Origin of the sequence: Roseibium sp., from assembly GCF_965276855.1 — a bacterium.
Lineage (GTDB): Bacteria > Pseudomonadota > Alphaproteobacteria > Rhizobiales > Stappiaceae > Roseibium.
The window spans coordinates 170,578-285,920 of record NZ_OZ255700.1 but is presented as its reverse complement, the minus strand read 5'-3'; the positions used below and the strand labels follow the sequence as shown (position 1 = coordinate 285,920).

91 protein-coding genes and 3 tRNA genes (2 of these 94 only partly in view) are annotated in these 115,343 nt (G+C 56.8%); 68 read left to right on the top strand and 26 right to left on the bottom strand.

Annotation, left to right across the window (positions count from 1 at the left end; translation table 11 throughout):
• Positions 1-630: the 5' portion of a DMT family transporter gene (locus ACQY4Z_RS01250; RefSeq protein ID WP_428525947.1), read on the bottom strand. Its footprint begins 258 nt before the window's first position; 630 of the gene's 888 nt are visible here — the first part of the coding sequence; its start codon is at positions 628-630; the stop codon falls past the left edge of the window.
• Positions 631-865: 235 nt separating this feature from the next.
• On the opposite strand from ACQY4Z_RS01250, the gene ACQY4Z_RS01245 reads away from it, so the two are divergent.
• The 3 genes from ACQY4Z_RS01245 (at position 866) to ACQY4Z_RS01235 (ending at position 4,150) form a co-directional block, all read left to right on the top strand.
• The gene (locus tag ACQY4Z_RS01245; protein ID WP_428525945.1) at positions 866-1,609 is read left to right on the top strand and encodes a sulfite exporter TauE/SafE family protein; all 744 of its coding nucleotides are present in this window, start codon (positions 866-868) and stop codon (positions 1,607-1,609) included.
• A 181-nt stretch (positions 1,610-1,790) separates the two neighbouring features.
• Positions 1,791-2,606 (top strand): ABC transporter ATP-binding protein, encoded by an 816-nt coding sequence (locus tag ACQY4Z_RS01240; protein WP_428525943.1) that lies wholly within the window; start codon positions 1,791-1,793, stop codon positions 2,604-2,606.
• Positions 2,603-4,150 carry a permease gene (locus tag ACQY4Z_RS01235; protein ID WP_428525941.1) on the top strand — a complete coding sequence of 516 codons (1,548 nt, stop codon included), beginning with the start codon at positions 2,603-2,605 and terminating at the stop codon, positions 4,148-4,150. Before ACQY4Z_RS01240 ends, ACQY4Z_RS01235 begins: the two co-directional genes overlap by 4 nt.
• 318 nt (positions 4,151-4,468) lie before the next feature.
• Here ACQY4Z_RS01235 and ACQY4Z_RS01230 read toward each other — a convergent pair whose 3' ends face one another.
• Positions 4,469-6,898 (bottom strand): putative bifunctional diguanylate cyclase/phosphodiesterase, encoded by a 2,430-nt coding sequence (locus ACQY4Z_RS01230; RefSeq protein WP_428525939.1) that lies wholly within the window; start codon positions 6,896-6,898, stop codon positions 4,469-4,471.
• A gap of 281 nt (positions 6,899-7,179) precedes the next feature.
• On the opposite strand from ACQY4Z_RS01230, the gene ACQY4Z_RS01225 reads away from it, so the two are divergent.
• The 8 genes from ACQY4Z_RS01225 to ACQY4Z_RS01190 all read left to right on the top strand — a co-directional run bounded on the left by ACQY4Z_RS01225 (position 7,180) and on the right by ACQY4Z_RS01190 (position 17,396).
• Positions 7,180-7,965, top strand: coding sequence for an alpha/beta hydrolase (locus ACQY4Z_RS01225; RefSeq protein WP_428525937.1), 786 nt, complete (start codon positions 7,180-7,182; stop codon positions 7,963-7,965).
• Positions 7,966-8,214: 249 nt separating this feature from the next.
• The gene (tig, locus tag ACQY4Z_RS01220) at positions 8,215-9,564 is read left to right on the top strand and encodes a trigger factor (RefSeq protein ID WP_428525935.1); all 1,350 of its coding nucleotides are present in this window, start codon (positions 8,215-8,217) and stop codon (positions 9,562-9,564) included.
• Positions 9,565-9,768: 204 nt separating this feature from the next.
• Positions 9,769-10,410, top strand: a complete 642-nt coding sequence (locus ACQY4Z_RS01215) for an ATP-dependent Clp protease proteolytic subunit (protein ID WP_428525933.1) — start codon at positions 9,769-9,771, stop codon at positions 10,408-10,410.
• A 238-nt stretch (positions 10,411-10,648) separates the two neighbouring features.
• On the top strand, positions 10,649-11,914 hold the full coding sequence (gene clpX, locus ACQY4Z_RS01210; protein WP_133950095.1) for an ATP-dependent Clp protease ATP-binding subunit ClpX: 1,266 nt from the start codon (positions 10,649-10,651) through the stop codon (positions 11,912-11,914).
• Positions 11,915-12,252: 338 nt separating this feature from the next.
• The gene (gene lon / locus ACQY4Z_RS01205; protein ID WP_428525931.1) at positions 12,253-14,682 is read left to right on the top strand and encodes an endopeptidase La; all 2,430 of its coding nucleotides are present in this window, start codon (positions 12,253-12,255) and stop codon (positions 14,680-14,682) included.
• A 187-nt stretch (positions 14,683-14,869) separates the two neighbouring features.
• Complete coding sequence (locus ACQY4Z_RS01200) at positions 14,870-15,145, top strand: HU family DNA-binding protein (protein ID WP_008192569.1); 276 nt, start codon at positions 14,870-14,872, stop codon at positions 15,143-15,145.
• Between the two features lie 253 nt (positions 15,146-15,398).
• Positions 15,399-15,474, top strand: a tRNA-Val gene (locus ACQY4Z_RS01195).
• Positions 15,475-15,731: 257 nt separating this feature from the next.
• Positions 15,732-17,396 carry a Na/Pi cotransporter family protein gene (locus tag ACQY4Z_RS01190; RefSeq protein ID WP_428525929.1) on the top strand — a complete coding sequence of 555 codons (1,665 nt, stop codon included), beginning with the start codon at positions 15,732-15,734 and terminating at the stop codon, positions 17,394-17,396.
• Between the two features lie 63 nt (positions 17,397-17,459).
• On the opposite strand, the gene ACQY4Z_RS01185 is transcribed toward ACQY4Z_RS01190, so the two are convergent.
• A complete protein-coding gene (locus ACQY4Z_RS01185; RefSeq protein WP_428525927.1) occupies positions 17,460-17,879 on the bottom strand; it encodes a potassium channel family protein in 420 nt (139 codons plus the stop codon).
• Positions 17,880-18,259: 380 nt separating this feature from the next.
• Between ACQY4Z_RS01185 and ACQY4Z_RS01180 the strand changes: the two genes are divergently transcribed.
• The 23 genes from ACQY4Z_RS01180 to ACQY4Z_RS01070 all read left to right on the top strand — a co-directional run bounded on the left by ACQY4Z_RS01180 (position 18,260) and on the right by ACQY4Z_RS01070 (position 42,670).
• On the top strand, positions 18,260-21,811 hold the full coding sequence (locus ACQY4Z_RS01180; RefSeq protein WP_428525925.1) for a DUF4347 domain-containing protein: 3,552 nt from the start codon (positions 18,260-18,262) through the stop codon (positions 21,809-21,811).
• Between the two features lie 474 nt (positions 21,812-22,285).
• Positions 22,286-22,362, top strand: a tRNA-Asp gene (locus ACQY4Z_RS01175).
• Between the two features lie 42 nt (positions 22,363-22,404).
• A tRNA-Asp gene (locus ACQY4Z_RS01170) sits at positions 22,405-22,481 on the top strand.
• Positions 22,482-22,952: 471 nt separating this feature from the next.
• A complete protein-coding gene (locus ACQY4Z_RS01165) occupies positions 22,953-23,318 on the top strand; it encodes an NADH-quinone oxidoreductase subunit A (RefSeq protein ID WP_133950091.1) in 366 nt (121 codons plus the stop codon).
• A complete protein-coding gene (locus ACQY4Z_RS01160) occupies positions 23,309-23,887 on the top strand; it encodes a NuoB/complex I 20 kDa subunit family protein (RefSeq protein WP_040451925.1) in 579 nt (192 codons plus the stop codon). The genes ACQY4Z_RS01165 and ACQY4Z_RS01160 overlap by 10 nt, the downstream gene beginning before the upstream one ends.
• 88 nt (positions 23,888-23,975) lie before the next feature.
• Positions 23,976-24,581 carry an NADH-quinone oxidoreductase subunit C gene (locus ACQY4Z_RS01155; RefSeq protein ID WP_008196555.1) on the top strand — a complete coding sequence of 202 codons (606 nt, stop codon included), beginning with the start codon at positions 23,976-23,978 and terminating at the stop codon, positions 24,579-24,581.
• An 11-nt stretch (positions 24,582-24,592) separates the two neighbouring features.
• On the top strand, positions 24,593-25,777 hold the full coding sequence (locus tag ACQY4Z_RS01150) for an NADH-quinone oxidoreductase subunit D (RefSeq protein ID WP_133950087.1): 1,185 nt from the start codon (positions 24,593-24,595) through the stop codon (positions 25,775-25,777).
• Between the two features lie 3 nt (positions 25,778-25,780).
• Positions 25,781-26,776 carry an FkbM family methyltransferase gene (locus ACQY4Z_RS01145; protein ID WP_428525921.1) on the top strand — a complete coding sequence of 332 codons (996 nt, stop codon included), beginning with the start codon at positions 25,781-25,783 and terminating at the stop codon, positions 26,774-26,776.
• A 14-nt stretch (positions 26,777-26,790) separates the two neighbouring features.
• Positions 26,791-28,047, top strand: coding sequence for an NADH-quinone oxidoreductase subunit E (locus tag ACQY4Z_RS01140; RefSeq protein ID WP_428525919.1), 1,257 nt, complete (start codon positions 26,791-26,793; stop codon positions 28,045-28,047).
• A 9-nt stretch (positions 28,048-28,056) separates the two neighbouring features.
• The gene (gene nuoF, locus ACQY4Z_RS01135; protein ID WP_428525917.1) at positions 28,057-29,358 is read left to right on the top strand and encodes an NADH-quinone oxidoreductase subunit NuoF; all 1,302 of its coding nucleotides are present in this window, start codon (positions 28,057-28,059) and stop codon (positions 29,356-29,358) included.
• Positions 29,359-29,384: 26 nt separating this feature from the next.
• Positions 29,385-31,448 carry an NADH-quinone oxidoreductase subunit NuoG gene (gene nuoG, locus ACQY4Z_RS01130; RefSeq protein ID WP_428525915.1) on the top strand — a complete coding sequence of 688 codons (2,064 nt, stop codon included), beginning with the start codon at positions 29,385-29,387 and terminating at the stop codon, positions 31,446-31,448.
• A 16-nt stretch (positions 31,449-31,464) separates the two neighbouring features.
• Entirely contained in the window at positions 31,465-32,523 is a 1,059-nt protein-coding gene (gene nuoH, locus ACQY4Z_RS01125) for an NADH-quinone oxidoreductase subunit NuoH (protein ID WP_133950079.1), read from the top strand.
• Between the two features lie 11 nt (positions 32,524-32,534).
• Positions 32,535-32,771, top strand: coding sequence for a hypothetical protein (locus ACQY4Z_RS01120; protein WP_422024055.1), 237 nt, complete (start codon positions 32,535-32,537; stop codon positions 32,769-32,771).
• Positions 32,772-32,791: 20 nt separating this feature from the next.
• Positions 32,792-33,277 carry an NADH-quinone oxidoreductase subunit NuoI gene (gene nuoI / locus ACQY4Z_RS01115; RefSeq protein WP_008193406.1) on the top strand — a complete coding sequence of 162 codons (486 nt, stop codon included), beginning with the start codon at positions 32,792-32,794 and terminating at the stop codon, positions 33,275-33,277.
• 91 nt (positions 33,278-33,368) lie between these two features.
• Positions 33,369-33,983 carry an NADH-quinone oxidoreductase subunit J gene (locus ACQY4Z_RS01110; protein ID WP_428525912.1) on the top strand — a complete coding sequence of 205 codons (615 nt, stop codon included), beginning with the start codon at positions 33,369-33,371 and terminating at the stop codon, positions 33,981-33,983.
• Between the two features lie 97 nt (positions 33,984-34,080).
• Positions 34,081-34,389 carry an NADH-quinone oxidoreductase subunit NuoK gene (gene nuoK / locus ACQY4Z_RS01105; protein ID WP_008192836.1) on the top strand — a complete coding sequence of 103 codons (309 nt, stop codon included), beginning with the start codon at positions 34,081-34,083 and terminating at the stop codon, positions 34,387-34,389.
• 6 nt (positions 34,390-34,395) lie between these two features.
• Positions 34,396-36,408, top strand: a complete 2,013-nt coding sequence (nuoL, locus tag ACQY4Z_RS01100; RefSeq protein WP_422024052.1) for an NADH-quinone oxidoreductase subunit L — start codon at positions 34,396-34,398, stop codon at positions 36,406-36,408.
• Positions 36,408-37,925 carry an NADH-quinone oxidoreductase subunit M gene (locus tag ACQY4Z_RS01095; RefSeq protein ID WP_428525910.1) on the top strand — a complete coding sequence of 506 codons (1,518 nt, stop codon included), beginning with the start codon at positions 36,408-36,410 and terminating at the stop codon, positions 37,923-37,925. The genes nuoL and ACQY4Z_RS01095 overlap by 1 nt, the downstream gene beginning before the upstream one ends.
• 24 nt (positions 37,926-37,949) lie before the next feature.
• Positions 37,950-39,389 carry an NADH-quinone oxidoreductase subunit NuoN gene (gene nuoN / locus ACQY4Z_RS01090; RefSeq protein ID WP_420337782.1) on the top strand — a complete coding sequence of 480 codons (1,440 nt, stop codon included), beginning with the start codon at positions 37,950-37,952 and terminating at the stop codon, positions 39,387-39,389.
• Positions 39,390-39,404: 15 nt separating this feature from the next.
• Positions 39,405-40,190 (top strand): biotin--[acetyl-CoA-carboxylase] ligase, encoded by a 786-nt coding sequence (locus ACQY4Z_RS01085; protein ID WP_428525907.1) that lies wholly within the window; start codon positions 39,405-39,407, stop codon positions 40,188-40,190.
• A 45-nt stretch (positions 40,191-40,235) separates the two neighbouring features.
• A complete protein-coding gene (locus ACQY4Z_RS01080; RefSeq protein WP_428525905.1) occupies positions 40,236-41,915 on the top strand; it encodes a ribonuclease J in 1,680 nt (559 codons plus the stop codon).
• A gap of 55 nt (positions 41,916-41,970) precedes the next feature.
• A complete protein-coding gene (gene mce, locus ACQY4Z_RS01075) occupies positions 41,971-42,375 on the top strand; it encodes a methylmalonyl-CoA epimerase (RefSeq protein WP_428525903.1) in 405 nt (134 codons plus the stop codon).
• Between the two features lie 4 nt (positions 42,376-42,379).
• Entirely contained in the window at positions 42,380-42,670 is a 291-nt protein-coding gene (locus tag ACQY4Z_RS01070) for a DUF1467 family protein (protein WP_055672865.1), read from the top strand.
• Positions 42,671-42,748: 78 nt separating this feature from the next.
• Here ACQY4Z_RS01070 and ACQY4Z_RS01065 read toward each other — a convergent pair whose 3' ends face one another.
• The gene (locus tag ACQY4Z_RS01065) at positions 42,749-43,780 is read right to left on the bottom strand and encodes a hypothetical protein (RefSeq protein WP_428525901.1); all 1,032 of its coding nucleotides are present in this window, start codon (positions 43,778-43,780) and stop codon (positions 42,749-42,751) included.
• Between the two features lie 948 nt (positions 43,781-44,728).
• Here ACQY4Z_RS01065 and proS point away from each other — a divergent pair.
• The 4 genes from proS (at position 44,729) to dnaE (ending at position 52,194) form a co-directional block, all read left to right on the top strand.
• Positions 44,729-46,057, top strand: a complete 1,329-nt coding sequence (gene proS / locus ACQY4Z_RS01060; RefSeq protein WP_428525899.1) for a proline--tRNA ligase — start codon at positions 44,729-44,731, stop codon at positions 46,055-46,057.
• A gap of 80 nt (positions 46,058-46,137) precedes the next feature.
• Positions 46,138-47,442 carry a lipoprotein-releasing ABC transporter permease subunit gene (locus ACQY4Z_RS01055; protein ID WP_428525897.1) on the top strand — a complete coding sequence of 435 codons (1,305 nt, stop codon included), beginning with the start codon at positions 46,138-46,140 and terminating at the stop codon, positions 47,440-47,442.
• 10 nt (positions 47,443-47,452) lie between these two features.
• A complete protein-coding gene (locus ACQY4Z_RS01050; RefSeq protein WP_133950053.1) occupies positions 47,453-48,169 on the top strand; it encodes an ABC transporter ATP-binding protein in 717 nt (238 codons plus the stop codon).
• A 581-nt stretch (positions 48,170-48,750) separates the two neighbouring features.
• Complete coding sequence (gene dnaE / locus ACQY4Z_RS01045; protein WP_428529682.1) at positions 48,751-52,194, top strand: DNA polymerase III subunit alpha; 3,444 nt, start codon at positions 48,751-48,753, stop codon at positions 52,192-52,194.
• Positions 52,195-52,208: 14 nt separating this feature from the next.
• On the opposite strand, the gene ACQY4Z_RS01040 is transcribed toward dnaE, so the two are convergent.
• Complete coding sequence (locus tag ACQY4Z_RS01040; RefSeq protein WP_428525895.1) at positions 52,209-52,607, bottom strand: VOC family protein; 399 nt, start codon at positions 52,605-52,607, stop codon at positions 52,209-52,211.
• Between the two features lie 320 nt (positions 52,608-52,927).
• Here ACQY4Z_RS01040 and rpsB point away from each other — a divergent pair, with 320 nt between their 5' ends.
• The 14 genes from rpsB (at position 52,928) to lpxB (ending at position 67,490) form a co-directional block, all read left to right on the top strand.
• Positions 52,928-53,737 carry a 30S ribosomal protein S2 gene (rpsB, locus tag ACQY4Z_RS01035; RefSeq protein WP_141186436.1) on the top strand — a complete coding sequence of 270 codons (810 nt, stop codon included), beginning with the start codon at positions 52,928-52,930 and terminating at the stop codon, positions 53,735-53,737.
• A 154-nt stretch (positions 53,738-53,891) separates the two neighbouring features.
• The gene (gene tsf, locus ACQY4Z_RS01030; RefSeq protein ID WP_428525892.1) at positions 53,892-54,809 is read left to right on the top strand and encodes a translation elongation factor Ts; all 918 of its coding nucleotides are present in this window, start codon (positions 53,892-53,894) and stop codon (positions 54,807-54,809) included.
• Positions 54,810-54,879: 70 nt separating this feature from the next.
• Positions 54,880-55,602: a UMP kinase gene (gene pyrH, locus ACQY4Z_RS01025; RefSeq protein ID WP_008192166.1), complete on the top strand. Its 723-nt coding sequence runs from the start codon at positions 54,880-54,882 to the stop codon at positions 55,600-55,602.
• Between the two features lie 105 nt (positions 55,603-55,707).
• Complete coding sequence (frr, locus tag ACQY4Z_RS01020) at positions 55,708-56,271, top strand: ribosome recycling factor (RefSeq protein ID WP_428525890.1); 564 nt, start codon at positions 55,708-55,710, stop codon at positions 56,269-56,271.
• 33 nt (positions 56,272-56,304) lie between these two features.
• The gene (locus ACQY4Z_RS01015) at positions 56,305-57,072 is read left to right on the top strand and encodes an isoprenyl transferase (RefSeq protein WP_428525888.1); all 768 of its coding nucleotides are present in this window, start codon (positions 56,305-56,307) and stop codon (positions 57,070-57,072) included.
• Positions 57,073-57,087: 15 nt separating this feature from the next.
• Positions 57,088-57,930, top strand: a complete 843-nt coding sequence (locus tag ACQY4Z_RS01010) for a phosphatidate cytidylyltransferase (protein WP_428525886.1) — start codon at positions 57,088-57,090, stop codon at positions 57,928-57,930.
• 8 nt (positions 57,931-57,938) lie between these two features.
• Entirely contained in the window at positions 57,939-59,150 is a 1,212-nt protein-coding gene (locus ACQY4Z_RS01005) for a 1-deoxy-D-xylulose-5-phosphate reductoisomerase (protein ID WP_428525884.1), read from the top strand.
• 99 nt (positions 59,151-59,249) lie between these two features.
• Positions 59,250-60,386, top strand: coding sequence for an RIP metalloprotease RseP (gene rseP / locus ACQY4Z_RS01000; RefSeq protein WP_428525882.1), 1,137 nt, complete (start codon positions 59,250-59,252; stop codon positions 60,384-60,386).
• Between the two features lie 173 nt (positions 60,387-60,559).
• A complete protein-coding gene (bamA, locus tag ACQY4Z_RS00995; RefSeq protein ID WP_428525880.1) occupies positions 60,560-62,938 on the top strand; it encodes an outer membrane protein assembly factor BamA in 2,379 nt (792 codons plus the stop codon).
• A gap of 100 nt (positions 62,939-63,038) precedes the next feature.
• Entirely contained in the window at positions 63,039-64,076 is a 1,038-nt protein-coding gene (gene lpxD, locus ACQY4Z_RS00990) for a UDP-3-O-(3-hydroxymyristoyl)glucosamine N-acyltransferase (protein WP_428525878.1), read from the top strand.
• Between the two features lie 66 nt (positions 64,077-64,142).
• On the top strand, positions 64,143-64,607 hold the full coding sequence (fabZ, locus tag ACQY4Z_RS00985) for a 3-hydroxyacyl-ACP dehydratase FabZ (protein ID WP_008192525.1): 465 nt from the start codon (positions 64,143-64,145) through the stop codon (positions 64,605-64,607).
• Between the two features lie 6 nt (positions 64,608-64,613).
• Positions 64,614-65,402: an acyl-ACP--UDP-N-acetylglucosamine O-acyltransferase gene (lpxA, locus tag ACQY4Z_RS00980; protein ID WP_428525876.1), complete on the top strand. Its 789-nt coding sequence runs from the start codon at positions 64,614-64,616 to the stop codon at positions 65,400-65,402.
• A 13-nt stretch (positions 65,403-65,415) separates the two neighbouring features.
• Positions 65,416-66,300 carry an LpxI family protein gene (locus ACQY4Z_RS00975; protein ID WP_428525874.1) on the top strand — a complete coding sequence of 295 codons (885 nt, stop codon included), beginning with the start codon at positions 65,416-65,418 and terminating at the stop codon, positions 66,298-66,300.
• The gene (lpxB, locus tag ACQY4Z_RS00970) at positions 66,297-67,490 is read left to right on the top strand and encodes a lipid-A-disaccharide synthase (protein WP_428525872.1); all 1,194 of its coding nucleotides are present in this window, start codon (positions 66,297-66,299) and stop codon (positions 67,488-67,490) included. Before ACQY4Z_RS00975 ends, lpxB begins: the two co-directional genes overlap by 4 nt.
• 33 nt (positions 67,491-67,523) lie before the next feature.
• On the opposite strand, the gene ACQY4Z_RS00965 is transcribed toward lpxB, so the two are convergent.
• Positions 67,524-68,414 carry a LysR substrate-binding domain-containing protein gene (locus ACQY4Z_RS00965; protein ID WP_428525870.1) on the bottom strand — a complete coding sequence of 297 codons (891 nt, stop codon included), beginning with the start codon at positions 68,412-68,414 and terminating at the stop codon, positions 67,524-67,526.
• 140 nt (positions 68,415-68,554) lie between these two features.
• On the opposite strand from ACQY4Z_RS00965, the gene ACQY4Z_RS00960 reads away from it, so the two are divergent.
• The gene (locus tag ACQY4Z_RS00960) at positions 68,555-69,250 is read left to right on the top strand and encodes a type 1 glutamine amidotransferase domain-containing protein (RefSeq protein WP_428525868.1); all 696 of its coding nucleotides are present in this window, start codon (positions 68,555-68,557) and stop codon (positions 69,248-69,250) included.
• Between the two features lie 69 nt (positions 69,251-69,319).
• Here ACQY4Z_RS00960 and ACQY4Z_RS00955 read toward each other — a convergent pair whose 3' ends face one another.
• Positions 69,320-71,224 carry a PhoX family protein gene (locus ACQY4Z_RS00955; RefSeq protein ID WP_428525866.1) on the bottom strand — a complete coding sequence of 635 codons (1,905 nt, stop codon included), beginning with the start codon at positions 71,222-71,224 and terminating at the stop codon, positions 69,320-69,322.
• 374 nt (positions 71,225-71,598) lie between these two features.
• On the bottom strand, positions 71,599-72,141 hold the full coding sequence (locus ACQY4Z_RS00950; protein ID WP_428525864.1) for a phosphoribosyl-AMP cyclohydrolase: 543 nt from the start codon (positions 72,139-72,141) through the stop codon (positions 71,599-71,601).
• Positions 72,142-72,402: 261 nt separating this feature from the next.
• On the opposite strand from ACQY4Z_RS00950, the gene ACQY4Z_RS00945 reads away from it, so the two are divergent.
• From ACQY4Z_RS00945 to ACQY4Z_RS00930, 4 genes are all read left to right on the top strand, one after another.
• Complete coding sequence (locus ACQY4Z_RS00945; protein WP_209177743.1) at positions 72,403-72,594, top strand: helix-turn-helix domain-containing protein; 192 nt, start codon at positions 72,403-72,405, stop codon at positions 72,592-72,594.
• Positions 72,595-72,785: 191 nt separating this feature from the next.
• Positions 72,786-73,805, top strand: a complete 1,020-nt coding sequence (gene adhP / locus ACQY4Z_RS00940; RefSeq protein ID WP_428525862.1) for an alcohol dehydrogenase AdhP — start codon at positions 72,786-72,788, stop codon at positions 73,803-73,805.
• A gap of 28 nt (positions 73,806-73,833) precedes the next feature.
• Positions 73,834-75,558 (top strand): cation:proton antiporter, encoded by a 1,725-nt coding sequence (locus tag ACQY4Z_RS00935; protein WP_428525860.1) that lies wholly within the window; start codon positions 73,834-73,836, stop codon positions 75,556-75,558.
• Positions 75,555-76,547, top strand: coding sequence for a universal stress protein (locus ACQY4Z_RS00930; RefSeq protein WP_428525858.1), 993 nt, complete (start codon positions 75,555-75,557; stop codon positions 76,545-76,547). The genes ACQY4Z_RS00935 and ACQY4Z_RS00930 overlap by 4 nt, the downstream gene beginning before the upstream one ends.
• A 51-nt stretch (positions 76,548-76,598) precedes the next feature.
• Here the strand turns inward: ACQY4Z_RS00930 and ACQY4Z_RS00925 are convergent, their stop codons facing one another.
• The 3 genes from ACQY4Z_RS00925 to gltX form a co-directional block, all read right to left on the bottom strand.
• Entirely contained in the window at positions 76,599-77,330 is a 732-nt protein-coding gene (locus tag ACQY4Z_RS00925; protein ID WP_428525856.1) for a glutathione S-transferase, read from the bottom strand.
• 163 nt (positions 77,331-77,493) lie between these two features.
• Positions 77,494-78,786: a citrate synthase gene (gene gltA, locus ACQY4Z_RS00920; protein WP_133950011.1), complete on the bottom strand. Its 1,293-nt coding sequence runs from the start codon at positions 78,784-78,786 to the stop codon at positions 77,494-77,496.
• A 233-nt stretch (positions 78,787-79,019) separates the two neighbouring features.
• Positions 79,020-80,444, bottom strand: coding sequence for a glutamate--tRNA ligase (gltX, locus tag ACQY4Z_RS00915; RefSeq protein WP_428525854.1), 1,425 nt, complete (start codon positions 80,442-80,444; stop codon positions 79,020-79,022).
• Between the two features lie 134 nt (positions 80,445-80,578).
• Between gltX and ACQY4Z_RS00910 the strand changes: the two genes are divergently transcribed.
• A complete protein-coding gene (locus ACQY4Z_RS00910) occupies positions 80,579-83,071 on the top strand; it encodes a ComEC/Rec2 family competence protein (RefSeq protein WP_428525852.1) in 2,493 nt (830 codons plus the stop codon).
• 69 nt (positions 83,072-83,140) lie between these two features.
• Here the strand turns inward: ACQY4Z_RS00910 and lexA are convergent, their stop codons facing one another.
• A complete protein-coding gene (lexA, locus tag ACQY4Z_RS00905) occupies positions 83,141-83,854 on the bottom strand; it encodes a transcriptional repressor LexA (RefSeq protein ID WP_306147053.1) in 714 nt (237 codons plus the stop codon).
• 310 nt (positions 83,855-84,164) lie between these two features.
• Between lexA and ACQY4Z_RS00900 the strand changes: the two genes are divergently transcribed.
• The gene (locus tag ACQY4Z_RS00900) at positions 84,165-84,917 is read left to right on the top strand and encodes a DUF1194 domain-containing protein (RefSeq protein WP_428525849.1); all 753 of its coding nucleotides are present in this window, start codon (positions 84,165-84,167) and stop codon (positions 84,915-84,917) included.
• Between the two features lie 32 nt (positions 84,918-84,949).
• On the opposite strand, the gene bchJ is transcribed toward ACQY4Z_RS00900, so the two are convergent.
• Positions 84,950-85,543, bottom strand: coding sequence for a bacteriochlorophyll 4-vinyl reductase (bchJ, locus tag ACQY4Z_RS00895; protein WP_428525847.1), 594 nt, complete (start codon positions 85,541-85,543; stop codon positions 84,950-84,952).
• 1 nt (position 85,544) lies between these two features.
• Positions 85,545-87,200 (bottom strand): magnesium-protoporphyrin IX monomethyl ester anaerobic oxidative cyclase, encoded by a 1,656-nt coding sequence (gene bchE / locus ACQY4Z_RS00890; protein WP_428525845.1) that lies wholly within the window; start codon positions 87,198-87,200, stop codon positions 85,545-85,547.
• Positions 87,201-87,592: 392 nt separating this feature from the next.
• On the opposite strand from bchE, the gene ACQY4Z_RS00885 reads away from it, so the two are divergent.
• The 7 genes from ACQY4Z_RS00885 (at position 87,593) to ACQY4Z_RS00855 (ending at position 93,874) form a co-directional block, all read left to right on the top strand.
• Positions 87,593-89,203: a glutamate synthase-related protein gene (locus ACQY4Z_RS00885; protein ID WP_428525843.1), complete on the top strand. Its 1,611-nt coding sequence runs from the start codon at positions 87,593-87,595 to the stop codon at positions 89,201-89,203.
• Between the two features lie 31 nt (positions 89,204-89,234).
• Positions 89,235-91,211, top strand: coding sequence for a thiamine pyrophosphate-dependent enzyme (locus tag ACQY4Z_RS00880; RefSeq protein ID WP_428525841.1), 1,977 nt, complete (start codon positions 89,235-89,237; stop codon positions 91,209-91,211).
• Positions 91,212-91,415: 204 nt separating this feature from the next.
• The gene (locus tag ACQY4Z_RS00875) at positions 91,416-91,637 is read left to right on the top strand and encodes a hypothetical protein (RefSeq protein ID WP_428525839.1); all 222 of its coding nucleotides are present in this window, start codon (positions 91,416-91,418) and stop codon (positions 91,635-91,637) included.
• The gene (locus tag ACQY4Z_RS00870; protein WP_428525837.1) at positions 91,634-91,807 is read left to right on the top strand and encodes a hypothetical protein; all 174 of its coding nucleotides are present in this window, start codon (positions 91,634-91,636) and stop codon (positions 91,805-91,807) included. The genes ACQY4Z_RS00875 and ACQY4Z_RS00870 overlap by 4 nt, the downstream gene beginning before the upstream one ends.
• Positions 91,804-92,871 carry a Rieske 2Fe-2S domain-containing protein gene (locus tag ACQY4Z_RS00865; protein ID WP_428525835.1) on the top strand — a complete coding sequence of 356 codons (1,068 nt, stop codon included), beginning with the start codon at positions 91,804-91,806 and terminating at the stop codon, positions 92,869-92,871. Before ACQY4Z_RS00870 ends, ACQY4Z_RS00865 begins: the two co-directional genes overlap by 4 nt.
• Complete coding sequence (locus ACQY4Z_RS00860; protein WP_428525833.1) at positions 92,868-93,629, top strand: hypothetical protein; 762 nt, start codon at positions 92,868-92,870, stop codon at positions 93,627-93,629. Before ACQY4Z_RS00865 ends, ACQY4Z_RS00860 begins: the two co-directional genes overlap by 4 nt.
• Complete coding sequence (locus ACQY4Z_RS00855; protein ID WP_428525831.1) at positions 93,626-93,874, top strand: hypothetical protein; 249 nt, start codon at positions 93,626-93,628, stop codon at positions 93,872-93,874. The genes ACQY4Z_RS00860 and ACQY4Z_RS00855 overlap by 4 nt, the downstream gene beginning before the upstream one ends.
• A 97-nt stretch (positions 93,875-93,971) precedes the next feature.
• Here the strand turns inward: ACQY4Z_RS00855 and ACQY4Z_RS00850 are convergent, their stop codons facing one another.
• Together ACQY4Z_RS00850 and ACQY4Z_RS00845 are read right to left on the bottom strand one after the other, a co-directional pair.
• Complete coding sequence (locus tag ACQY4Z_RS00850) at positions 93,972-95,297, bottom strand: EAL domain-containing protein (protein ID WP_428525829.1); 1,326 nt, start codon at positions 95,295-95,297, stop codon at positions 93,972-93,974.
• Positions 95,298-95,591: 294 nt separating this feature from the next.
• A complete protein-coding gene (locus ACQY4Z_RS00845) occupies positions 95,592-97,001 on the bottom strand; it encodes a nucleotide sugar dehydrogenase (RefSeq protein ID WP_428525827.1) in 1,410 nt (469 codons plus the stop codon).
• Between the two features lie 503 nt (positions 97,002-97,504).
• Here ACQY4Z_RS00845 and ACQY4Z_RS00840 point away from each other — a divergent pair.
• Together ACQY4Z_RS00840 and ACQY4Z_RS00835 are read left to right on the top strand one after the other, a co-directional pair.
• The gene (locus ACQY4Z_RS00840) at positions 97,505-98,347 is read left to right on the top strand and encodes a hypothetical protein (protein ID WP_428525825.1); all 843 of its coding nucleotides are present in this window, start codon (positions 97,505-97,507) and stop codon (positions 98,345-98,347) included.
• A complete protein-coding gene (locus tag ACQY4Z_RS00835) occupies positions 98,316-98,927 on the top strand; it encodes an NUDIX hydrolase (protein ID WP_428525823.1) in 612 nt (203 codons plus the stop codon). The genes ACQY4Z_RS00840 and ACQY4Z_RS00835 overlap by 32 nt, the downstream gene beginning before the upstream one ends.
• Positions 98,928-98,960: 33 nt before the next feature.
• Here the strand turns inward: ACQY4Z_RS00835 and ACQY4Z_RS00830 are convergent, their stop codons facing one another.
• From ACQY4Z_RS00830 to ACQY4Z_RS00785, 10 genes are all read right to left on the bottom strand, one after another.
• Positions 98,961-100,448 carry a sigma-54-dependent transcriptional regulator gene (locus ACQY4Z_RS00830; protein WP_428525821.1) on the bottom strand — a complete coding sequence of 496 codons (1,488 nt, stop codon included), beginning with the start codon at positions 100,446-100,448 and terminating at the stop codon, positions 98,961-98,963.
• Between the two features lie 29 nt (positions 100,449-100,477).
• Positions 100,478-103,978 carry a PAS domain S-box protein gene (locus tag ACQY4Z_RS00825; RefSeq protein WP_428525819.1) on the bottom strand — a complete coding sequence of 1,167 codons (3,501 nt, stop codon included), beginning with the start codon at positions 103,976-103,978 and terminating at the stop codon, positions 100,478-100,480.
• A gap of 134 nt (positions 103,979-104,112) precedes the next feature.
• The gene (locus ACQY4Z_RS00820; RefSeq protein ID WP_428525817.1) at positions 104,113-106,017 is read right to left on the bottom strand and encodes a hypothetical protein; all 1,905 of its coding nucleotides are present in this window, start codon (positions 106,015-106,017) and stop codon (positions 104,113-104,115) included.
• Between the two features lie 13 nt (positions 106,018-106,030).
• Positions 106,031-107,539 carry an MBOAT family O-acyltransferase gene (locus ACQY4Z_RS00815; RefSeq protein ID WP_428525815.1) on the bottom strand — a complete coding sequence of 503 codons (1,509 nt, stop codon included), beginning with the start codon at positions 107,537-107,539 and terminating at the stop codon, positions 106,031-106,033.
• A 3-nt stretch (positions 107,540-107,542) separates the two neighbouring features.
• Positions 107,543-108,769 carry a hypothetical protein gene (locus ACQY4Z_RS00810; RefSeq protein WP_428525813.1) on the bottom strand — a complete coding sequence of 409 codons (1,227 nt, stop codon included), beginning with the start codon at positions 108,767-108,769 and terminating at the stop codon, positions 107,543-107,545.
• Positions 108,766-108,981 carry a hypothetical protein gene (locus ACQY4Z_RS00805; RefSeq protein WP_428525811.1) on the bottom strand — a complete coding sequence of 72 codons (216 nt, stop codon included), beginning with the start codon at positions 108,979-108,981 and terminating at the stop codon, positions 108,766-108,768. Before ACQY4Z_RS00805 ends, ACQY4Z_RS00810 begins: the two co-directional genes overlap by 4 nt.
• Entirely contained in the window at positions 108,974-110,266 is a 1,293-nt protein-coding gene (locus ACQY4Z_RS00800) for a hypothetical protein (protein WP_428525809.1), read from the bottom strand. The genes ACQY4Z_RS00805 and ACQY4Z_RS00800 overlap by 8 nt, the downstream gene beginning before the upstream one ends.
• A 449-nt stretch (positions 110,267-110,715) precedes the next feature.
• Positions 110,716-112,308 carry a glycosyltransferase gene (locus ACQY4Z_RS00795; protein WP_428525807.1) on the bottom strand — a complete coding sequence of 531 codons (1,593 nt, stop codon included), beginning with the start codon at positions 112,306-112,308 and terminating at the stop codon, positions 110,716-110,718.
• Complete coding sequence (locus ACQY4Z_RS00790) at positions 112,305-113,825, bottom strand: HlyD family efflux transporter periplasmic adaptor subunit (protein ID WP_428525805.1); 1,521 nt, start codon at positions 113,823-113,825, stop codon at positions 112,305-112,307. The genes ACQY4Z_RS00795 and ACQY4Z_RS00790 overlap by 4 nt, the downstream gene beginning before the upstream one ends.
• Positions 113,826-114,170: 345 nt before the next feature.
• A protein-coding gene (locus ACQY4Z_RS00785; protein ID WP_428525803.1) for a DUF4114 domain-containing protein crosses the window boundary here: on the bottom strand, positions 114,171-115,343 show its 3' portion. It continues 1,053 nt past the right edge of the window; 1,173 of the gene's 2,226 nt are visible here — the last part of the coding sequence; its start codon lies off the right edge, out of view; its stop codon occupies positions 114,171-114,173.

The window sequence follows — 115,343 nt, the reverse complement described above, 5'->3', positions numbered from 1 at the left end:
GGCCGCCGGGTCGGGAGGAACCCAGAAAAACGGGACAATGATGCTGAGAACAACAGAGCCAAAAACTGCCGTGTAGAGCAGGGATGTCCAAGCATCTTCATCCCGGCCGACAAACCGCGTGGTGAGTGCATACCCCGTGTAGGCAATCGCGGCAAAGAGCGGCAGGAGCGCCGCCTCGGAAAACACCTCTGAGCCCGGACGAATGATGATCAGAGCCCCGATCAAGGCGGCGCCGACACCGATCGCCCGGCGGGGGCCAAAGCGCTCGCCCAAAACAAAAGCCGCTCCGACCGTGATCAGGACCGGGTTCAGCGACATGATGGCCGCCGCATTTGCCAGGCCTATGATCACAAACCCAAAGAAGAAAAAGGTCGTGGCGAGCAGAAGGAAGATTGAACGCAGCAGCTGCAATCCCGGATATCCGGTTTTCAGGACGGTCTTTATTCGAGGCGCCACGAGCAAGGCAACCACGACCGTTTGTCCCGCATACCGCGCCCAGATCGCCATAACCGTATCGGTGCGGTGGGCGATCTCCTTGGCCATGGCATCCATGAGGCTGAAGAAGAACATGGTGGCAATCATCAGCAAGATGCCTTGCCCGGCAGAGCCGATTCCGGATTTGATTTTCATGAAGGCCCCAAGACCGGGTTCCGAAGCAGCATTTGTTGACTTATAGAAAACGACATGCCGGACGATACTATATGACCCCATCCAGTTCCAACGGTTCTATAGGCGCCCCGCGGAGGAAGCTGAGTTCAGAATCAATCCTTTACCTTCCTGAGGTTGCCGCACATCTCGGCGGATCTGGGGCAAACACAGCTGCTGTTGTCAGCGGCCAAATGAGCTGATTGAAATGTGGACGAACATGGTAGCTGATCCGACCGCACTTGCTCTTGCCGCTCTCGGCGTTGCCTTGGGCGGTGTTTTGAAGGGGGCGACCGGGGCAGGGGCACCGGTGATTGGCGTGCCAATGCTTGCTCTTGCCTTTGATGTGCCAACGGCCGTCGTGATCTTCTCGGTCCCAAACCTGTTTTCCAACATATGGCAAGTCTGGGCTTATCGGGCGCACCATCTTCCTCGGGCGTTTACCTGGTCCTTTGCACTTTCGGGTCTGGCCGGCACGATTGTCGGAACCTTCCTGCTGGTCGGGCTGTCGCCCCGCATCTTGTCCTATGTCATCGCCTCGGTGGTTTTTCTTTATGTCGGGTTCCGTTTGATGCACCCGCAGTGGCAGCTTGGACTGAAGGCGGCGACAAGGGCCGCGGCGCCTGTTGGTTTGGTTTCCGGGGTTTTGCAGGGTGCCATCGGTATTTCAGCGCCGGTTTCAATATCCTTTCTGAATGCAATGCGGCTTGAGCGGCCCGTTTTCATTGCGACGGTTTCTGCGTTTTTTATCGCGATGGCAGGTGTTCAGATCCCCATGGTGGTTGGATTTGGTCTGATGAACTGGGAGCTGGCGTTGGTCGGCCTCAGTGCTCTGGTATTGATTTTTGCCGCCATGCCTCTTGGATCCGCACTTGGACGCCGGCTGCCGAGGAAAGCGTTTGATTGGCTTTTGCTGGTTGTTCTGACTGTTATTGCGACCGGCCTGCTTATCAGTCCGCCGTGAGTGTATTGCGGCCTTTTGTTCTCTGACCTGCGAACCTGGATCTTTTAGCCCAGCGCCAGTGTTGCCAGTGCCAGTGTTGCCCAGCCAGAGCACTGTTTCGTCTCATAAGCTTCGATGGGCAGCATCCATTCGGGTTTTACACTCGTGAAAGATCCGGCCGGTACACTCGTGCAAACATCCGATGAACGAGAGACAGATGCCGTCTTCCAGTGCTACAGCCCTCGAAATTCACAATCTTCACAAACGCTTCAGGGAGCCGGCCGTCAACGATCTCTCCCTGACTGTGCGAAGTGGCGAGTTCTATGCCCTGTTGGGCCCGAACGGGGCGGGAAAAACCACGACGCTGCGTATGGTGGCTGGACTGCTACAGGCGGATGCCGGAGCTGTCAGGATCTGCGGGATCGACGCACATGCGGACCCGATTGCAGCCAAGCAGGTGCTGGCCTGGGTTCCGGACGAACCGATGGTTTATGACAAACTGACACCGCTCGAATACCTTGAGTTTGTGGCTGGCCTTTGGAACATGCAGCCGGATCTTGCGCGGTTCAAGGCCGATACCCTTCTCGACGCCTTCGGGCTTGCGGCCCAGTCAAATGAACGCTGCGGCGGTTTCTCGAAGGGCATGCGCCAGAAAGTGGCGCTTGCCGGTGCCTTGATCCATGAACCGCGATTGATCATTCTTGACGAACCGCTGACCGGTCTTGATGCAGGGTCTGCGCGGCAAGTGAAGAAGGTGCTTTCCGATCTTGTTGGTCAGGGCGTGTCGATCGTCATGACAACCCATATCCTTGAAGTTGCGGAACGGATGGCCGACCGGATCGGGATTATCGCACGCGGACAGCTGGTTGCCGAAGGAACGTTGGAGGACTTGCGTGAACGCGCGAGTGCCGATGGCAATACTCTGGAGGATATTTTCCTCGAAATCGTGAGTGGTCCGGACGCAGATGGCGACGCACCTGCGCTTCGGAAAGATGACCTTCATGAGAAGGTGGCATGAAAGCGATAGCGGCTCGGTCTGCCCTGGTGCGCTTTTCGCGGCATGAACTGCGGCTGGCTTGGCGTGACTGGGCGTGGGTGTTTTCAGGCTGGCGCAGCACGAGCCTGCGGCGGGCGCTGACCGGCATGAGTGTCTTTTATGCGATCATGCATCTGATCGCCTATGCGTTGCTGTCCTCCCATGTGACGCCTGCCTTTGTGCTCAATCAGACCGCGCTTGCGATGCTCTCGGTCACGGTCCTGCTCAGTTTCACCATGATGCTGTCTCAGGCGATGGAATCGGTAACGCGCGCCTTTTACGCCAGGGACGATCTCGACTTGATCCTTTCTTCCCCCGCGCCCTCCCATGATTTGTTTCTTGTGCGTATCTTCATGATGGCTCTGACAAGCTGGGTGATGTCGGCGCTGGTCATTTCTCCCTTCCTCAATGTTGCGCTGGCGCTTGACGGGATACGGTGGCTTTCCGGCTATGTGGTTCTTCTGGCCGTGTCTTTGACTGCGACCGCAGGAGGGGTGTTGCTCACGCTCGCACTGTTCCAGACCGTCGGGGCACCGCGAACACGCCTGTATGCCCAAATTCTGGCTGCGGTGGTGGGAGCGGCTTTCTTGATCGGAATGCAGGTGGTTGCGATCCTCTCCTTCGGGTCGATGTCCCGGTTTACGCTCTTCGATCCGGCCTTCCTGTCGACCCATGCGCCGGGTTCCGGCTCTGCTTGGTGGTTACCCGCCCACGCTGTGGCTGGGCAAGGCAGTGCCCTGGTACTGATTTTTTCCGGTTCTGCAGCGTTTTTTGCAGTCGGTGCCTGGCTTGGAGCGAACCAGTTCCGCCGCATTGTCGTGTTGGCTCTTGGTGTCACAGAGAAGACCGCGCACGGTGGCACATCTGACCGGGCCTTTCGTGGCTATTCGCCGCTTGGTGCGCTCGTGCAAAAGGAACTCAAGCTGATCGCTCGCGATCCCTGGTTGGTGTCCCAAACATTGATGCAGGTTCTTTATCTGATCCCGCCAGCTGTGATGCTCTGGGTCAGTTTTGGCGAGACCGCCGAGATTTCCGTGATCATTGCACCCGTTGTTGTCATGGCCTTGGGCCAGCTTGCTGGCGGGCTTGCCTGGCTGACCATTTCTGGTGAGGATGCCCCCGACCTGATTGCAACGGCCCCGATCTCAACGTTTACCCGCCTTTGGGCTAAGGTGTTATCCGTGCTGGCGTTAATCGCTGCGATTATAATACCCGTTGCCTCGGCCATGGCACTCGTCTCGGTATGGGGGGCAGTTGTCACCGCCGCTGGCGCCCTGATTGCTGCTGGCAGCGCAATCCTCGTTCAGCTCTGGTTTCGGGGTCAAGCCAAGCGCACCACCTTCCGGCGGCGTCAGGTTGCCTCAAAAGCATCAACGTTCGCAGAGGCCTCTGCCTCCATTTCTTGCGCGGGCGGTACGGCCCTCATTGCTGCAGGCAGCCCTTTGGCGCTTCTGCCCGGTGTTTTGCTCTTATGCGTGCTCTGGATCTCCTGGAGCATCAGTCCGAAACGCAGTTCAGAAATTTAAGGGCTTACTCTTCAGAACCGCTCAGTTTGGCCGGAAACATGATGTGGGATGTCCTGTGCGGCATCCGTTCCCGATGGGGATCTGCATACTTCCGTACGCCGGCCATACGCTGCTTGCTGAGCCCTGCCTGCTACGAGCATTTGTCCAAGGAAATGCCAGATGCAATTTGGGAAACCGACGGCAAGAACCTCCTAATAAGAGGCGTACGTCCATTTCAAAGCACCCGAAGGATCATCGAGACAGACAGGTGATTGAACGAAAAGCCGCTGCGATTCTACGGCATTTCGTTTTGATTGTCAGGGATGTTGTTGCAGCCGTTCAAGATGCGGCGGCAGATCTTGTGCCGTTGGTCATGGAGCCATCGTCCAGGTATGTCTTGAGCTCGGCCAAGGGCATCGGTTTTGAAAAATGATAGCCTTGCAGTGTGTCGCAGCCGAGAGCCGCAAGGCGGTGAGCGTGTTGCGCTGTTTCCACGCCTTCAGCAATCACCTGCAAACCAAGGCTTTGGCCCATTGTGATCGTTGCCGCGACCAGACCTTCTGCAGCCGGGTCCTCGCCGAGGGGGAGGATGATACTCCGGTCGATTTTCAGTGCGTGCGGGCGAACCTGCATGACGCTCTTGATGGATGCATGCCCGGACCCGAAGTCATCAATGTCCAGCTCAAACCCGAGTTCACGGAGTGTATCCAGAGCAACGGGAATGGTGTCGTCACCGTCTTCCAAGGAGACAGACTCCAGGATCTCGAAGGCAACCGGTACCTGCCACCGCTTGAACAGGTGTTGTGCGAACTCCGGAAAGTCCGGATCGATCAAGGTTGAGGATGTCACGTTGAAGGCAAGACGGGGCAGGGCACCTGTCTTGGCAAATAGGGGGCCGAGGTCTTCGGCCGCGCGTGTCATGATTGCAAGGTCAAGGTCGCCGTCGAGGCCCAGTTGATGGGCAATCGGGAAAAACAAGGCTGGTGGGAGAAGGCCAAACTCCGGGTGCTGCCAACGGGCCAGCACTTCAATTCCGGTGACTGCGTGGGTGCGGGCATCGTGCTGGGTTTGATAAAACGGCACAAGTTCCCGGCCTGCAAAGGCCTCGACCAGGTCATCAGCCAGCCGCCGGTCGCGTGAAATGCGTTGTTCAAGCGGTCCGGTAAACACTCTCAAGCTTGCCCGGCCAGCGGCCTTAGCTTCATACAGTGCGGCATCGGCATTCCGAAGGATTTCAGATGGATCATCGCGTGAAATTTCAGCAACAGCGAGCCCGAGGCTTGCGCTGAATACGCATTGTTTGTTTCGATAGAGAATGGGCTCCAGGGTGCGTTCCAACAGACGTTGGCCAATGTCTTCTGCGCGTTCCAATTCTGTGCCTGGAGCACACAGGACAACAAATTCGTCTCCGCCGACACGGGCCACCAGATCGTCTTCCCGGGTTGCGGTCAAAAGCTTGCGGGCAACCGTCTTCAGAACGTGGTCGCCGGCATCATGCCCCAAGACGTCATTGACTTGCTTGAAGCGGTCGAGATCGATCCGGATCACGGCTCGTTCGCCGCGTCCACCGGCAGCTTTCAATGCATGGTCGAGCTTGCGCCGGTTGGCCAGCCCCGTCAGCGCGTCTTCAAGGGACCGGCGCCGGTAATGGGCCTTCGCCGTCTCAAGGTTTTCGGTCAGGTTTTGCAGTTTGCGGTTGGACTGAACGAAGTCACTGACATCGGACCGGATAACAACCTTGTCGCCATGGGCGCTTTCCGTGAGTTTGACTTGGATGTACCGCTCGCCTTGAACAACAAGGCTAACCTGCGAACCGTCCAGTTCCAGCTTACTTCGGAAATCGAGAATGAACTTGTTCCGGTCTTCCTCCGAGATGTCCGGATAATGACCGTGTTCCATGGCATCTTGCAGGATTTCCGCGCCGGTCATACCAATCTTGACCCGCTCGGGGATTGGGTGGGCCAACTTGCGGTACATCTCGTTGCAAGTGACAAGCCGTCGTTTTGAATCAAACACGGCAAATCCATCCGGAATCGCATCCACAGCGGTGGCAAAACGCTCATTGACCTCATTCACGTGCCGTGCGGAAGCAGTGAGCGTGGACCACACCTCGCGCATCGTCCGGGTCAAGAACATCATGATCATGAGCAAAGCGAAGCTGACGAGTAACGTGCCCCCGATGACCAGGTTGACGATCCGATCCTCAATCGTCTGAACCTGAGCATGAAAACTGGCGCTGTCTGCCATCATTTTTTCAAGCGCCGCCTTGATTTCAAGACCTTGGGCAAAGCGGCTGCTTTGTTCTGAGTGGCGTGCAAGAGGAGCCGCGCGCATGAGTTCCAGCTGCGCGATGAGATCGTCGGTCCTGGCCACCTCAGCCCTGCACATGGCGAACGCGGCGCCTGCACCAAGCCGTTTAACCACCTCATATTCAGGGACAGTCAGATTCTGCGTACACCAAAGCGCTTCCGCGCGCGCACTTGAGAGTGAATCAACAAGTTGGCCGATGTCCGAATCCCGAAGAATCGGCGATTGGACAACAAGGTCGTGGGCTTGTTTGATGTGCAGAAAATGCTGGAAGTTGCGCGCGCGATATTCGCCAGCCAGATAGAGATAATTGTAGCCCAGAAATGAGACGATCATGGACATCATCAATAGTCCGATAGCGATCGCTGGCGCAGCCCGTTTGGTCTCGCTTGGAGCGCCCTCAGAGGCTGGTCCCCTCAGGAAATCTCCGGTCTGGTCATCGGTACTTAAACTGTCTCGCATTCGTAGTCTGGCGCGCCCCCGGTTGCGTTGTTGGACGTTTTCTCGCCCTTCCGCAAAGTCAGAGATATCGCGTAAAGATATAAAAAAGCGTTTCCTTCCAGTGATGTGCGGGAAAATGTCAAAATACTTCTCACCGAAACCGCAAGTATTTTTTGGTCAAAATCACTGACGACTGGTCCAGCACTGAGTATGATCTGGCGCAAGCCGATCGGTTGCAGGAACAGAGCCTTAGGCAAGCAATGCAATCACCGGTAGTTAACAAGAACTCTTAGTGGGGCACCATGTCTGACATCCCAGTGGTACTTTTGCATGGCACGAATGCTGGGCCCTGGACGATGGCGCCCCTCAAAAAGTTCTTTGAAGAAGCTGGCTTTGCATGTTATGCGCCGACATACCGGTTCCATGACCTTGCGGACGGCGAAGAGCGCCGGAAAGCACTGATTGGAACCAGTATTCAAGACTACGTCTCGGATACCGTTGAATTCATCCGAACGCTCGACAGGCCGCCCATCGTCATCGGGCACTCCCTTGGCGGGCTGATCGCGCAAATTCTGTCCGGACGCGGTCTGATCGAGGCAGGTGTTCTGATCAACAGCAGCATCATGGCAGGCACAACACCGACCACGGACATGGAACGTGCCCTCGGCAAGATGTTTATGTCGGCCGGTGCCTTTTGGCAGGAGGCTCCAGGTCAGGACTTTGAATTGCTTGCGGCCTATGGTTTGAACACCATGCCGGAAATTCAGCAGCACGAAATATGTGACCGTTTGAGCACTGAATCGGGAGAGGTTTTGTTTGAGCTGTTTTTCTGGATGTATGATCAGAAACAGGCAACGCAGGTGGTGTTTGATGGGCGAAATGCACCAATGCTCTTCCTGACAGGGGGAGAAGACAAGGTCGTCCCGCCATCAACGGCCCGTCAGATGGCGGCGCGGTATGGCGATTTGGCCACTGTTCAAGAGTATCCTGGTAAATGCCACTACATGCAGCTCGAAGACGGATGGCAGGAGCTCGCGTCAAACAGTCTGGTGTGGATCCGGGAAACAGTTTCCCGCAAGAATATCTAGATCCGGACCCGGTTCGCTTTTTGGTGCGAACCTTGCGCTTTAGACCCAATTTCCCGGCTCCACCCTTGACACTTTCACCCCCAACCTTTATCGCGCTCCCATCGTGCGTCTTGGGTTCCGCCCAAGGCGAGCGCTGCTATTTGCAATGCTCCTGCAAAAAGGGGAGTGGGCGGCGCGGCACACGGAAATTTTGATAATCAACACCTCCGGGGCGGATTGCCGCTCAGGACCGAGGACGAAGCAAAACCCATGCAGGTAACCGAAACCCTCGCTGAGGGCCTCAAGCGCGAGCTGAAGATTGACATTCCGGCCGGCGATCTGGCTGTGAAGCTCGATGACTATCTGAACGACATGAAGTCCAAGGCCAACATCAAGGGCTTCCGTCCGGGCAAGGTGCCGGTCGCGCACCTGAAGAAGATGTATGGCCGTCAAGCCATGGCCGAAATCCTGTCAAACACCATCCAGGAAACCACGCAAAAGGCTGTTGAAGAGCGTTCCGAGCGCCCGGCGCTGACACCGGAAATCGATCTTCCGGAAGAAGACGCTGAGAAGATCCTGGCCGGCGATGCCGATCTGTCTTTCAAGATGACCTACGACGTACTGCCGGACTTTGAAATCGTCGATTTTGGCGGTTTTGAAATCGAGCGTCCGGTTGTCGAGATCGCGGAAGAAGAAGTCGACACTCAGGTCTCTGACATCGCCAAGAACAATACCCCGTTCGAAGCCAAGGATGGCGCTGCTGAAGACGGCGACCGCGTCACCATGTCTTACCTCGGCAAAATCGACGGCGAGCCGTTCGAAGGCGGCGCGGACGAAAACGGCCAGCTGGTTCTGGGCTCCGGTCAGTTCATCCCGGGTTTTGAAGATCAGCTGATCGGCGCGAAGGCCGGCGACGAGAAAGTCGTTGAAGTGACTTTCCCGGAAGAGTATCCGGCAGCACACCTTGCCGGCAAAGCCGCGACGTTCGACGTCGTTGTGAAAGAAGTCGGCGCGCCGGGTGAGGCTGCGATCGACGATGAATTCGCAAAAGGTCTTGGCCTTGAGTCGCTCGACAAGCTGAAAGAAATCGTCCGGGGCCAGATCGAAGGTCAGTTTGGTCAGATGACCCGCCAGCGTGTCAAGCGTCAGCTTCTCGACAAGCTGGACGAGCACTATTCCTTTGAACTGCCGGAAAAACTGCTGGAATCTGAGTTCCAGATCGTTTGGCAGCAAGTTGAAGAGGACATGAAGCGCAACGAGAAGACCTTCGAAGACGAAGACACGACGGAAGAAGAGGCGAAAGCGGAGTACCGCAAGATCGCCGAACGCCGTGTTCGTCTGGGGCTTGTTCTGTCCGAAATCGGTGAGAAGAACAACATCCAGGTCACCGACGAGGAAATGCAGCGCGCGCTTTATGACCGCGTCCGCCAGTTCCCGGGCCAGGAGCAGCAGGTGTTCGAATTCTACAAGAACAACCAGCAGGCCTTGGCGTCTCTGCGCGCTCCGATCTACGAGGAAAAAGTCGTCGACTTCATGCTCGAGCTTGCCAAGGTGACCGACAAGACGGTGACCAAGGAAGAGCTGGAGAAGCTTGTTGCCGAGGACGAAGACGCCGCTTGACGGTGAGTTTTTCCCGGATAATCAACAGATGCGGCGGCAACTTTAACTTTGCTTTCATGCCGCATCTGCGATGACTTTGCGTTGAGGGCGGCATCCCTATATATGGGGGTGTCGCTTTTTTCGAGTCAGGCCTTGGAACGATGCGCTTGCAAGGCCTGTTTCCAGCCCAAATCCTGGGTAACATCTCAAGCATATGGATGAGGTATGAAGGATCCTGTCGATATCTACATGAACACTCTCGTGCCGATGGTTGTCGAGCAGACAAACCGGGGCGAGCGGGCCTTCGATATCTACTCGCGCTTGCTGAAGGAGCGCATCATCTTCCTGACCGGTCCGGTCGAAGATCACATGGCAACCTTGGTCAGTGCGCAGCTGCTTTATCTGGAAGCGGAAAACCCGTCCAAGGAAATCGCGATCTACATCAACTCGCCTGGCGGCTTGGTGACGTCAGGTTTGGCGATCTATGACACGATGCAGTTCATACGCCCGTCGGTTTCAACGCTCTGCATTGGTCAAGCGGCCTCCATGGGATCTCTGCTTCTGGCCGCGGGTGAGAAAGACATGCGCTTCATTCTGCCGAATGCGCGGGTGATGGTTCACCAGCCGTCCGGCGGTTTCCGTGGTCAGGCAGCCGATATCATGCTGCACGCTCAGGAAATCCTGGCGATGAAGCGCCGGCTGAATGAAATCTACGTGAAGCATACAGGCCGCAGTCTTGATGAAGTCGAAGAGGCGCTGGAGCGCGACAACTTCATGACAGCTGAAAAGTCAAAGGAATTCGGCATTGTCGACAATGTCATCACCGACCGGACCAGCCTGGGTGGTGAAGACGAGTCGAAAGGATAAGGATTTTTGCGGAAGGCCATGGGTTGAAAATCCGTGGCTTTCCCGGGAGAATCCCAGAGTATTCCAAGGTTTCCACCTTCGCCTTAAACCTATATTGATTTTTACCGGCGAAGCATGGTGACATCGTATAGGAAAGTGCGGCACCTTAGGCGCCTAAAACTTTCAAACCGGGAGCCTCAATTTGGCCTCACCCGGAGAGATAAGGGGTTAAGCACCCCAAAAACGCGAGGTTGACTACATGACCAAGGCCAGCGGCAGCGATTCAAAGAATACGCTCTACTGCTCCTTCTGCGGCAAAAGCCAGCACGAAGTCCGCAAGCTGATCGCCGGCCCGACTGTTTTCATTTGCGATGAATGTGTCGAGCTGTGCATGGATATCATCCGCGAGGAGAATAAATCCTCGCTGGTTAAGTCCCGGGACGGGATCCCGACTCCTCAGGAAATTCGCGATGTTCTCGATGATTACGTTATCGGGCAGGGCAGTGCGAAGAAGGTCCTGTCGGTCGCCGTTCACAACCACTACAAGCGTCTGAACCACGCCTCCAAGAACAACGATGTTGAGCTTGCAAAGTCCAACATCCTTCTGGTCGGACCGACCGGTTGCGGCAAGACACTGCTTGCGCAGACGCTCGCCCGGATTCTGGATGTGCCGTTCACAATGGCGGACGCAACGACCCTGACCGAAGCCGGTTACGTCGGTGAAGACGTCGAGAACATCATCCTCAAGCTCCTGCAGTCCGCGGACTACAACGTGGAACGCGCGCAGCGCGGCATCGTCTACATTGACGAGATCGACAAGATCAGCCGGAAGGCCGACAACCCGTCGATCACCCGTGATGTGTCCGGTGAGGGCGTGCAGCAGGCCCTTTTGAAGATCATGGAAGGCACCGTGGCTTCCGTCCCGCCGCAGGGCGGCCGCAAGCATCCGCAGCAGGAATTCCTGCAAGTGGACACGACCAACATGCTGTTCATCTGTGGCGGTGCGTTTGCTGGTTTGGACAAGATCATCTCCGATCGTGGCACCCAAACCTCCATCGGTTTCCAGGCACAGGTTCATGCGCCGGAAGACCGCCGGATCGGCGAGCTGTTCTCCGAGCTGGAACCGGAAGATCTCTTGAAGTTCGGCCTGATTCCGGAATTTGTCGGGCGTCTGCCGGTCATCGCGACTCTGGAAGACCTCGATGAAGATGCGTTGATCACCATCCTGACGGAGCCGAAAAACGCGCTGGTCAAGCAGTATCAGCGTCTGTTCGAGATGGAACAGGTTGAACTGTCGTTCCATGAAGATGCGCTGCGCGCGATTGCCAACAAGGCGATCGAGCGGAAAACCGGTGCTCGTGGGCTTCGGTCCATCCTTGAGTCCATTCTGCTTGACACAATGTACGAGCTGCCGGGTCTGAAGGGCGTCAAGGAAGTCGTTATTTCTCCGGAAGTGGTCAAGGGTGAAGCGCGTCCGCTTTACATCTACGAGGACCGTGAAGAAACCTCAGCGACAAGTGCGTAAGCTAGCGGCAAGCGCATAACGTTATCGTCATACAGATGCCGCTCTGAGAGGAGCGGCATTTTGCTTTTTGCACACCTGATTTTGTTCGAGGTGCGTTATCCACTGCGCTGGTGAGTCGTCAACAGACAAGTCACTTTGTTAATGTTTGATCGCCTTGACACCAGCCTGACAGGTAGCCACCTAATAGGACGTAAGGACGGCTTGTGCGGATCGTCAACGCGCCCAATAGGGGTGTTGCGGTCCGGCCCTCGGCAAACAACCGCCGAAAGCCGTTTTCCAGTGTCTCTGGCTGCCTTTATTTGTGAGTGGGGCCGGAACACGCCGAGAAAGGAAAAAGAATGAGCGACGCAGAAATCCGCGCCACTGATCCGGACAGTACGTCTGTGTATCCTGTATTGCCCCTGCGCGATATTGTCGTCTTCCCGCACATGATCGTTCCGCTGTTTGTGGGTCGTGAGAAGTCGATCAAGGCGCTTGAAGAGGTGATGACCACCGACAAGCACATTCTTCTGGCGACCCAGATGAATGCCGCCGACGACGATCCGAATCCGGACCAGATCTACAACGTTGGTACGCTGGCAACCGTGTTGCAGCTGCTGAAACTGCCGGACAACACTGTGAAGGTGCTTGTCGAGGGCGGTGCCCGCGCGCAAATCGGTAACTATTCCGACCGGACCGACTATTTCGAAGCAACCGCGACCGTTCTGCCTGAAAAAGACGGTGAGAACATCGAGGTCGAGGCTCTGGCCCGCTCCGTGGTTGCCGAGTTTGAAAACTATGTGAAGCTGAACAAGAAAGTGTCGCCGGAAGTGCTCGGTGCGGTCAATCAGATCGACGATTACTCCAAACTGGCTGACACGATCGCTTCTCACCTGGCGATCAAAATCCCTGAAAAGCAGGAAATTCTTGGCGTCGTCTCCGTCGCTGAGCGTCTTGAGCGCGTCCTTGGCATGATGGAAAGCGAGATTTCCGTCCTGCAGGTGGAAAAACGCATCCGCTCCCGCGTCAAGCGTCAGATGGAGAAGACCCAGCGCGAGTACTACCTGAATGAGCAAATGAAGGCCATTCAAAAAGAACTCGGTGACAGCGAGGACGGCAAGGACGAAGTTGCCGAACTCGAAGAGAAGATCAAAAAGACCAAGCTGACCAAGGAGGCGCGCGAACGCGCTGCGGCCGAGATCAAGAAGTTGAAACAGATGAGCCCGATGTCCGCGGAAGCGACCGTCGTGCGCAATTATCTGGACTGGCTGATCGGCATTCCGTGGTCGAAGAAGTCCAAGGTCAAGCACGACCTGAGCTTTGCCGAGACGGTTCTTGATACCGATCACTACGGCCTTGAAAAGGTCAAGGAGCGGATCGTCGAGTATCTTGCCGTCCAGAGCCGGGCGAACAAGCTGCGTGGCCCGATCCTCTGCCTTGTCGGCCCTCCAGGTGTCGGTAAGACCTCGCTCGGAAAGTCGATTGCCAAGGCGACAGGCCGCGAATTTGTCCGTATGTCGCTCGGCGGTGTGCGTGATGAGGCTGAAATCCGCGGGCACCGGCGGACCTACATCGGCTCCATGCCGGGCAAGGTCATTCAGTCGATGAAAAAGGCCAAGAAGTCCAATCCGCTCTTCCTGCTCGATGAAATCGACAAGATGGGCATGGATTTCCGCGGTGACCCGTCATCCGCGCTGCTTGAGGTGCTGGATCCGGAACAGAACTCCTCCTTCATGGACCACTATCTGGAGGTTGAATACGACCTTTCGGATGTGATGTTCGTGACTACGGCGAACACTTTGAACATACCGGGCCCGCTGATGGACCGTATGGAGATCATTCGGATCGCCGGGTACACGGAAGAGGAGAAGGTGGAGATCTGCCGCCGTCACCTTATTCCGAAAGCGGAGAAGGATCATGGTCTGAAAGACGGCGAGTTCTCCATCGAAGACGATGCGTTGCAGTTTGTGGTGCGCCGCTACACCCGTGAAGCCGGTGTGCGGAACCTTGAGCGCGAAATGGCGACCCTGGCCCGGAAAGCGGTCAAGGACATCCTGATGAGCGACAAGGAAAGCATCACGGTGACCCAGGAGATCGTTGAGGAATATCTCGGCGTTCCGCGCTACCGTTACGGGGAAGCCGAGCTGGAAGACCAGGTTGGTGTGGTCACCGGTCTTGCCTGGACGGAAGTCGGTGGTGAGCTTCTCACCATCGAGGGCCTCATGATGCCGGGCAAGGGTAAGATGACAGTCACCGGCAACTTGAAGGATGTGATGAAGGAGTCCATTTCGGCAGCGGCGTCTTATGTTCGCTCCCGCTCGATCGACTTCGGCATCGAGCCGCCGCTCTTTGAGAAGAGGGACATTCACGTCCACGTTCCGGAAGGAGCGACACCGAAGGACGGTCCCTCTGCTGGTATTGCCATGGCAACGGCCGTGATCTCCACCATGACCGGCATTCCGGTGCGCCGTGATGTCGCCATGACGGGTGAAATTACCCTGCGAGGACGTGTCCTGCCAATCGGCGGTCTGAAGGAAAAACTCCTTGCGGCGCTGCGTGGCGGCATCAAGCTGGTGATGATCCCGGAAGACAATGCCAAGGACCTGGCGGACATCCCGGACAGCGTGAAAAACTCGCTGGAGATTATTCCGGTTTCCGGCATGGATGAGGTGCTCAAGCATGCTCTGACACGCCAGCCGGAGGCCATCGAATGGGATGAAAGCGCTGCGGAAAATGCAACCAAGGCGAGTGCTTCTGATGATGACACAACAGGTGTCGTCGCCCACTAATCCGCCCTTGACATTTGCGAAACAGTCAAGCCCCGGGAAAACCGGGGCTTTTCTTTTGAATAAATGGTCAAAACGGCTGTTTTCTGCGAAAAAACCACTTGCGTTTCGGCTCAAATCTCGCGAGTTTCGCGCAACGGCGCTGACAGGAATCGTCGGCATACGTCCGTTTCTTAGAAAGGTATCTGCTATGAATAAGAACGATCTGATCGCAGCTGTCGCAGAAAAGACCGGCCTGACAAAGGCACAGGCAGGCGAAGCAGTTGACGCAAGCTTTGAAGCTGTCACTGAGACGCTGAAAGGCGGCGGCGAAGTCCGCATCATCGGTTTTGGTAACTTCACCGTTTCCGAACGGGCTGCGACCGAAGGCCGGAACCCGCGGACAGGCGAAACGATCCAGATCCCGGCTTCTAAGACGCCGAAATTCAAGGCCGGCAAAGGCCTGAAGGACGCTGTGAACTCCTAATTTCGAGTTTGCATCGGTCCAAGGACTGAAAAGACCCCGTTTTCGAGATGTCGAGAGCGGGGTTTTTTGTTGTGTTTCATTGAGAACGGGTCAGACCAGGGCACTCATGCCGCCAGATGTGAGCCGCATAAGGCCAAACAAAATGGGCCGGTCCAGTTGGTCATCCACAGGCAGAAACGCCCCTGGCACTTTTTTGGAAATTAGGTCTTGCCAAGGAGAGAGGGAGCCCATAAAAGGCATCTCACCTCGTTGAGGGCGATTAGCTCAGTTGGTAGAGCGCTTCGTTTACACCGAAGATGTCGGGAGTTCGAGTCTCTCATCGCCCACCATTTTCCTGCTCCATTTATTCGAATATCACCTCCACGGTGTTTTGACCTGTGCTGAGCAGCCGTTTATTTGTCGTGACAATTCATGCGTAATTTTGGCAGCTGCCTTGGCTTGCCACCGGTTTTCCCGTGTCTTAGCAATTACTCTTCTCAGGAAAGATGCACTGTGTGCATAAATTGCTGGCGTTTGGCAGGGGAATGTGTGTATCAGAAACTTAGACGGCAAAATATAAAGTCACGATAAGTCAGAAAATTACGCCATGCTCTCGATCGGAATTCTCAAACTCCTTGGAGCGGTTATGCTGCTCCTTTATGCCGTCCGGATGGTACGGACCGGGTTTGAGAGGGTGTCTGGCCCAAGCATTCGGCGCACGATCGGGCGCGCGTCCGCAAATCCGTTGATTGGCATTGCCTCCGGTGGGGTGGTTGCAATCCTGCTTCAAAGCGCGACAGCTGTTGCCATGTTGACAGCCGGATTTGCCAGCTCGGGCTTCATGTCGACATCGGCCGGTCTTGCGATCCTTGTGGGTGCGGACCTGGGCTCCGCGCTCGTGGTTCAGTTCTTGTCGTTTGATCTGAGCTGGCTGATCCCATTGCTGCTCGCAATCGGTGCCTGGTCGTTCCTGAAGCTTCCATCGCGAACCGCGAAGCAAATTGGCCGGATTCTGATTGGCATAGCCTTGGTCCTGATCGCGCTCCAGATGATTGCAGAGGCGACGGAGCCTTTGAAGCAGGCATCCTTTATGCCGGCGGTCGCAGCGCATCTTGCTGCAGATCCTGTGACGGCGTTGCTGGTCGGTGCCCTCCTGGCTTTTCTGGTTCACTCAAGCGTGGCTGCCATCTTGATGATTGCGACCGTTGCGGACCAGGCCGGTCTGCCCATGATGGCAGCTGTACCGCTGATCCTGGGCGCAAATGTCGGTGCCGGATTGGTGGCTGTCTGGCTGACCCGCGGCCTTGAGCAAAAGTCACGCCTGCTTCCGATCGGCAATTTCCTGTTCCGGACGGGCGGCGCGATTGCAGCGCTGTTGGCCTTCGTAGCGCTCGACGAGCTGCCGCTGGTTCCATTGTTTGGCAGCAGTCCGGGCGCGCAACTGGTTGCCCTGCATGTGCTCTTCAACATGGCGCTTGTGATCGTCTGTTTGCCGCTTCTCAAGCCGGTCGCATGGATCTTGGACATGTTCGCTGCCACGTCTACAGAGCGTGAAACCGAAGGGTTTGCCGAACAGAGCAGCGCCCTGGACAAAAATGTCCTGTCGTCGCCGCGCCTGGCGCTGGCCAGTGCGACACGCGAGCTGTTGCGCATGGGGGAGGTGGTGGAAGCCATGGCGGCTCCGGTCATGCTGATGCTGGAGCGCGGTGATCCGGAAGCCATCGAGCGCCTCCAGAAGCGCGATGCGGTGGTGAACAAGATCCATGGAGACATCAAGCTCTATGTTGCCGAAATGAGTCGGAACGAGCTGAAACAGGAAGATGCCGAGCGCAGCATTGAGCTTGTCAGCTTCTCGGTGAACCTGGAGCGGGCAGGGGACCTAGTGTCAAAGAACCTTTATGCTCTGGCTCTGGAAATGCGCGAACGGGATTTGCGGTTTTCTGAAGAGGGGCTCAGGGAGCTGTCGGACATGCACAGCCGCGTGATAGCGAACATGCATCTTTCCATGAATGTGCTCGTGTCCGGTGATGCGGAATCCGCACGGGAGCTGATCGCGGAAAAAGACCGGATGCGGGAAATGGAAAAGATCAGCCACGCCCGGCATCTTGAGCGACTGACATCCGGGACGCCCGACAGCCTTGGGTCCAGCAATGCGCATCTTGAAGTCATTCGCAGCCTGAAGGACATCAACGCGCTCTTTGCAGCGGTGGCTGTGCCGATCCTTGCTGAAAAAGGGCAGCTGCGGAACACGCGCCTTGTTCCTGCAGAATAAGTCTCACTCGATTGATCCAATTGTACACAAACTGTGTTTGCGGCGGATCAAGTCCCGGGCCCGTCAGGCCTTGTCCGCAGTGCCGTCAGATTTTGGGTCTTCGGCCAGGTCGACTTCCTGTTCGATCTGCAAAAGTGCGCGGGCGAATTGCGCAAACAACGCCACAAACACCCCGACGCCGACAAACAAATAAAGCACCGTGAACAGCCTGCCGGCAACGCTCTGCGGCGCAAGATCGCTAACGCCGACGGTCGCCAGCGTCATGGCGCTGAAATAGAGCGCATCGACCCAGCCCCAACCCTCGACGGTTTTATAGAACACCGTTCCGGAGAACAGGATGAGCCCGGCGAGCAGAAAGCCGGAGCGGAAATGCGGCCGGTTCCACGACCGCAAAATGGCTTTCAGCAAACGAACCAGTGTGAGCACGGTCGACAGCATTTCAATGTCCTCCAGTTTCTGAGGTATGGGAACAGAAGTGCGCATTGATATCCTGAAACGTGGATTACGCTACGTAAGTTATTGATAATAATATATAAATAATTCCTGCGCATCTTTAGGCAATTCGAATCTTGATAACCAAGGTCGAATGCCAGTTCGTTTTCTGGCGTGTATCGATGCCAGCGGGAAGTTCGCATGTTTGATCAGTGCAGCCACATCCGGAGACAGTTGCAGTCAGGTTTTCCGGCAACCTGCCGCCAAGACCAAACAGCGGGGGGAGGGCTGAGCAAGCTCGCAAACGAGGTAATCAACTTCAACAGAATTCAGATCAAACACCTGCGGAGTAAGTAAGTGTAATATATTAAAAGTAGAAATATGAAATTTCACACAAAATAATTGCATAATCTAATCAGGAATATACCTCTATGGAAAAAACGCCTTTGACCGCTGCCCGGAGTGGCAGGGTTGCCTATGTGTTTGACACATCAGTTAGCAGTTATCAGTCTCTCGTTTCCGGGGTCAGCCAGCCGGCGGATGTCATCCTGATTGACGGTTTCGGTGATGGTATTCAAAAGCTTGCAAGCCGTCTTTCCGGCCTTACAGAAATTGAAGAGCTGCATATTCTCTCCCATGGCCGCGACGGCGCGCTGGTGCTGGGCAATGCGGTTCTAACAAACGACACGCTTTGCGAGTACACCGCCGAGCTGATGACGCTCAATCGTGCCCTCAGCAACTCCGCCGACATTCTGCTCTATGGTTGTGAAATTGCAAAAACGGACAAGGGCGCCGCATTTGTTGCTGCTTTTGCCAAGGCCACCGGTGCAAACATCGCCGCCTCGCGCACACTCACCGGCGCAGCCGATCTCGGCGGTGATTGGGATCTCGACGAACAAGTTGGTCAGATAACAACGCTAAACATACAACGTCTGGATTTTGATGGTGTACTTGGCGCCGATGTGGAGCTTCCGGATAGTCTGGCGGGCAGCCCATATACATTTGACGGCATCACTTTTAACTCAAAGGTGGATGGCACTATTGCGACAACAGATGGTCGCAGCGCGCTCTATAACGGTGGCAATGCTGACCGGTATGAAATAACTGGGGTCACCGCAGGTACTACCTTATACGTGTACATGGGGAACTCCTCAACGCTTGATGATTTTGTTCAAATCGGCCGTCCCACCGGCCCCGGTACCGCTGAAGTTGTCACTCAAAATGACGATGGCGGAGATGGCGAGCGAAGTTATGATTCGTATTTCTCCTGGGTCTATCAGGATGGAGATCAAATTCTCGCCTATCCACTCAGGGCAGGAGAAGTTGGCAGTTACTCCCTTTTCATTTCGGAAGGTACACTGAACGAAATTGCCCCACCTTCCTTCAGCAGCGCCACAGGTCAAATCGGGAGCTATGCGGACACGGCCGGGTCCGACACCTTCGCGAATTCTATACATACACTGACTTCCGTTACAGCGAATTCGGTGTTTTCAGTGGACGCTGCCAATGGGAGTTCCACAACATCTCGGGCGGGCAACTACGGCACCTTGAATGTTGCGGCTGATGGCAGCGTTACCTATTCACCAGACGATACCAAGATCAATGCGCTTTCAGACGGGCAAAGCGTAACAGACACATTCACGGTAAATGTCTCCGATGGCATCATGAAAGGCTCAGAGACACTCACCATCAGCATCACAGGCGCAAATGACCGGCCAACATTGACTGCATTAGCGGCCACAGTGGATAGCGGCCAAAAAAGTGAAGAAATTGAAATCTCGTTCGCGGAGCTCGCCAGTCAAGGCAACGAACAGGATGTGGATGGGTCAGTAAACGCGTTTGTTGTTCAAACTGTGAGCTCCGGAATTCTCAAGATCGGGACAAGCTCGGCGACAGCGACCGCTTGGGAAGCGGGTGTTAACGACGTCGTTGATGCCACCAACAAAGCCTATTGGACATCTGCCGTAGATCAGTCCGGCACGCTTGACGCGTTTACCGTTGTTGCGCGGGACAACGGCAATGCCGTTTCACTCACGGCTGTAAAAGTTACTGTAGCCGTCAATGCTGCGCCAGAATTCGCCAACCTAGACGGTGATGCCCCCTCAGGCACACTCAATACCGCTATCGCCTTCGATGCCGGCGGCGATGCGACGGTGACCGATCCGGACGATGCGGACTTGAACGGCGGCACGCTGACCATCACCCGCACCGGTACGTTGGAGGGCAATTTTGCCCTGAACGATGCCAATGCCTCATCAGACGGCGACGGGACAATCGCTGCCGGTCAAACAATTGCTGTTGGTGGAACCAACATCGGGACTGTCACCACGGACGGACAGGGCAGCAACAATCTGGTCATCACGTTCAATTCAGCTGATGCGACGCCAGTGCGAATTCAAACGCTCCTTCAGGCCTTGACCTACCAGAGTAGCGAAACCGCGGACCATGGATTTGCCGTTACTCTGTCAGATGGGGATGGCGGTACCTCTGCCAATACGGCTGTTACGCTCAGAGTTTCTGTGCCTTCGACTGGTGGCGGAACGGTGAACCCGGTTACGGTGGTGACGGAAGAAGACAATTCCGGGGCAACACCGGAGACCAAGACCACGGTGACAACCAACGGCAGCGGTTCCGGTTCGGCGGCAATTGTCGAAAACTCCAACAACAACGGCAATGTGGTGACCGCGACCTTACCAGCCAGCACGACACTCACGGTCACCGGTCCGAATACGGCGCAATCGGGATCAGATGCCGTTACCTCATTGGTGACGGCGGTGGAGAGTCGCGATTCGACGGCTGAAACGGAGTTGATAACTGGGGCGCAGGCCTTCTTAAACACGCTGGCGCAAACCACGACGCTGGACGTTCGTACTGTTGTGCCGACGACAAGTCAGACCAGCCTGTCGGACCCGATTGCCATTACCGGAACGTCCGCGACTGGCGGTTCGACCCAGTCGGAAGCTTTTGTGATCGATACGCGTTCGCTGCCGGGCAGGGCACAGCTGCAGCTCAACAACATCGAGTTTGCCACGATCGTTGGTGAGGCCAAGGTTACCGGCGGCTCGGGCCAGAACTATGTTGTGGGAGACGACAACCGTCAGGTTATCATTCTGGGTGCGGAAGATGACCAGCTCTATGGCGGCGGCGGCGACGACACCGTCGGCAGCGCCGGCGGAAACGACCAGATCTTCGGTGAAGCGGGCAATGATCTTCTCTTCGGCGGTGCCGGCAACGATGCTCTCAATGGCGGTGCAAACCGGGATGCCGCGCTTTACGGCGCAACCCGGGACGGCGTTAAACTGTCTGGAACACGGGGCGCGGTGACGGCGGTCGATGCCGGCGGAACCGATACACTGACCGGCGTCGAGCTGGTTGTCTTTGCCGGTGAAAACGCGAGCGGCAAAGACCGGGTGACCGTGTTACTCCAGGATACCGTACCCGTTGACGGGCAATACGGCTTCAATGAAGCGGCCTATCTGAGTTCGTATCAGGATGTCGCAGATGCTTTTGCCGCCGGTGTATTTGAGAGCGGGGCCGCACATTATGCGATGTTTGGTCAAGGCGAGGGACGGGCGGCTGATCTTGTGTTTGATGCTCAGTTCTATTTGGCCGACAATCCAGATGTTGCCGCGGCGGTGGCGGCTGGCGTCTTTGCCTCAGCCTCCGAACATTACGAGATGTTCGGCTACAAGGAAAACCGGTCGCTCAATCCTTTGTTTGACAGCGCATACTACCTCACTCAGAATGAGGACGTTACCAGCGCGGTCAGTTCCGGCGCCTTTGAAAGCGCCTATCACCACTTCGTCTTGTTCGGCGATCAGGAGGGGCGGGCTGCGTCGGCGTTTTTCGATACCGCATCTTACCGGGTCGAGCAGGGGCTCAGCAGCGATGTGAACGCCCTCGAGCACTTCCTGTTGATTGGCTTGCCTCAGGGCATGACGGCGCCGACTGCCGCTGATTTCACATCTGAAGGGCTAGCATAAGAGCTTCTGAGCCCGGCCGGAGCCACCGGTCGGGCAACCGTTGTTCGGCCTCAAGGCCCGGTACGCCGGTACCAGTTTCCCCAATCTGAACCTGCACGTTGCCTATTCGGTTCTGAACGACGCAGATGCGGCGGGATTGTTTGATTGCCCGCTGTTGAACGGTTCTGTTTCTCCGGCCGTGATCAGGTTGCGGAATACGGCCTCCCGATTTTTCCAGAAGCGGTCTTGCGACTTTCCCTTAAGGTATTGAATCGCAGGATAAAAAATCGCCTCCTGATCAGGCCGCGATGCCCAGGAATTTGGTTGGGCAACAAGAGTTGTCCACAACCTGAATGCTGTGGGCGCGCTTTGAAGTTGGCGCAAACAGGGCGCTTTTAAAAAAACGACATAATTGTCCGCTCACAGTGCTTGACTTCATCTCTCAGCCGCCGTAAATCAGCGCCACTTCGCGACGACATCACGTCGCCGCGCGAAGCGGGTGTAGCTCAGTTGGTTAGAGTGCCGGCCTGTCACGCCGGAGGTCGCGGGTTCGAGCCCCGTCACTCGCGCCACTTTCCCTTCCAGGGTTTGTGGCGCATATATACCGTGAATGTGCGGGTGTAGCTCAGTTGGTTAGAGTGCCGGCCTGTCACGCCGGAGGTCGCGGGTTCGAGCCCCGTCACTCGCGCCACTCACGGTTCCCGATTTTTTCTCAAAAATCCAGATGTGGCTGAGGCTTGCGCCGCCGGTGAACGGTGAGGTCGTTCGGCGTTTTGCGCATTTATGATCAGGCCTATGAAGCTGGGCTGAGCGCCTGCGTTGGCCAAATCAATCAACTGCGATTCTCGAGACGTTTCGGACAACTCGGGGTGCACGGCCAATTTGCCGCGCCGGTTGTGCAGAGAAAATCCCGCCCTTCAAACCCGCCGAATTATGCGCTTTGTAGCGTTCTGTTATGGATTTGGTTTAAATATGGCAATAGCTTGACCAGGGTAAGGTCTTGCGTTGCAGCAACACGTGGGCTAAGCGTGCGCTCGCATGTTGGATTAGTGAAAAGCCGACGGGCCACGCATGACCTGATGGTGCTATCCGGTGCAGGACAGGGCAGGGCTGCGGTACGGATCGCCTCCCGGTCCGCCTCCAAATGCAAGGACGCGAAAACATGGAAGAACTTCTGCGGGAATATGTCCCGATCGTCGTTTTTATCGGCATTGCGCTGGTCATTGGCCTTGCGCTGCTGATCTCGCCCTTCCTGCTTGCCTACAAGAACCCGGATCCGGAAAAGCTGTCCGCCTATGAGTGCGGATTCAACGCTTTTGACGATGCCCGGATGAAATTCGACATCCGCTTTTATCTGGTGGCGATCCTCTTCATCATTTTTGATCTGGAAGTGGCGTTCCTGTTTCCGTGGGCGGTCTCCTTCGGGGAGCTTGGCTGGTACGGCTATGGCTCGATGATGGTGTTCCTTGGCGTCCTGACGGTCGGATTTATCTACGAATGGAAAAAAGGAGCGCTGGAATGGGATTGACCACTGCCAAGCCGCTCATCGCGGAGCAGCCAAAAGGCATCATCGACCCGAATACCGGAAAGCCGGTTGGCGCGGACGACCCGTTTTTCCTGGAAGTCAACGACGAGCTGGCCGACAAGGGCTTTCTCGTCACCTCCACGGACAACCTGATTCAGTGGGCCCGCACAGGCTCCTTGATGTGGATGACGTTCGGTCTGGCATGCTGCGCCGTTGAGATGATGCAAATGTCCATGCCGCGCTATGACGCTGAGCGGTTTGGTTTTGCACCGCGCGCATCCCCGCGTCAGTCGGATGTGATGATTGTTGCCGGGACGCTCACCAACAAGATGGCACCGGCCTTGCGCAAGGTCTACGACCAGATGCCGGAACCGCGGTACGTCATCTCCATGGGCTCCTGCGCCAATGGTGGCGGCTACTACCACTATTCTTATTCGGTGGTGCGTGGATGTGACCGGGTTGTTCCAGTCGACATTTACGTTCCGGGGTGTCCTCCGACGGCCGAAGCGCTGCTTTATGGTGTCTTGATGCTGCAAAAGAAGATCCGCCGCACAGGCACGATTGAACGTTGATTGCATTCGCCGCTTTGAAGAGCGGCGGAGTTGAGGGAAGAGGGCCGAGCCGGCCCGAAATGAGAGCTCCGAAGGAGTGAGGTCGAACATGGACGAAACGTTGAAGGAACTCGCCGAGCACATCGAGCTCGGTTTGTCAGAGTCCCTCGTGTCCTGGAAGGTCGAATACGGCGAGCTCACACTGGTCGTGAATGCGTCCGACATTCTTGATGTGGTGCGGTATCTTCGCGACAACGCCTCCTGCAAGTTCGTCAACCTGACGGACATTTGCGGCGTTGACTATCCGGCGCGCGAGAAACGTTTTGACGTTGTGTACCACTTCCTGTCCCCCTTCCAGAACCAGCGTATTCGCGTGAAGCTCGAAACAGACGATGTGACACCGGTCGCGTCTCTGACGTCTCTGTTTCCGGGAGCAGAATGGTTTGAACGGGAAGCCTACGATATGTACGGCATCTTGTTCTCCGGCCATCCGGACCTGCGCCGGATCTTGACGGATTACGGCTTCGACGGTCATCCGCTGCGCAAGGATTTCCCTGTTACCGGGTTTGTCGAAGTCCGCTATGACGACGAAAAGAAACGCGTTGTTTATGAGCCGGTTCGCCTGAACCAGGAAATGCGCACCTTCGATTTCCTCTCGCCATGGGAAGGCACGGACTATGTGCTGCCAGGCGATGAAAAAGCAACGACGAATTAAGGCGGATCCCGATGGCTGAGGCTCAGGTTCGTAACTTCAACATCAACTTCGGTCCGCAGCACCCGGCGGCGCACGGCGTGTTGCGTCTGGTGCTGGAGCTGGACGGCGAGGTTGTCACGCGCGTCGACCCGCATATCGGTCTTTTGCACCGCGGCACAGAAAAGCTGATTGAGCAGAAGACTTACCTTCAGGCCGTTCCGTACTTTGACCGCCTCGATTACGTGGCACCGATGAACCAGGAACATGCGTTTGCCCTGGCTGTTGAGCGCATGCTTGGGATCGAAGTGCCTAAGCGCGGGCAGCTGGTGCGTGTGCTTTATTCGGAAATCGGACGGATCCTGTCGCATCTCTTGAATGTAACCACACAGGCGATGGACGTTGGCGCGTTGACACCGCCGCTCTGGGGCTTTGAGCCACGTGAAGAGCTGATGGTTTTCTATGAGCGTGCCTGCGGCGCGCGGATGCACGCCGCCTATGTGCGCCCGGGCGGTGTTCATCAGGACTTGCCGCGCGATCTTCTGGATGACATCTGGGACTTCTGTGATCCGTTCCTGCAGACGCTGGACGATATCGAAGGCCTTTTGACCGACAACCGCATCTTCAAGCAGCGGAACGTCGACATCGGCGTCGTCGATCTGGACGACGCCTGGGCATGGGGTTTCTCCGGTGTCATGGTCCGGGGCTCTGGTGCGCCTTGGGATCTGCGCAAGTCGCAGCCTTATGAGTGCTATTCCGAACTCGACTTCGACATTCCGATCGGCAAAAACGGCGACTGCTATGACCGTTATCTGATCCGTATGGATGAAATGCGCCAGTCGATTCGGATCATGAAGCAGTGCCTGGAGAAGCTTACGGTGGAAACCGGTCCGGTATCGTCTGCTGACGGGAAGATCGTTCCGCCCAAGCGTGGTGAAATGAAGCGCTCGATGGAATCGTTGATCCACCACTTCAAGCTCTACACCGAAGGTTATCACGTGCCTCCGGGCGAGGTTTATGCGGCTGTGGAAGCGCCGAAGGGCGAATTCGGCGTTTATCTTGTGGCTGACGGCACCAACAAGCCGTACCGCTGCAAGATCAAGGCACCGGGCTATGCTCACCTTTCAGCAATGGATTTCGTCTGCCGCGGCCACCAGCTCGCCGACGTATCGGCTGTGCTTGGTTCCATGGACATCGTCTTCGGTGAGGTTGACCGCTAGATCATGAGCATGCTGGGCAACCCAATTTCTGTGGACTGGAAAAGCGGTGCGGCGTCGGGCGCGTCGCTGATCGAGCGGGCCGGCTTGGGAGCCATGAGCGCGGCCGCGCGGGCGCTCGCTCCGTTGGACAGTCTCGGGTTTTCCCATGCCGCTATGATTTTGCGGAAGCTTCTGCCGAGCCGGCGGCCGGTATGCCTTGTTCTCGATCAAGATGCTCTGTTTACGTTCCCGTATGGAGACGCCTACTGGAGCCGCCTGCTTAGAGCTGGAGGGCTCTATGAGGAGGAAATTGAGAATCTGCTCCTTGCCCTAAAAGATGTTGACTACGTCTTCATCGATTGCGGTGCGAATTACGGCTATTGGTCGGTCAAGGTTACCAGCGAGCGCTTTGGTGGCAAACCTGCGGTCGCCGTCGAACTTGATCCGGACAGTTTCGCGCAGCTGCAAACCAATGCCGCTGTTAATAATGGCCGGTTCGCCTGTATGAACAGGGCCGTTTATGACAGGGACGGGGAAGTCCTGGACGTATACGGAGCAAAACACGAAGCGCGGTCTGTAGCGGCGGATGAAACCAGTGCGATTTCGGTGGCACGGGTGGAATCAGTAACGCTCGGGCGTATTGTGGCCGAAGCTGGCTTCGGGGCGGAACAGTTTATCGTTTTGAAACTCGATGTTGAAGGCGTCGAGATCAAGGTCCTGCAGGGGGCAAATGACCTGTTGGAAAAAGACCTTCTGATCATTTACGAAGAGCACGGCAATGATCCGGACCACACCGTGTCCGCTTTTTTGGTGAAGGAGTGCGGGATGCGACTCTTTGGCCACGACGGTGACAGTTTCTTTGAGCTTGGGGCGGTGTCAGATCTGAACGGTTTGAAGACCAACCGCCGCAAGGGTTACGATTTTTTTGCGACGCGAAGCCGTTTCTGGCTGGATAAGCTCGTAGGCCTTGGGGCCTTGCAAGCACCAGCACAGCCGGCTGGCGTGGCCGTTGTGCAGTAGACGGGGATAACCTCATGGCAGTTCGCAGGCTTGCGGCGGAACAACCAGACAGCTTTGAGTTCACCGGGGAAAACCTCGGCTGGGCAAAGAAGCTGATCGACCGCTATCCCGCCGGCCGTCAAGCGTCCGCGGTTATTCCGCTGTTGTGGCGCGCGCAGGAACAAAACGACGGCTGGGTGAGTGAACCGGCGATCCGCTACATTGCAGATCTTCTGGACATGCCGAACATCCGCGTCCTGGAAGTGGCCACCTTCTATACAATGTTCCAGCTTCAGCCGGTCGGCAAGAAGGCGCATATTCAGGTGTGCGGCACGACACCCTGCCAGCTGCGCGGCTCGGAAGATCTAATCAAGATTTGTAAATCCCGCATTGCCAAGCACATGCACGAGATCTCCGAGGACGGCATGTTCTCCTGGGAAGAAGTCGAGTGCCTGGGGGCCTGCGTGAACGCGCCGATGGTGCAGATTTTCAAGGACACCTATGAAGATCTGACCGAAGAGAGCTTCAACAAGCTTCTGGACGATATTGAAGCCGGGAACGAAGTGACGCCAGGTCCGCAGAACGGACGCCGGTTCTCCATGGCCGAAGGCGGACAGACCAGCTTGACGGAAATCGACGACACCTCGAAGGGCACCTTGCCAGTCCCGCATGTCATCGATGGGTCTGAAAAGGCATCCCACCATTTTGCCGGGGCGGCCATAAACACCGGTGGAAACGACTATGACGGTGTGCCGACACCTGCCGAAGACGCTGTTGCCAAGGTAAAGGCAGCATTCGCGGCAAAAGCCGAAGCGCCAGTCGATGCTCCGGCTGAGAAAAAAGCGGACGCGCCGAAAAAGGCTGCACCGAAAAAGACGGCTGCCAAAACAGCTGACAAGGTTGAAAAAGCTGCTGAAAAGGCCAGCGAACCGGCACCGGTATCCAAGGTCAAGCCGGAAGCGAAGGTCGAAGCTGCTGAAACGGTTTCTGAAAAGGCACCGGAAACCTTGAAGGAAGCCCGCGACGGCAAACCCGATGACCTGAAAAAGCTCAAGGGTGTTGGGCCGAAGCTGGAAGCGACGCTGCATGAGCTCGGTTTCTTCCACTTTGATCAAGTCGCAAGCTGGGGACCGGAAGAGGTTGCCTGGGTCGACAGCCGGCTGAAGTTCAAGGGGCGCATCGAGCGTGACGGCTGGATTGAGCAGGCCAAATTGCTTGCGTCCGGCGGAGAGACCGAATTTTCCAAGCGTGTGGAAGCAGGCGAAGTCGCTTCCTCCAAGAGCGAAGACTAAGGGGAAGAGATGCTTCAGGATAAGGATCGTATCTTCACCAACATCTACGGCCTTCACGACTGGGGTCTGGAAGGCGCGAAGAAACGCGGCCAGTGGGACAACACCAAGGCGTTGCTCGACAAGGGCCGCGACTGGATCATCCAGGAAATGAAGGACAGCGGTCTCAGAGGCCGTGGCGGTGCGGGGTTCCCGACTGGCCTGAAATGGTCTTTCATGCCCAAAGAATCTGACGGCCGCCCGGCGTATCTCGTCGTCAATGCCGACGAATCTGAGCCGGGCACATGTAAAGACCGTGAAATCCTGCGCCACGATCCGCACACGCTGGTCGAGGGCTGCCTGGTCGCCGGTTTCGCCATGGGGGCGATCGCGGCTTACATTTACGTGCGTGGCGAATTCATCCGTGAGCGCGAGCGCCTGCAGGCAGCGATCGATCAGGCATATGACGCCGGTCTGATCGGAAAGAACAACAAGAACGGCTACGATTTCGACATCTATGTTCACCATGGCGCAGGTGCTTACATCTGCGGTGAGGAAACAGCTTTGCTGGAGAGCCTGGAAGGCAAGAAGGGCCAGCCGCGCCTGAAGCCGCCGTTCCCGGCAAACGTTGGTCTGTACGGTTGCCCGACGACTGTGAACAACGTGGAATCGATTGCAGTTGCACCGACCATCCTTCGCCGCGGCGGCGGTTGGTTCGCGAGCCTTGGCCGTCCGAACAACACCGGCACGAAGCTCTTCTGCGTCTCTGGTCACGTCAACCAGCCGGCGACCTTTGAAGAAGAGCTCGGCGTTCCATTCTCTGAGATGATCGACAAACATTGCGGTGGCATTCGCGGTGGTTGGGACAATCTCCTGGCGGTTATTCCCGGCGGATCTTCGGTCCCGTGCTGTACGGCTGAGGAGATTAAAGACGCTCCGATGGATTTCGACACATTGCGCGGCATGGGCTCCGGCCTCGGCACCGCTGCGGTGATCGTCATGGACAAGTCGACAGACATCATCAAGGCGATTGCCCGCCTCAGCTACTTCTACAAGCACGAGAGCTGCGGCCAGTGCACGCCCTGCCGGGAAGGCACAGGTTGGATGTGGCGTGTGATGGAACGCATGGTGAAGGGCGAGAGCTCCTATGAAGAGATCGACATGCTCTTCAAGGTCACCAAGCAGGTCGAAGGCCATACAATTTGTGCTCTTGGAGATGCGGCTGCTTGGCCGATCCAGGGCTTGATCAAGAATTTCCGGCCGGTCATCGAGCAACGCATCGACGACTATGTCGCCAAGTCGAGAACGTCTTCGACCATGGTGGCGGCTGAGTAAGCGGAACGGAATTTGGAGAGCAGCGGATGACGAAGCTCATCATCGACGGCAATGAGGTAGACGTCCCGGCGGACTACACCCTGCTTCAGGCTTGTGAAGAGGCAGGTGCCGAGGTTCCGCGGTTTTGTTACCACGACCGCCTGTCGATTGCCGGCAATTGCCGCATGTGTCTGGTGGAAGTAAAGGGCGGACCGCCCAAGCCTACAGCGTCTTGCGCGATGGGCGTGAAGGACCTGCGTCCGGGACCGAACGGCGAGCCGCCGGTCGTTGAAACCAAATCCGAAATGGTCAAGAAGGCCCGCGAAGGGGTGATGGAGTTCCTGCTCATCAACCACCCGCTGGACTGCCCGATCTGCGATCAGGGCGGGGAGTGCGACCTTCAAGATCAGGCGATGGCCTATGGTGTCGACACCACGCGGTTCGATGAGAACAAGCGTGCGGTTGAGAACAAGGAAATCGGCCCGCTCATCAAGACGATCATGACCCGCTGCATTCACTGCACGCGCTGTGTCCGCTTCACCACGGAAGTTGCAGGTGTGTCGGACATGGGCCTGATTGGCCGCGGGGAAGATGCGGAAATCACCACCTATCTGGAAGCGGCGCTGTCCTCAGAAATGCAGGGCAACGTGGCCGATCTCTGCCCGGTTGGTGCGCTGACGCACAAGCCTTACGAGTTCCACGCCCGTCCTTGGGAGCTGACCAAGACCGAAAGCATCGACGTTATGGATGCGCTTGGTTCGGCTATTCGCGTTGACACACGCGGCAAGGAAGTCATGCGCGTGATGCCGCGGCTCAATGAAGAGATCAACGAAGAGTGGATCTCCGACAAGTCCCGCTACATTTGGGACGGGTTGAAGACACAGCGTCTTGATCGCCCGTATGCGAAGATCGACGGCAAACTACAGCCGGTTTCCTGGTCTCAGGCGTTCCAGATCATTGCCGACAAAGTCAAAGCGACATCCGCTGAAAAGGTGGGTGCGCTCGCCGGACAGCTCGCCGGTGTTGAAGACATGTTTGCGCTTAAGAGCCTGATGGAAAAGATCGGCTCCGCCAACCTCGACAGCCGGTTCCCGGGTTCACCGTTGCATCCGTCGAATGGCCGGGCGAGCTATCTCTTTAACTCCACCATTCAAGGCATTGAAGAAGCAGATGCCATCTTGCTTATCGGCACCAACCCGCGCGTTGAGGCACCGGTTCTGAACGCCCGGATCCGCAAACGTTGGGCACAGGGAGATCTGACCGTTGGTGTGATCGGCGAAAATGCTGATCTGACTTACCCGGTCACTTATCTTGGGGCCGGTCCGGACAGCATCAAGGAATTCGTCAAACACGCACCGGCCAAGGCCAAAAAGCCAATGTTCATCATTGGGCAGGGCGCTTTGAACCGGGCCGATGGCGCAGCTGTTCTGGCAAACCTGGCGGCAGCCGCAAAATCCCTTGGTGTGATCAAGGACGGTTGGAACGGCTTCAATATTCTTCACACCGAAGCTTCCCAGGTCGGGGCGCTCGATATAGGGTTTGTCCCAGGCGACGGCGGCAAGGACACGGGCGGCATGCTGGAAAGCGGCGCGTTGGATGTTCTCTTCCTGCTCGGCGTTGATGAGATTGAAGTTCCGGAAGGCGCGTTTGTGGTTTACCAGGGCACGCATGGTGATCGCGGAGCACACCGTGCCGACGTGATCTTGCCGGGCGCAGCTTACACCGAAAAATCCGCCATCTACGTGAATACGGAAGGCCGTGTTCAAATGGCGGACCGCGCTGGCTTCCCTCCGGGAGATGCGCGCGAGGACTGGGCAATCCTTCGGGCCTTATCAGCGGTTCTTGGTCAGGCTTTGGAATTTGATTCCCTGCCGCAACTGCGCTCCAAGCTCTTTGAAGCCGTTCCGCATATGGCAGCGATCGATTCCATCGAAGCCGGCGATTCTACGGATGTTGAGAAGCTGTCCAATGGCAAAGCCAAAATGGACAGCGCCGGGTTTGCAAACGTGATCCGGGACTTTTATTTGACCAACCCGATCGCACGCGCCTCCAAAGTGATGGCCGAGTGTTCGGCGCTCGCGAAAACGCGTGCCGCAGAAGCTGCGGAATAAGGGGTAGGGGACTGAAATGGCTGAGTTCATGACCACCTACGGCTGGCCGTTCCTCTGGATGGTATTCCAGAGCGTTCTGTTGCTTGTCGTGCTTTTGGTGATCGTCGCCTACGTGCTTTATGCGGACCGCAAGATCTGGGCGGCTGTTCAGATCCGCCGTGGCCCGAACGTTGTCGGGCCCTGGGGACTTCTCCAGAGTTTTGCCGATCTTCTGAAGTTTGTTTTGAAAGAGCCGGTGATCCCGTCGGGGTCTAACAAGGTTCTGTTCCTGCTGGCGCCGCTGGTGTCCGTGCTACTTGCCCTGGTAGCCTGGTCAGTCATTCCGGTGGACTATGGCTGGGTGATTGCGAACATCAACGTAGGTGTGCTGTTTGTCTTCGCCGTATCTTCCTTGGAAGTTTATGGTGTGATCATCGGCGGTTGGGCGTCCAACTCCAAGTACCCGTTCCTGTCAGCCCTCCGGTCCGCAGCGCAGATGGTGTCTTACGAAGTCTCCATCGGTTTCGTCATCGTCACGGTTCTTTTGTGCGCAGGCACCTTGAACCTGACCGGTATCGTTCTGGCGCAAGAAACCGGCCTCGCGGACATGCTGGGCGTGCCGTGGCTTAATATTCTGAACTGGTACTGGCTGCCGCTGTTCCCGATGTTCGTGGTGTTCTTCGTGTCGGCATTGGCTGAAACGAACCGGCCGCCATTCGATTTGGCGGAAGCAGAATCAGAACTGGTCGCCGGCTTCATGGTGGAATACGGCTCCACACCGTACATGATGTTCATGCTCGGCGAGTATGTCGCGATCTGCCTGATGTGCGCTCTGATGACCATTTTCTTCATGGGTGGATGGCTGCCGCCGTTTGACTTCGCACCGTTCACTTGGGTGCCGGGCGTCATCTGGTTCATCCTGAAGTGTCTGCTCTGCTTCTTCATGTTCGCCATGGTCAAGGCGATGGTCCCGCGCTACCGCTATGACCAGCTGATGCGTCTTGGCTGGAAAGTGTTCCTGCCGCTGTCGCTCGCCATGGTGTTTGTGGTCGCAACAGTCCTGATGATCACAGGCTGGGCGCCGGGCGCGGCGTAAGGGGACGGTCTATGGACGTGTCGCTCCCCGGAGTGATCGGAGCAGCAGTTGGACTTTATGTCGGCTGGCTCGATTGGAAGATCCTGAAGGGCATCCTTCAGGCGGCGGAGACGAAAAACAGACAAGCTGGCGGCGACGGTGGTGTCGTTGCCAGATACCGGGCACCAATCGGTGCACTGATTTTTGGTATTCCGGTGATCGGCTTTCCGATTGTCGGCTATTGGGCCGCCAGCCTGCTGGCTGGCTGAGGTAAAGAGAGGCTAACGCGATGGTTGGACAAACCGTCAAATCGCTGTTTCTGCAAGAGTTCGTATCGGCATTCTTCTTGGCGATGCGCTACTTCTTCAAACCGAAGCCAACGGTCAATTATCCGTTCGAGAAGGGCCCGGTAAGCCCGCGGTTCCGCGGTGAGCATGCGTTGCGCCGCTATCCGAACGGGGAAGAACGCTGCATTGCCTGCAAGCTGTGCGAAGCGATCTGTCCGGCTCAGGCGATCACCATTGAAGCAGGCCCACGCCGCAACGATGGCACCCGCCGCACGACCCGCTACGACATCGACATGGTGAAATGCATCTATTGCGGCTTCTGCCAGGAAGCGTGCCCTGTGGATGCAATCGTTGAGGGTCCAAACTTCGAATTCGCCACCGAAACCCGCGAAGAGCTCTACTATGACAAGGAAAAGCTGCTTGCGAACGGTGACCGTTGGGAGCGTGAGATCGCTCGAAACATTGAAATGGATGCTCCTTACCGTTAGGAGCTAACCGCACACTCCAAGTTCTGCCTGGCAATCCGGCCGGGCCCCGCATTTTCTGGCCGAACGGCCACACGACAGGCAGGTCTTTGAAATGATCCTGAAAGCCCTCTTTTTCTACCTGTTTGCAGGCGTCACGGTGGCGTCGGCATTCATGGTGATCGCGGCCCGGAATCCGGTAACCTCGGTCTTGTTTCTGATCCTGGCCTTCGTGAATTCCGCAGGACTGTTCATTCTTCTTGGTGCTGAGTATCTTGCTCTGTTGCTGGTGGTGGTCTATGTCGGCGCGGTCGCCGTTCTGTTCCTTTTCGTCGTCATGATGCTGGACGTGGACTTTGTGGAACTGCGCCAGGGCTTCTTGCAGTATCTGCCGATAGGTGGCCTCGTCGGGTTGATTCTTCTTGTCGAGCTTCTGATGGGTCTCGGGGCGTGGGTCATTCTGCCGGAGTTGACGGCGAACACCGTGGAGCCGACACCGCCGCTGACCGAGATGACCAACATCGAGGCGCTCGGTTCGGTACTCTACACCAAGTACATCTATTTCTTCCAGGTTGCCGGTTTGATCCTGCTGGTGGCCATGATCGGCGCGATCGTTCTGACACTGCGCCACAAGCCGAATGTCAAACGTCAGGACATTCCGACCCAGGTTGGCCGCACACGCGAAGCCGCAGTTGAGGTCCGGAAGGTCGAAACGGGCAAGGGTATTTGACGCGAAACGTTCGCGTCGTTCGATAAGTCCTGCAACCGGCACGCTCCTCCGTGCGGTTCAGGGTTGGGGTAAATGAGGGGAGCACGGCGAGGCGCCCATGGAAATCGGTCTGTCGCACTATCTGTCGGTCGCGGCGATCCTGTTCGTGATCGGGATCTTCGGGATCTTTCTGAACAGGAAAAATGTGATTGTCATCTTGATGTCGGTTGAGCTGTTGCTGCTCGCCGTGAACATCAACTTCGTCGCCTTTTCGTCGTTCCTCGGCGATCTGATCGGGCAGGTCTTCACCATGCTCATTTTGACCGTCGCGGCTGCAGAAGCTGCGATCGGACTTGCAATCCTGGTGGTCTTCCACCGGAACCGCGGCTCTATCGCCGTGGAAGACGTCAACGTGATGAAAGGGTAGGGGCTGATGTACTACGCTACGATCCTGTTCCTGCCATTGATCGGATTTTTGATTGCCGGTCTTTTCGGCCGGTCAATCGGTGCCAAGGCATCCGAGTACATTACAAGTGGCCTGTTGATCCTGGCAGCGCTTCTGTCATGGGGGGCATTCATCGGGTTCTGGCTCGGCGGTTCCGAAGCCCAGGTTGTTCACCTGTTCCGCTGGATGAGTGCCGGCGATCTCAATGTCGCCTGGTCAATCCGCGTCGATACGCTGACAGCGGTCATGCTAGTCGTTGTTAACACGGTGTCAGCGCTGGTGCATGTCTATTCCATTGGCTACATGCACCACGATCCGCACCGCCCGCGCTTCTTTGCGTACCTGTCGCTCTTTACGTTCGCCATGCTGACGCTGGTGACCGCAGACAACCTGCTGCAAATGTTCTTCGGCTGGGAAGGCGTGGGTCTTGCGTCCTATCTGCTGATCGGCTTCTGGTACAAGAAACCGTCCGCCAATGCGGCGGCGATGAAGGCGTTTGTCGTCAACCGTGTCGGGGACTTCGGGTTTGCGCTCGGCATCTTTGGCGTCTTCTACCTGTTCGGCAGCATCGACTTCACAACGATCTTCAACGACGCCCCGTCCTTCATTGAAGAGCAGGGCGAAGTCATGAACTTTATGGGCTATCACCTTGATGCCCAGGCCGCGATGACAGTCATCTGTCTGCTCCTGTTCATGGGGGCAATGGGTAAGTCGGCGCAGTTCCTTCTGCACACCTGGCTGCCGGATGCGATGGAAGGCCCGACTCCAGTTTCTGCGCTCATCCACGCTGCGACCATGGTTACCGCGGGCGTCTTCATGGTGGCGCGCTTGTCGCCGCTGTTCGAGCTGTCCGATTTCGCCCTGGCCGTGATTGTGTTCTTCGGTGCGACCACTGCGTTCTTTGCCGCAACGGTGGGTCTTGTTCAAAACGACATCAAGCGTGTGATCGCGTACTCCACCTGTTCGCAGTTGGGATACATGTTCGTGGCACTCGGCATTGGAGCTTACTCCATCGCGGTGTTCCACCTGTTCACGCACGCGTTCTTCAAGGCGCTGTTGTTCCTGTGTGCAGGTTCGGTGATCCATGCCGTGTCCGACGAACAGGACATGCGTAAAATGGGCGGTCTTCGCAAACACATTCCGATCACCTATTGGACCATGATGCTGGGCACGCTGGCGCTGACCGGTGTCGGTATTCCGTTAACTCATATTGGTTTTGCCGGTTTCGTCTCAAAGGACGGCATCATCGAGGCCGCGTTTGCAGCTGGTGGCGGAGATCATCCGAACCCGATGGCGCTTTACGGCTTCTGGCTGACGGTGATCGCGGCTGGCCTGACGTCCTTCTATTCCTGGCGCCTGACCTTCATGACCTTCCACGGAAAACCGCGCGCTTCTGTTGATGTGATGAAACACGTTCATGAATCGCCACTGGTGATGACGGTGCCGCTGTTCGTCCTGTCCGTCGGCGCGGTTCTGGCCGGCGTGGTCTTCTACGGCCCGTTCTTCTACGACGAGGCGGCCTATGAAGCCTTCTGGGCGGGCTCCTTGCCGGCATTTGCCGACAGCCATGTCCTGCATGACATGCACTACGTTCCGACTTGGGTGCGTCTGTCGCCATTCGTCATGATGGCAGCCGGTCTGCTGGTGGCCTACCAGTTCTACATTCGCTCTCCGGAAATGCCGAAGCAGTTGGCCGAACGCCATTCGGCGCTGTACCAGTTCCTTTTGAACAAGTGGTATTTCGACGAACTCTACAATTTCATCTTTGTCCGTCCCGCAATGTGGCTTGGCCGCGTTCTTTGGAAGAAGGGCGATGGCACCGTGATCGACGGCTATGGGCCGAACGGGATCGCCGCGCGGGTGCAGGGTGTCACGACCTGGGTCGTTAAACTGCAAACCGGATATCTCTACCACTATGCATTTGCGATGCTGATCGGTGTGGCGGCCTTGATCACCTGGTCGATGTTCACCGGTGCGGGCACCGGCGGGGGTGCACACTAATGATTGACTGGCCAATTCTGTCACTCACGACATTCCTGCCTTTGCTGGGTGTTGTGTTCGTCCTGCTGGTGCCAGGCAATGACGACCACGCAAAGCGTCAGATGCGTATGGTGGCGCTTGTCACCACATCGATGACGTTTGTCCTCTCCCTGATGATCTGGGCCTATTTCGACTACTCGAACCCTGGGTTCCAGTTTGTCGAAGAGCGGGACTGGCTTGGCTCGAACATCACTTACAAGATGGGTGTCGACGGCATTTCGGTGCTCTTCGTCATCCTGACGACGTTCCTGATGCCGTTCTGTATCCTGGCGTCCTGGGAGAGCGTTCAAAAGCGCGTGCGCGAATACATGGTCGCGTTCCTGATCCTGGAAACGCTCATGATCGGCGTGTTCTGCGCACTCGACATCGTCGTCTTCTACGTCTTCTTCGAAGCTGGCCTTATCCCGATGTTCCTGATCATTGGGGTATGGGGCGGTGCACGGCGGGTCTACGCATCTTACAAGTTCTTCCTCTACACGCTGCTCGGATCGGTTTTGATGCTGGTCGCGATCATGGCGATGTACTGGACGGCCGGCACGACGGACATCCAGGAGCTTCTGGCCTATCCGTTCCCGGCGGAAATGCAGACCTGGCTCTGGATCGCGTTCTTTGCAAGCTTTGCAGTGAAAATGCCAATGTGGCCGGTGCATACCTGGTTGCCGGATGCCCACGTTGAGGCGCCGACAGCCGGATCCGTGATCCTGGCGGGTGTTCTTCTGAAACTCGGCGGGTACGGGTTCCTGAGATTCTCCCTGCCGATGTTCCCGCTTGCCTCCGATATGTTTGCACCACTGGTGTTCACACTGTCGGTGGTCGCGATCATCTACACGTCATTGGTTGCTCTGGCTCAGGAAGATATCAAGAAGCTGATCGCTTACTCATCGGTTGCCCATATGGGCTACGTGACCATGGGGATCTTCACCATGACGCCGCAGGGCGTGCAGGGTGGTATTTTCCAGATGCTCTCCCACGGCATCGTGTCCGGTGCGCTCTTCTTGTGCGTTGGGGTCATCTATGACCGGATGCACACCCGGGAAATCTCGGCCTACGGGGGCCTCGTCAACCGGATGCCGAAATATGCGGTCGCGTTCCTCATCTTCACGATGGCCAATGTCGGTTTGCCTGGCACTTCCGGCTTTGTCGGCGAAATTCTGGTTCTGATGGGAGCGTTCCAGGTCAACACATGGGTTGCCGTGTTCGCGACAACGGGCGTGATCCTGTCGGCGTGTTATGCGCTGTATCTCTACCGCCGGGTCGTGTTCGGCTCGCTGGATAAGGAAAGCCTCAAGTCGATCCTCGATCTGGATCTTCGCGAAAAGGTCATCCTGGTCCCGATGATCATTCTGACGATCTTCTTCGGTTTCTATCCGATGGCGATCCTGGATGTGACCCAAGGATCCGTCGATAACCTGATCAACCATTATACCGCGGCCCTTGAAGCTGCTGGGGTCACCCAGCATGCGGCCACGGCGCACTAAGAGTTTCGAGGGCGAGACAGAGCTATGTCAGACGTGACCCAACTGCCAGATCTCATGCCGGCCTTGCCGGAAATCATTCTGGCGATCGGAGCGATGGTGCTGTTGATGGTCGGTGCCTTCGGTGGCCGGAACATCAGCTATGCGGTCTTTGGTGGAGCGATGGGGCTTCTCGGCGGTACGTTCCTCGTGCTGCTATTGGTCCCAAGCTTCGGTGAAACATTCGGCGGTTCCTTCATCCTTGATGATTACGCCTACTTCTTGAAGCTGGTGGTCCTTGTCGGATCATTCTTTGCGATTGCCATGTCGTGGGCCTATGCGAAGAGCCAGTCGTTTGACCATTTTGAGTATCCGATCCTGATCGTTCTAGCGACGCTCGGCATGATGCTGATGCTGTCGGCAAACGATATGATTGCGCTCTACATGGGTCTCGAACTCCAGAGTTTGTCGCTCTACGTTGTGGCTGCGATCAACCGCGACAGTGTCCGGTCAACAGAAGCGGGTTTGAAGTATTTCGTGCTCGGTGCGCTGTCTTCCGGCATGCTGCTTTACGGTATGTCGCTGGTGTACGGTTTCACCGGCCAGATCTCCTTTGCAGCAATTGCCGAGCTGATCTCGCAAGAGGGGGCGTCCATCGGGCTGATCATTGGCTTGACCTTCATTCTTGCAGGTCTTGCTTTCAAGATCTCCGCCGTTCCATTCCACATGTGGACCCCGGACGTTTATGAAGGCGCACCAACTCCGGTGACTGCATTCTTCGCAGCGGCTCCGAAGGTTGCTGCCATGGGGATGCTGGTGCGGATCGTCATTGATGCGTTCCATCCGGTCACCAGCGATTGGCAACAGATCATCGTCTTCGTATCGATTGCCTCCATGGCGCTCGGCGCGTTCGCCGCAATTGGCCAGACCAATCTGAAACGCCTGATGGCCTATTCGTCCATCGGCCACATGGGCTATGCCCTGGTCGGTCTTGCGGCCGGCACGCAGACAGGTGTAGAGGGTGTGATCTTCTACATGGTCGCCTATCTCGGTATGACGCTTGGTGTGTTTGCCTGCATCTTGTCCATGCGCCGGAAGGACGGCATGGTGGAAGAGATCTCCGATCTTTCCGGTCTCTCCCAGACCAACCTGCCGATGGCAGTCATCCTGGGCTTGCTGATGTTCTCGCTCGCCGGCATTCCGCCGCTGATTGGCTTCTTCGGGAAGTGGTTTGTGTTTGCAGCTGCAGTCGAGGCTGGTCTCTATCCGCTGGCCGTGATCGGCGTGCTCGCATCCGTGGTGGGCTGTTACTACTACCTGCGCATCGTCAAGGTGATGTTCTTTGACGAGCCGGCCGAGGCCTTCCAGCCGATGCCGACCGAACTGAAGGTCGTCCTCGGCCTGTCCGGTGTGTTCGTGGTCTTTTTCTGGGTCATGCCTGGCCCGGTGGTAACGGCTGCAACCGCTGCGGCGCAGTCGTTGTTTTGATAAGCGGTTTGGCGATTGAACAGTCCTGCACCACATCTTGAGACGAAAGGTCCGGCGCCCGGAGCGCCGGATTTTCTCTATGAGGCCTATGAGACGGTCGGCTCGACCAACGCTCTGTGTCTGGAGCGGGCCGTTTCGGGGCATCCTGGAAACCTCTGGATCCGGGCCGGCGTACAGACGGCTGGCCGGGGCCGGCGGGGGCGGGCCTGGACCTCTCCGCAGGGAAATCTCTTTGCAAGTGTCCTTCTGATCGACCCGTCTTCCTTGGCCCGGATCGGCGAATTGCCGCTTTTGTCGGCTGTTGCGCTTGCCGAAGCCGTTGACATGGCTGCCGGTACGCTCCAATTGGTGTCGTTGAAGTGGCCGAACGACCTGTTGGTCGACGGAGCGAAACTCTCGGGCATCTTGCTGGAAGCCGAGACACTCAAAGACGGTCGCTTGGCTGCGGTCATGGGGTTTGGGGTCAATTGTGTGTCCCATCCCGATCCGGCGTTGTACCGGGCGACCGATCTGCGCAGCCTAGGCTATCAAGTATCGGCCGACAGCTTGTTCGCAGCGCTGGCGGAAACACTGGCAAAGTATTTTGCAATCTGGCACCAACCGGACGGTTTTGATCGCATCCGGCGCCAATGGTTGAAGCGGGCGGCGCATTTGGGACAAAAGATCACTGTCCGGGCCGCTCAAGAAGAAATAACCGGCATTTTTGACGATCTGGATGCGTCCGGCCATTTGGTCCTAAGACTGGATAACGGCCAAAAACGCACGGTCTACGCCGGTGACGTATTTTTATCCGGCGAATGACGGCCGGACAGTTCCCTCGAAAAATGTGAGGGGTAGGAGAATTTGATGGCTTCGGCCAAGGATAAAGAAAACGACATTGTGTTCCTGCCGCTTGGCGGTGTTGGCGAAATCGGCATGAACCTCGGCCTTTACGGCTACGGGCCGGAGGGCAACCGGAAATGGTTGATCGTCGATTGCGGCGTTAGCTTTGCTGGCCCGGAACTGCCGGGCATCGATCTGGTGATGCCGGACATCAAGTTTCTGGAAGATGAGGTCGACAGTATTGTCGGCATGGTCATCACCCATGCCCACGAAGACCACTATGGCGCGATCCTGCATTTATGGCCCTTCCTGAAAGTTCCGGTCTACGCGACGGCCTTTACCGCCGGTTTGTTGGCGGCCAAGACTGAGAGCGAGCCGGGCGCTGAAGAGGTTCCCGTGACCGTGGTGCGTCAGGGCGAACGTCATACGATTGGTCCGTTCGATGTTGAATTCGTTGCCATGGCCCACTCGATCCCGGAGCCCTGTGCGCTGGCAATCCGCACCCCAGCCGGTTTGGTGCTGCACACAGGTGACTGGAAGATCGATAGATCTCCAGGTATCGGCCAACCGATCGACCTTGACCGGCTGGCAGAGCTTGGCCGCGAAGGGGTCATGGCGCTCGTTTGCGACAGCACCAATGCGGTTCGAGACGGCGTCAGCCCGAGCGAAGCGGATGTGGCCGCTGAACTGACCAAAGTGATTGGCCGGGCCAAGCATCGCGTTGCCGTAACAACCTTTGCCTCCAATGTTGCCCGTATCCGGGCAATCGCGCTTGCCGCTGCGGCGAATGAGCGGGACGTGGTTGTGGTTGGCCGGTCCATGCACCGTGCCATCGAAGTGTCCAACGAGCTGGAGTATCTGGACGATCTCCCGGCCTTCCATGACGAAGAAGCTTATGGGTATCTGCCGCGTGACAAGGTCGTGCTGTTGTGCACAGGTTCACAGGGTGAAAACCGGGCCGCGCTGGCCCGGATTGCTGCCGGTGATCACCGGAACATTGCACTTGCCCAGGGCGATACGGTGATCTTCTCGTCCCGAACCATTCCGGGCAACGAGAAGGAAGTCGGGTCTGTCCTCAATAATCTGGCGGACAAGGACGTTGAAATCGTCACCGACAAGGATGCCCTGGTCCATGTTTCGGGACACCCGCGCCGCGGTGAACTGGAGCAGCTCTACAAACTGGTACAGCCAAAAGTCGTGCTTCCCGTCCACGGGGAACCATTGCATCTTGCAGCTCATGCTGCGTTTGCGAAGGAACAAGGCGTTCCGGAAGTCATTCGCGGCAAGAATGGGGACATCATCCGCCTTGTGGCCGGCCGGGCTGCAATCATCGATGAGGCGCCGTTCGGCATTCTGGTGAAGGATGGCCGGATCCTTGATGACCCGGAAGTCACCGGGGTGAAGGAACGGCGGAAGCTGTCTTTTGCGGGCGCTGCGATCATCACACTGGTGGTCAACCGGTCCGGCGAGCTGCTCGACGATCCACATGCGGTGCTGCTCGGACTGCCGGACACGGACGATGATGGCGAGCCGATGGAAGACATCGTTCAAAAGGCTGTAATTGGCGCTGTAACGAGTATTCCGAAGGCCCGGCGCAAGGACAAGGACCTGATTGCCGAAGCGGCGCGCCGCGCGGCCCGGTCGGAGATCCTTGATGTCTGGGGCAAAAAGACGCTCTGCAAGGTGGTGGTGACCCGGCTATAAGTTACACCGCAAATCGTGCTGAAGGCACGGTCTGCCTGTTTGTGGAGGAATTGGAATGATCGGTCGGCTTAACCACGTGGCCATTGCAGTGTCGGATATCGATGCGGCAACCGCCGTTTACCGGGATACGCTTGGTGCGGAAGTCTCTGCCAAGGAAGCGCAGCCGGACCACGGTGTTTCGACCGTGTTCATCAACCTGCCGAACACCAAGATCGAGTTGCTTGAACCGCTTGGCGAAGATTCGCCGATCGCTAAATTTCTAGAAAAGAACCCGTCCGGCGGCATTCACCACGTCTGTTATGAAGTCGACGATATCATCGCGGCGCGTGACAAACTGGTGGCGGATGGCGCACGTGTTCTTGGCAGCGGCGAACCGAAAATCGGTGCCCACGGCAAACCGGTGCTGTTCCTCCACCCGAAGGACTTTCTCGGCACCCTGACGGAATTGGAAGAGGCTTAATCACATGTCTTTGGCGTTCAGCCTGGCAATCTTTTTCATGATGTGGTGGATCATCCTGTTTGCAATGCTTCCCTTCGGCATGCGCCGGACACAGGAGGAAGCAGGCGAGGTGATCCCGGGCTCTGAGGCCAGTGCCCCTGAACGCCCCCGGATGTTGCGCGTACTGCTGATGACGACGGTCGTCACCTGCGTGCTCTTTGCCGGGTATATGTGGCTGCGCTCCAGTGGCTTCGGCTTGGATGATATTCCCTTCTTTATGCCTCCGAGCGAAAGTTATTCCACGCCTGGCGGGTAATGCCCGGTGTGAATGGAATGAAAAAGGGGAGCCGCCGTCGCTGCTCCCCCTTTTGTTTTTCCGCTCATTTTTCAGTCGTTAAAGCACGCATTCGATCCCGACCAGGCGGGCACCGGTGCCGTGGTTTTTCAGATCCACGTTGCCGCTTTGAACGGCCAGTTCCTTGCGTTTTGCTTCAAGGCGAGTGGCTTCCGCCTTCAGACCCTGCAGACCAACCATGATCTCATCCCATTCTGCCGAGCAGTCAGTCAATCCGAACTTGGCCGTGAGCTTTTTCATCACAATGCCCTTCAGGTCGATTTGTGTGCCCTTCCAGTTGAAAGACACCCAATCAGACATGAGGTTGAATTTATCGAATTGCATGCGGATGCCGTAAACAGATTCCATGATGCCACCATAGTAGGTTGTCATCGCAAACCCATAGATGCTGTTGAAGTCCCAGCCAAACTTATGGCTTTCAAAGGAGTCCTTGTATTTGACCAGATGCCACTTGTGATATGTGTGGTCGGACTTGCCCTGGATGTTTTTTGATTCAGCCTGTGATTTGATTTCCAGCTTGCCGGTGCCGTCACCTGCGTTGATCTTGATTTGCTGGTTCCGGCCGCTGGTGACGGTAATGCCGCCGTTTTCGGTCGAAACGTTGATACTGTCCTGGACCGCGGCAGAATAGTCGCCGTCCACGTCGAGCGTGTAGTCACCCTTAACCTGCTGATGATAGTCGGCAGTCTCGAGATACATTTTTTCAGCCGCTTTAATCAGCACCCGGCCATCGCAGGCGAGCAGAATACCTTGAGAACCGCCCGCAGCATTTGTGTAGACAGAAGTGTCGTCGCCTTCATCCTCGATATGCTGAGCCGGGAAGAGCTCATCATGATGATCATTCTCGAACGCGGTGCGCTCCACCTCGGAATACTCGCCCAGGCGGAAGAATGCACCGATGTCGTCTTTGGTGTCATCAGTCGTGTCTGACGGAACGAGATAAAAAACATTCCGGTTCAAATGAACCGGGAGGCAAGGCTCTGACGGCAAAGGGGGAACTTGCTGAGGCACGGACAGTCTTTGTGTCGGGTCCAGCGGAAGCCCCGGAAGTGACCAATCATGCAGAGCCATCTTGTTCTCCAGTTTTGTTCTTCGTTATTAGTGTCCCGGCACGCGGGTCGTACTTAGCGCCGCCACACTTCCTGCGTAGCCCGGCACGTGACTGCTACACTGTGTTCTGTGTCACAAAAACGTAACGTTAGAAATGACTATGTTGCAAGAAGGGTTAAGGAGAGGAATATGCCGAAAGTTTATTTCTTCATGTTTCTTAGCAAGGTCCTAATCTGAAAGCCGGATTTCTGGTGTCCGAAATAAAATGGACATTGGGGGCCATGTCCAATCTGCGGTGCTCTTTGGCCGAAATGGCGCCGTTCGATTCGTCATAATTCGCTAGGAGATAGACGCGGCCAGTTATGCTCATCCGGCATGGCAGAAATGCAGGCGGCAACAATCGCAGTGGACCGCCGTTTTGTCAGCGGGGGAAAGACGCTTCGAACGTCAAAGCCACTCGAAATTCCGAGTGTTCGAACTCTCGCAGACAAAGAAAAAAGGCAGAGCCTGAAGCTCTGCCTTGATAAAGTTCCGCGTCTAAATTGACTCCGTTCCCTCGCGTGCCGGTTTTCCGGTTTGACGGGGCGGCTGCTGCCGTAAGGCGCGCCTGGTGTCCTTCCTCCCAAGACTCAGACCGCGATGTCCGTAAGCTCCTGACATTTCTGCCTAGGGCTTTCTTGTTATGGGAACGGAACCTAACTGATTGTTTTCGCCTTGTCACCTATTTGTCTTGGAGAGCCTACATTTTTTGCTTGCCTATTTCCGATGCGTCAAAAAAACACACGTGGAACCCGGAAAACGGCGCTGCAAATTGAGCTGGCTAAGTCCTGCAATTCAGCTGGCGACCCGCTGTCTATCTGCAAATCCTGCAAAACTCGGCCATAAAATGCGATTGCTCTTGTGTTTAAGGTCAGCTTGCGCTTTGACTGCGCACAAATCCGGCAATGCCACAGTTTTGAGAGTGCATAAATGCGTCTGTCCCGTTACTTCCTGCCCATCCTGAAAGAAACTCCGAAGGAAGCGGAAATTGTTTCCCACCGGCTCATGCTGCGGGCGGGCATGATCCGCCAGCAGTCCGCCGGGATTTATTCTTGGCTACCGCTGGGATTGAAGGTGCTTCGCAAGATTGAGCGGATTGTGGAAGAAGAGCAGGCACGGGCAGGGGCGGTTCAGCTGCTGATGCCGACCATCCAGCCTGCCGACTTGTGGCGCGAAAGTGGGCGCTACGATGCCTATGGCAAGGAAATGCTGCGCATCACCGACCGCCATGAGCGGGAGATGCTTTTTGGTCCGACCAACGAGGAGATGATCACCGACATCTTCCGCAGCTATGTACGCTCCTATAAAGACCTGCCGCTAAACCTTTACCACATACAGTGGAAGTTCCGGGATGAAGTCCGCCCGCGGTTCGGCATCATGCGCGGGCGCGAGTTCCTGATGAAGGATGCTTATTCCTTCGATCTTGATCAGGAATCGGCGCGTCATGCTTATAATCGCATGTTCGTCGCTTATTTGCGCACTTTTGACCGGATGGGCCTGAAGGCGATTCCGATGAAGGCTGACACGGGCCCGATTGGCGGCGATCTCAGCCACGAATTCATCATCCTTGCGGAAACCGGCGAGAGCGAAGTGTTCCTAGACAAGTCACTTCTTGAAATGCCGATCCCGGCCAAGGACACAGATTTCTGGTCGGACCTGTCACCGATCGTTGAAAGCTGGACGACCCCCTACGCAGCGACCGACGAAATGCATGATGAAGCAGCTTTCGACGCATTGTCAGAGGAAACACGCGTATCTGCGCGCGGTATCGAGGTCGGACACATCTTCTATTTCGGCACAAAATACTCCGATGCGATGGGCGCCAAGGTCGCCACTGCTGAAGGAACGGAAGTGCCGGTCCACATGGGCTCTTATGGTGTCGGCGTATCCCGTCTTCTTGGTGCCTTGATTGAGGCCAATCATGATGAGGATGGAATCATCTGGCCGAAATCGGTGGCACCGTTCCATGTTGGCATCATCAACATGCGCCCGGGCGATGATTTGACCGACCCGGTCTGTGAGGACCTTTACGCCAAGCTGGAAGCTGCCGGCATTGAGGTGCTTTACGACGACACGGACAGCCGGGCAGGGGCGAAATTTGCCACGATGGATCTGATCGGTTTGCCGTTCCAGGTGGTGGCCGGTCCGCGCGGGTTGAAAGATGGTGTGCTGGAGGTCAAGGACCGGGCAACTGGGGAAAAGGAAATGCTGACCCCGGAGGCAACCTTGAACAAGCTCACCGCGGCATTGACGGACTGATCCAGTCCGGTGATCCTCTGGGGCGGGGAATCGGCTGCGGGAAACAGCGGCCACCGGGGCGTTGCTGAATTGGATGGAAAATGACAGCAGTAGACACTGCGCGCGAGGGCGCGGACCGGGGGACGGTAGAGCCGACGCGCCCCTTTGCGCCCTTTGAATGGATGATCGCCGGCCGGTATCTGCGCTCGCGCCGCCGGGAAACATTCATTTCAGTGATCGCCGGTTTTTCCTTCGCGGGCATCATGCTGGGCGTTGCAACGCTTATCATCGTCATGGCGGTGATGAACGGGTTCCGCTCTGAGCTGTTGGGCAAGATCCTCGGGATCAATGGCCACATGCTGATCCAGCCGATTGACCAGCCGCTCACCGATTATGATCCGGTGGCCAAACGCCTTGAGGGCGTGCCGGAGGTCATCAGCGCCATTCCTTTCGTTGAAGGTCAGGCCCTCGTCTCTGGTCCTGCCGGAAACCTCGGAGCATTGGTGCGCGGCCTCAAAGAAAGTGACTTGCGCCGGATCCCGTTGGTTGCCAACAACTTGCGTGCCGGGACGCTGGATGGTTTTGATGCCGGTCAAGGCGTTGCCATCGGTTCGCGCATGGCGCAACAGCTCGGCATCACGCTTGGTGACAACATCACCATCATTTCACCGCGTGGCAGCGTCACCCCTATGGGCGTGACCCCGCGGGTCAAGGCCTATCCGGTGACCGCGATCTTCGAGATCGGCATGAGCGAATATGACGCGACTTTCCTGTTCATGCCGCTGCCCGAATCCCAAGCCTATTTCAATATGGACGGCATCACGACCGGGATTGAGCTTTACGTGGTCGATCCGGACAATGTCGGAACCATGCTGGCTGCTGTTGAAGAAGCTGCCGGCCGTCCGGCGTTCGTAACCGACTGGCGGCAGCGGAATGTGACGTTCTTTTCCGCGCTTGAAGTTGAACGGAACGTGATGTTTATCATCCTGACGCTCATTGTGCTGGTCGCGGCGCTCAACATCATTTCAGGCCTTATCATGCTGGTGAAGGACAAGGGGCACGACATTGCGATCCTGCGGACCATGGGTGCAACGCGCGGATCCATCATGCGGATCTTTTTAATCACCGGCGCCAGCATTGGCTGTGTCGGCACGCTGGCTGGTTTTTTCCTTGGGCTCATCGTGTGTCTCAACATTGAGAGCATCCGGCAATTCGTTTCCTGGCTGACGTCGACGCAGCTGTTTGATCCAACGCTTTATTTCCTGTCGAAACTGCCGGCAGAAATCGACAGCGGCGAGACTGTAACGGTTCTGTTGATGGCGCTTGCCCTGTCTCTTCTGGCGACGCTTTATCCGGCATGGCGGGCGGCTCGGCTCGATCCGGTCGAAGCCCTGCGGTACGAATAGGAGAGGGCAGATGAACCAGGCTGTAGATCCGCGCCGGGCTCCCGGTCTCCAACCGGCTGCCATCGAACTGTCAGGAATTTCCCGCGCGTATGATGAAGGCGACCACAAGCTTCATGTGCTAAATGGTGCGAACCTGCGCATTGAAGCCGGTGAAATGGTGGCGCTCGTTGCTCCGTCCGGAACCGGTAAATCGACGCTTTTGCATATTGCGGGGCTCTTGGAGCAACCCGATGGCGGCGATGTCTATCTCGGCGGCGTCAATTGCACGGATTTGTCGGATGATGAGCGCACCGCGATCCGGCGCAACGACATCGGCTTCGTCTACCAGTTTCATCATCTGCTGCCGGAGTTCACCGCGCAGGAGAACATCATGATGCCGCAGATGATCCGGGGGTTGCCGAAAAAGGTGGCGGCCGACCGCGCCGATGAGCTGCTCGCCTATATGCGCCTTGCCGATCGGGGCAGCCACCGTCCCTCTGAACTTTCTGGCGGTGAACAGCAGCGGGTGGCCGTTGCCCGCGCGGTTGCCAATGCGCCGCGGATTCTTCTTCTGGATGAACCGACCGGCAATCTTGATCCCAACACGGCGAACTATGTTTTCGATGCGCTGTCCGCGCTGGTCCGGGCTTCCGGGGTTGCGACGCTCTTTGCGACCCATAATCTTGAACTTGCCGGACGGATGGATCGCGCCATCACGCTGGCAGACGGTCTCGTAAAACCCCGCTGATCTGGCGAACCTAGGCGTTCCGGTTTTTGACGGAAACACTTTTGGTGAAACTGGAACAAAGCAAAAACACAAAGGTTTCTGCGGGTTTTATACAAATCAAATCAAGGAGAACAAAAAAGGCTTGCAAAGAGAACATAAATGGAACATGTTCTGATTATCGAACAAGATGTTGGAGGGTGGTATGTTCTATTTCGCTCGTGACTGTGCAGCTTTTGCATCCCTTGTTTCCTTCTGTGCGACGCTCGCTGTTTGGGGCGATGTCATTCTCTCCGCTGGCTGAGCCACAGCGTATCCAACCTGCAGTCCGGCACGTGGCAGCCGGGCAGCATGCCCTCAAATCGTTACCGGATTTGAGGTATGGTCGGACTAGCGAAGGCAATTGGCAAGACACATGGCGCAACATGGTCTGGCAGAGATGCTTTTAGCCCTTTAAAGAACAGCGGTGACAACCGCACTGGCGGCTGGACGAAACGCACCCGAGGCGTTTCACTTTGAAGCGAAGATTCGCGCAAGCCATTGAGTATGCCGCCATGACGAATGTAGACAGCGATATGAGTTCCGTGTCTGGAGCGCCCGCTCCAATGGGGAGCGGTCCGGGTTTCGTGCACTTGCGCGTCCATTCCGCGCTCTCGCTCCTGGAAGGGGCGTTGCCCATCAAGAAGCTCTTGGATCTCGCCAAGGCAGACGATCAGCCGGCGCTTGCGATCGCCGACACCAACAATCTTTTTGGCGCGCAGGAGTTCTCGAGCAAAGCCTGGGGCGCGGGCATTCAGCCGATTACGGCGTGCCAATTGTCCGTGTTTTTTGATGATGGTCTGGACAGCGGACGGCGCGGCGAGCCGGCACTTGCTGACCTCGTCCTTATAGCCATGACTGAAACCGGTTACGGCAACTTGATGGAACTGACGTCAAGGGCGTTTCTCGACACGGAAACGGGCCTGAGGCCGCATGTCTCGATCAGCTATCTTCTTCAAAAAGCGCAAGATGTGATTGTCCTGACCGGTGGAAGTCTGGGCGCCATTGGCGCGCCGCTGTTGGGCGGCCGGAAAGATTTGGCGGAGAGCCGGCTGATAACACTCGCCGATGGATTTACAGGACGGTGTTACGTCGAGCTTCAGCGCCACGGCATGGAGAGCGAGCGCAAGACCGAAGAGGCATTCCTTGATCTTGCCTATGAGATGGGTTTGCCGCTCGTTGCGACCAATGAGGCTTTCTTTCCAGCGCGCGATGATTACGAGGCGCACGATGCGCTGATCTGTATCTCGGAAGGCCGGGTTCTGATCGAAAGCGACCGGCGGCGGTTAACGCCGGAGCACTATTTCAAGACGCGCGCAGAAATGTGCGCTCTTTTTGCTGATTTGCCCGAAGCATTGGCTTCTACGATTGAGATCGCGAAGCGCTGTTCGTTCCGGCCGATGAAACGGGCACCAATCCTGCCCCGGTTTGCTGGTGCAGATGCGGACCCGGAAGAAGCCGAACGCGCCGAATCTGAAGAACTGAAGCGCCAGGCCCGCGAAGGGCTTCAGGCCCGCCTCGATGCCCATGGCCTGGCGCCGGGTCTTGAGGAGAAAGACTACTGGGAACGCCTTGATTATGAGACCGGCATCATCGAACGGATGAAGTTTCCGGGTTACTTCCTGATCGTTGCCGACTTCATCAAATGGGCCAAGAATCACGACATCCCGGTTGGACCGGGCCGTGGCTCTGGTGCGGGCTCCCTGGTGGCCTGGTCCTTGACAATCACCGATCTTGACCCGATGCGGTTCTCGCTTCTCTTTGAGCGGTTCTTGAACCCGGAACGTGTCTCGATGCCGGATTTCGACATCGACTTCTGTCAGTCCCGGCGTGAAGAAGTCATTCGCTACGTTCAGGAGAAGTATGGCCGTCAGCAGGTGGCTCAGATCATCACCTTCGGATCCTTGCAGGCGCGCGCGGTTCTGCGGGATGTCGGGCGTGTCCTGCAAATGCCCTATGGCCAGGTCGACCGTCTCTGCAAACTTGTGCCCGCCAACCCTGCCAATCCTGTCACTCTGGGTCAGGCGATCGAAGATGAGCCGCGCCTGCGCGAAGCTGCCCGCGAAGAGGAAATTGTCGAGCGGCTCCTCGGCATGGCCCAGAAACTTGAAGGGCTTTATCGGCACGCATCCACCCACGCCGCCGGTGTGGTCATTGGCGACCGGCCGCTTGAGCAGCTTGTCCCGCTCTACCGCGACCCGCGCTCCGACATGCCGGTCGCCCAGTTCAACATGAAGATGGTTGAGGATGCGGGTCTTGTTAAATTTGACTTTCTCGGCCTGAAAACGCTCACGGTCATCGACACGGCGGTGAAGCTGATTGAGCGGCGGGGCATCAAGGTGGATGTCGCTGGCCTGCCGATTGACGACAAGAAGTCCTACGACCTTCTGACCAGGGGCGAGACGTTCGGCGTGTTTCAGCTGGAAAGTCAGGGCATGCGCCGTGCCGTTGCCGGCATGAAGCCGGACCGGTTTGAGGACATCATTGCCCTTGTGGCGCTCTACCGTCCGGGCCCGATGGAGAACATCCCGGTCTACAATGCGGTGAAGCACGGCGAGCAGGAACCGGACTGTCTGCACCCGCTGCTCGAACCGATCCTGATGGAGACGAACGGTATCATCGTCTACCAGGAGCAGGTGATGCAGATCGCCCAGGTGCTTTCAGGTTATTCGCTTGGGGAAGCGGATCTTCTGCGCCGCGCCATGGGTAAGAAGATTGCCGCGGAAATGGAAGTCCAGCGCGCCCGCTTTGTTGACGGCGCCGTTGAGCGGGGCATCAACAAGACCCAGGCGGGGACAATTTTCGATCTTGTGGCGAAATTCGCGAACTACGGCTTTAACAAATCGCACGCAGCCGCCTACGCACTGGTCTCCTATCACACCGCCTGGCTGAAGGCGAACCACCCGGTCGAATTCATGGCAGCGTCCATGACACTCGATATGGGGAATACCGAAAAGCTCGGGGACTTCCGTCAGGAAGCCCGGCGGATGGGCATTGAAGTGGTGCCGCCGTCCATCAACCGCTCGCAGGTCTATTTTGACGTATCGGACGGCAAGATCCTCTACGCAATGGGGGCCGTGAAGGGTGTTGGCGAGCAGGCCGTGGAACATATTGTCGAGGTGCGCGGCGAGACGCCGTTCAAGAGCCTCGGCGATTTTGCCCGGCGGATTTCACCGAAGGCCTTGAACAAGCGCACGCTCGAAAATCTGGCCGCTGCCGGCGCGTTCGATGAACTGGAGCCGAACCGGGCTCGTGTTTTTGAAGGTCTTGACCGGATTATGGGGCTCGCGCAGCGCACGGAAGAAAACAAGACCCTTGGTCAAGACGAACTGTTTGGTGGATCGGACAGCGAAGAACCGCTGCAGCTTGATGAGGTTCATGGCTGGACGTCCGAGGAGAAGCTTCAGCGCGAGCATTCGGCGATCGGCTTTTATCTCTCCGCGCACCCAATCGATGAATATGCCTCTGTCCTGGAAAAGATGCGCGCTCAGCCGTGGGCACAGTTTGCCGAAGCGGTGAAAAAAGGTGCATCGGCCGGCCGTCTTGCAGGGACCGTGATCTCTATGCAGGAGCGCAAGACAAAGTCTGGCACCCGGATGGGCATAGCGCGCTTGTCGGATGCCACAGGCCAGTATGAAGCGCTGCTCTTTCGCGAAAAGCTGGAGCAATTCCGCGATGTGCTTCAAACCGGGCGTTCGGTGGTCGTGCTCGTGGGAGCCGACATGCGCGACGATGAACCCTCACTCCGGATCGAACAGGTTGATCCGATCGACAAGGTTGCCGCGCGCCTTCAAAAGAGCATGCGGGTATTTGTGCGCGACGAACGGCCGATCGCAAGTCTTGCCAAGCAGCTGACAGTGCGCGGGGAGGGGGACGTTACGGTGATTGTGCTTCTCGAAAACGGCGCCCGCGAGGTTGAGGTGAAATTGCCCGGCCGGTTCCGCCTGTCTCCGGAAATCGCCGGGGCGCTCAAGGCAGTTCCCGGTGTCACGGACGTTCAGATGGCTTAACGTTGCGTTGGAAATCAGCTGGCCGGCCAGATAATCTCGAGCCGGATCCCGCCGGGTTCTGAAAACATCATGTGCTGCCGTGGACCGCCGGACAGGGGCTCTGGTTCGAATTCCATTTTTACGCCTGGCCAGATGCGGACTGTCTCGGCCATCGCCAGCAGCTCATCTTTACTGGCAACTTCAAGGGCCAAATGATGCAGGCCGATGTTTGTCTTTCGGTCAAAGTCTGTGATCGCTTGGGTTTTGTCCGCTTGCCACAGGGTCAAACGGCAGGTGCCATCGGAAACAGTTGAGCGTGGATAGCTGTCATCGCGGGCAAGCACCTCCCATCCAAGGCACTCTGAGAAGAAAGAGGTTGTTTGATCCAGATCCCGGACCGTCAGGCCGAGGTGGTTGATGCCTATGGTTGCCATGGAACTCTCCTTATATATAGGCGGCCATCCGTAGGGAGATCAGCTGCTGCGGGCAAAGGCCAAGGGAGGCGCGGTTTGCAAGGACTTGCAGCCGCGGCGAGGTGGGTTCGGCGAATATAGCCTATGGCGGCAAAGATTCTCCGTATAAAACCGGCGCCAGGCTCTTGAAATAAAATTTCTCTCCCACTATAAGGCGCCCATTCCACACGCAAGGGGCGGAAACTGAGCTTATCGGTGTCCATCCGGTGGCTGAAGGGAATTCTCCTCCAGCCCACAACCCTCTTGCGGAGGTAAAACCGGAAAACTCAGGAGTTATAGGCATGGCATTGCCTGATTTCACGATGCGTCAGCTGCTGGAAGCTGGCGTTCACTTTGGTCACCAGAAACACCGTTGGAACCCGCGCATGGGTCAGTACATCTTTGGTGTGCGCAACGATGTTCACATCATGGACCTGTCCCAGACCGTTCCGCTTCTGCACCAGGCACTGAAGGCTGTCTCTGACACCGTTGCCGGTGGTGGCCGAGTTCTCTTGGTTGGTACCAAGCGCCAGGCTCAGGAAGCTGTTGCAACGTCTGCCCGCAATTCTGCGCAGTATTTTGTCAACGCCCGCTGGCTCGGCGGCATGCTGACCAACTGGAAAACTATTTCCCAGTCCATTCAGCGCCTGCGCAAGCTGGAAGAGACCCTGAACTCTGACGCAGCAAACGCTCTGACCAAGAAAGAGCGTCTGTTCATGGACCGCGAGCGTGAAAAGCTTGAGCGGAACCTTGGCGGTATCAAGGACATGGGTGGTATCCCGGACCTGATCTTCGTCATCGACACCAACCGCGAAGCAATCGCCATCCAGGAAGCCCGCCGTCTGGGTATCCCGGTCGCAGCGATCCTGGATTCCAACTCCAGCCCGGAAGGCATCACTTACCCGGTTCCGGGCAACGATGACGCTGGCCGTGCAATTTCTCTCTACTGCGATCTCATCGCACGCGCAGCCATCGATGGCATCTCCCGCGCACAAGGCGCGTCCGGCATGGACATCGGTGCTTCTGAAGAAGCTCCGGTTGAAGAAGCGATCGTTGAAGCAGCCGCAGAAGCAGCTCCGGCAGAAGCTGAAGCAGCAGCTGCCCAAGCTTAAGTTGATTTGATTTCTACCGCGCGGCGATCCGCGCGGTAGAAACATGTTGAATTCGCAAGGCGGGGTGCAAATTGTTGCGTGCCCGTCATAAAGGCGCGGAAGGCTATCGGCTAAACCGTGTCTCATCTGAAACCCCCCATCTACGAGGCAATCGATGAGCATTACCGCCGCGATGGTAAAAGAGCTCCGTGAGAAATCCGGCGCTGGCATGATGGACTGTAAAACCGCCCTTAAAGAAAACGGCGGTGACATGGAAGCAGCTGTTGATTGGCTGCGCACCAAAGGCCTGGCGAAAGCCGCAAAAAAAGCTGGCCGTGTGGCCGCTGAAGGTCTGGTTGGTGTAGCTGCTGACGGCGCAAAAGCTGCTGTGATCGAGCTGAACTCCGAAACCGACTTCGTTTCCCGTAACGAAGGCTTCCAGGAGCTGGTTGGCAAAGTCGCCAAGGTTGCTGTTGGCACCGACGGTTCCGTAGACGCTGTGAGTGCGGCTGATCTGGGCGGCAAGTCTGTTGCCGATTCCATCACCGATGCGATCGCAACCATCGGCGAGAACATGAATCTGCGCCGTTCTGCGATCCTGTCTGTCAACGACGGTGTCGTTGCCACATATGTTCACGGCGCTGTTTCCGATGGCCTCGGAAAAATTGGTGTTCTGGTTGCTCTGGAATCTTCCGGCGACAAGGACAAGCTGAACGCCCTTGGCCGTCAGATCGCCATGCACGTTGCTGCAACCAGCCCGCTGGCTCTGAACACCGAAGAGCTGGACCCGGCTGTTGTTGAGCGTGAAAAAACCGTGTTCTCCGAACAGGCCCGCGATTCCGGCAAGCCGGAAAACATCATCGAGAAGATGGTGGAAGGTCGCCTGCGCAAGTTCTACGAGGAAGTCACGCTGGTCAAACAGGCTTTCGTGATCAATCCGGATCAGACGGTTGAGCAGGCTGTTGAAGGCCTTGCCAAGGAAATCGGCACTGAAGTCAAACTTACTGGCTTTGTCCGCTTCGCTCTCGGCGAAGGGATCGAGAAAAAAGAAGAAGACTTCGCCGCCGAAGTGGCGGCAGCCTCCGGGCAGTAAGGTCCCAAGAAAAGCGCCGGTTAGTCCGGCGCTTTTTTTTTGAAGGCTTAATTTTACCCAAGGTGCACAGATGACATCTCCTTTGCGTTGGAAACGGATCCTCCTCAAGCTCTCCGGCGAGGCCCTCATGGGATCGCAGGCTTTCGGAATTGACCCGGCGATTGTGCAAAGGATTGCAAAGGAAATTGCCGACGCTGTGGCGCTCGGGGCCCAGGTCGGCGTGGTCGTCGGCGGTGGCAATATCTTCCGCGGCGTGGCGGTGGCTGCCAAGGGCGGCAACCGGGTCACCGGTGACCACATGGGCATGCTTGCCACGATCATGAACAGCTTGACCCTGGCGGATGCTTTGCGCCGGCTGAAGGTCAACGCACGCGTCTTGTCGGCGGTCGCCGTTCCCTCGATTTGCGAAACCTTTTCCCAGCGCGTTGCAGACCGCTACATGGAAGACGGTGATGTCATCATTTTTGCAGGCGGCACGGGAAACCCATTCTTCACCACGGACAGTGGTGCGGCCTTGCGCGCAGCCGAAATGAAATGCGATGCCTTTCTAAAGGGCACCCAAGTTGACGGTGTTTATTCAGAGGACCCCAAGGTCAACCCGGATGCCGAGCGCTATGAAACTCTCGGTTATGACGAGGTCATTAGCCGGAACTTGAAGGTCATGGACACCACCGCGATCGCCTTGGCCCGGGACAATTCCATTCCCGTCATTGTTTTCTCGATCCATTCACCGGGCGCACTGGTCAGCGTTTTACAGGAAACCGGGACCTACACAGTCGTGGGTGACGAGTAGTTTTTCGGCGCGTAACAGGCTGTAGCACTTGTGTTTCGGTGCGGTTGTGCCATGTTGGCGCGCCGGATTTGATTTGGCTTAAGCAACAAGAACAGTGAGGACAAAATGTCTGTAGAAGGTGTCGACCTGGATGACTTGAAGCGGCGCATGCAAGGCGCGCTTTCTTCTCTGAAAACCGATTTCTCAGGTCTGCGGACAGGCCGTGCATCCGCAAGCATGCTCGATCCTATTTCTGTCGACGCCTACGGCCAGTCCATGCCGCTGAGCCAAGTTGGGACGGTTTCCGTGCCAGAACCGCGCATGGTTGCGATTCAGGTCTGGGACAAGTCCATGGTTGCTGCTGTTGAAAAGGCCATTCGCGAATCAAATCTCGGTTTGAATCCGGTGGTAGACGGTCAGTTGCTGCGCCTGCCGATCCCTGAGCTCAACCAGGAGCGCCGTCAGGAGCTGATCAAGGTTGCGCATAAGTATGCCGAACAGGCCAAGGTCGCGATCCGCCATGTGCGCCGGGATGGTATGGACGACGTAAAAAAGGCCGAAAAGGACGGTGATATTTCCCAGGACGACAGCCGGGTCGCTTCAGACGAAGTCCAAAAACTGACCGACGGGATGATCGGCGAAGTCGACGCGATGCTCGCGAAGAAAGAGGCGGAGATTTCGCAAGTTTAAAAACCGGCACCGCGTCAGCAGTTGAGGAATGAGATGAGCAGCAACCTGGATCGACAGGCAAATGCGGGGCCGGTTCCGGCAGAGCCTTCACATGTGCCCAATCATGTTGCGTTCATCATGGATGGTAATGGCCGCTGGGCGTCTTCCCGTGGCCTGCCGCGCACCGAAGGCCACCGTCAGGGGCTGGAGGCGCTGCGGAAAATCATTCGCCATGCCGCTGAGCGCGGTATTGGTGTTGTGACGATCTACAGCTTTTCGACGGAAAACTGGAGCCGGCCGGAGCCTGAAGTCAGATTTCTGATGGGGCTGCTGCGCCGGTTCGTGCAGCGTGACTTGAGCGAATTGCACCGGGAAAACATTCGCATCCGTATTATCGGTGAACGCGATAATCTCGATGCTGGGATCCTCAAGCTTTTGCTTGATGCCGAGGAGCTGACCCGCAACAACACGGGCATGGAGCTGGTTGTTGCCTTCAACTACGGCGCACGGCAGGAGTTGACCGCAGCAGTGCAGAAATTGTGTGAGAAGGTTGCGCGCGGCGAAATCGAACCAAGCGCCATTGCTGAAACCCACATTTCCGCAGAACTCGACACGGCGGGTCTTCCTGATCCGGATCTGATCGTGCGCACGAGTGGCGAACTGCGCCTCTCGAATTTCCTCTTATGGCAGGCGGCGTATACAGAGTTCTATTTCTCGGATCTCATGTGGCCCGATTTCGACGAAGCTGCGCTGGATCAAGCGCTGGAATGCTTCGGCAACCGGGATCGGCGGTACGGTGGTGTCACCGCGCAGGCGCTCTGAGGTCGTGGCCAAGTAATGCCCGCTCAAGACCCTACAACCAAACCGAAAAGCAATCTGCAGCTGCGGGTTCTGTCCGCGGTGGTTTTGGGGCCTCTGGTTCTCGGACTGATTTATCTGGGGGGATGGGCTTACGCGGTGCTTGTCCTGGCGGCTGCTATCCTTTTCCTATCAGAATGGTTTACAATTACCGGGACCAGGCAGGCGTCGGTTCCGGCGATTGCCGGGCATGCCGCGCTCATTGGCGCGTGTGGTCTCAAGCTCCTCGGTTTCCATGTTGAGGGACTTCTGGTCATCGCTGCAGGCGCGGCTGCGATGCTGGTGTTGTCCGGGTTTTCCAGGGAAGGCCGCTGGGGTGCGGAGGGCATCGTCTATAGCGGCTTGGCCCTGACAGCGCTCTTGTCCTTGCGGGCAGGCACTGGCGGTCTGGTGTTCACTTTCTTTTTGTTCTTTGTGGTCTGGGCCACGGATATTTTTGCTTACTTTACCGGCCGGGCAATGGGTGGCCCCAAACTCTGGGCACGCGTGTCGCCGAAGAAAACATGGTCTGGTGCAATCGGCGGCCTTACCATCGCAATCGTTTTCGGTGTCGGGGTGGCGGCAGTCAGCGGAGCCAGTCAACTTGTGACGTGGGCCGTGCTGGCGGCTATCTTGTCAATCGTTTCACAAGCCGGTGATTTGTTGGAATCTGCAATCAAACGCCGATTTGACGTGAAAGATTCAAGCCAGCTGATCCCCGGGCATGGCGGTATTATGGATCGGATTGATGGCTTGGTCGCCGCTGCCATCTTTGCGGTGCTGATCGGCCTGATCGCTGGTGGGACGTTTGCAGATCCTTTAAGCAGCTTGGCTCTATTCTGAGTGGGAGAGTGCCGTTGACGGCGGAACAAGAGCAAGACTATCCGGCAAAATTGGTTCGCGTTACAGTTCTTGGTGCGACCGGATCAATCGGTCAGAGCGTCGCAGATTTGATTGCACGTAATCCCGACCGTTTTGAAGTTGTTGCCTTGGTTGCCAATTCAAGCGCTGACGCCTTGGCGGAGATGGCGCTCCGTTTGAAGGCCAAATCCGCTGTTTTGTGCGATCCAGGCAATTATGAGGATCTGAAAAACCGGCTTTCTGGAAGCGGGATCGAGAGCGCGTCCGGTGTTCAAGCTGTGCTTGAGGCGGTAGACCGGGATACAGATCTTGTCATCGGGGCAATTGTGGGTGCCGCCGGTCTTTTGCCAACCATGGCAGCTATTAAGCCCGGGCGGCGAATTGCGCTGGCCAACAAGGAGTGCCTGGTGTGCGCAGGGGACCTGTTCATGGGCAGGATTGCGGCAGAGGGCGCCGAAATCCTGCCGGTCGACAGTGAGCACAACGCAATATTCCAGGTCTTTGAGGCCTCTCACCCGGACAGCATAGAAAAGGTCATCCTGACCGCGTCTGGCGGCCCGTTCCGAACGATGGCGTTTGAAGATATGGTGCGGGTGACACCACAGCAAGCACTCAAACACCCGAATTGGGATATGGGCGCGCGGATCTCCATCGACAGCGCCACGATGATGAACAAGGGTCTTGAAGTTATTGAGGCTCATCACCTTTTTCCGGTGAGTGCTGATCAGTTGGATGTTCTTGTCCATCCGCAATCTGCGGTTCATGGGCTTGTCCAATACCGCGACGGATCGCTTCTTGCGCAGCTCGGCAGTCCCGATATGCGCACACCGATTGCGCATTGCATGGCCTATCCGCGCCGGATGAAAGCACCGGTCGAGCGCCTGGATTTAGCGAAACTTGGATCGCTCACGTTTGAGGCACCGGACATGAAGCGGTTCCCGGCACTGCGGATCGCGCTGGAGGCGCTCCGGTCGGGTGGTACAGCGCCAGCGGTTCTAAATGCTGCCGACGAAACAGCTGTTGCGGCCTTTCTGAAAGGCGCGATCGGGTTTATGGACATCCCGGCAGCCGTCGAAGAGGCGCTATCGGCGTTTTCTGCCAAAGGAAAGCTTACACCAGCTGCGACGGTGGAAGATGTTTTGGCGCTGGATCAGGAAGCTCGTGTTTGGACAGGGCATTGGATTTCAAGCCGCGCCGCCTAATTTATCCGGTGCGAAACGAATGCTGGATCATTAACGTGCCGTAATTCCATTGCTATTAAGGTAGCACTTAAGGACTGTTCGGGAACAATCGGAAATCTCATGGAAATATTTGGCTCTGCCTACGACCTTCTGATCGGCTATATGGTGCCGTTCCTGTTTGTTCTGACGATCGTCGTCTTCTTTCATGAGCTCGGCCACTTTGCCGTTGCGCGGTGGTGCAATGTGAAGGTGGATGCTTTTTCCGTTGGTTTTGGGCGGGAATTGTTTGGATGGTATGACAAACACGGCACGCGCTGGAAAGTGTCGCTTATTCCCCTTGGCGGCTATGTGAAATTTGCCGGTGACGAGAATGCCGCGAGTGTTCCGGACCGGGAATACATTGCCAGCATGAGTGAGGAAGAGCGCAGAACAGCTTTCATCGCAAAACCCGTGTGGCAGCGTGCAGCGATCGTGGCTGCCGGTCCGATCGCCAATTTTATCCTGGCGGTCATCATTTTTGCCGGGATCTTCATGGCCTACGGAAAGCCGCAGCTTTTGCCGGTCGTCTCCACGGTTATCGAGGGTTCCGCTGCCGAAACAGCCGGCCTTCAGACAGGTGACCGAATCCTGTCGATCAATGACAAGCCATTGTCTTATTTTGAAGATTTGAAATGGACAGTGCGCCATAATCCGGACCAGCCGCTGGTCCTCGGGATTGAGCGGGACGGGGCTGAGCTCACAGCGACAGTGGTGCCCGTTTACGTCACCGACGTCAATCAGTTCGGTGTAGAGTACCGGGAGCCGCGCATTGGCGTGGCAATCGCAAGTGACGAAAATACCCGTATCTTGAAGCAGCTCGGTGTTGGCGGCGCGCTTTGGGAAGGTGTGCTGCGGACCTACAAGATCATCTACGATACCGTGAATTTCATCGGCGAGATCTTTGCCGGGGAGCAGTCGGCAAAACAATTGGGTGGGCCGATACAAATTGCGCAGGTGTCCGGAACGGTCGCTCAGTTCGGCCTGATAGAGCTTATCAGTCTCGCTGGTTTCCTATCTGTGTCGATCGGTTTCATCAACCTGCTTCCAATCCCGATTCTCGACGGTGGCCATCTGGTGTTCTACGCAGCAGAAGCGATCCGTGGAAAACCACTCAATGAAAAGGTGCAGGAAGTCGGATTCCGCATCGGTTTGGGCCTCGTCTTAATGCTGATGGTCTTCGCAACATGGAACGATATCTGGCGATTAATGAGCCTTTGAGCGCGGAGCCGTGACATTGACGCAACGTCCTCTGACTAAATCGATTTCGGCGGCCAACTCCTGTTGCGTTATCGGTAAAATCCTATAAAACATGGATCGATTTTTGGGATTCTCCGGGGGTGATCGGAAGAATCTCGAAACGGGGTTTTAAAAAATAAAGGCATAGCGCACTGATGCAGCGATTGCAGAAACACTTGAGAGCCGCAATTTTGGCGACCGCGGTTCTCTCAGCCGGGTCGTTTGTGCCGGACAACTTTGGGCCGTTCGCGGGGGCAACGCAGGCGGAAGCCGCTGTCGCGCGCAACATTGAAGTTCGCGGCACGAGCCGGATCGAGGAAGATACGGTCATCAGCTACATGACCATCGTTCCCGGCCGTTCCTATGGCGCGGCTGATGTCGATGAGTCCCTAAAGGCGCTGTATGCAACCGGTTTGTTTGCCACGGTAGAAATCACCCCGCGCGGCAGCACCGTTGTCGTGACCGTGACCGAGAACCCGATGATCACCCGGGTCTCATTTGAGGGGAACCGCAAAATTAAGGACGATGCGCTTGCTACAGCCGTTCGTTCCCAATCGCGGTCCATGCTCTCTCGCGCAAAAGTTCAGTCCGATGTCCAGAGTATCCTGGAAGCTTACCGCCGAAGCGGACGCTATGGCGCCGCCGTTGAGCCGAAAATCATTGACCGCGGTCAGAACCGGGTCGATCTGGTCTTTGAAATCAATGAAGGTGCGAAGACTGGCGTGGAGCGCATCAGCTTCATCGGTAACAACTCCTTCAGTGATGGTCGTCTTCGCGATGTGATCCGCACCCGTGAGAGTGGTTTGCTCAGCTGGTTGCGCAGCACCGATACCTACGATCCGGATCGTCTGGCTGCAGACGAAGAGCTGTTGCGCCAATACTACAACAACAAAGGCTATGCGGATTTCCGTATCGTCTCTGTAAGTGCTGATCTCGACCGCGAGAACAATATCTTTTACGTGACCTTCACAGTGGATGAGGGTGACCGCTACGACGTCGGCAACGTTGAGGTGGTTTCCACGATCGCCGAAGTCGACCCTGAAGATCTGCGCAGGCTCGTGCGGACCCGCAGCGGCCGGACATTCAACGCGCTGCGCGTCGAGCAGTCTGTTGAAGACATTACGCTTCGTGTTTCTGAGGAAGGGTATGCGTTTGCCCGTGTTCGTCCCCGTGGTTCTCGGAACTATGAAAACAACACGATCGATCTGATTTACTACATCGAAGAAGGTCCGCGGGCCTATGTTGAGCGCATCAACATCATCGGCAACGACCGGACCCGTGAATATGTCATCCGTCGCGAGTTTGATGTTGCTGAAGGCGATGCGTTCAACCGCGCCTTGATCGACAAAGCCGAGCGCCGTTTGCGGAATTTGAACTTCTTTGAGCGTGTTTCCATCACGACACAGCAGGGCAGTGCTCCGGATCGCGTGATTGTGAACGTGCAGGTTGAAGAAAAGCCGACCGGTGAAATCTCCTTCGGTATCGGTTACTCCACGACCGACGGTGTGGTCGGTGACATCTCCCTGACCGAGCGCAACTTCCTCGGCCGTGGCCAGTACGTTAAAATCGGTGTTGGCGGTGGTTCCGATACCCAGACCTACGAGTTCCGCTTCATCGAACCGTTCTTCATGGGACGCCGGGTCGCGCTGGACCTCGATGTCTACCGTCAGGTGAATGATGCCAACAGCTACCGGTCTTTTGATGAAGAGCGGACCGGCGGTGGCTTCGGCTTTACCCTGCCGCTGCGCGAAGATGAGACAACGCTTCGTCTGTTCTATGCAATCTACGAAGAGAAGAACACTGACGGCAAATATGGTTCGACCGGGATCAATAACTGTAGCACTGCGAATCTCTCGTTGGCCGTCTGTGACTCCCTCGGAACATATTTGACCTCGCTGGTTGGTTATGAGCTGCGCTACAACACACTTGACCGCAACCTGAACCCGACGGACGGCATCTACGCCTCCTTCAGGCAAGAGTTTGCCGGTGTTGGTGGCGACAGCCAGTACATCAAGAGTGAAATCCAGGCGCGTGCCTACAAGGAAATCCTCGCTGACTACGGCCTCGTCGGCAGCGTCCAATTCCGCGGTGGTAATATCTTCGGTATCAATGAACGTCTTCGGGTGTCTGAGCAGTTCATGCTCGGTGGCAACCTGATCCGCGGTTTCGAAAACCGGGGTATCGGGCCGCGTGATGCGACGTCTGATGACGCGATCGGCGGTCGTTGGTACTTTGCGGCGACAACCGAAGCACAGTTCCCGATTCCGGGTATTCCGAAGGAGCTGGGCCTTGGCGGTGCACTGTTCGCGGATGCCGGCTCGCTGTGGGATGCCGACGACGAGCTTGTTGATATTGTTGAGGCGGGCGGTGGCCGGATCCTGTCCAATGGATTTGACCTGCGGGCTTCAGTCGGCTTCGGTATCCGGTGGCAGTCGCCATTCGGGCCGCTCAAGGCAGACTTTGCTTACCCGCTCCTGAAAGAAGATTCTGACCGCACCCAGGTGTTCCGCCTGAGTGGTGGCACCACCTTCTAAGAAGCGGTTTCTACCCGAAAACCGACGGCCGCCGCATCAAACGGCGGCCGTTTTTGTTACGGTCAAACCGGACCGCAGGTGTTCAAAAGAGGATATGCCGATGTCCGAGCCGAAATTCTTTCACTTTCCAGAAGGTATACGCCTCGGCGATATCGCCGGTTGGGCAGAGGCCGAACTGGTGAACGGCGCACCGGAAACCGAAATCACCGGAGTTGCTCCGCTTGAAGACGCCGGTCCGGGCATGCTGGTGTTTTTCGACAATACAGCCTACCTCGACGCGCTGACCACCACTGCTGCAGCCGGCTGCCTGGTCAGCACACGCCACAAGGACAAGGTTCCCGCAAGCGTTGCCGCGCTTGTTTGTAAGGACGCCTACCGGTCTTGGGCTAAAGTGCTGGCTCATCTCTTTCCCGAGGCGATGGTTCCGCGTGATCATGGTGTTGAAGGCGTATCTGAGCGCGCATCGGTAGATGGGACTGCAAGTCTTGAAGACGGTGTGTGCGTTGAACCTGGGGCGGTTATCGGGGCAGGCGCAGAAATTGGTGCAGGGACTGTCATTCGCAGCAATGCGGTGATCGGGGCAGGCGTGCGTATCGGCCGTGATAGTGTCATTGGCGCCAATTGCTCCGTCCAGCATTCAATCTTGGGCAATCGTGTTTATCTTCATCCGGGTGTGTGCTGCGGGCAAGATGGATTTGGCTACGCCATGGGACCGGGCGGACACTTGAAAGTGCCGCAAGTCGGGCGGGTCGTCATACAGGATGACGTTGAGATTGGGGCCAACACCACCATTGACCGCGGGGCCAACCGCGACACCGTGATTGGTGAAGGCACGAAGATCGATAACCAGGTCCAGATTGGCCACAATGTCGTCATTGGCCGTCATTGTGTCATTGTCTCCCAGGTCGGCATCTCCGGCAGCGCAACGCTTGAAGATTATGTGGCGATTGGCGGACAGAGCGGTGTGGGCGGGCATGTCACCATTGGCATGGGTGCTCAGGTTGCGGCGGTCAGCGTTGTCAGCGAAAGCTTGGAAGCCGGCGGGCGCTACGGCGGAACGCCCGCAAAACCTGTGAAACAATGGTTCCGCGAAGTTGCTGCAGTCAGAAAACTTGCAGAACGCGGCGGCAAATCGTAAACGGACAGCAGTTCACACATCCAATTACTTGAAGAGTTTTGGCGGATCTCCGCCAAGGGGCGAAGAATGGACGAAACAGAAAAAACAACGCTCGCAACAGCGGACATCATGAAAGTCATGAAGCTGTTGCCGCACCGGTATCCGTTTTTGCTGATTGACCGGATCATCGAGATGGACGGCGACAACAGCTGCATCGGCATTAAGAACGTCACCATCAACGAACCGCAGTTTCAGGGCCACTTCCCGGAACGGCCAATTTTCCCGGGTGTACTGTTGATCGAAGCCATGGCGCAAACGGCAGGCGCCTTGTGTGTTCATGCGCGCGGTGCCGATGCCCCGCCGCAACTGGTCTATTTCATGACCATCGATAGGGCCAAGTTCCGCAAACCTGTGGAGCCGGGCGATCAGGTCCATTTTCACGTCAAGAAAATCAAGCAACGTGCCAACATCTGGAAGTTCGATGCGGTTGCCATGGTTGACGGCGCAAAAGTCGCCGAAGCCGAGGTCAGCGCGATGCTGGTAGACGCGTGAGGAATTATGGCTGATATCCATCCAACAGCGATCATTGAAGACGGCGCAAAAATCGGCGCCGGCGTGCGCATTGGCCCTTATTGTGTCATTGGGTCTCAAGTGACACTTGGCGACAACGTTGAGCTGAAGTCTCATGTTGCATTGTCCGGTGACACGACCATTGGAGCTGGCACTGCCATCTTCCCGTTCGCATCGGTTGGCCATCAGGCACAGGATCTGAAGTTCCGTGGCGAGGCCGCAACTCTGACGATTGGCGAAGGCTGCATCATCCGCGAAGGCGTAACGATCAATCCGGGCACCGAGGGCGGCGGACTGAGCACGACAATCGGCAACAATTGTGCGTTTCTTGCAAATTCCCATGTCGGACATGACAGTCACCTTGGGGACAGGGTCATCTTGTCCAACAACGTAATGATCGCAGGTCACGTAACCGTCGGCAGCAATGTGATTTTCGGCGGCGGGTCCGCTGTTATTCAGTTCACACGGATTGGCGACAATGCCTTTGTTGGCGGTATGGCCGGCCTTGAGAACGACCTTATCCCGTTCGGCATGGTGACCGGCAACCGGGCGAGCCTTGGTGGACTGAATCTGATTGGATTGAAACGCGCCAATTTCCCGCGTGAGCAAATCCACGCTTTACGCGCGGCCTACAAGGAGCTTTTTGAAAGCAATGAAGGCACCTTGCGTACGCGTGCCGAGGCGATTGCAGAGACCACTCATGATCAGCCGCTTGTAAAGAAAGTGACCGACTTTATCCTTGTAGAGGAAGACCGGCGCTTTTGTACCCCTGCTTAAGCGGGTATTGGACATGACAGTGGCCGAAACCGCCTCCCATGCTCCGGTCGCATTGATTGCCGGCAATGGCCGAATACCATTGCAGGTCGCCAAAGCCCTGGCGGCTGCAGGCCGGGAGTGCAAGGTTGTCGCCATCCGCGGGGAGGCCGATGCGGCAACACGGTCGCTCGCCTCTACCGAGCTCGGCTGGGGAGAAATTGGCCGGCTCTATGCATTTTTGAACAAGAGTGGATGCCGCGAAGTGCTTTTGATCGGCGGTGTGTCCAAACGACCGGACTTTGCCTCCATTCTGGGTGATCTGGGCACGCTCCGTCGTTTGCCATCCATTATCCGCGCGCTTGCCGGCGGTGATGACAGTCTGCTGACCAAGGTTATTGGTCTTTTCGAGGTAGAGGGATTTCGCGTGGTGGGGATCAAGGACGTTGCACCCGGGCTTCTCGCAGCCAGCGGCGTTTTGGGAAATACGCAGCCGCGCGACACCGATTGGCACGATATTCAGCTTGCTTTGACCGCGACCCAAAAACTGGGTGAACTCGATATTGGACAGGCGGCTGTGGCCATTGGCGGCCGGGTCGTCGCGTTGGAAGGCGCGGAAGGCACCGACGCGATGCTCGAACGCTGCGCAGATTTGCGCGGCAGCGGTCGGATCCGGGCAAAGAACAAGACCGGTGTTCTGGTAAAGACCGCCAAACCCAATCAGGATCTGCGGGTTGATCTGCCCACCATCGGGCCGCGGACGATTGAACGGGCCGAAGCCGCGGGGCTGGCAGGCATTGCGATTGAAGCCGGCGGCGCCTTGATTTCCGATCGGGAGGAAACACTGGCGCAGGCCGACAGGGCAGGTCTGTTTGTCATCGGCATTGACCAGTCTGCCTTGTCTCAAGGTCCAGCCGAATGACGACGCCTGAGGCCAACGCCATGCCCACCGTTTGCATAATTGCCGGTGAGGAATCTGGCGACCAACTCGGCTCGGAACTGATCAAGGCGCTGAACGAAAAACTCGGTCCCGGCGTGCGGTATTGTGGTGTCGGCGGTGAGCGCATGACCGCTCTTGGGCTCACCAGCTTTTTTAACATGTCCGATGTCTCGGTCATGGGACTGTCTGCGGTGCTGGCGCGCTTGCCCTTGATCGTGAAGCGCGTCTATCAGACCGTCGACGCTGCCATCGCTGCCAAGCCGGATGTACTGGTCATCATCGACAGTCCGGACTTCACCCACAACGTAGCAAAACGCGTGCGCAAACGGGCGCCGCACATTCCTGTGGTTGGCTATGTGTCGCCGTCGGTTTGGGCCTGGCGGCCGGGTCGGGCAAAAAAAATGAGCGTCTATGTCGACGAGTTGCTGGCGCTTCTTCCGTTCGAACCGGGCGTTCACAAAAAGCTCGGCGGTCCGCGCACCCATTATGTCGGCCACCCGCTCAGTGAGAACGCCGATCTCTTGCGCCCGTCTGAAGGGGAACGCGCACCGCTGGAGGCTGACGAGAAAGTCCTGTTGGTGTTGCCGGGCAGCCGGGGAAGCGAAATCACCCGGCTTCTCGACGTTTTTGGCGAGACGGTCGCGCGGGTGAAGGCGGATATGCCGGAGGTGAGGGTGGTCTTGCCTGCAGTGGCCCATCTGGAAAACCGGATTCGGGAGGGTGTTTTCAACTGGCAGGTCCAGCCGGAAATCGTAACCGGCCTTGACGCAAAACGGGCGGCTTTCCGGAGCGCACATGCGGCGTTAGCAGCATCCGGTACTGTGTCTCTGGAGCTGGCGCTTGCCGGTGTGCCGATGGTCGTAGCTTACAAGGTCGATTGGTTCTTCCGCAGGCTCAATGACCTTAACAAGATCTTCAAATTCGCCAGCGTCGACTCTTTTGTACTCCCAAACATCATCCTGGGGACAAAGGCGATTCCCGAATTTCTTGATGATGAGGTTCAGCCGGATGTGCTTGCACCTCTTCTGACGAGATATCTCACCGACAGTCCTGAACGGGCAACACAGGTCGCCGAACTCAGCCGCCTTGATGACGTCATGCGTTTGCCGCATGGATACAGCCAAAGCGCGGCCGCAGCGGACGTCGTGATCCGGTGTTTGAAAGTCTCTTAGCCGCTGACCTGTCTGAAATTACTACAGTCGTAATCATTTTTGAAACGCCTGCTTTGTGAAATCGAGCAGGAGGCGGAGATTGCTGGACATGGCAGCCCCCGGCGGAAAGACGCCATAGATGGCGATTTCCGGCAGCCGTGTTCCCGGAAGAACCTCCTCCAAGAGGCCTGCCCGGATTTTCGGATCGGCATCATAGCGCGGGATGCGTCCGATGCCGTGGCCTGCCTCCACAAAGGCTGTCCGGGCAACGGCATTGTTGGTGGTGATGCTTCCCTCCGGTTCGAAGACTTTCGAGGCGCCGCCGGGGATGAGAATCTCCACCTTCTGCTTGTTCATGTGCAGCACCCATTGATGGTCACTCAGATCATCGATGGTTTTGGGCCGGGACCGGGCTAGAAAATAGCTGGGGGCCGCACACAGGCAGGTCGTGATCGTTGCAAGGCGTGTGGCCTTCAGGTCTGAATCGGGCAGGGGGGCGCCGCGAATTGCAAGATCAAAGCCCTCTTCCAGAATGTCGACAACCGTGTCTGAGAAACTGACATTGAGCTTGATCTTCGGATAGAGTTTGTGAAAGTCGCCGAGAACCGGAACCATGTGATTAAGGCCAACGCTCACAGGGCAAGAAATTCGCAAAACGCCCTCCGGCTCCTGCTTGTAGCGCTCAATGGCTCGCTGAGCGGCCACGGTCTCATCCATGATGATCCGGCAATGGCCGAGCAGCTTCGCTCCGGCTTCGGTGATCTTCAGACTTCGTTGTGCCCGGTGAAAAAGACTGAGCCCGTAGGCGTCTTCCAGTTTGTTCACGTGATAGCTGACAACGGCGCGGGTGAGGCCGAGATGCCGACCGGCAGCGCTGAACGACCCGCTGTCTGCCACCTGCGCAAAAACCATTAGGCTCTTGAGGTGTTCGATTGACGCTTCCATTCGACCCATGCCTCCAAGAATGTATCAAAAATTGTGACGCTAAGGCCAATTATTTTGCCATTGGTATTACTGGGTGAACGAATTAAATCAAGGTCAAGCCGGACAGATTGTCCGTCCATTTTTGACAAGGGAGAATTTTAATGCCGCAGGTATCAGACAAAAAAATCCTGATTGTTCTGACCAGCCATGAAGATCTTGGCGACACCGGTCAGAAAACCGGCTTCTGGGTCGAAGAATTTGCCGCCCCCTATTATGCCTTCAAGGATGCAGGCGCGAGTATCACGCTAGCTTCGCCAAAAGGTGGCCAGCCGCCGATCGATCCAAAGAGTTCCGATCCGTCTGCGGCGACAGACGCGACACGCCGGTTTGATGCCGATCCGGAAAGCCAGAAGGCCTTGGCAAACACCCTGAAACTGGATGACGTAAACCCAGCGGACTATGACGCGATCTTCTATCCGGGCGGTCATGGCCCCTTGTGGGATCTCACCAATGACACGACGTCCATCGGCCTGATCGAGATCTTCTTCAACGACGGCAAACCGGTTGGCGCGGTCTGTCACGCACCGGCTGTGCTTCTGAACGCCAGGACACCAGACGGTGCGCCACTCGTACAGGGCCGAAAGGTTGCCGGGTTCACGAATGCCGAGGAAGACGCCGTTGGCCTGACTAATGTGGTTCCATTCCTTCTCGAAGATGAGTTGAAGGCAAAGGGGGGCGTATATGAAAGTGTGGCCAGCTGGTCTTCGTTTGCGGTTGAAGACGGCAATTTGATCACCGGTCAAAACCCGGCAAGTTCTGAGGCTGTTGCAGAAAAAGTGCTCGCCCAGCTCGGATAAGCACACACAAGACCGAAATGAAAAAGGGCGCCGCTTGGCGCCCTTTTGTTTTGCTTTAGGGAAACAGCGTTAGCCGACGACGCCGCCATCTTCCCGTGTCACTGCTATGATCGCGGAGCGCGGAACAGACGTGCCCCCAGCTGGCCAGTGGCTGTTGCCGCGCTCGCCCGGGTGCTGGATGCCGACAAACATGGTCCGGCGATCCGGGCTCCAGGTCAGACCGGTGATTTCACACTCGTTCGGACCAACCATGAAGCGGCGGATTTCACCGGTAACCGGGTCACCGGCAAGCATCTGATTGTTGCCATGACCGGCGAAGTCGCCTTCGTTCTTGTAGTTGCCGTCCGTTTGGATCCAGACTAGGCCGTTGGAGTCGAAAGCCAGCCCGTCCGGCGAGTTGAACATGTTCTCTTCGTTGATGTTCGCTGAGCCGGCATAGGCATCGGAATGAACGGCCGGGTTGCCCGCAAGAACATAAAGATCCCAGGTGAAACCTGGAGCCGTATGGTCGCCGCCGTCCGGACGCCAGCGCACGATCTGCCCGTAGTTGTTCTTCTCGCGCGGGTTCGGACCGTTGACGGATGTGTCGTCGCCGCCGGCATTCGGCTTGACGCCACGGTTCTTGTTGTTGGTCAGGCAGCAGTAGATTTCCGGAGCCTTCGGATTGGCGGAGATCCATTCCGGACGATCCATGGTGGTCGCGCCGACTTTGGAGCCTGCCTGGCGGGTATGGATGTGGATTTCAGCCTGATCCATCCCGGTTGTTTCTGGCGTCAGGGCGACCCATGCGCCGGTGCCGTTGTCGCTGAACTTCGCAACATAAAGAATGCCGTCGTCCAACAGTGCGTCGGTCGGAGCACCCGGTGCGTAGACACCGTTGGAAACGTAGCGGTAGACGAATTCACCGCGCTCATCATCTCCCATATAAACGACTATGCGACCGTCGTTGTTGACCACGGCTTCGGCGTTTTCGTGTTTGAAACGGCCAAGGGCAGTGCGCTTTTTCGGTGTAGAGGTCGGGTCGGTTGGATCGATTTCGACAACATAGCCGGCGCGGTTCGGCTCGTTCGGGTGTTTGTTGACGTCGAAGCGTTCGTCAATCACCGCCCAATTGTACCCCCAGTCTTTGTTGTTGATACCGTAGCGGGACAGCTCCTGGCTGATGCTTACCGGCTTCTGGTCCTGAACCTCTTCTGACGAAGAGAAGTATCCATTGAAATTCTCTTCACAGGTCAGGTATGTGCCCCATGGGGTGACGCCATTGCCGCAGTTGTTCCAGGTGCCGAGTGACTTGGTGCCGGTTGGATCAGCTTCGGTCTTCATCAAGTCATGGCCGGCGGCCGGTCCGGTCAGCTCCATCTCGCTTTGCGGCGTGATCCGGCGGTTGTACGGGCTGTCCTTGACGATTTTCCAGGCAACACCGTCATTGGCGATTTCGACAACGGAAATGCCGTGGGCCATCATGCCCTTGGCAATGTCGTCTTCGGCCATGATGCGTTTGTCTTCGGCACTCAGCGCGATGATGTCGCGGTTGGTGTATTCGTTGTTGACGACGAGGAGCGTTTTGCCGTCATGGGAGAACACGTCCATGCCGTCGGTGTTGTCGCCGAACGCGCGGGCCTGGCTATCCGCCGTGCCGCGGGTCGCATCATCAAACTCGGGAACATCGGACCACAATGGATCGCCCCACTGCACCAGGATTTCCGACTTGTAACCTTCCGGGACAATCACTGCATCCGCTGTCGAGGTCGGGATCTGGGTAAAGGCAAAGCGGCCGTTCGCCGCCTTTGCACCGGTCGGTACCAGGCTCGTGCCAAGGGCGGTAAAGCTGCCAAATGCCAAAACGCCGCCCAGAAAGCCGCGTCGGCTAAGGGCCGATTCAACGATCCTGTCAAAATCATTCTCTTCCGGACGGGGATTTACGACCTCGTCAAATTCATCGAACGACAAATCTTTGGTGTCGATGTTGGCCATTGAAGGCTCCTCCAGGCTAGCGACCGTTCTCGGTCTTGGCTAAGAATTTTGGTTGGCACCCGCCAGGGTCGCATTGACTATAGCTGCAACTATTTAGCTGTCAAAGCGATGATCTGAACGACCGTTTCATCCCTTCGATTGAAACGCCCGTACCCATCAGATCTATGCAAATTTAGATTTCAAATGGATGACGCTTCCCGCCACCATTCATTCCAAAAGATATGAAATTTGTCCGGGTTTGTTCCGGCAGGGCAGCCCCGTTTGAGCGGATCTTGATCAAGCCGAACAGTGGGAGGCATGGGTTGGAAAACACGTTGGGAGGTTTTGGCGTACTGCCAACGCCTCCCAAAGAGTTGCAGGGTCCTTTGAAGCTCTCAGCTTGGCGAAAAAGGAACAGATGAGTGGTGCAGCACGATCTTCAGATCGCCATCTTCCATCCGCTCAACACCAAAGGTGTATTCAACCTTCACTTCTGTGCCGTCAGTGGTCATGAAGTAGTAGTTGCCCATGGTCATGGCGGTTTCGCCGCTGATCACCATGCCCTCCGGTTCCCAGCGGACATTGGTATAAGGCGCGATCGCAAAGCCATTGTCCTCGGAGATATCGCCGCCCACAAAGTAGGAGAGGGCCGCATCAAAGTCTCCCCGGAACTGATCTTCACTGGCGAGCGTTGGCTTGAAAAGGACAGGGCGGTCGCCGTAAGCATAAAACTGCTCGATATGGTTTGTTGCCGCCGCTCTATAGTCTCCACCGTCCGTATGCACCTTACCGATGTTGACGATGCCTTCGCCCCAGGCGGTTTTCAGGGCAGTGACCTCCTTCTCCGTCAGTTCAGCAGAAGACTGTGTCGCCGCGGTGGCGGACACGGCGGTCGCTGCGAGCGCGGCAGCAATGGCGAAAGCGGCAGGTCTCAACATACTTCTCTCCTCCAGGAAATGGCAGGTTCATCCAAAGACAACCTGGAGATGGGAAGTCGACAATCACGTTACCAATTAAAAGAATTTAATGTTTGAGCCGGGCCGCTGACCATTTTACAGCCTTAAACCCGGCCTTCTTTCCCAAAGCGCAAACAATATTGATAGCTGTTGGGCGCTTTTGGAAATGATTGAGCATGTTTGACGAGGATCAATGGCTCTTGAGCTGCCTGCAGATACGGTGACCACACATCGGAGCTGAAAATGCTGAGCAAACCTTTTCTGACAACGCATGAAATCGCTGAACTCCTGAAGGTGCGAGAACCAACGGTACGGACCTGGATCCATCAACAGGAACTGCGGGCCGTGAAGCTCGGCCGGGAGTTTCGCGTGGCGGTCAAAGACCTGGAGGCCTTTGTGAACGAACACGCGACCAGAGCTCCCAGTTGGAAATAAGTCAGTCGGCCCATGCTTTTAGTTACTGCTGCACAGTCTGTTTAATCGGCGAACGCCGAAAATTGCCCGCTGATTAATTGGCGCAAACAGTCATACGAACGAACAAAACGCGCGAACCGAAGGCACACGCATCGAGAGCTTGTGCACCGAAGGCACGCAAAAACTTCCACTCAAAATCACGAGGACAAGCAATGCCCAAAATGAAAGCTGCAGTGGTCACGGGATTTGGCAAGCCACTGGAAATCAGAGAGGTCGAAAAACCGGGCGCTCGAGAAGGCCACATCGTGGTCAAGATCGAAGCCAGCGGTGTGTGCCATACCGATCTCCATGCCGCCAAAGGCGATTGGCCTGTCAAGCCTGAACCGCCTTTCATCCCGGGCCATGAAGGTGTCGGCTACGTTGCCGAGGTCGGACGCGGTGTGACATCTGTGAAGGAGGGCGACCGTGTTGGAGTGCCTTGGCTTCATCATGCTTGCGGCCACTGCAGCTCATGCATAACCGGATGGGAAACCCTTTGCCGGACCGATCCGCAATACACCGGATACACCGTAAATGGCGGGTTTGCCGAATATGTCGAGGCTGATCCGGTCTATGTCGGGCATATTCCGGACAGTGTCGACTTCGCGCCGGCCGCGCCTATCCTGTGTGCGGGCGTCACTGTCTATAAAGGCCTGAAGGAATGTGAGCTCCGCCCGGGAAAAAGTGTCGTGATATCCGGTGTCGGTGGATTGGGGCACCTCGCGGTGCAGTACGCCAAGGCAATGGGTCTGCATGTCATCGCCGTGGACGTGGCTGATGACAAGCTGAAGCTTGCGTCCGATTTGGGCGCCGAAGTCACGATCAATGCCAAGACGCAGGACCCAGTGGCTGAGCTGACCCGATTGGGCGGCGCGGACGGCGTTTTGGTAACGGCCGTCTCGAATTCAGCTTTTTCTCAAGCGGTCGGCATGCTGGCTCCCGGCGGGACCATGAGCCTTGTCGGTCTGCCGCCCGGTGATTTCCCGCTAAACATCTTTGACGTTGTTCTCAACCGGAAAACCATCCGAGGCTCGATCGTTGGAACACGGGCGGATCTCGCGGAGAGCTTGGCATTTGCCGCAGAGGGAAAAGTTGCTTCGCATTATGCCACAGAGTCGATCGACAACATCAACGACATCTTTGGCCGGATGGAGCAGGGCAAAATCGACGGCCGCATTGTGATGACGTTGTAACCGGCGGCAACCAGAGAGGATTTCAATCATGGCAGCGGCGATTGAGGGCTATATCTTTTACGAGATCGCAGCTCTGCTCGTTCTTGCAGCAAGTGTCGGTTTTGTGGGGCTTTTGTTGCGGCAACCCCTGATCGTCAGCTTTATCGCTGTTGGCATCCTCGCCGGTCCTTCGGTCCTTGGAATTGCGCAGTCAGACGCCCAGATCGATCTGCTGGCGGAACTGGGAATTGCGGTCCTCTTGTTTCTCGTCGGACTGAAACTTGACTACAATCTTGTCCGAACCCTCGGCCCGGTCGCACTGGTGACCGGACTGGGGCAGGTCCTGTTTACGACCGTCTTCGGCTTCCTGATCGCGCTTGCGCTTGGCATGACACCAACCACCGCGATCTATGTCGCCATCGCGCTGACCTTTTCGTCCACGATCATCATTGTGAAGCTCTTGTCGGACAAGCGTGAGATCGACGCGCTGCACGGCCGGATCGCCCTTGGTTTCCTGATCGTTCAGGATGTCGTTGTCGTTGTTGCCATGATCACGCTTTCCGCGATTGGTGTCGGCAGTGCGAGCAGCAGCGACAGCGCCTTTGCCGATGTTTTGCGGGTCTTCGGCTACGGATTGGCGACGCTGGCGTTCGTCGCGTTCTTCATCCGCTTTGTCGCCAATCCGCTGGTCGAAAAATTGTCCACGGCGCCGGAACTGCTGGTGTCGTTTGCCATTGGCTGGGCAGCATTGCTCGCAGCCGTTGGTCACTACCTCGGATTTGGCAAGGAGCTGGGCGGTTTGCTGGCCGGTGTGTCACTGGCATCGACCCCCTTTCGCGAGGCAATTTCAGCGCGTCTTGCCAGCCTTCGTGACTTCTTGTTGCTGTTCTTTTTCATCGCGCTTGGTGCATCGCTGGACCTATCCGTCCTCGGCGCGAGTGTGGGGCCTGCCATCGTGCTCTCCTTGTTCGTTCTGATTGGCAACCCTTTGATTGTTTTAGCGATCATGGGGGCCATGGGATACCGCAAGCGGACCGGGTTTCTTGCCGGCTTGACCGTGGCCCAAATCAGCGAGTTTTCCCTGATCTTCATGGCCATGGGCCTGACGATTGGCCATGTAGATGAACGCGCGCTCGGCCTCGTGACACTTGTCGGGTTGGTCACAATCGCAGCATCGACCTACATGATCACATTCTCGCATCAGCTCTATGCCGCGCTCGAACCTTTTCTTGGGGTCTTCGAACGGCGCAACACGGCTGCCGAACCCGAGGGCAGCTGCGTGTCAGCAAAGTCCTATGACGTGATCCTGTTTGGCCTCGGACGGTATGGCCTTGGGATCGCCAGCGCTTTGAAAGAGGATGGCAAACGGATCCTGGGGGTGGATTTCAGTCCAGGTGCTGTCAGGAATGCCCGGGCGCTTGGCTATGACGTGTTGTTTGGGGATGCCACAGATCCGGAGTTTCTGGCTCATCTTCCACTTTGCAATGCGGAATGGCTCGTGATGGCGGTTCCGGAACACGACACCGGCGTGACACATGATGACCCGCGCTTTGCTTTGCTGAAAGCTGCTCGTGATCTTGGGTTTGAGGGACGTGTTGCGGTTGCCGCACACCGCGAGGTCACCGCTGAGGCTCTCTCAAGAATAAACGCTGATATCGTCATGATGCCATACCGTGACGCAGCTTTTGCCGCCGCAAACATGATAGCCGGGCGTGCGGCTCCCTCTTTGCCGGGTCTGCAAGATCCGGAAGGGCAAAAGGAGCTGCCGGCATGATTGGGGAGCTCGGGCGTCCAAAAAAAGTACTCGCCGTAATCGATGACACCGATATGCAAATCGCACTCAAGAGCGCAGCCGAGTTGGCAAAAGCGTATGAGGCCGGGTTAGAGGTGATCGCTTGCGTGGAGCCACCGCAGGACATCGCGATTATCGCCCGGCTGGCCGGACGCGACAAAGACGCGATCATTGAGGAGATGGTGACCCGTGCTCAAAGGTCTGCGACAGAGAACCTGAAAAGAATTCTACCGGATCAAGCGATCGAACCTCAGATTCTTGTCGGAAAAGCTTATCTGAACATCATCAGGCATGTTGCTGAAACGGGCTGCGATTTTGTGGTGAAAGCAGCCGAGCCGTTGACCGGCGTCAGTGGTTTCCTGCATGCAAGCAACGACCAGCATCTTTTGCGCAAATGTCCCTGTCCGGTCTGGCTGCAGTCCGGGACCGCTGAGCCGGCGCCGCGCCGTATCATTGCGGCGGTGGATTTGGACAACTGGGATGCCGCGGAACCAGACACTCTGGACATGCTGAACAAGCGCGTTGTCGAAGCTGCGGCGCGTGTTGCACATGCGCCCGGGTCAGAAATCATCATACTTCATGCCTGGGACGCGGTAGGCGAGGGCATGGTCTGGGCTTTTTCCGACACCGGGGATGCGCGCAAGGCAGCCAATGACTATGTGCGGGAGACGTTGAAAATCCGCGAAGAAGCCATGCACCGGTTGCTGGAAACAATGCGTGAGCGATTGGCGAGTTCGAACGTGGTATTACAGCCACTTCTTGCCCGCGGTGCAGTGGAACGCGTGATAGAAATTCAGAGCAACATTCAAAACGCGGATCTCGTGGTTATGGGAACTGTCGCGCGGACCGGGTTCAGCGGCGTTTTCATTGGCAACACGGCTGAGAACATCGTCAACAGCCTTCAATGTCCGGTGCTTGCCGTCAAACCTGAGGGGTTTGTTAGTCCGCTGCTGGCCGCACATACAAGTTAGACCATGTTGGACAGCAGAGATTACTGGCCTGTTTTGACACTAAGCGGTGTTTCATGCCCGGTCTGGCTTGTGTTCCCAGTTGGCCAGAACAGTCCTCAGGGATTTCTCAATCTCGCCTTCGCACCAAAGATTGCCCCAGTTTTTCTGCTGCTCGGCACGCAGGCTGGCGATCTGCGGCAGAGCGCCCATGCGCTTTGAGAGTGCCAGCGTATTGGGAGCGTGCTCGGCGATGAGCCCTTCCAGTTCCGGCAACTTGTCGCAGATGGTAACCCAAAGAGCTGCACAAACCAGATCGGCCACTCCCGGTTCAGAGGTGCCCAGTAGAGTGCCGTCATCGGCCTTCAAGCCATGATGTGCGCCCAAGACCTCAAAAATCTCCAGCCAGCGCACAAACCGACTGCCAACGAATTCCGCCCAGTTGTCATCGTCCCACATTGCCGCACCACAATTGAGTGTCAGTTCCTGCAAGACATCAATGCAATCGCAAATCACCTTTAGGGTCAGCGCGTCCTTCTCAGGAGTGCCGGGCATAAGCTGCAGGTGTCCGCCAAGATAACTGGTTATGGCCGGAGCCTGCGACAGCCACAGATCAGCTTCCGCATCATGGAGAAATGGCGCGGCCATGAATGGCATGGGCTGCTCGTTGATGGGTGCCTGATAAAGTTCGATCAGAGCATCCATTCCCGGTTCCTCCCATTCCACACCGCGATATGCAAGGAGGTAGCGTGCGAATTGCGCACGGAAAGGAATGGGCCAGTAGTACAGCGTAAACCGGGAAGACATGGAGAAGCCTCTTTTCCTGAAACACGACTCTCTGTGTCATACACACCATGAAGGCAGCTGGCTGGCTAGTGTAGAAATGGCGCATAGCGGCCGATTTAAATTTCACAGCAAAAAGCCCCGGATTGCAGATCCGGGGCTTTGTTCTGATCAGTGCTTGCAACAATCAGCGGCGCTGATCGATCGGCACGTAGTCGCGCTTGGTAGCACCTGTGTAGAGCTGACGCGGGCGGCCGATACGCTGGGACGGATCTTCCACCATTTCCTTCCACTGGGCGATCCAGCCGACGGTCCGCGCAAGCGCGAACAGCACGGTGAACATTGTTGTCGGGAAACCAAGTGCCCGCAAAGTGATGCCGGAGTAGAAGTCAATATTCGGATAGAGCTTCTTCTCGACGAAATACGGATCGTTGAGGGCGATTTTTTCCAACTCCATCGCAATGTCGAGGAGCGGGTCGTCCTTGATGCCGAGTTCGCCGAGCACCTCGTGGCAGGTTTTCTGCATGATCTTGGCGCGCGGATCGTAGTTCTTGTAGACCCGGTGACCGAAGCCCATGAGACGGAACGGATCGTTCTTATCTTTCGCGCGGGCAACAAACTCCGGAATGCGGTCGACGGAGCCGATTTCGGACAGCATGTTGAGCGCGGCTTCGTTGGCACCGCCGTGTGCCGGGCCCCAGAGACAGGCAATACCGGCTGCAATACATGCGAACGGGTTCGCACCGGAAGAACCGGCAAGACGCACGGTCGATGTGGACGCGTTCTGCTCGTGGTCAGCGTGCAGGATGAAGATACGGTCCATGGCGCGCGCCAAAACCGGGTTTACCTTGTACTCTTCACACGGAACGGCAAAGCACATGTGCAGGAAGTTCGCTGCATAGCCGAGATCGTTGCGCGGATAAACGAACGGCTGACCGACGTGGTACTTGTAGGCCATCGCTGCCATGGTCGGCAGTTTTGCGATCATGCGCAGGGACGCCACCATCCGCTGATGCGGATCGGAGATGTCGGTGCTGTCATGATAGAACGCTGACAGGGCGCCAACGGTGCCGCAGAGGATCGCCATCGGGTGGGCGTCGCGGCGGAAACCGGAATAGAACCGGTTCATCTGTTCGTGGATCATCGTGTGATAGGTCACACGGGTGACGAAATCGTCTTTCTGCGCCTTGGTCGGCAGTTCGCCGTAAAGCAGCAGATAGCAGGATTCCAGGAAGTCACCATGGTCGGCGAGTTGTTCGATCGGATACCCGCGATACAGCAGCGTGCCTTCGTCACCATCGATGTAGGTGATTTTGGATTCGCACGATGCGGTTGAGGTAAAGCCCGGGTCGTAGGTGAACATGCCCGTGTCCTTGTAAAGGGACGAGATGTTCACAACCGACGGTCCGATGGATCCGTCAAGGACGTCGAAATCGTGGTCGTTGCCACCGACGTTGAGCTTGGCGTTGTTGTCGGCCATTCAGAAAACCCCCTATTTGTTACCCTTGCACTGCCGAGCCACGGGCCTTGGATACAAGACCCAAATGAGGCGGCCAGACTGTGCTGGAGGAATGGTCGCGTCTTGCCTAGCCCATTTGCCGCACTGCCGCAAGCAGCAGCGTATAACGCTTTGGTCAAAGGCCGACATGTTGATGTTTGCCAATGTTCCGGCGCGCTGCAGCAAAACGCGCCGGTCCTTTGCGCTCCCTTACGTCAGGCAGCCTGATCGGCAATCCGGGCGAGGGATTCGTCGCGGCCGAGCGCAACCAGCACGTCATAAATGCCAGGGGAGGTGCCCCGGCCGGTGAGCGCTGCACGCAGTGGCTGGGCGACTTTGCCGAGTTTCAGATCCTTGTCTTCCGCATAGGCTTTGACAGCCGCCTCCAGCGGTTCCGCTTGCCAGTCAGCAACGCCAGAAAGCACGCCGTTCAGGTCGCCCAGAATCGCCCGGGCGTCGTCTGTGAGGATCTTGATCGCCTTCTCGTCATTTTCCAGCGGGCGCTGGCGCCAAAGGTAGGACGCGCTGTCAGTCAGTTCGACAAGTGTCTTTGCGCGTTCCTTCAGGCCGGGAAGGGCGGTCAGAGCCGTTTGGGCGTTCGCCGCGTCCGACATCCAGTCCAAAACCGCCGCCCCATTATCCGCATGGGCAAGATAAACCTTCCAATGCTCCAGCAGCTCAGCGTCGTCGGTGGCGCGCATGTAATGGCCATTGAGATTTTCCAGCTTCTTGAAATCGAAGCGGGCTGCTGACTGACCAACGGCATCCATGCCGAACCATTTGATCATGTCCTCGAGCGACATGATTTCCTCATCGCCATGGCTCCAGCCAAGGCGGGCGAGGTAGTTGCGCATGGCTTGCGGCAGATAGCCAAGCGCCCGATAGGCTTCGGCGCCGGTCGCGCCGTGCCGCTTGGAAAGTTTGGCACCGTCCGGTCCGTGGATCAGCGGAATATGCGCCATTTTCGGCACTTTCCAGCCGTTGGCATTGAAAATCAGCGTCTGGCGGGCGGCGTTGGTCAGATGGTCGACACCGCGGATGATATGCGTAATGCCCATGTCGTGATCGTCGACAACCACGGCCAGCATGTAAGTCGGCGTGCCGTCGGAGCGCAGGAGAACAAAGTCATCAAGATCCTTGTTCGGGATCACCACACGGCCTTGAACCATGTCGTCCACGACCGTTTCGCCGTCTTGCGGAGCTTTCAGCCGGATGACCGGATCAATACCTTCGGGCGCTTCGGACGCATCCTTGTCGCGCCAGGTGCCGTCATAGCGCGGCGGGCGTCCTTCTGCGCGGGCCTTTTCGCGCATGGCATCGACCTCTTCCGGGGTTGAGTAACACCGATAAGCCGTGCCGTTTTCCAGCATCTGGTCAACAACTTCCTTGTGGCGGTCGACCCGGGAGAACTGGGAGATCGGTTCGCCGTCCCAGTCAAGACCAAGCCACGAAAGGCCATCCATCAGCGCATCGACCGCTTCCTGAGTGGAGCGGGCCCGGTCTGTGTCTTCGATGCGCAGCAGCATTTTGCCGCCGTGATGCTTGGCGAAGAGCCAGTTGAAGAGGGCGGTGCGGGCGCCGCCAATATGTAGAAAGCCGGTCGGGGATGGGGCGAAACGCGTGACGATATCTTGTGCCATGGTGCTTTTTGAAAGTCTCTGTCAGAATGAGGCGCGGGTCTGCGCCTGACGGATAGTGGCGCGGTCTTAGCATAGGCAAGCCTGAGGCAAAATAGGCTTTGCTGCGATCGTCAAACCCGGCAGAAGGAGCGCGGGTGGCACGGGAGGCGAAACCAGACGCCGATGATGACAACCGGGCTGTCCCCGGCTCTCCTGTCAGTGACCCTTCAGTTATATCGTCAAACACGGATAGCAGGCACCGGCCCGCCGAAGCGTCGCCGTGGACCGCGTTTCTGAGAGCCCGGAGAGAATACAAAGACCGGCCAACTGATCAGCACGCTGGTTGGGCAGGAACGGCGGACGATTGGGAGCAGTTTTGGCAAAAGCAGGGTCTTTTGTGGACCGGATTTTCCTTCAGCGCCGGCACTTTTCTCTACAGCTTATTGCCTGAAGAGCCGAGTTGGCTCGTGCTTGGCGTGTTATTCTTTTTATCGGCTTGTTTGGCTGGCGCCCACGCTGTCCGAACCGGTCTGCCGCGAGTTTTGAACCTTTTGCTCGCCCTTTTTGCAGGGCTCAGCATTGCAACACTCCGAACAGCTGCAGTGGACGCACCCCGGCTGGCGGAGCCGATGACTGTTCTGTTGCGCGGTGACGTCCTGAAGGTGCAGGAAACCCGGTCTGGCAAGCGGCTTGTGCTCCGCGTCAGAGAAGTTGATGCCAGAGAAAATACTGATGGGCGGTTTGCAAACCGGGTCCGGCTGCGCATTCCGGCAGATGCGCGCATTGCACCCGGCGACTGGATCAAAGTCCGGGCTCGGTTGTTTCCGCCAATGGGTCCTGTAGTGCCCGGCGGATATGACTTTTCCTTCCGCGCCTATTTTGACGGCATAGGCGCAAGCGGCTTCAGTTACGGCGCGCCAGAGATCGTGCACGGACCTGCGGCGTCTCAGGTCCTTCTGCTCGTTCGCCAGGTAAACAAACTCCGCCAGCACTTGGCGGAGCGGATTTCAGCGCTTTTGCCGGAAGACCCGGAAACAGCTCTTGCGGTTGCACTCTTGGTGGGGGACCGCAGTGGTATTGATGAAAAGACCGAAGAGAGCCTTCGGGCTGCGGGCCTGGCACATATTCTGGCAATTTCTGGCCTGCATATGGCGCTCTTTGCAGGCGGTGCTTATGCTGTGTGTCTTGGCGCCCTAGCACTTATCCCGGGCCTTGCGCTGCGCTGGCCGATCCACAAGGTTTCGGCCATGCTCGCCCTTGTCGCGGCAGTTTTTTATCTTCTCCTGTCCGGGGCTTCAGTTGCCACGCAAAGATCCTTCATTATGATCGCGCTGGTCTTTTTGGGGATTATGACCGGACGCCGGGGTTTGACGCTGCGATCGGTCGCAATCGCCGGCCTGTTCTTGCTTCTACTCGCGCCGGAGCGCCTGTTTTATCCAGGTTTTCAGATGTCGTTTGCGGCCGTGATCGCACTGGTCGCCGTTTATGATCTTTGGCGGTCACATCAAAAGAGAAGAAGGTCTCTAATTCCATCAACAAACGGGCACTCTTGGTTCTTGTCCGGCGCACTAAAATGGGCCACCGGTTTGTTCGTGACGGCCCTCGTCGCCGGGATCGCTACCGGCATTGTCGGTGCGTACCACTTTTCCCGGATCGCGCCCTTCGGACTGGTCGGCAACATGCTGGGCATGCCGGTTTTTTCGCTCATCGTGATGCCAATGGGCGTGGTGGCACTGGTCCTGATGCCGTTCGGTTTGGCAGCAATCCCGCTCAAGGTCATGAGCGCCGGTCTGGTGGTGCTGATCCAGATAGCGGAGTTCACAGAACAGATTGCGCCTGACTTTGGCCGAATGGGAAGTCTAACCGGCCTGTCTGCCGCTGTATTATTGGCCGGTTTCTTTGGCCTGCTGCTCGCCCCGGGCCGTTTCCGGGTGATCGGTTTAGGTCTCGTACCTATCGGAATTACCCTCGCGATTATATCGCGCCCGCCAGATATTTATATCCCGGCAACAGGGTCTCAACTGGCCGCCCGGGATATCGAGGGGGCCTTGGCGTTGTCTAGCGCCAGGAGTTCTTTTGCTGCAGAGACTTGGTTTGAAGCGGAAGGAGTGTCAGGTGAAGCGATTAAGTCGCGCAAGATGAAAGATGGTCAACGCGCTTGTGACCCTTCAGGCTGTGTTGTTCAGGCGTTTACAGCAAGGGCAGAAGTTGGTGAGGAGCGGATTCCGGTCACCATCGCCCTACCGAAGACACGGAATGCCCTTTTTTATGATTGTCAAAAGGCCGATATGATCGTGACCGATATGGTCGCTCCGGCAGCCTGCCGCGCAGTCGTTTTCGACCAGGACATCAGAGTGGCGCGCGGTGCCATTTCCATTTGGCTGGACCAGGCGTGTCAAACAGGCACCTCAACAAAAGACCAGATGATCGAAAACGTGGTGAGAATAGAATCTGCAGTTCAAAGAAAGAGTGAGGTGTTGCCGCTAATAACGCAGCCGCAAACCACTCCCGCACGGACCAAAACTCCCAGCGCAGCTGTTTGCCAAACCAAAATACAATCAATCAAGTACGCCAAGCCAAAGCCTCCGCGGCCGTGGCACAAGCAAGGCACAGTCACACGCTCAAGCTTGCACGCATCTGCTGACTAGAGCTGATGTTAATACCTACAAACCCGCAGTAGCAGGCAACTCTTGAAAATGCCTGCCGGTCTCGAAGCTTCAGTACCGGCGGAACAGAGAAACAAGTTTCCCTTGCACACGGACACGGCCCGGTCCGAAAATACGCGTCTCGTAGGCCGGGTTGGCGGCCTCCAGCGCAATGGAAGCGCCTTTCTTGCGCAGGCGTTTGAGTGTCGCTTCCTCATCGTCGACAAGCGCTACGACGATGTCGCCGCTGTCCGCGCTTTCCGTTCGGCGGATCAGGACGGTGTCGCCGTCCAAAATGCCGGCCTCGATCATTGAATCCCCGCGCACTTCCAGAGCGTAGTGTTCCCCCTTGCCGAGGAGCTCGGGCGGGACACTGATGGAGTGGCTGTGGGTCTGGATCGCCTCGATTGGGACCCCGGCGGCGATCCGGCCCATGACCGGGATTTCCGTCGAAGCTGCAACAGGTTCTGGCGCGGGCGCAGAGGCTGGCGCCGGTTTGCCAAGTGACCCTTCGATCACCTCTGGCGAGAAGCTCCCCCTTGGACGCGGCGCACCCAGGCCCGGCGCAATCGAATCCGGTAAGCGGACCACTTCCATGGCGCGGGCTCTGTTGGGAAGCCGGCGTATGAAGCCGCGTTCTTCCAAGGCCGTAATCAGCCGGTGAATGCCGGACTTGGAGCGGAGATCCAGAGCATCTTTCATTTCATCGAAAGACGGCGGAACGCCTGTTTCCTTCAGTCTTTCATGAATGAACATGAGCAGTTCGTACTGCTTGCGTGTCAGCATGCTGTGGTTCCTTGCCCTGAGTGCCGTATTGTCTGAGAATCGTTCAGTACAAATCGGGAACATCTTACCTGTTCTCATTGTGTTCTGCAAGGGTAAACGTTCTCTTACTGTTCTGCCGATGGTTCAGAGATCGAAACCCATAGGTGCTTTAAGGCGTTGAGAAGAGGCTTGTTTTATACGTGATGCGGGAGAACGACCGATAATTGCCGAACGGAACAAGACCGGGACCTGCACAAATGTTGTGAGCCGGCCTTTCTGATCCGCTAATAGGCTCTAGCTATCTTCTGGGTTGTCTTTGAGGATGCTGGCCATGCGAATGATTGTGATCATTGCTGTTTTGTTGCAGAGCTTGCTTGTTTCTGCGGCATCATCCGAGGAACTTGATCTGGAACTTGTGCTGCTTGCAGACGCCACAGGCTCAATTGATGACGCGGAAATCAGGTTCCAGCGCCAGGGCTATGCTGAAGCGATCACCGATCCGCAGGTCCTGAACGCTATCGCGGACAACGCTTATGGCAAGATCGCCGTGACCTATGTCGAATGGGCGGACATGTTTTCCCAAGACGTCGTGGTCGACTGGATGGTCATCGACGGACCGCAGTCGGCGCAGCTCTTTGCAGAGCGTTTGATGGCGCCGCCCCGTCAGGCCTTTGGCCGCAACGCGATTGGCGCAGCTCTTCTAAAGGGCAAGGAGCTGATCGACACCAACGAATACAAGGGGCTGCGGCGGGTGATCGATTTGTCGGCGGACAGCGCCAACAACTGGAACGGGCCGAGCATCACCGAGGCAAGAGACGCTGTTGTGAATTCCGGCATCGTCATCAACGGTCTTGCAGTCCTGTGCCGGCACTGTTCCGGACGTCCAGTGTCTTACAATCTGGAGGACCGGTTCTTTTCCGAGATCATCGGTGGTCCGGGGTCTTTTGTGGTGACCGCGGACAGTGCAGATACCTTCGCAGCAGCAGTGCGCAAAAAGCTTATTCTGGAGATTGCGGACAAGCGGTTCACGCCGGATGCCCGTGTGCGATTTGCGGCGATTGAAGGCATCGGAGCAGCGAACTGATCAGGGCAGATCCAGTCCGGGACTACATAAACTTAGATATTGAATTCAAACCGGCAGGCATCCGCCCCGCAAGCTCCGCATTCTGTCTCTGTGACACGGACATGCGGGCCGATCAGTTGCTGGAATAACCGCTCGAAAACAGCCACATGCCAATGGCAAATTGGATGATCAGCGTGTTCCCCTGCGATTAACGGATTGTCTTTCAGGATAAAGATCAGGGGCGCGCGTCTTGCGACTTCGAACTGGCCGGAGCCTGCAAAGGTCCAGGCGTTTTTTGAAATGGCGTTCGCCAAGAGATGTTTTGAGAGGCTTGCGGGAAGGACTTTCAAAAGCGTTTGCGCCAGACTAGGGATCCGGTGTTTCAAGACATAGTCGGCCGTGCCGACACCGGCGGCCCTGGATATCTCCGCTGAGAGATCGGGCAGGGTGGCCCGCACCGTCTTGTGAAACCGAGCAACGGGGCCCTCCGGGATCAGGCCGCTCATATCTGGAAGGCTCGCAATGCGGGCGTCGTGCAAGAGCGTTTCGAAAAGGTCCTGACCACCCTGTTCTTCCAAAGGGGAGCGGAATTGGGTCAAGGCATTCGGGCCGATCATGCCATCGGCCTGAAGGCTCTGCCGGTCCATGTCAGGCGTTCTCCGCCAATTGTTCCGTGCTGCCACCGCAAGCAAGCGCTGCCGCCGCTGAAGCTTTTTTGCGCTCTGCCGCCCGTTCCTTGCCCTGCAGTCGCAGGGCTTCGCGGCGCTCGGCTGCCCGCGCGGCACGATCGGCCGCCGATTCCCAGTCCGCCACTTGGGCTTCTGCCAAGGTGCGGTTCTCATCGAAGTCGAAATGCACCTTGTCTTTGGACTGCGGGCCCCAGTAGCCGGCCTTGCCAAGATCGTAGAATGTGCGGGCAAACCCGGCTTTCAGGAAGGCTTTCAGGCAGCCCAGCAGATAGCGCCGGCGAAAGCCTGTACCGCGCCACGGGTAATGGAACAGCGCCTTTTGCATGTAGAAGCGCCGATAGTTCTTCATGACACCGTTTAAAAGTTCGCCGCGTGTCATGGCCTCTGGCTTCATGATCGGTGTCACGAAGTTGTATTTTGAGAAGTCGAACACCTCGACCTGATCCCGGATTTCCTGGAACAGCGGTGTGAACGGCCAAGGCGTATACATGGCCCAGTTGGCAAGGTCGGGCTGCCAATCCCATGCCATCTTGTAGGTCTCTTCCAGAGTCTCTTCCGTTTCATTGTCGAGCCCGACGATGAATTGCGCCTCCACAAATATATCGGCTTCCCGCAGGAGGCGGATGGCTTCCTTGTTGTCGTTGACCTTGGTTTCCTTGTTGAACTGGTCGAGTTTGAGCTGCGCGGCAGCCTCGGTTCCAAGGCTCACATGCACCAGGCCCGCCTGGCGGTAGAGTGGCAAAAGCTCTTTGTCCCGCATGATGTCGGTCACACGGGTGTTGATGCCCCACTTGATTTTGTCGGGCAGCCCGCGTGCGATCAGCTCGTTGCAGAATTCAACGAACTTCTTGCGGTTGATGGTGGGCTCTTCGTCGGCAAGGATGAAAAAGCCGACATTGTGCTCGGTGACCAGCTTTTCGATTTCATCGACAACCTTCTTGGGATCGCGCACCCGGTAATCGCGCCAGAATTTCCACTGCGAACAAAAGGAGCAAGTGAACGGGCATCCCCGGGCAAAATTCGGGATGGCGACGCGGGTACCGAGCGGAACATAGGTGTATTTGTTCCATTCCAGAATGTTCCAGTCCGGCTCGATCGCGTCGAGATCCTTCACGGTCGCAGCCGCATGGGTCGCAACGATCTGGTTGTCTTCCTTGAAAGCTATGCCCTTGATCGTTCTGCGGTCTTCCGGCCACCGTTCCTCGTCGATTGCCCGCATCAGCTCAATGACGATTTCCTCGCCTTCGCCGCGCACAATGACGTCCACCCAGGGCGCCTCGCTCAAGACCTGCTTGTACATGAAGGTGGCGTGGACACCGCCGAGAACCCGCACCGCATGCGGATGCTCGTCTCGCGCAATTTCCAATATCCGTTCGGCTGCGTATATCGATGGCGTGATGGATGTAACGCCAATGACATCCGGTGAGATCCGGCGGATCTCTGAAGCAATTTCCGCGTCAGACAGGTCATTGGTCATGGCATCGACGAAATGGATGTCGTCAAAGCCCGCCTTCTTGAGGCTTCCCGAGAGGTAGGCAACCCAAGCCGGAGGCCAGCTCCCGGCGATTTCCGCGCCACCAGAATGGTAGTTTGGATGAACGAACAGGATGCGCATGGGATCACCTCTCATATGTGTCAATTAAAGTTGACACATGCATCGTCTCAGAAAAATGACGCAGATCAATCGGGCGAATTGCGTATTTTTTGGCAGGTTGAGCGGTGGCGTCGCTCGCAGCTCAATTATCTTCCCTTTCGGTATTTCACGATTGCCACACAGCACTGTCATCTGCTTATGATTTGAGACTGCAGGGCTTTCCAGACCTAATCCTGCAAGCAAACCATCTATTGCACGCCCATTTTTAAAGGCGCGCCTTCAGCACATGCTGATCATGGAGACAGGAGATTTAAGAACGACAGTCCGCAATCAATTGTCGACTGTTTTGAAGCAATCAGAAAATGCCAAGGCCCAGTGGAACAAACGCTGTGCCACTAGCTGGGGAAGACAAAATGAAAGCACACGCCGTCGCCAAGTGGAGCGAGTTGCCAGATCGAGATCCGCAATATGCTCTCGTGGAAGATGTCGATCTGGTGGTTGTTCGCTTTGATGAAACGGTGTCGGTGATGTACGGGCGATGTCTTCACCGTGGGGCGCTGATGTCCGACGGCTATGTGGATGGAGATAACCTTATTTGCGGCGTTCACTACTGGGACTACCGCATTGATACAGGCGTTTCTGAGTACAACAACTCGGAAGTCCTGAAGAAATTCAGCAGCTGGGTCGAAGACGACGAAGTGCGGGTGGATGCGGAGGAGATCGCGGCCTGGGCCAAAGACAATCCGCAACCCTTCCAGCGCGATGACTACCTCGGTCTTTATGCGGACACGTCCCACGGCACTGAGGAAGAGCCTTATACCAAACTCATTCAGGGGTATGCCAAACACGGTCTTTCCAAGACCGGTCACCACGGCGTGGTGGATGCCATGGGGGTGCCGCGTGTTGACTTGCCAGATTGGGACGACATCCAGATCCTGACTGCGCAGCTCCAGCGTTTTCCGTTGCTTGATGATGATCCGGTGGGGACCGATGTTGTCATCGGGCCGAATGCGCAAAAGCCGCTTCACCTGAAGATCCCGCTTTTTGTCTCGGATATGAGTTTCGGTGCCTTGTCAGAACCGGCTAAGATCGCGCTTGCGCGGGGGGCTGAACTTGCCGGAACCGGTATCTGTTCCGGAGAAGGCGGGATGTTGCCGGAAGAGCAGGAAGCCTGCTCGCGTTATTTCTATGAGCTGGCCTCCGGACGGTTCGGGTTCGACTGGGAAAAGCTGAACAAGGTTCAGGCGTTTCACTTCAAGGGTGGTCAGGGCGCCAAGACCGGAACCGGCGGCCATTTGCCGGGATCCAAGGTGCAAGGCAAGATTGCCGAGGTGCGGGGGCTGAATGAAGGGGAGGCGGCCATTTCTCCACCGCGCTTTCCCGACTGGACACAATGTGAGCAGGTCCGGGATTTTGCCGATGAGGTGCGTAGCCGTACTGGCGGCATTCCGATTGGCTACAAGCTCTCCGCCCAGCACATAGAAAAAGACATCGATGCGGCGTTGGAGGTTGGGGTTGATTACATCATCCTGGACGGCCGCGGCGGGGGCACTGGAGCTGCGCCGATCATTTTCCGGGACAACATTTCCGTACCGACAATCCCCGCGCTTGCCCGGGCCCGGCGGCATCTCGACACGTCTGGGCGGGGCGACGTTTCGCTGGTGATCACCGGAGGCCTACGGAAGCCGGCGGATTTCGTTAAGGCGATGGCCCTGGGCGCCGATGCGATTGCCGTATCCAACGCTGCCATGCAGGCGATCGGCTGCATCGCCATGCGCGCTTGCCACACCAACAATTGTCCCGTCGGGATCGCGACCCAGAAACCGCATCTCGTGAATCGTCTGGTGATCGAGAAATCCGCCCGCCAGCTCGCCAACTTCTTCGAAGCATCGGTCGAGCTGATGCAGGTGATGGCGCGCGCCTGTGGCTATTCGCATTTGAACCAATTCAACCAGCATGATCTCACAACGTGGAAGCGGGAAATGGCAGACCTGTCCGGTGTTGCCTATGGTGGTGTGGCCTGATCCGGGCCGATCAGTTTTGAGGGAGGAATGCATGGACGCTCAAAATCTCGACTGGATCAAGGTCGGCCATGTGAATGATTTGCCGGAAGGGCGCGTCAAAACAGTTACGGCGCGCACCACATCCATTTGCCTGTCGCACTTCGATGGTCAGTGGGCCGCGATGGACAATCACTGTCCGCATCAGCGTGGACCCCTTGGAGAAGGCTCAATAGAGAAGGGAGTGGATGGCAAGTGCTGGATCCGTTGTCCCTGGCACGGATGGGACTTCGACCCGCTGACCGGAAAGCCGCCGGGAGGCCACGAAGACAGCGGACAGGAGCTTTATCCCCTCAAGGTCGAAAACGGCGAGATTTTCGTTGGGCTGGAACCAGAGCCTGAGCATGAACGCACCGTGACCGATGTCATGGCTGAGACCATGGTCAATTGGGGCGTAAAACGCATCTTTGGGATGGTCGGTCACTCAAACCTTGGGCTTGCCGATGCCATCCGGCTTCAGGTGAACAAGGGTAAGCTCGGCTATATTGGGATCAGGCATGAAGGCGCTGCAGCCTTTGCCGCCTCCGCCTACGGGAAATTGACGGGTAAACCCGCCGGCTGTCTGACAATCGCCGGACCAGGCGCGACGAACCTTGTGACGGGCTTATGGGACGCTAAGGTGGATCGTGCGCCTGTGCTCGCATTAACAGGACAGGTCCAGACGCAGGTCTTTGGGCCTGGGGCATTCCAGGACATAGATCTGAAATCAGCCTTTGAGGCCGTGGCCCGGTTCTCCCAACCGGTACTGACGTCGTCCAATCATGCAGAACTGATGACGCTTGCGTTGAAGACCGCGATCGTCGAGCAAGACGTGTCTCACCTTATCTTCCCCGATGATGTTCAAACCCTACCGAGCGATCAGAAGGCATCCGGTCCACAAGGAAGGGTTGGAGGCTCAACCGTTGTTCCGGCGCGCGAGGATCTTCAACGGGCTGCGCAGATGATCGGGGACGCCAAGCGGCCGGTCATCATCATGGGCTACGGCGCGATAAATGCACGGGACAAGGTGATCGCACTGGCCGAACACCTCGGTGCGCCGATCATGACCACCTTCAAGGGCAAGGGGCTGATCCCGGACAATCATCCGAACGCCGCCGGAGTGCTGGGCCGTTCCGGAACCCCGATTGCCAGTTGGCTCATGAACGAGGCCGACTTGATCCTGGCGCTGGGCTCGTCCTTTGCCAATCACACGGGTATCGCGCCCTACAAGCAGATCATTCAAGTCGATTACGAACGCATGCAGCTTGGAAAATTTCATCCGGTGACGCTGCCGGTCTGGGGCGAAATTGGGGCTTTCTGTGATGCGGTCCATCCAATGGTCGAAAAGTCCGCCCATGCCGCGCACCAGCTTACCGAGCTGTTCGAGCGTTGGCATATGTGGCGGGAGGAGAAGGAAACCCGCTTAAGCGAAGACCAGGGACAGGGAATACACGCCGCAGCGGTCTTCAAAGTGCTGACGGAGCTGTGTCCGGAAGATGCGATCATTCCGGTGGATGTGGGCAACAACACCTATTCCTTCGGCCGGTATTTTGAGCCACGTGGCCAACGCATCTTGATGTCCGGATATCTCGGTTCGATTGGGTTCAGTCTGCCGGCAGCGCTGGGCGCCTGGTGTGCCACACAGGATTTCGAAGAATATCGCGGCCGCAAGGTCATCTCGATCTCCGGGGACGGTGGCTTCGGGCAATATGCGATGGAGTTCACCACGGCCGTCAAATACGGTATGAACATCACGCACATTCTTCTCAACAACTCCGAACTCGGTAAGATCTCGAAAGAACAGCGGTCGGGTGAGTGGCCGGTCTGGGAGACGAGCCTCACCAACCCGTCCTTCGCGGCCTTCGCAAGGCTCTGCGGTGGACATGGGCACCGGGTCACGGAAGCCGCAGAGCTCCATGCCGCCATCGCCGAGGCGATCACTCATGACGGGCCGTCATTGGTGGAAATCGTGACCGACGCCGATCTTGTGTAAGGCGAGATGAATTAGGTGCGGCGCTATTGGGAAGGATAGAATGCTGTGGGGTAATGGACTTGCCGGCACATGCTGTGCTGCCCCGGACTTGATCCGGGGTCTAGGGTTCAGTGCTTGGGGCGGCTTGGGGTCCCGGCTCAAGGCCGGGAAAGCGCTGATTAGCTGGCGCCAACAAGCGTTAGATACTTGTGTAGGGGGAGAAAATTGGAGACAGCTTCATTTCTGATCGAACTGGGCCGTTACTACCTTTATGCAGGTGGGATTGTTGCGGCTTTTTTCCTGGTGGTCGGCATTGACCGGATAGAGCCGTCGGCCAACGGCTCCTATGCCTTTCGTCCGCTATTGATCCCCGGCATTTGTCTTATCTGGCCACTGGTTCTCTATCGGTGGGCTGTTCTGGAAAGGACAAAGGGGGATAAAGCATGAAACGGGCCCACCGGACCGCGCACGCCCGGATTTGGACGGTGCTTGGGATCGCACTGCCTCTGGCTTTCTTCACCATCCTTGCTTTGCGGCAAACCCCGCCCGCGGACCGGCCGGCAATCCTGATTGAAGCGCCTGGAAATGAGGCGGCAACCGGGGAGGGGAACCAATGAGTGTTCAGTACACTCCGGTCCTTTGGAACCGGAACAAGCTGGTTTATGACGGCGTGCTGCTGATCGCGGTCGCGCTCTATCTCTATGTCTTTATCCGCTATGCCCCGGCCTTTGAGGATGTGACCAAACCGATTGACGGGGCAACGTTGCGCATGCGCGCCTTCGGCAGCTGCGCGTTCTTGATGCTCACCGTTATCCTGTGCATCGGACCGCTCGCACGGCTCGACCGACGCTTCCTGCCGCTTTTATACAATCGGCGGCACTTCGGTGTGTTGACGGCCGGGATCGCCGCTGTCCATGCCAATTATGTCCTCGGTTGGTATTTCAATTTCTCGCCGACGGACAATTACGTCGCGTTGCTGTCGTCCAACACCAGTTACGGTCAGATCCTCGGCTTTCCCTTCGAGGCGCTGGGCATTGGGGCGCTGCTGATCTTGTTCGTGCTGGCCGCCACCAGCCATGATTTCTGGCTGAGTTTTCTCGGAGCCCCACTCTGGAAAACACTGCACATGTCGATTTATATCGCATACGCCTTTGTCGTGCTGCATGTGGCGCTGGGCGCGCTTCAAGGCCCCGGAGATCCTATACTGACAAGTCTGGTCACGGCGAGTGTTGTGATGGTTTGCGGCCTCCACTTTGCGACCGGGCGGATGGAAGCAGCGCGCGAGCGCGGCGAAGCCACGGCAAAGGCTTCGTTTGAGCAGGCGGGCTGGGTCATTGCCGGCGAGGTAGACGAGATCGATGAGGATTGCGCCAAGGTGGTGACGCTGGACGACGACGAGCGTGTCGCGATCTTCAAGTATGACGGCAAGCTGTCCGCAATCACCAATGCCTGCGCCCACCAGAACGGGCCACTGGGGGAGGGAAAGGTCCTGTGGGGCTGCATTACCTGTCCCTGGCATGGATATCAGTACAACCTCGCCGACGGTCGGGCTCCGGAACCGTTTACCGAGAAAATATCGACCTACCGGCTAAAACTGATTGGATCGACAGTGCTTCTGGATCCGAACGCCTTGCCGCCCGGAACGCATGTTGAACCGGTCAAACTGGGAGAGGGCGCATGAGCTGGAAACAAACCAAGGACGCGCCGTTTTTTATAGGTTATCTGAACGCCGTTCCAAAACCGCTCGCCGTGTTCGCTCTGGTCTTTTCGCTTTGTTTTGCGGGCGGTATGGGGTTGGCCGCTCTTGCGTTGTCCTCAACCCAGAACGATCCGGGCAATGGCGGATTTCAATGGGGGAACCGCTTTGAACAGGCCGGACTGCTGGAGTTGAGGCCCTATCCGGTGTTCCGGGTGCCCGGCGACGAGGAGAGCGGGCCGCGGACCTATATGCTGTCCGGTCAGGGAAAACGCGGCGTATTCGGTCAAGCGGAAGCGAATGCAGGGACGCCGGTCACCTTGCGCGGCGTTCCTGTCAATCGGGGTGATCTCACCATGATCCAGGTTGGTAAGGTGGAGGCAACGGAGGGCGGCGCGGGCAACTTTAAGCCAAGCGACGCTGTGCCGCTTGGGCGCTGGAAACTCGCTGGAGAGATCTGCGACGGCAAATGCTATGCCGGTGCCATGCGGCCGGGGCAGGGGCTTGCCCACAAGGCCTGCGCTGATCTTTGCATCACCGGAGGCATCCCGCCGGTCTTTGTCTCCTCTGGTCCCGTCGAGGGCCGCAATTTTTTCTTGATGGCGGACAAGGATGGCAATCTCCTTGGAGACGAGATCAGGGACCTGCTTGCGCTTTACATCGAGGTGGAAGGCGATGTCGAACGTCTGAACGATCTTCTGGTTTTCAAAGCTGATCTATCAACGGCGAGGGTCCTGAAATGAGCGGGCAACCCAAACGTCCGGCTGTACAAACGATCGTGATTGCGCTGGTTTTGACCGGCGCCGTCACAGCTGCCGCCTATTACGCCTGGATCTACGCCAATATCGGCGCGCGCACTTATGCCAGGGGAACCCTTCTCACCGACATGCGGTTCTTCATTGGGCTTCTGGCTGTCTTCGTCGTGTTGACATTTGCGGATCGGATCATCGGTTTCATTGCAGCCCGGATCGGGGGCCGGAAAAACTAGTTGGATTCAGGGTCTGTATGTGTACTTGACTCAAGAAATCAGATCAGTAGCAGCCGCATGCTCGTGCCAGAAGAACATGGACACGCGGCTTTGCAGCTCAGCGGCGGGGCATTTCCGGGGGTGAGGCATCCCAATGATCGGTTGGATTGGGGCGGCCGAGATAGAACCCTTGTCCGTAATCGGCCGACGTCTCCAAAACCAAGGCAAGTTGTTCCTCTGTTTCAATGCCTTCTACAACCGGTTTTGCCTCGCTGGCGCGGATGAGGTCTATCATCCGAAACAGGATATCTTTGTCTCGCGGCGATTGAATTGCGGATGCCAGAAAGTGCTTGTCTATTTTGACGTAGTCGACCGGTACGGTCTGCAGCCGGCTTAGTGTTGACTGCCCGATGCCAAAGTCATCCAGGGCGACCTTGATCCCTTTCTCGCGCAACTGGCTGACAACCCGGCTGACATCACTGGTGTTTTGTTCGACAACCGTTTCCACAATTTCAAAGACGATATGATCTGTTGGAATGTCGCCAACAATCGTTTGAACCCAATCAAGTTTCTGATCGGCAACTTTCGCGAGGAAGGCGCTTGAGATGTTGAAGGCAATGTTCTTTTGTTGTTTCAACGCCGCCCAGGCAGCAGTCGCGTGGGCCGCCTCCAGCGGCGGTGTGGCTCCATAGTTGTAAGCCTCTGTCATCGTTTCAAGAAACTGTGCCGGACCAACGATTTCGCCATTCGGTCGCCGCCATCGCAAGAGGGCTTCATAGCCCCACAACTCAGCTTGCCTTATGTCGAAAATCGGCTGAACGAAATAGCCGATTTCGCGCCTGTTCAGCCCCAGATGGACCTCCTCAACGCTTGGCATGCCTGTTGCCAATTGGAGACCGCGCTCTTTGAGCAAAACCGCTTTCTGCTTGCCCGTTCGCTTTGCCTCCATCAGCGCCTTGTCAGCCTCGATCAAGGCATTGCGCGGCTTCATGCCGTGTTTGACTTTCGCAAGACCGATTGATGCATGGCGTGAAACGCGGAGCTCTCCGACGGGGACTTGGCACTTGCTGATCGCGGTCAAGACCTCTCCGCTGATGGCTTCGAGGCCCTGGTCATCTATGCCGTGAAACAAGCCGACAAATTCGTCGCCGGATACCCTTGCGACCTTCCCCTTGTCGCCAACGGCTGTTTTCAATGCGGACGCTATTTGAACCAAAAGCAGATCGCCTGTCGCGTGCCCATAGTTGTCGTTCACTGACTTAAAGTCGTCCAGATCGATAAACATGAGCGCGTCGGCGCCACGCGCGTTCTCAGCGAAATAGTCGAAGAACCATTGTTTCGTCGCAAGGCCGGTCAGATCGTCTATGCCCAGCTGATGCTCCAGTGCCGCGATACGTTGTTTCAAGGCGGCAGGCGTGTCACCGTCGTCGGATTGATCTCCCAATTTCTGCCCCGTTTCAAATGACTTGTCTTTGATACAGTCCTCTAAACACTACCATAAAGCGCAATGACGACCTTACAAGACCAGCGTTCAAATTGGCCCTTTTTCGCCGGCGAGCCTCTCGCCGATAGTACCGCAATTTAGCTTAAAGACTGGGCTTTGATATCCAAGTGCCTCGGTGGACGAAAAAGCCCCCGTTTCGGAACCCGAAGCGAGAGCCTGATCAGTTTGAAAAGTGTCCGCCCCCTCCGGTTTTGTAACGGGGCCACGGGAGGAGGCGGACGGGAGTGGATGGTCCTACCAGCCGATCCCCGCATAGCGGGAGCATGCCGGCGGTTCAGCGTGCAGGCGGACCAAATCCACCACTGCCGCGTCTTCCTTTTTGGATCTCATCACACTCCGAATGGCCGGACCGTTTTGCGAAACGATGATGGCATCAGCGTCCGCGATGGCCTCTTGCGGGGTCTGTTTCAGGAAGTCGGGCAAGGCGTCGACAACAGCTTTGAGATGCGGCGAAGCGTGCTGCATATATTCAAACTGTTGTGCGATATGCGGACCAGGCACGATGGCCGGGTCGTAAGCGGTGACCTCCACGCCTTCAGCGCGCAGGGCCGCAATCACTTCCAGAACCGGGCTTTCACGCAAGTCGTCCGTGCCCGGCTTGAACGCGACGCCCAGAATGGCGGCTTTCTTGGCGCCGGTCTTGCGAACCATCTCGATTGCCTCTTCGACTTGCTGGTCGTTGGTCGGGATCAGCGAGTCGATGAGTGGAACGTTGACGTTCAGCTGTTCTGCAAGATGCGAAACGGCGCGGACTTCCTTCGGCAGGCAAGAGCCGCCAAAGGCAAAACCAGGCTTCAGGTAGTAAGGCGACAAGTTCAACTTCGTGTCCTGGACAAAGATGTCCATGACCTTGTGACTGTCGATCCCCATCGGCTTGCACAGGCGGCCAACTTCGTTGGCAAAGCTTACCTTCGTGGCATGCCAGACATTGTCGACATATTTTACCAACTCGGCGACATCGACAGAGGTGACAATCGGGTTGTCGTCAACGGGTGCATAGATCTTTTTCAAGATGTTCGCGGTGCGCTCATCCGTGACACCGATGACTGTTTTTGGTGGTGCATGGAAATCGGCAACAGCCGTACCTTCCCGTAAGAACTCCGGATTGAAACATACGCCGAAGTCCTGTCCGGCCCGCTTGCCGGACACTTCCTCGATGATCGGGGTCATGATCTCGAGTGTCGTTCCAGGAGGAACGGAGCAGCGCAAAACGACGACGTGGAATTCGTCCTTGGCCGCGATTGCAGTGCCGATAGACCGGGCAACCGCTTTAATGGCGCGCGTGTCGCAGCCGCCGTCTTCGCTGGTCGGAGTGCCAACGGAGACGAAGGTTACGTCTGAATCCATAACCGCTTGCGCAACATCGGTGGTCGCGGTCAGCAGCTCGTCATTGACACCCGCAGTCAGCAACTCGCCGAGCTGGTCTTCAACGATCGGGCTCTGGCCCCAGGAGATAGAATCGACTTTCTTGGCATCAATGTCGGCGCCGATGACCTTGTGGCCAAGCGAACTCAGGCAGGCGAGGGAGACGGCTCCAACATATCCCAGGCCGATGACACTGATGGTGTCTTTGGTTTCAATGAGGCGCCAATCAAAAGCGTCGAGAGTTTGAACGGCTTCGAATTTTCCTACATGCATTTTCATTTCACTGCTCCCAGTGTGATGGTCCTGGGACGACAGTTACAAGCGCCGTGCCAAATCGAATTGGCATGGAAAAAATAAGTAAAAACAGTATATTAAAAAAATTCACAAAATCTGCGGGTCTGTTGATTTTTCGATTTTGAAAACGAAAATTCAAATTCGGATAAACAAAATTCGGGTTTTCGGAAATACGAAAGTGTGCGGTCAGTTCCGCGAATTTCTCAAACCAAGAGCCGATGAAACACGGCCTATATAATAAAGCCTGACAGCCGGATTTTTGGATGCACCAAATTTCGTAACAAACAACAGTTCGGATTTCGCGAATTCAAAAAGAACGCTTCCGGAAATCAGAAATGATAAATGGCACATACGTTGTCCGGTAGTTTGAAGACTCGGGTAAGTATCAGTATTTATTCAGTAAATCACCCAACCGAACACGGCCGTTCCATTTGGCAAGCCTGTTGCAAAGCTGTCTGCAACTTAATTCTTGCAAAGGAGAGGCTGCCATGTTTCCACAAGCGGTATTCGCCCCAGTCGGACAAGTCACGGGCCCCATTGGCTGGACTGACCCGGTTCCGGTAAATGACGTCTATCTGTTCGATCTTGATGCTCTCGTGCCAAGCCCGAAAGGTCAGATGGATCTGGATTTCGCGCGGTACTTGAGCGCATTTGCGCGCAAGCGTGCATGCTACATTCTGTCCAACACCAGTATCACGGACATGATGACCCGTGTTCCGGCATCGGTCCGCTCGGCATGTGCCGGTCTGTTCGCGGCCGGAGGCACGGAACTCTGGGTCGGAGATGATCTCGTTGTGCAGCATGAGCATGAGTTCTCCGATGATCTCTATGAGTTCATGGTCAAGGTCGTTCAGAAAAGCGCGTACCCGGAAAAACAAGCGCCGATGCTGGAAAGTGGCTCTGCATCTTTGCGTCTCTGCATCGCGGGTTATCAATCAACGCTTCGCCAGATAAAGGACTATGCCGCATGGGAGGAAGAGCATTCTGAGCTCGCGACCATTACCCATGAATTCAAAGCCCGATTTCCGGATCACGATATTTACCGCGACACTGACACAAGCCTGATGATCGTTCCTCGGACGTTTTCATCCGCTCTCGTGGTTAGCCATCTGATCAAGCGGCACAAGAATGCACGCCTGATCGGCTATGTGACACCGCAAGCCGCCGGATCCTACGCCAGTCCGCTCTGCGATGCTTTTGGCAGTGCGGACGTGCTCTCAACAATCAAGGGGCCGGGCGATGTCAGTCAGCTGCTGAGCTATGAGTTCCGCCGTCTCACGCAACAAGAAGCCGCCGTGAATGAGCGGGCTGGCGAACTGGTCGAGGCGTGAGATGGGATTGCCAATCGCCCCCCTAGACCAAACGACTTGGACTCTTTTGGGCAGTGAAAAGGTGTTTGAAGCCGGAGATCGTCTGAAAGTCCTTCGACAGACTGTCGAGTTGCCTGATCACACCCGTGTGGAGGACTATTATCAGATAGACCTGCCGACCTATGCGACAGTCTATGCTGTAACGGAGAAAGACGAAGTTCTGCTTCTGGAGCAATACAAGCATGGTGTCGGACATGTGTGTCTGACACTCCCGGGCGGCCAAATTGATCCGGGTGAGAACCCTGAGTTTGCTGCCCGACGGGAGCTTTTGGAAGAAACGGGCTATGGCGGTGGCCGCTGGACCGCAGGACCGGCCCTGGTGCTTCACGGAAACCAACGGGTCGCGCTCGGACATATCTTTGTCGCCCGCCATGTCATCCAATTAGGTGATCCGTGTTCTGACGACCTGGAGGAGATGCAGCTCAGGCTTCGGTCCAGAAAACGGGTTCAACAAGACCTTCTAAACGGCGCTCTGCCAATAACATCTCACGCGGCCGCGGTCGGGATTGCCGAGACCATGATCAGGGCGAGTGGTGCCTAACAGAAATAGAAAGTGGGTTGTCTGCAAAGGCTGTCAGGAATTGACAGCCATATCGTCCTCGTCCGGGTCGGAGCCGACAACGCTGGTGTCGTCCCCGTCTTGGGCCGCCCAGATTTCCTTCTTGCGGTAAAGGGTTGAGGGACTGACCTGGAGGACACGTGCGGTTTTCGGCAGGCTTCCGCCGCAAGCGTCAATCGTCGCTTCGATAATGCTGCGTTCAAGCGTTTCGAAGGGTTGACCGAGAGATAATGTAATCTGCGGCCAGACATCGCCCGTGTCTCTGACGACCGTTGCAGCCGGGCTTACCGCCTGAGGCACACTGAGGGGAACGGCCTGAGCGGGTTTGGGCGCTGAGGGTTGACGTCCCTGAAGCGTTGCCAGCATGTCCACCTCGACAATCGGGCCTTCATTCAAAACAACCAGATTGCGGATCGTGTTTTGCATTTCCCTGACATTGCCCGGCCAGGGATGGCGCATCAAAAGCTCTTCGGCTTCCACTGAAAAGCCTTCAAATGTCTTGCCTTCTTCGCTGCCGAACTTGGTCAGGAAATGCCGGGCAAGTTCCAAAATGTCGGCACCGCGAGCGCGTAAGGGTGGCAGTCCGATTGGCAGGACGTGAAGGCGGTAATAGAGGTCTTCGCGGAAACGGCCGGCTTCAACTTCTTCCTGCGGATCCCGGTTCGTCGCGCAGACGATGCGCACATCGACTTTGGTCAGCTTGTCGCTGCCGACCTTCTGGACTGTGCCGCTTTGCAGAAAACGCAAAAGCTTCGCTTGCAGGCTCAGTTCCAATTCGCAAATCTCGTCGAGGAAAAGGGTGCCGCCGTCCGCGCGGGCAGCCGCACCATCCCGATCCCCCGTCGCTCCGGTAAAAGCGCCTTTCACGTGGCCAAAAATCTCAGATTCAATCAGATCTTTCGGGATGGCCGCGCAATTGAGCGGCACAAATGGTTTTTTTGCGCGGGGGCTGGATTTGTGGATGGCTTCTGCGCAGACCTCCTTGCCGGTGCCGCTTTCCCCTGTGATGAAGACAGACGCATTGGACCGCGCGACGCTTTCAATCATTTTGTAGACAGCGGTCATCGGCAGGGATGAGCCGACGAAGCCGTGATTGGCCTTTCCGCCGGACGGTTTTCTGACCTCTGCAACGACTTCCGTAAGGGTCTCACGCTCCAGCGCATTACGCGTCGTTGTGATCAGGCGCTCTTCGGCAACTGGTTTGACAATGAAATCATAGGCACCCGCCTGCATGGCGTCGACAGCAGTCTTGATGGATCCTGAGCTGGTCACGACCACAACCGTCACCGGCAATTGTTCCTCCCGAACGGTCGCCAGGACTTCAAGGCCATTCATGTCGGGCAATTGCAGATCGAGAAGAACGACGCTGATGCCGCCCTTGCGGATCTTGGAAAGGGCCGCCTGACCGGTCTCCACATGGGTCGTCTCTATCCCGGCGCGGGACAGATGATGCTCATAAACGGTGGCAAGAGACAACGTGTCTTCGACAATCAGAACTTTCAAATCAATTCCCTCAAAGTCTTGCGAAGCTTTTATGTATCAGAGGTCAGGTCAATCCCCATCTCGCCCGCCAAAGCTTTCACATCTGCTAACGTATCGTCACTTATTGATTGGAGTTCGTCCACCCGTGTAAGGGCCGCGGCTGTTTTTTCTTCGCGGACCAGAGTGTTGATTTCCGCCGCAATCGTGGTCAATCGCGTTGCTCCAAAGGTGCCCGCAACACTTTTCAGGGCATGTGTGGCGCGTTCCAACTGGGTAAAATCATGCGTTTGAGCAGCAAGACGTGCCGCTTCGCTTTTCTCACGAGTGTCGGCTTTGAATTGATTCAGGAGCTTTTCCTGTAACTCTGGTGGCATATCCGCGAGGAGAGTGCGGGCTTCGCCGAGTTCCAGAGACGCATCCTGCGGCGTGGCATGGTGCTGCTTGGGAGCATGATGTCGGACATTGCGGGCAATGCACGCCAAAAGATCCTGCTTCTCTACAGGCTTTGACAGGAAATCGGACATGCCGGCTGCAAGGAACCGTTCTCTATCGCCGCGCAAGGCATAAGCGGTGAGGGCAATGATGGGGGTTTTTGCGTTTCGCTGCCCGTTTTGAATGTGGTTAGCAGCTTCGAGGCCATCCATTTCAGGCATCGAGATGTCCATCAAGATGCAGTCATAATCGCGGTTATGGGCCGCGATGACCGCCTCCTTGCCGTTGTTGGCAATATCAATGTCGCAGCCGGCTCGTTCAAGCGCGTGCGAGACCACGATCTGATTGGTCGCGTTGTCTTCAGCAACCAAAACAGTCAAGCCGTCTGGAATATGTTCCTCCAGCATGGCGACTTCAGGTTCGGGTAATTCGATAGCATCGTCGGCGCGCTCAAGAGGAACGCAGAAATGGAAGGTGCTGCCCGCGCCGGGCAGACTTTCAACGTGGATCTCCCCGTCCATCAAATCGGAGAGCCTTTTGCTGATGGCCAGCCCAAGACCGGTGCCCCCCTGTTTTTTGGTATAGCTCGTGTCGATGGTGACGAAATCTCCGAAGAGTGACTGGTGCTTGTCTTTTGCGATGCCAATGCCAGTATCCTTGACGGAGAAACGGAAAACCGGACTCACCGGGTCATCCTTGTCCAGGGAAACACTGATGTCGATTGATCCGATTTCAGTGAATTTGACGGCATTCGACACCAGATTAAGAAGTACCTGCCGAAGCCGGCCCGCATCACCGCTTACGACCTGAGGCACACTCTTTGGATAGTGAAGATTAATCGTCAGGCCTTTTTCCTGGGCGATTGGTAGAAACAAGTCAGAGATGCTCTTGACGACGGTCTTGAGCCGGAACGGAGCTTTTTCGAGTTCCGTCCGGCCCGCTTCAAGTTTGGAGAAGTCCAAGATATCGTTGATGAGTTCGAGCAACGAGCGGCCGGATTCACGCGCCGTTTTCAAGTACGCCCTTTGGTCGGGGTCAAGATCTGTATCCCGGAGCAGGCTCAAGATACCCAGAACACCATTCATGGGTGTGCGAATTTCGTGGCTCATCATGGCGAGGAATTGGGCCTTGGCTTCGTTCGCAGCTTCCGCCTTTTCCTTGGCATCTCGCAGGGCTTCTTCCGCGGCTTTTCGCTCTGTAATGTCGCGAACATAGCCGAGGAACAGTGGTCCCTTCTCACCGCGCGTGTGGCGAATTGCAAGTTCCACGATGATCTCATGTCCTTCCTTGTGAAGGCCTTCGATCTCGATCCTTTTACCGAGGACGGGTCCTTCACCGGTTTCGAGGAACTTCTTCAATCCGGCATCATGCATCGCCCGGTATTTTTCCGGAATGATGTAGTCCGACATCTTCCGTCCAACGAGTTCAGTGGCGGTCCAACCAAACACCTCTTCGGCGGCTGGACTGAAGTCTAGGACCGTTCCGCTGCCGTCCATGACGATAATGCCATCGAAAGATGCAGAAACCACGTTGCGCAACAGGCCCTGACTGCTGACCAGTTCCTGTTCGCGTTTTTTCAGTTCCGTGATGTCCACCCGGAAGCCGACCATGCCGCCCTCGCTTGTCCGGGATTCAATAACGCGCAACCACCGACCGTCGTCCAGATGCTGTTCCATCGGAGCGCCCGGATTTCGGTGATTTTGCATCCGCAATTCAATCCAGTCTTCCAGGACTTGTCCTGTGACTTGATATTGGCCGCGTTGAGCGCCTTCCCGGATGATTTCTTCGAATGTTCGTCCGGGCCGGATAAGATCGGCGCTGCTGCTGTAGAACTCCTTGTACTTGCTGTTGCACAGAACCAGGCGGTCTTCGGCGTCATAGAGAACAAAGCCGTCGGGTAGGGACTCAATGGCATCCACGAGGCGGGTTTCTGCTTGTTGTAGTTTCGCGGCCGCTGCTTTTTGCTCGGTGAGGTCGCGTAAGATTGCGGTGTAGGTGTCCTGACCCTCGACGATGGTTTTGGAAAGGGACAGCTCGACAGGATAGAGGCTTCCGTCAAAGCGGCGGCCTGTAACTTCAAAGCGGTTCTTGTCTGTTGCAAGAGGCGCGGATTTGCCCGAGCAACACGCGAAGGGCAGGACATGTGCATCTTCCTCTGGAAGAATGTCGCAGATCCGTTTGCCGGACAGATCTTCAAAAGATTCAACACCGAACATTTGCAACGCTGCCGGATTGGCACTCAAGAGATCGCCGGACGGAGACAACGTCACAACTCCATCCAGCATCGTTTCCAAGACGGCATTGACTTGCGCTTCGCCGGTTTCGGCGCGGATGATGGCCGCTTCAAGAGCGGCGTTCTTTTCCCGCTCCGCATCGGCAAGATCATGCACACGTGTCAGAGCTTTCTGGCGCTGTGACGAAAGTACAAAAGTCAATGCAGCTGCCGCCATAAAGGCGATGCCCAGCATCACGATCAGGCTGTTGATCGATGTCAGGCTGCCGCCGTAAAGCGCGCTCGCCGGGAGCACGACTTCCTGAATGCCGCGAATATCGCCAACTTCCCAATCGGTCTTGGGGGAGTCTGGATGTGTGTTGTGGCAAGCGACACAGCTTCCCTCCATTCGAACGGCGGTGGCGCTGCGGAAAACGTTACCATCTTCACGCTGTTCAAGCCGTTGAAACGGCTGTTCCGGGTTCGCTACCAGGGCTGTCAGAGCTTCACGCTCGAAATCATCGATTTCCCGGTCATGGCGCCATGGCCAAGGATGATTGGATAACATCCGGATCCGGCTCTTCGCACCAAGAAGCGCAAGTTCATTTTCCAGCGCCAACGTCATGGAGACGGGAGCAGGAATTGTCAGTTCGTTCCCATGATAGTCATGACTGACGGTGACATCTTGGGAAGAGTAGAGTTTGTCGACCACTTCGCGCGAATAAAATGAACGAGTGGCGGTCAGCAGTTCATTCTGCGCTTGGGCGGCTGCGGACAGATCGGCGGTGCGCGCCTTTTGGCCAAAGTCGACCGCGATGACGTATGCCGAAATTGCAGATGCACATATGAACACAAGGACCAGCCAGAAAGTGGCGTCCTGCGCGACATCAGATATCCACTTCCGCATGGATTTGCCCCTGGCTGGTGCGTTTTGCGAATTCAAAACACTTCGGCTGTTTCCTGAGGGTAGTTTGGCCATAGGATGTAAAATTTCACTTTATGGAAAAAACGGAGGATTCAGGTCTTGGTTGCCGCCGGGCTTTAATCCGGCTGCAATTTGAAGAACGGATTATCCTCCATGAAGGCCTGCCAGCTCTCATAAGTGTAGGTGCGGTACGGCTCGCAGCTGTCTGTGCAACTGTGAACTTTGAGCGTGAGCTGGAAGTCCGCGTCAGGATCAAAGAGGTTTGCATAGGCAAAGACTGTGTCGGCCGACTGAACGCCGGGGACGGGGCCAGAAAACCGTTTCTTGAACGCTTCGGACGGTATGGAGGACCAGCCGCCTGCCGGAAACCAGCGGGGGCCGACCGGTCCTGCACCATCCAGATCACGCGGGGTTTCTGAACCATAAGTGAGCAGGAAGTCTTCCCGGCTCTTCAGCCCGGTAACATGCTCGCTGGTCATCAGGTCGGGGAATTCGGCTGCGCTTAGCAGCGATATCCCGGCGTGCCCGGTGTCTTCGTAACGCTGCCCGGCGCGTTTGGGAGGAGAGCCTTCGCGATTTTCAAAGGCGGCTGTTGGCCAGTAGCGGAACAGGGCACCATTCTCATCGGCACTCCATTCGTCATAAAAACCTTCCAGGATGGATGCGCCCCTGGCGTTTAGGGCAGGGTCGGGCAAATCTTTCAGCAAAGCTGCCATTGTGACCTGCCAGTTCCAGGGCGCAACGCTGCCCTTGAACCTGAAATCGATGTCTTCGTTTATCCGGTAGAGCCCGGCAGCCGCGTCGAAATCCGGTTCGTATGTACTGGCAAGACAGGCCTGTGTTTCGGCAATCCTGTCTTCCAGAACCTCCGTGCATCCGTCGCCAAGGATTTTGCAGGCTTTTGCAAGACTGTTGGCAATCATCGCCTGATTGATCATCAGGGTCATCCGATCGTCGGTGTTCGTCGCGTAGATGGTTGAACTCCAGCCGCAAGAAGGGTTTTGATTTGTCGTGCGCCCGTTGACGCCGTCCTGAGCGGCAAGGGTGAGACGGATCGATTTGCGGGCAAGCGCCGCAAAGACAGGATCTCCGGTTTTTTCGTAAAGGGCGGCGAGGGCCCGAAGCCGGTAACTCTGGTTCCAACTTTGCAATCCCTCCGCGTCGGATGAACAAGCGCGCACCTCACCTGTCTGAGCGGCAAGCAGGCCGGTGGCTGCGTAGTAGAAGTTCATGCCGGCCGGCGAACCAGAGACTGTCAGAACGGCTTCCCCGTCAGGACGGTCTGCGCGTGGAAGCGTCATGAAGGCCGCGGTTTCGCTTGTCATGACGGGCGCTTCAATGGACCCTGTTGTAAGGTCTATCCTGTAGATCCCGGCGGTATCCGTGTTTTCACAGTCCATGCGGGCCCAGAGCACATCACCTCGAACCACGACGCGTTCGGGCGCGCAGCCAGCGAAATCCAGGAGAACCTCCGGCTCCGCTGATATGCGGCCATTGGTGTCACGTTTGTGACGGATGAGCTGCGCCGGTTCGCCTTGCCGGGTGACCAGCAAAAGCGCCTGGTCCTCGGTAAAGCGCAACAGTTTCGCGAGTGTGCCGCGCTTGAATGTGAGCCTAACCACGCCGTCCTGAAGCAATTCGGTCTGCTGGTCGCCGGTTTTCCAGGTTCGCATGTGGACCAATGATCCATCGCGGGCGAGGCGAATGGTGCCAAGGCGCGCGCCATCCTGATCAGGGCCACCGAGCTCCCGGATCATGCCATCCACCGAGACGGTCGGTTTGTCATCGCCAGGGGGCTTCGCGACCACCAGAAGGTTGGACCCGGCCTTCGATACGGTTTCAAGGCACTGGCCGGTCACGCCCTTTCGAGTGACATCTCCGCTCTTCAGGTCGACTTCGAGGCCTTGAGCGGGGAGAACCAGAAGGGATTTTTGAGACGGACCTTCCGGTGCGGCCCAAGTTGTTGGCGTTCCGGCACAAAGGGCCGTTGAGAAGGCGAGCGTCAGAAAAAGCGAGCGCATCAGCTGTCTCCGGTCAGAAGTTGAAGTAGATGAACTCGGTCATTTCTGCGAGCCGGTAGGTCTGGATCAGCGCCAGTCCGAACAGTACGGAGACACCGAGGGCCCAGCCGGTGGTCGGCTGCCAGCGTACCGGCAGGAACCCTTCCGAGCGGCGCTGCGCGACCAGTTTCTTCAAGCCCAGCACCGGGTTGTACTTCTCGGTGAACTCGATGGCGTTCGGCAGAAGGAAGACGATAGCGGCAAGAGCAACCATCATGGCCCAGACCTGCGCGGTGCCGGTCAGTGCGCCTTCCCAAAGTTTCGGCTCATAGACCGTCGACAAGCCGGTCATGCCATGGATGATGTTGCTCGCACCGGTGAAGCTTTCGGCGCGGAAGAACACCCAGGCAACGACAACGGCAAGGAGCGTAACACCGCGGCTCAGGAGGTTGCCAACCGGACGGGGCAAGATATTCGGCACATAACCTTTTTCGGACAGTGCGGACCAGCCGTGATTGATCGCAAGGTATGCGCCGTGCAGACCGCCCCAGAAGACGAAGGTCCAGCTTGCCCCATGCCACAGACCGCCGAGAAGCATGGTGATCATGAGGTTGGAATAGCGGCGGATCGGACCACTGCGGTTGCCGCCCAGCGGAATGTAGAGGTAGTCCCGCAGGAAGTGCGACAGGGTGATGTGCCAGCGGCGCCAGAAGTCGGAAATGCTGGTTGCCTTGTAGGGCGAGTTGAAGTTGACGGGCAGGCGGATGCCGAACAGGCGGGCCAGGCCGAGTGCCATGTCGCAGTAGCCGGAGAAGTCGAAGTAGAGCTGGAAGGTATAGGCGAGTGCGCCTATCCAGGCAGCTTCAAGCGGTACACCATTGGTGGTCTCGGCAAGGGAGAAGACCTGGTTGGCATAGGGTGCGATGCCGTCCGCCAGAACGATTTTCTTGAACAGGCCGATGGCAAACAATGTGCCGCCGACGGCAAGGTTGAGGGCCAGCTTGTTGCGGAACACCGGCAGCTTGAACTGCGGAATGGTCTCTTTCTGCATGACGATCGGACCTGCGATCAGCTGCGGGAAGAACACCACGAACAGCATGTAACGGCCGAAGTCGCACTGGATGATGTCGCCCTTGTAGGTGTCGATCAGGAACGAGATCTGCTGGAAGGTGAAGAACGAGATCGCCAGAGGCAGGACCAGGTTCAGCATCGGTATGTCCGCGCCTGCCAGAAGGTTCGCATTGCCAATGAAGAAGTCGGCATATTTGAACACCGCGATCAGCGCGAGATTGAAGACGATACCCGTGATCAGGACAAACTTGTCACGGACCTGCCGGAGCACCCGGTGAAAACCGTAGTTGATCACGACGGAGCCCAAGAGAAGGGGCAGATAAACCGGGGTCCACCAGGCGTAGAACACCAGGGACGCGATGGTCAGCCACCAGATGATGCCGTTTTCCCAGCCCCAATGACGGAGCACGAGGTAACCGATGAGGACCGGCGGCAGAAACAGGTAGATGAATTCCAGGGAACTGAAAACCATGACTCAGCCCTCCTTGTTGCTGGTGTCTTGCGGAGCGGTCCGCAGAAGAATGGTGAGATTTGCTTCGTCTGTTTTCTGAAGCTCTTGGAGCAAAGTGGCGCTGCCCTGGTGGCCACGGTCGGCGCCTTTCCGGGCCAGTTCGAACGCCTTGGTCCGGTCCTGCTCCACGAGCCTGCCTTTCGCATAAAGACGGCCAAGCTCTTCCATGGCCCCCGGGTGGCCAGCAGCTACTCCGCGCTCTAGGAGCTCGACAGCTGCATCGGCATCGAGGCCGTGTTTTTCCTTCAAATGCAGGCGGGCAAGGCCGGTGAGGGCGCCGCCATGTTCGGCCTTGGCGGCAAGGCGGAGCCATTTCAGAGCTTCCTGAACGGTGTCCTTGTCGTCAGCGGTTGCCAGCATCATCAGCGCCAGGTCATGCATGGCGCCAGCATCGCCGAGGTCGGCAGAGCGCAGGAACCAGTCGCGGGCAAGTGCCCGGTCGGCCGTCATGAATTCACCGTCCCGGTAGAGCCTGCCCAACGTCTTGGCCGAGCTTGCAGAACCGTCTCGGGCCTTCTTTTCAAGACCGGAAATGGCGCGCTCAGCCCAAAACAGAGCCTGTTCGGGGTTGGGGGTGGAGCCGTAACGGCCGTTCAAAAGGATCCGGGCGTAGTTGATGGTTGATGACGGATATCCGGCAATCGCTGCTTTCTCGTAATGATGAAAGGCGAGGGTCAGATCGCGCTCTGTGCCGATGCCGCGTTCATAGTGCTTTGCGAGTTGAACGTGCGCTTTCGGGTAATCCCAGCCAAGGGCTTTTTGGAACCACTGCAAGGCGATTTCCGCACACCGTTCGCCGGACGAGCGCTGGAACAGGCGGCCTAGCTCATAAGCTGTTTCGCCGCGATAGGCGAAGGAGTAGCGCACGGCTTCCATGAAGATCAGGCGTGCCTGGTCGAGGTCTGCGTCAACGCCCCAGCCGTTCTTGTAGGCCCGGCCCAGGTGATAAAGGGCAACCGGATGACCATCGCTGGCAAGCTGGGTCAGGAGATCGGCGGCAGCTTCCCAGCGGCCGACCTTTTGCAGGCCGCGGGCCTGTTTGATCATCTCCTCGATCGTCGGATCGATCCGCTCAGCCTTTGCTGCCGGGCGAACTGCATCGCCGGAGAGTGCGACAGCACCCGCTCCACCGATAATCGCGGCGACAATGGCTGCTTTTAGAATGTTTCGGTTTGATGGCTTGCGGGTCATTTCAGCAACTCCATTTCAAAGACCGGCTGTTCTCCTTCGGTCGACGTTTGCCGGTACATGGGCTCAGCATGATCAAACAGCCAATCAATGCGGTTCGGTTCCACTGCAGTGGTTTCAGGCATCGGAGTGAAGCTTGAGGCGGCGATGGCACCAATCACGAAACCGGTTATGCAGATCAGGGCTTCTTCCAGGGTCTTGTTCGACTTAGCCATTGATTTGCCTCCAGATTCTGCAGGATGTGCCCTCGGTCAGTTGAAGGGTGCCTTCGTTGTGGGATTGGGTGATGTCGTCCGCACGCACCGGGCAGGCGAGATCGGCCCGGCGGTCCTTCGCCGTCTTGACGCGTGCTTTGTCGCTGTCGATAACTTGCAAGAGTTCGCCGACGATTTTGCGGGCCGGGTTGGACCCGAAGTGATAGGCGTCGGTGAAATTCTTCAGATCCCGTGTGAAATCCGTGTCGAAATCCATGTCCACGATGGGCGCAAGTTTTGAGAGCCGATCACGGAACTTGTGGTTTGCCGCAGCAAGTCCGAAGTCATTGATGCGCTGCTGCATCTCGGAGATCGTCGGGGGAATGAAGAAGATGAGCTCGACATCGTTTTGGTCGCACCAGGCGGCAATCTCTTCGACCATCGCCCACAGATCTTCTGATTGCTTGAACCGCCGCCAGTCAGCAGCACCATTGGTGCCAACCTGTTTGGCGAACAGGGACGGAAGATCCCGGTCAATTGCAATGTCCGGCCAGTAGCGTGCCCAGTGGCCCAGACCGAGCCCCCGGCCGTGATAAACAGCCGGCAGGATCAATGTGCCGTTCGGTGTCTGCAAGATGCACTCGTCGCATAAGGCAGGGTCTAACAGCGCGTCGACGGAGAGCGTTTCAAGACCGCTGAGTTCAGCAGCCTTCGCTTCTGAAACGGGGGACAGCGCCAGCTTCTCGACTGCGTCGAAGACATGCGGGTAGCGGTCCTGCAAAAGCGCCCAACCGATCTTGGCAACAAACCAGTTCGTGTAATAGCCGAACGGATCATTTGCGAGCGAGATCGCTTCCGGTACGCGGTTCATGCCGCCCTTGAACCTGGCATCCATGGACCGGAGCGGGAGGCTGACGATCAATGTTTCCAGTTCCGCGTTTTCCTTCAGATATTGGAAGGTGTCGTAGATCTCGAAAACGGTCGCGCCGCCATAGGCGAAATTGTAGACATCGTCGCGTCCGAGCTCCTGCCAGTACTTGTCCTGGAGCGCGCGCGCGCGGCTGTCTCCCAGGACAACCGTCGGTGCCTTGATGCGCGGATACTCGATCATCTTGTAGAGCGGATAATGCGCCTTGACGCTGATTTCCGTTTTGTCGAGACCGAGATCGACGATTTGGTTGTGGTTGTAAGCGTCAACCACACCGTTGAACGCAACCGGAGCCAGAGCGAGGCACGCGGTCAGGGTCAATGCAGCAGTGTAGAGTTTCGGTTTCAGCTTCATCGCTGTGGCCCTCGTTTGATCCATTTGGCTGGATCCTTTCAAGAGCTGGGCCAATTCAGTTATTGAGTTAGATTTTTAACAAAAACAGATACTTGTGAGGACTTTGCATTTTTGGAAACAGGTAGGGCTTAGCAATTGTGCAAGAGCGGTTTTGCAAATTGAAAAGGTCTCTGAGTGCGTTGGAGTCCTGGGTGTCGAATACCCTGTAAGTGTCACCCCGGACGGAGCGGAGCAAAGTTCCGGGGTCCACTCGCAGTGCTGCGTGGCAAAGCCGGAGTTTCCTACCAGTCGATCGGCATCCGCTAGTTATTGCGCGCTAGGCTCTGCAAATGAGTGGGCCCCGGGTCTCACCTCGTTCGCCCGGGGTGACCGCAGTGCCGGGAACAGTTTCTCCAGCCGTATTTCTGCCTCGGAGAGTGGAACATTTCCCGTCCCCCCGAAAACAGTTGCATTGTCCGGGCACAGCAGGCCACTCAGGCCGGCAGTCCGAGAACGTTGGCGATCATGAGACCACTCGGCGGTTCAATGAGGCCAGCCATCAGGCACACACCGACGAACAGCATCGTCACATAAAGAAGGGTGAGATAGCTGGCCATGAGGTTCTGTAAGGTGGCGAGCAGCCCGTCGCCTTCTCCTGCGCGCTGGTCGCCGCGGTTGGACCAGCGCTGTTTCGACAGACGGAAGATGCAGTAGACCTTCACCGACGCGTTGATCAGCTGATTGAAATAGAGAATGAACGGATAGCTGAGGTCGACTTTCCGGGCGTACTGGTAGAGAAACAGCGACAGCAGCATGCGGGTTATGCAGATAAAGACCACATATCCGAAGATGTAGTAGGGGTCATAGAGAAACGTGGTGCAGACAGCAAGCACCGGGCTCACCAGCATGGTCCACATGGAAACGCGCTGGTCCAGAAGGCACCACCAGATAAAGAACGGCATCCGGCCCGGCCCCAATGCCAGGGCGCGAGAACCATTGCGCAGCATGTTGCCAGACCAGCGGCGGAAGTTCTGAACCATCCGGTCCATGCCCGAACCTTCAATGACTTCAACCGTGTAGCCCATGGCATCGGGCACATAGAGCATGCGGCAGCCGGATTGGAGCATGTAGTACCAAGTGCTCTTGTCATCTCCGGACAGGAAGCGGAACTTCCCCCACAGCCAATGTTCCAGATGGTCTGCCTCGAGAAGACGAATAAACTTGAGCTTTGTCAGGTGGTTCGCCCGGAAAACGGACATCCGTCCCGTCAGGGTCAGAACCCGGCCGGAAAGGGAGTGGGATTGCATGGCCAGCCGGCGCTGCGCAAAGCGCATGGTCAGCCAGTTGGCAATCCAGCGCGGGCCGATGCAAAGCACTTCTTCATCTGTCGTACAGGCCTGCAGATCCGGGTAGAGTTTGAAAAGCGGCAGGCATGCACCAACAGCGTTTTTGGCCAGGATGAAGTCGCCATCCATGAAGATGATCAGGTCGTCGTCTTCCACGTCACCCCGGCTCATAGCACGCAAAACGAGGCCAATCGCCAAACGCTTGCCTGGCTGGTTCTGCCGGACAACATGAAGGGTCACATCGAGGTCGGACCACTCCCGGGCCAGAAGATTGGAAATGAGATCTTCGTCATATCGGTCGCCGGAGCCGAGCCAGATCGTGCCCGGAACACCGGCGTCCCGGATTTCGCGGCAGATCGACCGGATCACCTTTTCCGTGATGTCCCGGTGTTCCTTATAGGTCGTCATCATGAAGTGGAGGTGGCGGGGACGCCAGCCGTCATCCCACACCTTCTTCCCGGCATCCCGCATGGAGGGGTAGACAAACTTGCCATAGATCCACGCCCGTACCGCGTGAGTGAACCACCAGCCATAGCGCCAGATGCCGAGGATCCCTATGACAAAGGTGATCTGTTTCGTCGCCGGGCTGAAGAAGACATTTTCAAAGGTGGTCAACCCGACAAAACAAAGGCCGAAGTAAAGGCTGATCTGGAACAGCGCAAACGGTGTCCATTTGGCCAACCCCTTCGGTTGATGCGTGATTTCATCGACGTTGAAATCCTGTTGCAGGGACCGGCTCATGTCGCGTCTCCGATGTAGCCCGAGATCAGCCGCAAGACCTTGTTTGCGCGGTACCGCTCAAAGTAGACGGTGACGGGTGTTCCAGATTGGGGAAGGGCGCCCTCTTTTGCGACCAGGTCAACCTTTGCAGAGCGCGCATCCGGTGCCCTGAACCGGTGCATTTGTGTGGTCTCATCGATGAAACCGTCTGTGCGGCTGATCATATCCACTGTTGCTTCGATCCAGCGGTCTTCTGCCGGCACATAAATGCGAGCCGGGCTGCCCTTGCGGACCTGAGTGATTTCTTCTTGGGTCAGGAAGGCGGTGATGACCCGGTGATCGCTTTCTTCCAGAACCACAAGCGGGGCACCGGCTTTGAGCGTTTGACCATCGGCTGCAATCACATCCACAACAGCGGCATTGGAGCCAACCGTCACCGGCATCATTTCCGGTTGAGCGCGCAGCTCTTCCAAAAGCTTGGTGCGGAAGTCGACTTCCTGCTGCCAGCGGGCCACTTCGGCAATGCGTTCGGCCTTGAGGCCGCTGAACTTGTCGCCGTTCAGGATGCCGATGTTCCCGCCTTCAGCGCCCAGTTTCTCCAACTCGGCAACGTGAATGATGTGCTTTTCAAGCGCGCTCTTGGCTGTGGCCAGCTCAAGCTGTGCCGTGGCGAGTACATCCCGCTTCAGATAGCCCTGTTCAAACAGGGTTTCATATCTGTCTAAACGGTCACGCGCGGTCTCAACCGCAAGGTCCAGTGTGACCGTTTCTGCGCGGGCCTGCCGCAGATCATTGGCTGCAACGAGGCTGTAGCCATTTTCGCGATCGGCTTCGACTTGCAAATAAAGCTTGTGCTCGGAGAGCTCGACTTGCGCCTGCATAAGTGCGGTTTCGGCTTTCCGAATTTCGGAAATCAGAGCATCGTTCTCGATGAAGGCGATCGGAACGCCAGAAGCTGCAATATCACCAGTGCGCAGGTTCAGACCGGTGAGCCGTCCGGTGGCCGGTGCCGTGACTTCATAGCGTTCGGCACTGACAACTGCGGTCGAGACTTCCAGGCGGAAGAGCGTTGCGAAAATGTAGATCCCGACATACCCGAAGACTGCAATGCCAAGGACGAAATAGAAGAGCGTCATGACGATCTGTTTGATCGGCCAGCGGCGGACAGGGATTTCCTGTGCCGGATTAGGGTCCGGTTTGGTCGGCACCGGCGTGACCGGTGTATCGATGCGAACAATCGTGTCGGTGACGTCTGTCATCTTGCCGCGGACGAGATCCTCGACAAAGTGTTGCATCAAAGCGGTTTCACGCTCGCCTAGGTCCACGAAGCGAAAAGCGACTTCTTTGGTGTCTTCACTCGCACGAACGACTTCGGCACTTGCCTTCAAGGTGATGTTGAAGCCTTGGAACGGCAGGGTGCACAAAAGAGTGTGGTCCGATCCGACCTCAGGAAGCGGCGCAGAAAGGCCGGAGATCCGGCAACCGCCGAGCCCCCAATCCGCAGCATCAAAAGTCTGATCACCAAGGGTGACGCGCATCGGCGCTGTTACCCTGTAGTGCAGCCTTTGGCTGGGCCTTTCATGAATGATGTCCACTTTTGCAACCTTTGATCTCAACGACACCCATCTGTTCGCAAGGACGATGCCAAACTGTTGGGTGGACGATCAGAGGCGATGTTTGTTTTGGAGATCTAAAATAACTAATTGAAAAATATGCGGAAAAATTGCAGTTCACTTTGGGCGGAAAGCCGAGATTTGCAAAATGGGAACTTTGGAAACTTGAGCTCGGTCCTTTGACGCTTCCGAATTTGCAAAAATGGGTACCGGACCAAAAACAATAACGGCCGCGTTTTTTTCAAAACGCGACCCGGTCTTTTGATTTGCTTAGAGGATGAAGCAGTCGTTGTCGTGCAGGGCCGACACTGTCTGATTACCGACACCGACCAGCGTGCAGACCTCCTGATAGGCATCGTTGCCCTGGCGGTCGATCAGGAGGGTCAAGTCTTCACCAGCCATATCGACGTCCAGGCGCGCAAGCGCGGCTGAATAGTCGATGATTGTCGTGCCTGGCTCGCTTGAACCGCCACTGCCTTCACCATCCTCGCTATTCACGGCTTCGGTGACATAGGAGATCAAGGAGTGGAGCATCTGGCTGAGGTCGATCTTGTCAGTGCCGATCAGGAAATCCGTGATCGTGTCTGTGCCACCTGACAGGTCATAGGACCGGTAGACAAACGTATCGCTGCCTTCGCCGCCTGTGAGTGTGTCAGCGCCCTGGAGGGAGCGGATGGTGTCGTCACCGGCACCGGCTTCGATCACGTTGGCGTCTCTCGAGCCCTTCAGGATATCATCTCCGCCACCAGAGACGATGTTGTCGATGAACTTGATGGTATCGGTGCCGATCTCAAGACCATGAGCCTTCTTGTTGTGGAGCGAAATGGAAAGATCCACGTCAAAGGCGGAGTAATCAACGGTGTCGTTGCCCCGGCCGCCATGCATCATGTCATCGCCGGCGTCGCCGTAGAACGTATCGTCCCCATGCCCGCCATACAGCTCATCGTTTTGGCTACCGCCAATCAGTTCGTCGTTTCCGGATCCACCTTTCAGAACATCCGCACCCGCGCCTCCTGTCATGATATCGTCGCCTGAGCCGCCGATGAGACTGTCATCTCCGTGGCCGCCATCCATGGTGTCGTTGTCCGCACCACCTTTCAAATCATCATTTCCGTAACCGCCGATCATTGTGTCAGCACCGGAGCCGCCAACCAGAACGTCATCATCATTGCCGCCATCGAGGGTGTCGTCACCAGCGCCGCCTTTGAGCTCATCATTGCCGTAGCCGCCGCTGAGGTTGTCGACACCCGAACCACCAATGAGGCTGTCATCGCCGTTGCCGCCGTCGAGCATGTCATCACCGGTGCCGCCGATCATCTCGTCGTTGCCGGCTTCCCCATACAGGGCATCATTACCGTTGTTGCCGTTAAGCTTGTCGTTGTGGTTGCCCCCGTTCAAAGTGTCATTGCCGGAATTGCCGTAAAGATCATCTTCTCCGGAATT

What these genes read in the sequence shown, in the direction of transcription:
- ACQY4Z_RS00950 (WP_428525864.1), bottom strand. Translation starts at nt 72,141, where the DNA reads ATGTTGAGACCTGCCGCTTTCGCCATTGCTGCCGCGCTCGCAGCGACC.
- ACQY4Z_RS01190 (WP_428525929.1), top strand. Translation starts at nt 15,732, where the DNA reads ATGCTCTCGATCGGAATTCTCAAACTCCTTGGAGCGGTTATGCTGCTC.
- ACQY4Z_RS01230 (WP_428525939.1), bottom strand. Translation starts at nt 6,898, where the DNA reads ATGCGAGACAGTTTAAGTACCGATGACCAGACCGGAGATTTCCTGAGG.
- ACQY4Z_RS00795 (WP_428525807.1), bottom strand. Translation starts at nt 112,308, where the DNA reads ATGAGCCGGTCCCTGCAACAGGATTTCAACGTCGATGAAATCACGCAT.
- ACQY4Z_RS01050 (WP_133950053.1), top strand. Translation starts at nt 47,453, where the DNA reads ATGAACCAGGCTGTAGATCCGCGCCGGGCTCCCGGTCTCCAACCGGCT.
- fabZ (WP_008192525.1), top strand. Translation starts at nt 64,143, where the DNA reads ATGGACGAAACAGAAAAAACAACGCTCGCAACAGCGGACATCATGAAA.
- ACQY4Z_RS01095 (WP_428525910.1), top strand. Translation starts at nt 36,408, where the DNA reads ATGATTGACTGGCCAATTCTGTCACTCACGACATTCCTGCCTTTGCTG.
- lpxA (WP_428525876.1), top strand. Translation starts at nt 64,614, where the DNA reads ATGGCTGATATCCATCCAACAGCGATCATTGAAGACGGCGCAAAAATC.
- frr (WP_428525890.1), top strand. Translation starts at nt 55,708, where the DNA reads ATGTCTGTAGAAGGTGTCGACCTGGATGACTTGAAGCGGCGCATGCAA.
- ACQY4Z_RS00930 (WP_428525858.1), top strand. Translation starts at nt 75,555, where the DNA reads ATGATTGGGGAGCTCGGGCGTCCAAAAAAAGTACTCGCCGTAATCGAT.
- ACQY4Z_RS00805 (WP_428525811.1), bottom strand. Translation starts at nt 108,981, where the DNA reads ATGGCTAAGTCGAACAAGACCCTGGAAGAAGCCCTGATCTGCATAACC.
- ACQY4Z_RS00855 (WP_428525831.1), top strand. Translation starts at nt 93,626, where the DNA reads ATGAGCGGGCAACCCAAACGTCCGGCTGTACAAACGATCGTGATTGCG.
- nuoG (WP_428525915.1), top strand. Translation starts at nt 29,385, where the DNA reads ATGACGAAGCTCATCATCGACGGCAATGAGGTAGACGTCCCGGCGGAC.
- ACQY4Z_RS01185 (WP_428525927.1), bottom strand. Translation starts at nt 17,879, where the DNA reads ATGCGCACTTCTGTTCCCATACCTCAGAAACTGGAGGACATTGAAATG.
- ACQY4Z_RS00935 (WP_428525860.1), top strand. Translation starts at nt 73,834, where the DNA reads ATGGCAGCGGCGATTGAGGGCTATATCTTTTACGAGATCGCAGCTCTG.
- lpxD (WP_428525878.1), top strand. Translation starts at nt 63,039, where the DNA reads ATGTCCGAGCCGAAATTCTTTCACTTTCCAGAAGGTATACGCCTCGGC.
- ACQY4Z_RS01145 (WP_428525921.1), top strand. Translation starts at nt 25,781, where the DNA reads ATGAGCATGCTGGGCAACCCAATTTCTGTGGACTGGAAAAGCGGTGCG.
- ACQY4Z_RS01015 (WP_428525888.1), top strand. Translation starts at nt 56,305, where the DNA reads ATGAGCAGCAACCTGGATCGACAGGCAAATGCGGGGCCGGTTCCGGCA.
- ACQY4Z_RS00975 (WP_428525874.1), top strand. Translation starts at nt 65,416, where the DNA reads ATGACAGTGGCCGAAACCGCCTCCCATGCTCCGGTCGCATTGATTGCC.
- ACQY4Z_RS01180 (WP_428525925.1), top strand. Translation starts at nt 18,260, where the DNA reads ATGGAAAAAACGCCTTTGACCGCTGCCCGGAGTGGCAGGGTTGCCTAT.
- tsf (WP_428525892.1), top strand. Translation starts at nt 53,892, where the DNA reads ATGAGCATTACCGCCGCGATGGTAAAAGAGCTCCGTGAGAAATCCGGC.
- ACQY4Z_RS00790 (WP_428525805.1), bottom strand. Translation starts at nt 113,825, where the DNA reads ATGCGCGTCACCCTTGGTGATCAGACTTTTGATGCTGCGGATTGGGGG.
- ACQY4Z_RS00925 (WP_428525856.1), bottom strand. Translation starts at nt 77,330, where the DNA reads ATGTCTTCCCGGTTTACGCTGTACTACTGGCCCATTCCTTTCCGTGCG.
- rseP (WP_428525882.1), top strand. Translation starts at nt 59,250, where the DNA reads ATGGAAATATTTGGCTCTGCCTACGACCTTCTGATCGGCTATATGGTG.
- ACQY4Z_RS01200 (WP_008192569.1), top strand. Translation starts at nt 14,870, where the DNA reads ATGAATAAGAACGATCTGATCGCAGCTGTCGCAGAAAAGACCGGCCTG.
- nuoI (WP_008193406.1), top strand. Translation starts at nt 32,792, where the DNA reads ATGGTTGGACAAACCGTCAAATCGCTGTTTCTGCAAGAGTTCGTATCG.
- ACQY4Z_RS01070 (WP_055672865.1), top strand. Translation starts at nt 42,380, where the DNA reads ATGTCTTTGGCGTTCAGCCTGGCAATCTTTTTCATGATGTGGTGGATC.
- lpxB (WP_428525872.1), top strand. Translation starts at nt 66,297, where the DNA reads ATGACGACGCCTGAGGCCAACGCCATGCCCACCGTTTGCATAATTGCC.
- bamA (WP_428525880.1), top strand. Translation starts at nt 60,560, where the DNA reads ATGCAGCGATTGCAGAAACACTTGAGAGCCGCAATTTTGGCGACCGCG.
- ACQY4Z_RS00945 (WP_209177743.1), top strand. Translation starts at nt 72,403, where the DNA reads ATGCTGAGCAAACCTTTTCTGACAACGCATGAAATCGCTGAACTCCTG.
- ACQY4Z_RS00820 (WP_428525817.1), bottom strand. Translation starts at nt 106,017, where the DNA reads ATGCGCTCGCTTTTTCTGACGCTCGCCTTCTCAACGGCCCTTTGTGCC.
- ACQY4Z_RS00965 (WP_428525870.1), bottom strand. Translation starts at nt 68,414, where the DNA reads ATGGAAGCGTCAATCGAACACCTCAAGAGCCTAATGGTTTTTGCGCAG.
- proS (WP_428525899.1), top strand. Translation starts at nt 44,729, where the DNA reads ATGCGTCTGTCCCGTTACTTCCTGCCCATCCTGAAAGAAACTCCGAAG.
- tig (WP_428525935.1), top strand. Translation starts at nt 8,215, where the DNA reads ATGCAGGTAACCGAAACCCTCGCTGAGGGCCTCAAGCGCGAGCTGAAG.
- ACQY4Z_RS01065 (WP_428525901.1), bottom strand. Translation starts at nt 43,780, where the DNA reads ATGGCTCTGCATGATTGGTCACTTCCGGGGCTTCCGCTGGACCCGACA.
- ACQY4Z_RS00960 (WP_428525868.1), top strand. Translation starts at nt 68,555, where the DNA reads ATGCCGCAGGTATCAGACAAAAAAATCCTGATTGTTCTGACCAGCCAT.
- nuoK (WP_008192836.1), top strand. Translation starts at nt 34,081, where the DNA reads ATGGAAATCGGTCTGTCGCACTATCTGTCGGTCGCGGCGATCCTGTTC.
- ACQY4Z_RS01140 (WP_428525919.1), top strand. Translation starts at nt 26,791, where the DNA reads ATGGCAGTTCGCAGGCTTGCGGCGGAACAACCAGACAGCTTTGAGTTC.
- ACQY4Z_RS01245 (WP_428525945.1), top strand. Translation starts at nt 866, where the DNA reads ATGGTAGCTGATCCGACCGCACTTGCTCTTGCCGCTCTCGGCGTTGCC.
- ACQY4Z_RS00880 (WP_428525841.1), top strand. Translation starts at nt 89,235, where the DNA reads ATGGACGCTCAAAATCTCGACTGGATCAAGGTCGGCCATGTGAATGAT.
- pyrH (WP_008192166.1), top strand. Translation starts at nt 54,880, where the DNA reads ATGACATCTCCTTTGCGTTGGAAACGGATCCTCCTCAAGCTCTCCGGC.
- nuoH (WP_133950079.1), top strand. Translation starts at nt 31,465, where the DNA reads ATGGCTGAGTTCATGACCACCTACGGCTGGCCGTTCCTCTGGATGGTA.
- ACQY4Z_RS01225 (WP_428525937.1), top strand. Translation starts at nt 7,180, where the DNA reads ATGTCTGACATCCCAGTGGTACTTTTGCATGGCACGAATGCTGGGCCC.
- ACQY4Z_RS00835 (WP_428525823.1), top strand. Translation starts at nt 98,316, where the DNA reads ATGAGCGGGCTGGCGAACTGGTCGAGGCGTGAGATGGGATTGCCAATC.
- ACQY4Z_RS01110 (WP_428525912.1), top strand. Translation starts at nt 33,369, where the DNA reads ATGATCCTGAAAGCCCTCTTTTTCTACCTGTTTGCAGGCGTCACGGTG.
- ACQY4Z_RS01215 (WP_428525933.1), top strand. Translation starts at nt 9,769, where the DNA reads ATGAAGGATCCTGTCGATATCTACATGAACACTCTCGTGCCGATGGTT.
- clpX (WP_133950095.1), top strand. Translation starts at nt 10,649, where the DNA reads ATGACCAAGGCCAGCGGCAGCGATTCAAAGAATACGCTCTACTGCTCC.
- lexA (WP_306147053.1), bottom strand. Translation starts at nt 83,854, where the DNA reads ATGCTGACACGCAAGCAGTACGAACTGCTCATGTTCATTCATGAAAGA.
- nuoF (WP_428525917.1), top strand. Translation starts at nt 28,057, where the DNA reads ATGCTTCAGGATAAGGATCGTATCTTCACCAACATCTACGGCCTTCAC.
- ACQY4Z_RS00955 (WP_428525866.1), bottom strand. Translation starts at nt 71,224, where the DNA reads ATGGCCAACATCGACACCAAAGATTTGTCGTTCGATGAATTTGACGAG.
- ACQY4Z_RS01010 (WP_428525886.1), top strand. Translation starts at nt 57,088, where the DNA reads ATGCCCGCTCAAGACCCTACAACCAAACCGAAAAGCAATCTGCAGCTG.
- adhP (WP_428525862.1), top strand. Translation starts at nt 72,786, where the DNA reads ATGCCCAAAATGAAAGCTGCAGTGGTCACGGGATTTGGCAAGCCACTG.
- ACQY4Z_RS01155 (WP_008196555.1), top strand. Translation starts at nt 23,976, where the DNA reads ATGGACGAAACGTTGAAGGAACTCGCCGAGCACATCGAGCTCGGTTTG.
- ACQY4Z_RS01120 (WP_422024055.1), top strand. Translation starts at nt 32,535, where the DNA reads ATGGACGTGTCGCTCCCCGGAGTGATCGGAGCAGCAGTTGGACTTTAT.
- dnaE (WP_428529682.1), top strand. Translation starts at nt 48,751, where the DNA reads ATGGGGAGCGGTCCGGGTTTCGTGCACTTGCGCGTCCATTCCGCGCTC.
- ACQY4Z_RS01080 (WP_428525905.1), top strand. Translation starts at nt 40,236, where the DNA reads ATGGCTTCGGCCAAGGATAAAGAAAACGACATTGTGTTCCTGCCGCTT.
- ACQY4Z_RS01165 (WP_133950091.1), top strand. Translation starts at nt 22,953, where the DNA reads ATGGAAGAACTTCTGCGGGAATATGTCCCGATCGTCGTTTTTATCGGC.
- gltX (WP_428525854.1), bottom strand. Translation starts at nt 80,444, where the DNA reads ATGGCACAAGATATCGTCACGCGTTTCGCCCCATCCCCGACCGGCTTT.
- ACQY4Z_RS00860 (WP_428525833.1), top strand. Translation starts at nt 92,868, where the DNA reads ATGAGCTGGAAACAAACCAAGGACGCGCCGTTTTTTATAGGTTATCTG.
- ACQY4Z_RS00885 (WP_428525843.1), top strand. Translation starts at nt 87,593, where the DNA reads ATGAAAGCACACGCCGTCGCCAAGTGGAGCGAGTTGCCAGATCGAGAT.
- ACQY4Z_RS00870 (WP_428525837.1), top strand. Translation starts at nt 91,634, where the DNA reads ATGAAACGGGCCCACCGGACCGCGCACGCCCGGATTTGGACGGTGCTT.
- ACQY4Z_RS01040 (WP_428525895.1), bottom strand. Translation starts at nt 52,607, where the DNA reads ATGGCAACCATAGGCATCAACCACCTCGGCCTGACGGTCCGGGATCTG.
- rpsB (WP_141186436.1), top strand. Translation starts at nt 52,928, where the DNA reads ATGGCATTGCCTGATTTCACGATGCGTCAGCTGCTGGAAGCTGGCGTT.
- nuoL (WP_422024052.1), top strand. Translation starts at nt 34,396, where the DNA reads ATGTACTACGCTACGATCCTGTTCCTGCCATTGATCGGATTTTTGATT.
- ACQY4Z_RS00810 (WP_428525813.1), bottom strand. Translation starts at nt 108,769, where the DNA reads ATGACCCGCAAGCCATCAAACCGAAACATTCTAAAAGCAGCCATTGTC.
- ACQY4Z_RS00825 (WP_428525819.1), bottom strand. Translation starts at nt 103,978, where the DNA reads ATGCGGAAGTGGATATCTGATGTCGCGCAGGACGCCACTTTCTGGCTG.
- ACQY4Z_RS01160 (WP_040451925.1), top strand. Translation starts at nt 23,309, where the DNA reads ATGGGATTGACCACTGCCAAGCCGCTCATCGCGGAGCAGCCAAAAGGC.
- ACQY4Z_RS01240 (WP_428525943.1), top strand. Translation starts at nt 1,791, where the DNA reads ATGAACGAGAGACAGATGCCGTCTTCCAGTGCTACAGCCCTCGAAATT.
- ACQY4Z_RS00800 (WP_428525809.1), bottom strand. Translation starts at nt 110,266, where the DNA reads ATGGATCAAACGAGGGCCACAGCGATGAAGCTGAAACCGAAACTCTAC.
- lon (WP_428525931.1), top strand. Translation starts at nt 12,253, where the DNA reads ATGAGCGACGCAGAAATCCGCGCCACTGATCCGGACAGTACGTCTGTG.
- mce (WP_428525903.1), top strand. Translation starts at nt 41,971, where the DNA reads ATGATCGGTCGGCTTAACCACGTGGCCATTGCAGTGTCGGATATCGAT.
- ACQY4Z_RS01055 (WP_428525897.1), top strand. Translation starts at nt 46,138, where the DNA reads ATGACAGCAGTAGACACTGCGCGCGAGGGCGCGGACCGGGGGACGGTA.
- bchJ (WP_428525847.1), bottom strand. Translation starts at nt 85,543, where the DNA reads ATGGACCGGCAGAGCCTTCAGGCCGATGGCATGATCGGCCCGAATGCC.
- gltA (WP_133950011.1), bottom strand. Translation starts at nt 78,786, where the DNA reads ATGGCCGACAACAACGCCAAGCTCAACGTCGGTGGCAACGACCACGAT.
- bchE (WP_428525845.1), bottom strand. Translation starts at nt 87,200, where the DNA reads ATGCGCATCCTGTTCGTTCATCCAAACTACCATTCTGGTGGCGCGGAA.
- ACQY4Z_RS00840 (WP_428525825.1), top strand. Translation starts at nt 97,505, where the DNA reads ATGTTTCCACAAGCGGTATTCGCCCCAGTCGGACAAGTCACGGGCCCC.
- ACQY4Z_RS01150 (WP_133950087.1), top strand. Translation starts at nt 24,593, where the DNA reads ATGGCTGAGGCTCAGGTTCGTAACTTCAACATCAACTTCGGTCCGCAG.
- ACQY4Z_RS00900 (WP_428525849.1), top strand. Translation starts at nt 84,165, where the DNA reads ATGCGAATGATTGTGATCATTGCTGTTTTGTTGCAGAGCTTGCTTGTT.
- nuoN (WP_420337782.1), top strand. Translation starts at nt 37,950, where the DNA reads ATGTCAGACGTGACCCAACTGCCAGATCTCATGCCGGCCTTGCCGGAA.
- ACQY4Z_RS01235 (WP_428525941.1), top strand. Translation starts at nt 2,603, where the DNA reads ATGAAAGCGATAGCGGCTCGGTCTGCCCTGGTGCGCTTTTCGCGGCAT.
- ACQY4Z_RS00845 (WP_428525827.1), bottom strand. Translation starts at nt 97,001, where the DNA reads ATGAAAATGCATGTAGGAAAATTCGAAGCCGTTCAAACTCTCGACGCT.
- ACQY4Z_RS00865 (WP_428525835.1), top strand. Translation starts at nt 91,804, where the DNA reads ATGAGTGTTCAGTACACTCCGGTCCTTTGGAACCGGAACAAGCTGGTT.
- ACQY4Z_RS00815 (WP_428525815.1), bottom strand. Translation starts at nt 107,539, where the DNA reads ATGGTTTTCAGTTCCCTGGAATTCATCTACCTGTTTCTGCCGCCGGTC.